Source organism: Microbacterium lacusdiani, from assembly GCF_054779895.1.
Map to the genome: position 1 here is coordinate 1 of NZ_BAAGXJ010000007.1, position 108,861 is coordinate 108,861.

Sequence of the window (108,861 nt, forward strand, 5' to 3'; positions counted from 1 at the left end):
CTGCGACGCGCCGTCCGCGAGCTGCCTGCCGCCCGACGCGAGCTCGCCCGCGCCCGTGCCGAGCTCGGCGGCGCCGCCCGCGAGCTCCTCCGCGCCGTCCTGCGCGGCCCCCGCGCCGTCGGCCAGCTGCGCGGCGCCGTCGGCCGCCTCGCCGAGCTGCTCGCCGAGCGTCGTGTAGCCGATGAAGACGTTCTCGAGCGTCGCCTCCGACAGCATCCGGCCCATCGATGCGGTCGCGACCGACGCGATCTGGCTCGTGATGGCCTCGTCGACGATGCGCGCGTCGGGCGCCGTCACGACGTCGATCGTCGCCTGCTCGGGGGCCTCATCGGACCCCGACAGGTTCCGCCCGGCCGAGGTCGCGGCCGCCGAGAACTCCTCGGGGATGGTCACGACCGCCTGGTACGTGCCGTCGGCCAGGCCCTCGGCGGCGTCGTCTTCGTTGGACAGCACCCAGGTCAGATTGCCGTCGACGTCATCCGATCCCTCGACCAGGCCGGCCGCCAGCTGGCGGCCCAGCGGCGTGTACTGGTCCTGGACGGTCACGGGCTCGTCGAGGTTGACGATCGCGGCGGTCATGTTGTCGAGGCGCTCGGCCGGATCGTACAGCGCGGCGACGAGCACGCCGCCCACGAGCGCCGGGAGCAGCAGCACGCCGAGCACCGTGAGCCACGAGACGGGCCGGGTGCTGCGGGCGCGCTCGACTCCGGCGAGGGTCAGGCTGCGGAGGCGGTTCATGCGGAGACCTCATTCGGGATGGTCGCGGGAGCGGGGGAGACGTCGACACGACGGACGCCGACCCAGCCGGCGTCGGACAGGAGCCGCTGCGCGGCGGACGGGTCGGATGCCGTCAGCACCACGGTGAGCGGATCCGGCGCGAGCGCGTGCCGCGCGTCGCGCAGCACGGCGGCGACCTGGTCGCGCGCCGCCGGCTCGAGGGCGTCGGCGCCGTCGATCACGACGATCGGGGCGCGCGCCGCGGCGCGCACCGCCCGGGCGGGCGCCTCGCCGGGCTCCGGGGCAGCGAGCAGGGCCAGGCCGACGTGGGCGCGCACCCAGGCGGCGCGGCCGGGGAGCAGGTGCCCGGCGACGCGGAGCAGGCCGCCGGTCGCCGGTGTGCGGCCGGCGATCGCGAGCCCCACGGCGCGGGCGCCGCGCGGATCCGCCGAGGTCAGCACCAGGGCGTCGCCCGGCTCGGCGCGCAGCGTCACGCCCGAGGCCAGGACGGGGCCGTCCTCCACCGCGACCTCGAGATCCTCCGCCGCGATCACGGCGGTCGATCCGGGCTCGGGCCAATCGGCCAGCGCGCGCTCGCGCTCGACCGCCTCGCCCTCGATGTCGAAGTGGGGCAGCATCCGGTCGAGCCGGCGCGGCATCCACCAGGCCTTGTCGCCCAGCAGCGCCATGACCGCGGGCACGAGCGTCATCCGCACCACGAATGCGTCCACCGCGATGCCCACCGCGAGCGCGAGCGCGATGGGCTTGAGGTTCGCGTCGCCCTCGGGCACGAACGCCGCGAACACCGCGAACATGATGATCGCCGCCGCCGTGACCACGCGCGCCGAGGCCGCGAACCCGCTGCGCACGGCCTCGACCGCGACCTCGCGCGAGCCGCCGAGCCGGCGCGCGGCGTGCACGAAGTCCTCGCGCATGCGCGAGACCAGGAACACCTCGTAGTCCATCGCGAGCCCGAACAGCACGCCCATCACCACGATCGGCATGAACGCGATGACGGGGCCCGTGCGCGTCACGTGCAGCAGGTCGGCGCCCCAGCCCCACGAGAACACCGCGGCGACCACGCCGAACGCGGCGAGGATGGACACCAGGTAGCCGAGTGCGGCCTTGAGCGGCACCCAGATCGAGCGGAACACGATCATCAGCAGCACGAAGGACAGGCCGACGACGAAGATGCCGAACGGCACGAGCGCGGCGCCGAGCCGGTCGGAGATGTCGATCGACACCGCCGTCGTGCCCGTGACCTTGAGGTCGATGCCGTACTCGTCGAGCCATTCGTCGTGGTGCGCGCGCAGCTCCCGCACGAGCTCGCTCGTGGCCGGGTCGTCGGGCGCGGTCTCGGGCACGATCTGCACGATCCCGGTGTCGGCCGTCTCGTTCGGGGTCGCGAGAGCGACCTCGCTCACGCCCTCGATCTGCTCGACCTCGGCGCGCAGGTCGTCCATCAGGCCGACCGGATCGGTGGACGTCACGATCGTGCCGGTCAGGATGAGCGGGCCGTTGAAGCCCGCGCCGAAGTGCTCCGACGTGAGGTCGTAGCCGATGCGCGCCTCGTTGTCCTCGGGCAGCACGCCGGCGTTCGGCAGCGCGAGGCCCAGGCTGCCGACCGGCAGGGCCATGAGCCCGAGACCCAGGACGACCGCGACCGTCGTGACCACGGGATGCCGCGTGACGCCGCGCACCCAGCGCGTGCTGAAGCCCTCCCGCGGCGCGCGGGACGGCTCGGCTTTCTGCGCGCGGCGCGGGCGGCCCACGACGCGGTGCTTCACGAAGCCGAGCAGGGCGGGCGTGAGCGTGACGGCGATCAGCACGGCCACCGCGACCGCGACGGCCGCCGCGATGCCCATCGTGGTGAGGAACGGGATGTTCGCGAAGCCGAGACCGATCAGCGCGATCAGCACGGTCACGCCCGCGAACACGACGGCGGATCCGGCCGTTCCGGTCGCGCGGCCCGCGGACTCCTCGAGCTCCATGCCGTCGCGCGCCTGGTCCTGGTGCCGCGCCGCGATGAACAGCGCGTAGTCGATGCCGACCGCCAGCCCCAGCATGAGCGCGAGCATCGGGGTCGTGGCAGACACCGTCGCGAACTGCGTGGCCGCGACGATCCCGAGCAGCGAGACGCCGACGCCGATCAGCGCGACGCCGAGCGGCAGGCCCGCCATCACGAAGGACCGGAACGTCACGATCAGCACCAGGAGCGCGATCACCACGCCGACCGCCTCGGTCAGCGTGACGGTCGGCAGCTCCGTGGCGAACAGCTCGCCGCCGAGCGCGAGCTGCGAGCCCTCCGGCAGGTCGGGGCGGAGCGCGTCGACGACCTCCTGGAGCGACTCCTTGTCGTCGTCCGTGACATCCGTCATGGTGCCCTCGAACTGGAGCCGAACGATGGCCGCGGACTCGTCGTCCGACACCATGCCGGTGACCAGCTCGTCGTACGGCGAGGTGGCGCTGCTGACGCCGTCGACGTCCTCCAGCTCGGCGACCGCGTCCTCGATCGGCGTCCGGTAGGTCTCCTCCGTGACGTCGTCGCCCGGGGCCGCGACCACGATGAACTGCGCGCTCGTGCCCGACACCTGCGGGAACGTCCGGCTCAGCTGCTGCAGCCCCTCCTGCGCCTCCGTGCCCGGGATCGAGAACGCGTTGTCGAAGCCCCGATTGAGGCCGAGGGCTCCGCCGCCGACCGCGAGCAGGATGAGCAGCCAGCCCAGGAGCACCCGCCACGGGTGGCGGAACGACCAGCGGCCGAGCGAGTAGAGCAGGGTGGACACAGGCGCCTCCGGATGAGGGGAATGGCAGGGGTCGATACAACGCTGTATCCGATACAAGTGTGTATCGTAATCGCCTGCCCGTGCAAGCGGCTGGGGGTGCGGTGGGAGAATCGCAGGATGGAGACCCGGATGACCGAGACGAGCGAGGAGCGCGTGCCGACCCGCAGCCGCGAGAACACGCGCGCGCGGCTGCTCGACGCCGCCGCTCAGGTGTTCGCGGAGGTCGGGCTCGGCGAGGCCTCGGTCGAGGCCGTGTGCGAGCGCGCGGGCTTCACGCGCGGAGCCTTCTACTCGAACTTCGACTCGAAGGACGAGCTGTTCGTCGAGCTCGCCGGCCGGTTCGTGAGCCAGCAGGTCGAGGCCGTGCGCGAGCGCGTCGCCGCGCTCATCGAATGCGGCCCCGCCGCCGACGGCGCGCCCGACGACATGGTCGGCCTGGTCGAGGCGCTCGACGTGCCCGGCGACGTCCGCCTCGGCGTGCTGCTGATGAGCGAGATCCGCAACCGCGCCATGCGAGACGCCAAGACCGCCGAGGCCTACCTCGCGCAGGATGCGCGGATGCTGCGCGAGGTGTCGCAGCTCCTCGAGGACATCGCCCAGGCCAAGGGGCTGCGCCTCACGCTCCCCGCGGAGGAGGCGGCCCGCATCGTTCTCACCGCGTGGGAGGGCGTCTCGGCCCGCGCGATCATCGCCGGCATCCCCGAGCCCGAGCTGCTCGAGGTCCGCGCCCGCGAGATGGCGCGGATCGGGCATCTGATCATCGACGACCAGCCCGGTCGCTGAGCGAAGCGGAGGCGCAGCGGCTTACGCGCCCCCGCGCTCCAGCACCGCGTGGCAGCGGCGGATGCGGTCGAGCCACCAGGCGCGGCGGTCGTCCGCCGCCGCGTGGCGGTCGAGCAGCGCCGCGTCGGGGGTGAGCCGCCCCACGGGGATCACGCCGCCGCGGGGGGCCAGCGGCTCGGTCACGACGTCCGCCGCGAGCAGCGACGCGGTGCCGAGGCCGCAGTCGAACTCGAGCGACGGCAGCGCCGCCGCCAGCGCCGCGCCCTGCGACAGGCCGATCGACGTGTCGAGCGCGCTCGACACGATGGCCGGAAGTCCCGCCTCGGCGACGATCTCCAGCGCGCGGCGCACGCCCCCGAGCGGCTGGGCCTTCACGACCAGCAGGTCGGCCGCTCCCGCGCGCGCCACGGCGAGCGGATCCGCGGCCTTGCGCACCGACTCGTCCGCCGCGATCGGGATGTCCCAGTCGTGCAGGCGCGCGCGGATCTCGGCGAGCTCCTCGACCGTCGCGCACGGCTGCTCGGCGTATTCCAGGTCGAACTCCGCCAGCTCGTGCAGCGCGTGCTCCGCCTCGTCGACGTTCCAGCCGCCGTTCGCGTCGACCCGGATGCGCCCCTCGGGCCCCATCGCCGCGCGCACCGCCCGCACCCGGGCGACGTCGTCCGCGCGGGTCTGACCGCGCTCGGCGACCTTGACCTTGGCGGTGCGGCAGCCGTCGAAGCGCGCCAGCACCTCGGCGACGCGATCGGCCGGCACCGCCGGGACCGTGGCGTTCACCGCGATCTCCGCGCGGTGGGGCTGCGGCTGCGGATGCCAGGCGAAGTCCAGGGCCGCCGCGAGCCATGTCGCGGCCTCGGCGTCGTCGTACTCGAGGAAAGGAGAGAACTCCGCCCATCCCTCCGGCCCCTCGATCAGAGCGGCCTCGCGGTGATCCACTCCGCGGAACCGCGTCGCGAGCGGCAGTGACACCACGCGTGCGGTGCCGAGGATGTCGTCGAGCGGGGGGAGTGGCGTCATGGACTCATCCTGCCTTTCCTGATGCCCGGACGCAGTGCTCGCCCATCCGGAATCCGCGCATCCGGAGTCCGCCCCGTCCGGGCGCCTCTAGTCTGGCGGCATGCCAGCCATCGACATCCCCGTGCGCCTCGGCGTGCAGCTCCAGCCCCAGCACCACGCGTCCTACGGTGCCGTCCGCGACGCGGTCACCCGGCTCGAGGACATGGGCGTGGACGTCCTGTTCAACTGGGATCACTTCTATCCGCTCAGCGGCGACCCGGACGGCACGCACTTCGAGTCGTGGACCATGCTCGCGGCCTGGGCCGAGCAGACCGAGCGCGTCGAGTTCGGGGCCCTGGTGAACTGCAACTCCTACCGCAACCCCGACCTGCAGGCGGACATGGCCCGCACGGTCGACCACATCTCGAAGAAGGGCGGCGACACGGGCCGGTTCATCTTCGGCACCGGATCCGGATGGTTCGAGCGCGACTACGTCGAGTACGGGTACGAGTTCGGCACGGCCGGATCTCGCCTCGACGACCTCGCCGAGGCGCTGCCCCGCATCGAGGCCCGGTGGGAGGCGCTCAACCCCGCGCCGACTCGGAAGATCCCGGTGCTGATCGGCGGCAAGGGCGAGCAGAAGACGCTGCGCCTGGTCGCCCGTCACGCCGACATCTGGCACAGCTTCGTCGACCCCGCGGAGATGCCGCACAAGCTCGACGTGCTCGCCCGCTGGGCCGACAAGGAGGGCCGAGACCTGTCGGGGCTCGTCCTGTCGAACGAGCTGGGCCACCGCGACGAGCGCGCCGACGCGCTGTTCGACGCCGGCGTGCGGCTGTTCACGCTCGGCATCTCGGGCGACCGGCTCGACTACGACCGCGTGCAGCACTGGCTCACGTGGCGCGACGAGCGCAACGGCTCGGCCGGCACGGTGGTCGACGCCTGATCCGACGCTGCCGGGGAAGGGCCGCCGGGCCGCCGGCCGACCGCGGGAATAGGCTGGACGGGTGAGCGACACCCCGAATCCGACGCCCGTGGTCTCCGAGCTGTTCGACGCGGCCGAGTGGGATCCCGCGCCCGGGTCCGAGGGATTCCGGGACATCACGGCGCACATCTCGAAGGACGGCCGGATCGCGCGCATCGCGTTCGACCGGCCGGAGGTGCGCAACGCGTTCCGCCCCGCCACGGTCGACGAGCTGTACCGTGCGCTCGACGCGGCGCGCCAGGACCCGCGGATCGGCGTCGTGCTGCTGACGGGCAACGGCCCGAGCCCGAAGGACGGCGGCTGGGCGTTCTGCTCGGGCGGCGACCAGCGCATCCGCGGCCGGGATGGCTACAAGTACAGCGAGGACGAGACCTCGGTCACCGACGCGGCGCGCGCGGGCCGCCTGCACATCCTCGAGGTGCAGCGCCTCATCCGGTTCATGCCCAAGGTCGTCATCGCGGTCGTGCCGGGATGGGCCGCGGGCGGCGGCCACTCGCTGCACGTGGTGTGCGACCTCACGATCGCCTCGGCCGAGCACGGCCGGTTCAAGCAGACCGACGCGGACGTGGGGTCGTTCGACGCCGGGTACGGCTCGGCCTACTTCGCGCGGCAGATCGGGCAGAAGCTCGCGCGCGAGGTGTTCTTCCTCGCCGAGGAGCATTCCGCGCAGCGCATGTACGAGATGGGCGCCGTGAACCGCGTCGTGCCGCACGCCGAGCTCGAGCGCGAGGCGCTGAGCATGGCCCGCACGATCCTGACCAAGTCGCCCACCGCGATCCGGATGCTGAAGTTCGCGTTCAATGCGGTGGACGACGGGCTCCCGGGCCTGCAGGTGTTCGCGGGCGAGACCACGCGCCTCGCGTACGGCACGGACGAGGCGGTCGAGGGGCGCGACGCGTTCCTCCAGAAGCGCGACCCCGACTGGTCGGCCTACCCCTGGCACTACTGAGCGCGGGGCCCGGCCGGACATGAGGCTCGAGCGGCTCGACTCGGACGACCCGCGTGACGTGCTGCGCGCGCTGCGCGCGGCGCTCGGCGCGGGGCCGGCCGTCGCGCTCGGCGCGGGGGAGCGCGAGCTGCCGGATGAGGTGCCGGCCGGCACGGCGGTCGTGGTGACGACGTCCGGCTCGAGCGGGGTGCCGAAGAGCGTGATGCTGTCGCGCTCGGCGCTGACCTCGAGCGCGCTGGCGACCGCCGCGCGGATCGGTGCGGGGCAGTGGCTGCTGCCGCTCGCGGGCGGGTACATCGCGGGCGTGCAGGTGCTGGTGCGCTCGCTCGTGCAGGGCACGGAGCCCGCCATCCTGTCGGGCCGCTTCTCGGCGGCCGCGTTCGCGCATGTCGTCTCGAGCATGCACTCGTCGCGCGGGGGAGAGCGCGTCCCCACGTACACCTCGCTGGTGCCGGCGCAGCTGCAGACGCTGGTCGACGCCGCGGACGAGGACCCGGGCGTGCGTCGCGTGCTCGCGTCGTTCGAGACGATCCTGGTGGGCGGCCAGGCGCTGCCGCAGCCGCTGCGCGAGCGCGCCGAGGCGCACGGCGCGCGCATCGTGCGCACGTACGGCTCGAGCGAGACCGCGGGCGGATGCGTGTACGACGGCGTGCCGCTGGACGGCGTGCGCGTGGTGGCCGTCGACGGTGAGCTGCGGGTCGCAGGGCCCACCCTCGCGGACGGCTACCTGGGCGATCCGGGCCTGACGGAGCGGGTGTTCGTGCGCGACGCCGACGGCGTCCGCTGGTACCGCACGGGCGACGCGGGCGTCGTGGAGGACGGTGTCGTGCGCGTGACCGGGCGGATCGACAACGTGATCGTCTCGGGAGGCGTGAACGTGTCGCTCGACCGGGTCGAGCGCGTCGTGCGCGAGCTGCCCCCCGTGCCGGGCGCGTTCACGCTCGCGGACGCCGTGGTGGTCGGCGCGTCGGACGAGCGCTGGGGCGAGACGCCCGTGCTCGTCGCGCGCCGGGCCGACGTGGGGTCTCCCGACGCCGCGCTCAGCGCGGCCAGGGCCGCGGTCGGCGCGCAGGTCGGCAAGCCCGCGCGGCCGTCGCGCATCCTGCTCGTGGATGCGCTGCCGCGCCTGGCCTCGGGCAAGCCCGACCGCGTCGCCCTCCGCCGCCTGGCGGCGGCCGGCTGACTCCGACACAACGCAGGACCTCCGCCGCCGAACGGCGTGTCGCAGCCGGCAGACCGTCCCGACACGCCCGGGATCGCGCAGAGGTCCTGCGTTGTGTCGGGGAAAGGGCGGGCGGTCACTCGCCCGACAGCAGACCCTGGCGCTGGGCGCCCGCGAGCATGGTGCGGAGCATGCGGCGCAGCTCGCGTCGGTCGCCCGCACTGAGGTCGCCCGCCAGCACGGTCTCGAGGCCGTCGACGCGCGGGCGCAGCTCCGTCACGCGGGCGCGGCCCTCGTCGGTGAGCTGCAGCACGTTGCGGCGGCGGTCGTCCGGGTCCTGCGCGCGCTCGATCAGGCCGCGGCGGGTCATCCGCGCGACCAGATCCGCGATGGTCGAGCGGTCCAGGTCGAGCTCGGCACCGAGCGACGCCTGGCTCGATCCGGGCAGCCGCTCGAGCACGGTCAGCACCGCGTACTGCACGCTCGTGATGTCGCGCGACACGTCGCGCTGCCACGCCGCGAGGTGCAGCTGCTGCGCGCGGCGCAGCAGGTGACCGAGATGGCGCAGCGGCTCCGGTTCGTCGTCGAGAGGGACGTCCACTCGATCATCCTGCCCCAGCCGGGGCCTCACGGCCGTCAGGACGCGGGCACCGGCTCGGCGGCGGGCAGCAGGATGCCCTCGAAGAACGCCGCCAGCTCGTCGTGCGCGTCGAGCGGCAGCACGTGCGCGACGAACTGGTCGGGGCGCACGACCACGAGCGCGCCGGCGGCCCGATCGACGCCGCGGTCGCGGTAGACGTCGATCCCGGCGGTCACGGCCGATCCGATCGGCGCGGCCGTGAACGCCTTCTCGTAGTCGACGAGACCGAGCCGGCCGTTGTGCGGGCGCAGGATGCCCGGGAGTCCGGCGAAGTCGATGTCGTGCAGGTGCGCCTGCAGGACGCCGCGCACGTCGAAGACCGCGTCGACGTCGTCGCCGTCGCGGCGGGTGCGCACGACCGGGGAGGCCGGATCCGTCTCGAGCCAGTCGCACAGCGCACGCAGGCGGGTCTCGTCGGCGTCGGCGAACGCGTACAGGCGCCAGCGGCCGTCGGCCTCGTGGGCGTGGCCGAGCTCCATCAGGCGCCCGTCGCCGACCCGGACGACCGGTGCCGAGTGGAACCGCGTGCCGATCTCGAAGCCCGTCGCGAGGTGCTGGTGCTCGCCCGTGCCCGTGAGCGTCGACGCGGTGTACCGGGCCGCGACCCCCGCGGTGTAGCGGCCCTGCCGCATCCAGTACTGCGCGAGCTCCTCGGGCGAGACGCCGCCCCGCTCGGGGTGCGCCGGATCCTTCGCGGGCTGCGCGAGCATGGCCGACCACTCCCGGTCGAAGTCGATCAGCTCCTGCGCGATCGGGCGGCGCTCGGCGTCGTACGTCTCGAGCAGCGTCGCGGGCGCGCGCCCCTCGAGCACGGCCGCGAGCTTCCAGCCGAGGTTGTAGGCGTCCTGCATCGACACGTTCATGCCCTGGCCGGCCTTGGCGCTGTGGGTGTGGCACGCGTCGCCCGCGATGAAGACGCGCGGGGCCCGGCCGCGCCCGGCGGCGTCGTCGAAGCCGTCCGCGATGCGCTGCGCGACCTCGTACACCGAGAACCACACGGTCTCGCGCACGTCGAGCGTGTACGGGTGCAGCACGCCGTTCGCGACCTCGACGAGCTCCTCGGCGGACATCGCGCGCACGCGCTCGCGGCTCTCCTCGGTGACCGTCCCGAGGTCGACGTACAGACGCGCGAGCCGCCCGCCCTCGCGCGGGATGATCAGGATCGAGCCCTTGCCGGCCGACTGGATCATGGTCTTGAACCGCAGGTCGGGGAAGTCCGTGTCGGCGAGGACGTCCATGACGCCCCACGCGTGGTTCGTGGCGTCGCCCGACAGCGAGCGGCCGATCGCCTTGCGCACGGCGCTGCGCGCCCCGTCGGCCCCGACGACGTACCTCGCCCGGATGGTCCGCGTGCGGCCGGTCGGGCCCTGGCCGTCCACGTGCGCGAGCGTGACCCGCACGGGGCGATCGCCGTCGTCGTCGACTTCGAGGGCCTCGAACGCCCAGCCGTAGTCCGGCTCCAGGCGCGACGGCTGCGCCTTCATCGCGTCGAGCAGGTAGTCGTGCACGCGCGCCTGGTTCATGATCACGTGCGGCATCTCGCTCAGGCCGTCCTCGACGTCCTGCACGCGGCTGGTCCGCACGATCCGGCTGCGGTCGTCCGGATCCGGCTGCCACATGATCGTCTCGTTGACCCAGTACGACTCCTCGAGCAGCCTGCGGGCCACGCCGAACGCCTGGAGCATCTCGACCGAGCGGCACGCGACGCCATCCGCCTGCCCCCGCAGGAGCCGGCCCGTGCGGCGCTCCACGATGCGCGTCGGGATGCCCGGGAAGCGCGCGAGCTGGGCCGCCAGGACGAGTCCCGCGGGGCCGGTGCCCACGATCAGGACGTCGACCTCGTCGGGCAGGCCGGGGGTCCAGTGCGCCGGCGCGGCCGGGGCGATCGTCGGGTCGCCCACGTGGTATCCGTCCTGGAAGAACTGCATCGGAGCTCCTTCGGTCCTGTCCGCGCGGCGTCGCGCGGTGGTCCGAGGATATAGTCCGTACCCCAACGATTGCAAGACCGGAGGGCGCGGCGTCCGCCGTAGGATCGTGCATCGTGGCGAACAAGAAGACCCGTGGAGTCAGCGGCAACCCGGCCAAGCGCGCGCGTGTGCACACGCCGACCCCGGCGCGGCGTCCCGTCACGGTCGCGGACTGGATCGGCGCCGCGCGCCTGCGCACGCTGCCGCTCGCGGTGTCGCCCGTCGTGATCGGCACGGGTGCCGCGATCCTGGTCGGCGACGTCTTCCACTGGGTGATCGCGCTCGCGTGCCTCGTCGTCGCGGTGTCGCTGCAGATCGGCGTCAACTTCGCGAACGACTACAGCGACGGCATCCGCGGCACCGACGCGCACCGCGTGGGCCCCGCGCGGCTCACCGCCTCCGGGCGCGTGAAGCCGCGCAGCGTGCTGATCGCGGCCTTCGTGTTCTTCGGCATCGCGGCGGTCGCGGGCCTGGCGATCACGATCCGCACGCAGCAGTGGTGGTTCCTCGCGGTGGGCGCGGCGTGCATCGTCGCCGCGTGGTTCTACACGGGCGGCAGGCGGCCGTACGGGTACAACGCGCTCGGCGAGGTGTTCGTGTTCGTCTTCTTCGGCCTGGTCGCCACGCTCGGCACCACGTGGGTGCAGGCGCAGGCGCTGCCGCAGGAGGCGTGGTTCGGCGCGATCGGCGCCGGCCTGCTCGCCTGCGCCGTGCTGCTCGCGAACAACCTGCGCGACATCGAGCAGGACGCGCGCGTCGGCAAGCGCACGCTCAGCGTGCTGATCGGCCGGCGCTGGACGCAGGTGCTGTACACCGCGTTCGTCCTGCTGGCCTTCGCGACGTCGTGGTACCTGGCGTTCTTCTATCCCGTCGCCTGGCTCGCCTCCCTCGCGCTGCTGGCGGCGGGCCCGGCCATCCTGATCGTCTGGACCTACCGCACGCCGCGCGAGCTGATCACGGCCCTCGCCCTGACCTCGCTCACGTCGCTCGGCTACGCCGGCTTCCTGTTCTGGGCGTTCGTGGGCTGACCTCGTCTGGCTCGAGTGCACACCAAATCTCGTGTGTGTTCGCGTGCCGAATCCACACGAAATTTGGTGTGCACTCGCCGCGGCGGGTCAGCGGTCGTCGCGGAGGGCGCGCTCGTTGGCGGCGTCCTCGAGCTCGTCCTCGAGTTCGCGCTCGGTCTTGGCTCGCGGCCGGTCCGCGGCGGCGCGGCGGGCGGCGAGAGACTCCGAGACGTCGGAGAGCGGGCGCCGGAGGAACAGCACCGAGATGCTGAGCCCGATGAGGGCCGCGAAGATCGCCGCGAGCCACCACAGGCCCTGGAACGCCGGCAGCAGCATCATGAGCCCGAACGGCACGAGGAACGCCGCGAGACGCAGCACCGAGTAGAGCAGGAGCGACAGGCCGGCGGACTTCTTCACCCCTCGAGTCTAGGAGCGGCGCCTGTGCGCCCGCCGGGCCGAGGGGACGCCCAGCCGGCGAGCCTAGGATGAGAAGGTGACACGCCTCTTGATCGTCCTCGGCATCGCGGCCGTGGTGTTCTGGGTCTTCAGCATCGTCGACTGCGCGGTGCAGCCGGCCGGCCGCCACCGCGGCGTCTCGAAGGGCGCCTGGATCGCGATCGTCGTGCTGATCCCGGTGCTCGGCGGCGTGCTCTGGTTCGCGCTGGGCCGCACCCGGCGGCAGGGGGCCGGTCGCGTCGTCGCGCCCGACGACGACCCGAACTTCCTCGGCACGCTGCACGGCGTCTCGGCGCAGGACGAGCGCATCCGCCTCCTGGAGGAGGAGCTCGCGCGCCTCGACGCCGAGACGGATCCGCGCGCGCCGAAGCCCGACGACGCGAAGGCGGGCGACGTGAAGCCCGGGGACGCGAAGCCCGACGGCGACGGCGACGCGGACGGCGAAGCGCCGACCGATCCGGACGAGCCCGGCCCGGACGACGCCCCGCGCCGGACCCGCTGACGTGACGCCGGACGACCCCCGCGTGCTGCGGTCGCCCGCCGGCGACGCCGCGGCCGCGCTGCTGGACGAGCTCGTCGCGCGGGGCGTGCGCCACGCGGTCGTGAGCCCCGGGTCACGGTCCCAGGCCCTCGCGCTCGCGGCGGCCGCGCTCGAGCGGGCGGGCCGGATCCGCCTGCACGTGCGGATCGACGAGCGCGTCGCGGGGTTCACGGCGCTCGGCATCGGCCGCGAGACCGGCGCGCCCGCGGCCGTGATCTGCACCTCCGGCACCGCGGTCGCGAACCTGCTGCCGGCCGCGCTCGAGGCGCACCACGCGGGCGTGCCGCTGCTGCTGCTCACGGCCGACCGGCCGCCCGAGCTGCGCGGCGTCGGCGCCAACCAGACCACGGTCCAGCCGGGCATCTTCGGCGGCGCGACGCGGTTCGCGGCGGACGCGGACGTGCCCCAGGGCGACCCGGGTGAGGACGAGGCCGTGCGCGCGCTCGCGCGCGACGCCTACGACGCCGCCGCGGGGCGGGTCCCGGGCCCCGTTCACCTGAATCTGCCGTACCGGGAGCCCCTCGCCGGTTCGCTGCCGGAGTGGTTCGCGGCCGGGGAGACCCGCGCGGCCTCCGGTGCGCCGCCGGCTCTTGCGCCCGAGCCCGTCGCGCTGGCCCGCGGCCCGCGCACCGTGGTCGTCGCCGGTGCCGACGCCGGTCCGCGCGCGGAGGAGATCGCGCACGCCGGCGGATGGCCGTTGATCGCCGAGATCGTGAGCGGATCCCGCTTCGGGCGCCAGATCGTGCACGGCTACCGCGCCCTGCTCCGCGACCCCGAGCTCGGCGGACGCATCGAGCGCGCGGTCGTGCTGGGCCACCCGACCCTCTCGCGCGAGGTGACCGCCCTGCTGTCGCGCCCCGACGTCGAGGTCGTCGCGGTGCGCGGCACGGGCGAGGCGCTGGACCTGAACCACCGCACGACGGCCGCCGACGCCGTCGCGGTCGCGCCGGGCGAGCCCGACCGGGAGTGGCTGGGCGCCTGGATGCGGGCGTCGGCCGCGGCCGTCGTCGACCTGGACGCGCCGGCCCCCGATCTCGCGGGCCTCACGTCCACGGACCCCCGCACGCGCTCGCACGCGGTCGAGGCCGAGCTCGCGGCCGTCCGGCGGCCGCTCGACCGCGAGCAGCTCGTCGCGGCGGTGTGGGCGGCGACCTGGCCGCACGACCGGCTGATGTTCGGCTCCTCGCGCCTCGTCCGGGTCGCCGACGCGGTGCTGCCGGGCAAGCGCGTGCCCGTGCACGCCAACCGCGGGCTCGCGGGCATCGACGGCACGATCGCCACGGGACTGGGCATCGCCCTCGCCAGCCAGGCCGACGGGCGCCCGGGCGTCACGCGCGTGCTGCTGGGCGACCTGACGCTGCTGCACGACGTGGGGGCGCTGCTGCTTCCGGAGAGCGAGACCGAGGGCGAGGGCGGGCCGCGCATCCAGCTCGTGGTCGGCAACGACGGCGGCGGCACGATCTTCGACGGCCTCGAGGTGGCCCGGGTCGCGAGCCCCGACGACATGGCGCGCGTGCAGTACACGCCCCAGGCGGCGAGCCTCGCCGACCTCGCGCGCGCCTACGGCTGGGAGCACACGCGGGTCGCGACGCGATCCGCGCTCGACCAGGCGCTCATCGCGCCGGGCGCGCGCCGCATCATCGAGGTGCCGCTCGACCGCTGACCCGGCGGCCTGACACACGCTCCCGCGCCGGGACACGCGGCCGATCCGTCCTCGTCAGCGGGCGCCGCCGGATGCTTGAATGTCCCGCATGACGGCGAAGAGTCAGGTGCAGTGGACCGAGGACGCGCTGACCGCGCTCCGCGTGGGCAAGGGCTTCCGGCTCGACGACGTCGACCCGGAGTCGACCCCCGGCTACGCGGGCGACAAGGCCGCGAGCAAGGCCGACCTCGCGGCGGGCCTCGCCGAGCTCGCGGAGTACCAGGAGCGGCTGTTCGCCGCGAGCCGCGGGGGCACGTCCAAGGACTCGGTGCTGCTCGTGCTGCAGGCCATGGACTCCGCCGGCAAGGGCGGGATCATCCGGCACGTCGTGGGCGGCGTCGATCCGCAGGGCATCGAGCTGGCGGCGTTCAAGGCGCCCACCGAGGAGGAGCTCGCGCACGACTTCCTGTGGCGCATCGAGAAGCGCGTGCCGCGGCCCGGCATGATCGGCGTGTTCGACCGCTCGCACTACGAGGACGTGCTCATCGGCCGCGTGCGGGGCCTCGCCGAGCCGCAGGAGATCGAGCGCCGCTACGGCGCGATCGTCGACTTCGAGCGGCGCCTGGCGGAGTCCGGCACCCGCATCATCAAGGTCATGCTGCACATCTCGCACGCCGAGCAGGGCGCGCGGCTGATGGAGCGCCTCGAGCGCCCCGACAAGCACTGGAAGTACAACCCCGGCGACGTGGACGAGCGCGCGCGGTGGCCCGAGTACATGGCGGCCTACCAGACCGCCCTGTCGCGCACGTCCACCGACGAGGCGCCGTGGTTCGTGGTGCCGGCGAACCGCAAGTGGTACGCGCGGCTCGCGGTGCAGGCGCTGCTGCTCGAGGTGCTCGAGTCCATCGACCCGCAGTGGCCCGTCGCCGACTTCGACGTCGCCCTCGAGAAGGAGCGCCTGCGGGCGACCCTCTGACGCCGCGCCGGTGGCGCCCCGGCGCTCGACGACGCGAGACCGCAACCCCGCGCCGAGACGGCAGTGGACCACTGCTGTCCGAGCGCGGGATCGCGGTCTCGTCGAAGCGGCGTCGTCAGACGCGCGCGGCGCGGCTCACCTCGCGCGCGGCGGCGAGCGCCTGGTCGAGGTCGGCCAGCAGGTCCTCGACGTTCTCGAGGCCGACCGACAGGCGCACCAGGCCGGGCGTGACGCCCGCGCTGAGCTGCTGCTCGGGCGTGAGCTGCGAGTGCGTGGTCGAGGCGGGGTGGATGACCAGCGAGCGCACGTCGCCGATGTTGGCGAGGTGGCTGAACAGCTTCAGCGAGTCCACGAACGTGCGGCCGGCGTCCACGCCGCCCTTGAGCTCGAACGACAGGACCGCGCCGACGCCCTTGGGGGCGTACGCGTTGGCGGCCGAGTACCAGGGCGAGGTCGGCAGACCCGAGTAGTTGACGGTCGCGACATCCGCGTGGTTCTCGAGCCACTCGGCCACGAGCTGCGCGTTGTGCACGTGGCGCTCGACGCGCAGCGACAGGGTCTCGATGCCCTGGATGAGCTGCCACGCGCTCTGCGGCGAGATCGAGGCGCCGAGGTCGCGCAGCAGCTGCACGCGCGCCTTGATGATGTACGCGAGCTCGTCGCCCACCGCCTCGGTGTAGACGGCGCCGTGGTACGAGGGGTCCGGCGTGGTCAGGCCGGGGAAGCGGTCCCCGTGCTGCGACCACGGGAACGTGCCGCCGTCGACGATCACGCCGCCGATCACGGTGCCGTGCCCGCCGAGGAACTTGGTCGCCGAGTGCACCACGATGTCGGCGCCGTGCTCGAACGGGCGGATCAGGTACGGCGTCGCGATCGTGTTGTCGACGATGAGCGGCACGCCGGCCTCGTGCGCGGTGTTCGCGACGGCGCGGATGTCGAGCACGTTGATCTGCGGGTTGCCGATCGTCTCGGCGAAGAACAGCTTGGTGTTCGGGCGGACGGCGGCGCGCCACGCGGCGGGGTCGTCCTGGTGCTCGACGAAGGTCACGTCGATCCCGAGCTTCGCGAGCGTGTACTTGAAGAGGTTGTACGTGCCGCCGTAGATCGAGCTGGACGAGACGATGTGGTCGCCGGACTGCGCGATGTTCAGCACCGCGAACGTCGCGGCCGCCTGGCCGCTCGCGAGCAGCAGCGCGCCCGTGCCGCCCTCGAGGGCCGCGAGCCGCTGCTCGACGACCTCCTGGGTCGGGTTCTGGATGCGCGTGTAGATGTTGCCGACCTCGGCGAGCGCGAACAGGTTCTTGGCGTGGTCCGAGTCGCGGAAGACGTACGACGTGGTCTGGTAGATCGGCGTCGCGCGCGCGCCCGTGACCGGATCCGGCGCCGCACCGGCGTGGATCTGCAGGGTCTCGAAGCGCAGCTGCGCCTGCGGGGCATCGGTCATGACGGACCTCCGGGGATCGGGACGAAGTCTGGCGGCCGAGAGAAGGGCCTGATGAGACGTTACGTCGGCCTCCCTGGACGGGCAATGGACGGGAAACGCGGCGTCACATTCTCCGGCCGGTACGGTTGATGTCATGGCGAACAGCGGGGCAGGCGCGGGTCGGCGGGCGGTCGTGACGGGCGCGAGCTCCGGGATCGGGCAGGCGACGGCGCGCGCCCTGCGCGCATCCGGATGGGACGTCGTCGGCGTCGCCCGCCGCGCGGACCGGCTCGAGGCCCTCGCAGCCGAGACGGGGGCCGGCGTGTTCGCGGCCGACCTCACCTCGCAGGCCGACGTCGACGCGCTCGCGGCGCACCTGCGCGCGACCGGCGGGGTCCACGCTCTCGTGCACGTGGCGGGCGGCGCGCGCGGCACCGATCGCGTGGAGGATGGCGACCCCGACGACTGGACGTGGATGTACGAGGTCAACGTGCTCTCGGCGCAGCGCCTCGTGAAGGCGCTGCTGCCGCAGCTGCGCGACGCGGTCCGCGCCGGATCGGGCCACGCCGACACGCTGTTCGTCACGTCGACCGCCGCCCAGACCGCGTACCCGGGCGGCGCGGGCTACAACGCGGCCAAGGCCGGCGAGGCCATGCTCGTGAACGCGCTCCGGCTCGAGCTGAACGGCGAGCCGATCCGCGTGATCGAGATCGCGCCCGGCATGGTGCACACCGAGGAGTTCAGCCTCAACCGGCTGGGCAGCCAGGACGCGGCGGCCGGCGTCTACGAGGGCGTCGAGGCGCCGCTCGTGGCCGACGACGTCGCCGACGTGATCGCGTACGCGCTGAACGCGCCGGGCCACGTCAACCTCGACCTGGTCACGATGCGCCCCGTCGCGCAGTCTGCGCAGCACCTGCTCGCCCGCGGCCCGCTGAAGCCGCGCGACTGATCCACCCCCCTTCCCGTGTCTCACTTCGGCGCGGAATCCGGGTCGGATTCCGCGCCGAAGTGAGACATCCGAAAAACACGAAAGGACCCCGCGTGGGAGACACCGACATCCGCGAGCGGCTCACCTGGGACGGCTTCGGCGAGGCGACGCGCGACCTGGCGCGGCGCATCCTCGACGACGGCTTCGAGCCCGAGGTGGTCGTCGCGATCGCGCGGGGCGGCCTGCTGCCCGCGGGCGCCATCGCCTACGGCCTGGGCGCCAAGAACTGCGGCGCGCTGAACGTCGAGTTCTACACGGGCATCGGCACGGTGCTGGACGCCCCCGAGGTGCTGCCGCCCGAGCTCGACATGGCCTACCTCGACGGGCGCCGCGTGCTGCTGGTCGACGACGTCGCCGACTCGGGCCGGACGCTCGCGCTCGCGGTCGACCTGCTGAAGTCGCAGGGCGCGGATGTCCGTTCCGTCACGATCTACACGAAGCCGTCCACGATCATCACGCCGGACTACGCCTGGAAGGCCACGGACCTGTGGATCGACTTCCCGTGGTCGGCGAAGGGCACCGTGCGCGAGGAGGACGCCGGGCTCGAGGCGTCGGCCTGAGCGTGCCGGAGGCCGTCATGCCGATGACGCTCCCCGAGCTGGCCGACGCCGGGCTCATGGACCGCGGCTGGGCCGAGGCGCTCGCGCCCGTCGCGGGCGACATCGCCGCGCTCGGCGAGCGCCTGCGCCACGAGGTGGCGGAGGGCCGCGGGTACCTGCCCGCGGGCGAGAGGGTGCTGCGCGCGTTCCAGCGCCCGCTCGCGGACGTCCGCGTGCTGATCGTCGGACAGGATCCGTACCCGACCCCCGGGCATCCGATCGGCCTGTCGTTCGCGGTCGAGAGGCACGTGCGCCCGCTGCCTCGCAGCCTGCAGAACATCTACCGTGAGCTGAACGACGACCTGGGCATCCCGCCCGCGCCGCACGGCGACCTGTCGGCCTGGAGCGACCAGGGCGTGATGCTGCTGAACCGCGTGCTCACGGTTCGCCCGGGCGAGGCCGCGTCGCACCGCGGCTGGGGGTGGGAGCGCGTGACCGAGCACGCCATCCACGTGCTCGTCGACCGCGGCGGTCCGCTCGTGGCCATCCTGTGGGGAAGGGACGCGGCGGGGCTCAAGCCGCTGCTCGCCTCGACGGGCGGCCGTCCCGGCGTGCCGTGGGTCGAGTCCGCGCATCCGTCGCCGCTGTCCGCGAGCCGGGGGTTCTTCGGATCGCGCCCGTTCTCGCGCGTGAACGCGCTGCTCGAGGCGCAGGGCGGCGGGCCCGTGGACTGGCGCATCCCGGCGTAGCGCCGACGCCGTGGTCGTAGGCTGGTGCGCATGCTGGAGGAGGAGTACCAGAAGCGCCGCGTGCTGCCGCGCCACCTGCGCCGCAAGCCCGAGCCGGAGCGGCCCTTCTCGTACAAGATCCGCCCGGCGACCCTCGCGGACATCCCGGACATCCGCGAGATCTACAACCACTACGTGCGCAACTCGGTCGTGACCTTCGACGAGAAGGCCTGGTCGGTCAAGAAGTGGCGCGAGAAGTTCGAGCACCTGCAGAAGCTCGGCCTGCCGTTCCTGGTCGCGGTCTCTCCGAGCGGGCAGGTGCTGGGCTACGCCCTGGTGTCGCCGTGGGCGGGTAAGTCCGCGTTCCGGTACACGGTCGAGAACTCGATCTACCTCGGTCAGGCGGCGACCGGCAAGGGCCTCGGCCGCGCGCTGCTGGAGGCCCTGATCGAGGCGTGCGAGGAGATCGGCCTGCGCCAGCTCGTCGCCGTGATCAGCGACAAGGGCGCCGAGGGCTCCATCGCGCTGCACGAGAAGCTCGGCTTCGTCGAGGTCGGCCGGATGGGCAAGGTCGGCTACAAGTTCGACCGCTGGCTCGGCACCGTCTACCTGCAGAAGCAGCTGCACCCCAAGAAGAAGCCGGGCGTGCTGAAGCGGATACTGGGCGCCGCTGCGCCGGCGAGCAGCGACAAGCGAAGCGGGGGAGACAAGGCGGAGGAGTCGACGCCTCAGGCGTAGAGCCCCGCCGCGAGCGACTCCACGACGTCGCCGGCCGGCCGGGCCGCGGTCAGCGCGCGCACTCCGAGCCCGGCGTCGATCGAGCGCGGCTCGCCCGCGAGCACTCGCTCGGGCACGTCCTCGGGCCACGCGTAGCCCGAGCGCCGGTCGAACTCCGACGTGAGGACCGTGTCGGCTCCGCGCAGCATCGCCGTCCGGTCGGCGTCGCCGAGCAGCGACTCCGGGCACGCGGCGAACGCCGTGCCGACCCACACGCCGGCCGCGCCCGTGTCCCTCACGCGCCGCACGTCGTCGGCCGTGGCGATCGCGCCGGCCGCGAGCACGGGCACTTCGACGGCCGCGAGCACGCGGGACAGCAGGTCGGCGAGCCCCGAGAGCGGTCGGCCGTGGCCGCCGCCCTCCAGCCCGCGCGCGACGATCAGGTCCACTCCGGCGGCGGCCGCGCGCTCGGCACCCGCCACATCCGGCACCTGGGTCACGGTGGCGACGCCGACGTCGTGTGCCCGCGCGACCCAGTCGAAGTCGTCGCCGAAGCTCACCGACAGCAGCACGGGCCGCGCCGCGAGCGCCGCGTCGAGCAGTTCGGGGCGGGAGCGCATGACCCAGTCCACGAGCCCGATCCCGACGCGCACCCCGTCGGGCACTAGGGCCAGCTCGCGCGCGAGGGCTTCGGGCGAGCCGGCGCTGCCCATCCCGATCATGCCGAGCGCTCCCGCCCGCGACACGGCCGTCGCGAGCCGTCCGCCGGCGACGCCGCCCATCGGGGCGCACACGAGCGGATGACGGATGCCGAGGCGGTCGGACCAGGCGGTGCTCACGCCTCGATCCTGCCACGCGGCCGCCGGCCCGATGGCGTGTCCGTGGCGTCGAGGTGGACGCGCCGTGAAGGTCCGGAGGCGCCGTGTCAGCCGATGACGGGGATGGATGCCAGCAGGCGCCGCGTGTACGCGTGCTGCGGGCGCAGCAGCACGTCGGCGGTCGCGCCGTGCTCGACGATCGCGCCGTCCTTCATGACGGCGACCGTGTCGCACAGGCTCTGCACCACGCCGATGTCGTGCGACACCAGCAGGAGCGTGAGCCCGTCGCGTCCCCGCAGCCGGGCGAGCAGCTCGAGGATCTGCGCGCGGACCGTGACGTCGAGCGCGGACAGCGGCTCGTCGCCCACGAGGACGGCCGGCCGGTGGGCGATCGCGCGCGCGAGCGCGATGCGCTGGCGCTGCCCGCCCGAGAACTCGTGCGGGTAGCGCGAGGCCATGTCGGGCTCGAGGCCCACATCCGCCAGCACCTCGCGGACGCGCCCGCGGTGGTCGCCGCCGATCCCGAGCGCCCACAGCGGCTCGGCGACGATCCGCTCGACGGTCATCCGGGGATCGAGCGACGCGTACGGGTCCTGGAACACGATGCCGGTCTGCCGCCGCAGCCAGTGCAGCGACCGTGCGGGCGCGCCGGCGTCGACCCGGCGGCCGTCGACCTCCACCGTGCCGGTCGTCGGGCGGTCCAGCCCCAGCAGCAGCCGGATGAGCGTCGACTTGCCCGATCCGGACTCGCCGATCACGCCCAGCGCGGTGCCGGGGGCGACGTCGAGATCCGTCGGTGCGAGCGCGACGGTCTCCCGCCGCGGGGAGAAGAGCGTCTCGCGCGGCAGCGTGTACCGACGGCTCAGGCCGCGCGCGCGGATGACCGGCTGCGTCACGATGCCTCCCCACGGAACAGTGTGGCCGTGGCGTCGCGCAGCAGTCCCTGCGTGACTGGATGCGCGGGGGACCGCAGCAGGCGTGAGACCTCGCCCTCCTCGACCACGCGGCCGTGCTCCAGCACCACCCCGTGGGTGGCGACCTGCGAGAGCACGGCGAGGTCGTGCGTGATGAACACCAGCGACATCCCGGCGTCCGCGACCAGGCCGAGCAGCAGCTGCAGGATCTCGGCCTGGATCGTCACGTCGAGCGCCGTGGTGGGCTCGTCGGCGATCAGCAGCCGCGGCCCGCACGCGAGCGCCATGGCGATCGCGACGCGCTGGCGCTGACCGCCCGAGAGCTGGTGCGGGTAGCGGCGGACGATGGCGTCGGGGGCGGGCAGCAGGACACGTCGCGCCTCGTCCACCGCGATGCGCCGGGCCTCGGCGCGCGTGACGTCGCGGTGGATGCGCACGGACTCGGCGATCTGACGGCCGACGGTGCGGATCGGGTTGAGCGCGGTCTGCGGCTCCTGGAACACCATGCCGATCTCGTCGCCGCGCAGCTTCGCCAGCTCGCGGTCGGGGAGCCCGATCAGCTCGCGTCCGTTCCAGCGGATGCTGCCGCGCGCGGTCGCGCCGTCGGGCAGCAGGCCGAGGATCGCGAGCGCCGTGAGGGACTTGCCCGAGCCGGACTCGCCGATCAGCCCGACGCGCGCCCCGTCGGGAACCGCGAACGAGACGCGGTCGACCACGGTGCGGCCGCCGATCTCGACCACCAGGTCGCTGACCTCGAGACTCAAGCGACCACCCCCGGGGTCGTGTGGGGGATGGCCTTCGGCCCCGGGACGTGCCGGCCGCGCAGCGTCGGGTCGGTCGCCTCGCGCAGCGCGTCGCCCAGCAGGTTCAGGGCGAGCACGGTCAGCGTGATCGCCAGACCCGGCCACACGACCGAGAGCGGGTGCACCTGCAGGTACTGCTGCAGGTCGGCCAGCAGCAGCCCCCACGAGGGCTCCGTGACCGAGGCGCCGAAGCCGAGATAGGACAGGCCCGCCTCCGCGAGCACGGCGACGGCCATCGACCACGACAACTGCACGATGAACACGGGGGCGACGTTGGGCAGCAGGTGCCGGCGCAGGTTCTGCAGCGCGGTGAGGCCCGACGCCCGCCCTGCGAGCACGTAGTCGCTGCGGCTGACGCGGCGCAGCTCGGGCCGCGTGACGCGCGCGATGCTCACGCCGAAGCCGATCCCCACCGACCAGACCACGACCCAGAGCGAGCCGCCCCAGACCGACGAGATCATCATCGCGATCAGCAGCACGGGGAACGCGATCAGGATGTCGATCAGCACAGCGACGGCCTCGCGCGTCCAGCGGGGCGTGAGCGCGCCGATCGAGGCGAGCAGCACGCCCACCGCGGTCGACACCAGGCCCGCGCCGATCGCGACCAGCACGGTGGTGCGGGCGCCCGCCATCACGAGGCTCAGGATGTCGCGCCCCGTGCCGTCGGTGCCGAGCACGTGCGGCCAGCCGGGCAGCCCCCAGCGGTGGGAGATGTCGACCGTGCGGGGGTCGAACGGCGTCCACACGAGCGACACCAGCGCGGTGAGGACGACGACGCCGGCGACGATCAGGCCGAAGCGGCCGGTCGAGAGCCGCCACAGGCGCGCGACGAGGCTCATCCGGCCTCCCGCTGACGCGGATCGATCGCGTGGTGGAGCAGATCCACCGCGAAGCCGATCAGCAGCACGAAGCCCGTCAGCACCAGCAGCTCGCCCTGCACCATCACCAGATCGCGCGAGCCCACGTCGGTCGCGAGCATCCGGCCGATGCCCGGCAGGTTGAACACCAGCTCGATCACGACGGCGCCGACCACGATGCCGGCCACCTGCAGACCGAGCACGGTCACGATCGACAGGCCGACCGACGGCAGCCCGTGACGGATGAGCGCCTGCGTGCGCGTGAGGCCCTTGGCGGCGCCGGTGCGCACGAAGTCCTGGCCGACCGCCTGAAGCGTGGCGCTGCGCACGAAGCGCAGCAGCATGGCCCCCTCGACGACGCCGATCGTGAGCGCGGGGAGCACGAGCGAGCGCAGCGCGAGGTCGGGCGTGGCCCAGCCGGACCGCGGGAAGCCCTGCGCGGGAAGCCAGCCGAGGAGCACGGCGAACAGCACCACGAGCATCATCCCCGCCCAGACCACGGGCACGGCGGCGAGGGCCTGCGACACGACGCTGATGGCCGTGCCGTCCGCGCGCCCGCGGCGCACGGCCGACAGCACGCCGAAAGGCACCGCGATCAGCAGGGCCACCAGGAGGGACAGCACGCCGAGCGGGAGCGTGACGCGCGCCTTCTCCCACAGCTCGCCGGCCACGGGCGATCCGGTGAGCATCGAGACGCCCAGGTCGCCGCGCAGCACGCCGCCGATCCAGTCGAGGTACTGCGCCCACAGCGGCCGGTCGAGGCCCAGCTGCCGCCGGATCTCGGCCACCTGCGCCTCGGATCCCTGCGTGCCGGCGATCAGCTGCGCCACGTCGCCCGGGAGCACGCGCAGCACCGTGAAGATGAGCGCGCTGGCGACGAGCAGGCCGACCGCCAGCAGGGTCAGTCTCGTCAGCAGGTATCGGATCACCGGTGCGCTCGCCTAGGGGATTGATGCCGCTCACGCTACGCGATCCGCGGGCGTCGCGGCCGGATCGTCACGCCGCGCGTCACGCGGCCGGTCACTCCGTCGCGAGCGTCACATCGGCCAGGTCGATGCGCGAGTTGATCGAGTGCACGGGGAAGCCCGCGACGCCCGGCCCGACCGCCGTGATGGTCTCGCCCGTGTACAGCCAGTCGGCCGCGTGGTCCTCCGACACGATGCGCGCCGCCTGGGCGAGCAGTTCGGCCGACTCGTCGGGGTCGACCGTGCTCGTCGCCTCGGCGTACAGCTCCTGCACCTCGGCGTTGTCGTAGCCGAAGTAGTAGTCCGGGTTCGCGAAGTTGCCGAAGTCGCGGGGCTCCACGTGCAGCACGAAGCTCAGCTGGTAGTCCTTGTTCGTGTACACGTCCTGCAGCCACGTCGGGAACTCGACCGGGTCGACCTTGAGCTCGACGCCGATGTCGTTGAACGCCGACACCAGGAACGTCGACACGGTCGTGCCGTAGAACGACGGGATCGTGAGCTCGAGCTCCAGGTCCTCCTGACCGGCCTCCGCGAGCAGCTCCTTGGCGCGCTCGGGGTCGAACGGGGCGACATCCGACAGGTCCTCGTAGCCGGGGTCGAGCGCCGGGATCGGGCCGTACTGCGTGGTCGCGGCGCCCACGGCCTCGACCAGCGCCTCGTGGTCGATCGCCAGGCGCAGCGCCTCGCGCACGCGCACGTCGTCGAGCGGTGCGGCCTGGTTGTTGAACGAGAGCGTCGCCTTGTCGGTGGTCGCGCCCCGCGTCAGGGTGAAGCCGTTCTGCCCGTCCAGCTGCGGCGCCAGGTCGGCCTGCACGGCCGTCAGGACGTCGAGGCTGCCGTCGAGGGCGGCGTTGACGCCGGCCGTGAAGTCGGGGATGTAGCTGACCTCGACCGCGGCGACGCCGGCGGCCTCGCCCCAGTACTCGTCGTTGCGCGTGAAGGTGATGCCGTCGCCCTGGCTCCAGTCGGCGAGGGTGAACGGCCCGGTGCCGTTCGCGGCGGTCTTCAGGTCGGTCTCGTCGCCCTCGTCGAACACCAGGCCCGCGCGGCCCGTCAGGGCGAACAGCAGGTTCTGGTCGGGCTGGTCGAGCGTCAGGACGACCGTGCGGTCGTCGGGCGCGTCCACGGCCACGACGTGCGCGAGCTGGTCGTGTCCGATCAGCGTCTCGTCGTTGCGGACCTGGTTGTAGGTCTCCACGACGTCCGACGCCGTGAGCTCACCCCCGCCGTGGAAGGTCACGCCCTCGTTGAGCGTGAACGTGTAGGTGAGGCCGTCCTCCGACACCTCGTACTCGCTCGCGAGCGACGGCACGATCTCGTTCTCCTCGGTGCGGGTCACGAGACCCTCGTACACGTTGTCGATCAGGATCTGCTCGAGCGCGGCGCCCGACGTGTGACGGATGTCGAGGTTGTCGGGCTCCAGCACCAGGCCCAGCCGCAGAGTCGCGTCGGGGTCGGGCTCGCCTGTCGGGCCCGGCTGAGGCGAGCCGGTGCACCCGGCCAGCGCGAGCGCGGCGATGCCGAGGCCCGCCACGGCGGAGCGGCGCAGAAGCGCGGGGCGCGAGGAGAAGCTGTGCATGGGTGTCCTTTCGGATCGGCGCGGCGGGCGCCGGCTGGGGCCGGCCCTCAGGGCCGCGTCCCGTTCGGGTGGATCCGGGAGGCGATGAGCTCGGCGAGCTCGACGGGTGCCGCCTCCTGGACGTTGTGCGGGGCCGCGAGCGCGACCACCTCGGCATCGTGCAGGCGTCGGGCGAAGTCGTCGGCCGCTGCGGTGTCGACGTAGCCGCGCTCGCCGCGGATCAGCAGGAGGGGAGCGCGGACGGCGGCGAGGTCGTCCCATCCGGACTCGTCGACCAGCGCCGGGGTCGCGGCGTCGGCCGGCGCGGCGAGCGCCTGCTGGGCGATGCGGGCGAAGTGGTGCTTCCACTCGACGCGACCGTCGTCGCGCACGCGCGTGTTGTGGAAGACGCCGCGGCGCGCGTCCTCGAGCGAGCCGCCGAGCCCGAAGCCCATGGCGTGCTCGACCGCGGCCTCGCGTGAGTCGAAGTCCGTGCGCTCGTAGAACCGGCGCAGCTCGGCCGATCCGCCGCCCCCGCTCGCGCCCGGCGTGATGTCGACGAGCACGAGCGAGGCCACCAGATCCGGGCGCTGCGCGGCGACCGCGGCGGCCGTGATGCCGCCGAGCGAGTGGCCGACGAGCACCACGGGGGCCGCGGCCCACTCCTCGATGCCCAGGATGACGTCGGGCGCGAGCGTGCGCGGCCGGTAGTCGGCGTCGTCGCGCCAGGTCGAGTCGCCGTGACCCGGCAGGTCGATCGCGAGCACGGGCGCGCCGAGGGCCAGTGCCGTGGTGTCCCACGTGTGCGCGTTCAGTCCCGCGCCGTGCAGCAGGACGACCTGGGGGAGGCCGGTGCCGAGGCGCAGGGCGCTGAGCGCGCGACCGTCGGGCAGGTCGAGGGCGAGGCGCTCGGCGGAGGGCGCCTCGCGGCCCAGGCGCTCGGCCTGGCCGGGCAGGTACGCGAACTCGTCGCGCGTGCGCGCGGCGGTCGGGTTCTCTGTCACGGATCCGGCTGCTTCCTGCGAGGATGGTGCCCGGTGGCGGGCGGGACGCGTCCATTCTGCCGCTCCCGCGAGGCCTCGGGAGGCTCGCGGAGCAAGGTGCACGGTCTTGGTCCCATTGTGGTGCGCTTAACGCGAAGTAATACGTTCATCCATTGTGCACTCTGATTGCGTGCCTTCCGGGCGGGCGCTCTGATCGCCTCGGTAAAGTGTCAGCATGGACCAGCCGCGGGTGCATCTGTCGAAGTCCGAGCCGACCGCCTACAAGGCGCTCGACGCGTTCTCGCGCGAGGTCGGCCGCATCGCGCGGGAGAACGGCATCGACGACCGCCTCAAGGAGCTCGTGCTGATGCACTGCTCGCAGCTCAACGGCTGCGCGTACTGCACGCGCATCCACTCCGACCGCGCGCTGGCCGCCGGGGTCACGTTCGACGACCTCGCCCAGCTTCCCGTCTGGCGCGAGTCGGGCGTCTTCTCCGACCGCGAGCGCGCGGCGCTCGAGCTCGCCGAGGCGTTCACGTTCATCCATCGCGGCGGCATCCCCGAGGACGTCTACGAGCGCGTGGGCGCCGTGCTCACCGAGAAGGAGTACCTCGGCGTCAGCTGGCTGTGCGTCTCGATCAACTCGTTCAACCGCGTGGTGATCGCCGGACGCTACCCGGTTCCCCGGCGCGACCCCGCCGGCGCCCCGGCCGGAGCGTGACCGCGGGAGAGAGCCTCGTCCCGGGCTCGGTCAACTTCCGCGACGTCGGAGGGCTGCCCGCCGGCGAGGGTCGGACGCGGTCGGGGGTGCTATATCGCTCGGGCAACCTGGCCGCGGTCGACGAGCTCGGCGGCGCGGCGTTCCGCGCGCTGGGCGTGCGCCGGATCGTCGACCTGCGCGACGACGACGAGGTCGAGCACGCGCCGAGCCGCGTCGGGGACGTCGAGACGCTGCGGGTGCCCCTGTTCCTCGGGTCGCTCGCGTCCTTCTTCCTCGAGGACATGACGCTCATCGAGATGTACCGTGCGCTCCTCGAGCGCGCGGGCGACCGGCTGGTCACGGCCGTGCGCGGCATCCTGGGTGCGCAGCCCGTGCTCGTGCACTGCACGGTCGGCAAGGACCGCACGGGCGTGACGGTCGCGCTCGCGCTCGCCGCGGTGGGTGTGGACGAGGACGCCGTGATCGCGGACTATGCCCGGACCGAGGGGATGCTCCCCGCGTGGCGCAACGAGCAGGCGCTGGCGCGGATGCGCGCCGTGTATCCGCACGCCCGGAACCTCGAGGAGCTCGCGAGCCGGTCGCCCGCGCACGTGATGCGGACCATCCTCGACGAGATCCGCGCGCAGCACGGCTCCGCGGCGGGGTTCCTGCACGCGCACGGCCTGCGCGACGACGAGCTCGCCGACCTGCGCCGCGTGCTGATCGAGGAGTGAGCCGCGCGCTCGCGCCGGTCAGTGGCGGGTGAGGTAAGGCAACCCTGAGTTGGGGCGTATGATGGAGGCATCATGACCGCCGTCGAGCACAACGCCTCCGCCTGCCGCGCCTCGCGCCACACGCGGGTGCAGCACCTCGTGACCGCGGACGAGCAGTCGTTCGCCGAGCTCGAGGCGCTGCTCGCGACCCTGCCGATCTGCGCCACGGGCCGCGTGTTCATCGAGGTGCCGGACGCCGGCTGGATCGCGCCCATCTCGGCGCCGCCGCGCATGGTCGTGACCTGGCTCGATCGCTCCGCCCGCACGGGCGCCCCGGGATCCGGCCGCTCGTGCACGCCGGGCGCCGCCCTGACGCGCGCCGTCACGGCGTGGGCCGACGAGATGATGTGCGACGAGCACGACGAGACGCGCGTCGACCTGCTCGGCGGCTACCTCGGCACCGCCGACATCGTCGACCACCTCACCGAACGTCTCGACGTCGCGCCCGAGCGCATCCACGCGCCCGAGCGCTTCCGCCTGTTCAGCCGCGGCTGACCCCGGGTCCGCGCCGCGTGCGCACGTAGCCGCCCGCGCGCAGGCCGGCCGCGATCTCGAAGCGGTTGCGCAGCGGATCGCGCCCCGCGAGCAGGTAGAGCAGCGGCATCAGGAACCCGTAGCGGCGCCACTGGTCGCGGTGCACAGCCTCGTGCCGCAGCAGCTCGGCCGTGACGGGCCCGTCGCCGGTCAGGAAGCAGCCGCCCACGCACACGCCCCCGCGCGGGAACGCCCACTTCGGCAGGCCCCGGAAGACCCACAGGCCCTCGCGGCGCTCGACCGGGCCCGTGCTCCACAGGGTGCCCCAGACCCATCCGATCGCCGTGCCCCATGCGTAGCCGACCAGGCTCACGGGGGAGTCCAGCAGGATGCGCGGCAGCAGCCCGTCCACGCGCTCGCCGCGGCGGAGCGCGCGCTCGGCGCCCGTCCGGATCGCGCGGGGCAGGGCGTCGAGCTCGGCGTGCGGCCAGCTCACGCCAGCGCCCCGATGATGCGCAGGATCGCGCCCATGTCCTCGACGGCGGCGGCGGGCGTCGCGGGCGTGAAGCCCGCGACCGTGGCTCCCGCGAGCTCGACGCGCGCCCGCAGGGCGCCGATCGCGGCGACCAGCGCGGCCGGGGCGACGCCGAAGGGCTCGGGGGAGGAGACGCCCGCGATGTGCGCGGGGTCGAGCACGTCGAGGTCCACGTGGACGTACACGCGGCGCGCGCCGGTGGCCGCGACCGCGTCGGCGAGCGCGTCCGCGCGCTCCAGCTCCGCGGGCGCGAGCGAGGCCATCCCGGACTCCGCGAGCAGCTCGTCCTCCTCGGGGTCGAGCATCCGGACGCCGGCCAGCACGACCCGCTCGGGCGGGACGAGACCGGGCGGCAGGACGAGCCCCGGCGCGCCCTCGCCGAGCACCGCCCGCAGCGCCATGCCCGCGAACGCGCCGCTGGGCGACGAATCCGGCGCATGCAGGTCGCCGTGGGCGTCGAACCACACGAGCGCGAGCGGCTCGTCGGTCTGGGCGGCGACGTGCCCGATCGCCGCGACCGAGACGCCGCAGTCGCCGCCGACCACGATCACGGGTGCCGGCAGGTCCTCGAGCGCGGCGCGCACGCCGTCGGCGGTGCGCAGCAGCGCGCTCGCGCGCAGCACGCCGGTCTCGAGCGTGTCTCCCGCCTCGAGCGGCACGTCGACGAACGTGCACGCGGCGCGCGGCAGGTCGCCCGCGATCGCCTCCGCGCCGTCGATGTGGGCCATCGCGCGCGACGAGGGTGAGCCCTGCCACTGAGGGACGACGAGGAACCGGGCCATGCAGTCATCCTGCCCCGGATCGCGCCCTCGCGCACGGATCCCCGTACCGACACAACGCAGGACCTCTGCCGTGTCGACGGCGTGTCGCGGGGCGCGAAGCGGGCGGCACGCCCGGGATCCGCGGGAAGTCCTGCGTTGTGTCGGCGTGGGCGGCCCACATGCGATCGAGCGACCGCGGAGCTGCACCCGATCGAGTGCAGCCCCGCGGTCGTGACCGAGCGTCAGGCGCCGAGCTGGCCCTGCGGCTGACCGCCCGACTTGAGCTGCGCGAGGCGCGCCTCGACCTCGGTCAGCTCGCCGAGGTCCTCTAGGCTCTCGAACTGCGCGTCGAGGCTCGACGCCGCGAGCTCCGCCTTGCCCTGGGCCTGCGCCTCGACGCGGCGCACCTTCTCCTCGAAGCGACCGAGCTCGCTCGTGGGATCGAGCACGTCGATCGACTTGACCGCGTCGACGACCTTGGTCTGCGCCTCGGCGGTCTTCTGACGCGCGAGCAGCTCGCTGCGCTTGCTGCGCAGCTGCTCGAGCTTGACCTTCATGCCGTTGAGGCCGGCCTTGAGCTTCTCGACGACCTCGCTCTGCGCCTCGAGCTGCGGCGCCGTGGCCTTGATGTCGTTCTCGGCCGAGATCTGGCGCTGCAGCGCGACCTTCGCCAGCGCGTCGAACTTGTCGGCGTCGACCGGGTCGCCCGCCGCGCGCAGCTCGTCGGCCTTGCGGCTGGCGGCGAGCGCCTTGTTGCCCCACTCGACCGCGGCCTGCTTGTCCTCGGCGTGGTCGCGCTCCAGCAGACGCAGGTTGCCGATGGTCTCGGCGATGGCCGCCTCGGCGTCCGCGATGTTGTTGGTGTAGTCGCGCACCAGCTGGTCGAGCATCTTCTCCGGGTCCTCGGCCTGGTCGAGGATCGCGTTGATGTTCGCCTTCACGAGCGTCGAGATGCGCCCGAAGATGGACTGCTTTGCCATGTTGTGCCTTTCGTGTGGCGGTTGAGGTGTGCGTGAGGTGCCTCGAGGGCGAGTCTAGAAGCGCCGCCCTCCCGAGCGGCCGGACGATCGGCTTCCGCCGAACGAGCGGGACGAGCGGGTGGACGAGCGACCGCCGGACGACGAGCGTCCGGACGAGCGGGACCAGGATGCGGACGAGGACGATCCGCCCCAGCCGGAGGACGATCCGCCGCCCTCGCCGTTGCCGAACCAGCCCGACAGCGCGCCGAGCACGACGCCGCCCAGCGTGAACAGCAGGACGATCCCCGCCGCGCCGTCCGACTCGTCCGCGACGCCGAGGCTCGAGAACAGCCCGACCGCGCCGCCGCTGACCGCGCCCCACAGGGCGCGCCCGCCGGCGCCGTCGTCCTCGTCGGCGGATCGTGTCGGAGACGCCTCGCCGCCGTTCGAGCCGAAGGCGCGCACCCGGCGCCGCCCGGGGCGCTCGTCGGACCGGATGCCGGCGGCCGTCAGCGCGGTCTCGGCGTGCCGCACGGCGTCGCGGGCGTGGCCGGTGGCCGCGGCGGCATCCGTCGCGAGTGCCGCGCGGGCCAGCGCCAGGGCGGCGTGCGCCTGCCGCAGCGCGCCGAGCGCGGCGGCGGACACGCGCCCCGCGCGCGCCGTGACGGTCGCCTCGGCGGTGCGGACCGCGGAGGCCGCGCGGTCGAGTTCCCGGTCGCCCGTCGGCTCCCCGGTGGTGACGGGAGAGGAAGGCAGGGCCGACGAGCCGTGGCCGAGGTCGCCGCCCACGACGGCCGAACCGACGGCGGGCGCGCTGCTCGCGGCCGTGACCCCGAGCGTCGCGGCGTGGGCCTCGACCGCGGTGTGCAGTGCGGTCGTCTCCGCGATCAGGCGCTCGATCTCGTGCACCGCGGCGGAGATCTGGGCGGCCCTGCCGCGCGAGACGGCGTCGCGCAGCCTGCCGAGCCACTCGTCGGCCGCCTCGAGCCGTCGTCGCATCTCCGACGCGTTGTCGGCCACGGGCGCCACCTGGGCGGGCGCGTAGGCGCCGGACATCGTGGCGATCCGCTCGGCGGCCGAGGCGACGAGCCGGTCCGCCTCGGCGCGGGAGCGCTCCAGGCGTTCGAGCGTCGCCTGCGCGTCCGTCGCGAGCGCCCGCAGGCGTGCGAGCGAGTCGCGGCGACGCTCGAGCTCGCGGTCCACTGCCGCGCACGCCGCCAGGATCTCGTCGGTCCACGAGCGGGTGTCGGCGGGGGAGTCCTCGGTCGCGTCCTCGAGGTGGCGCTGCAGCTCGAACGCGCGGTCGATGCGGGCTCGCCCGTCCGCGAGCGCCTGCGCGTACTCGCGCGTGGCGTCCTCGCCGAACTCGGCCGTGACGAAGTCGAGCTCCTGCTCGCTGGTGCGCAGGGCCTCATCTGCGCGCACGAGCGCGATCGAGGCGCGCCGGCGCTGCCCCGCGAGCGTGCGCAGCTCGAGGGCGCGGGCCGCGCGGCGCCGCCCCAGCAGCACGAACTGCACGATCACGAACACCAGGAGGGCGGCGGCGCCGATGCCGATGAGCCATACCCACCAGGGCGGGGGCACCTCGTCGAACTCGTCGGCGACGAACTCGACGCCCCCGACCCAGTCGTCGTTCGCCAGGTGCTCCGAGCCGAGCCGGTCCTCGATCTCGAGAACGCGGCTCTCGCGGAGCGGACCGCCCTCGTACTCGGCGGAGATCGCCAGCGCGCGGCCCTCGGTCGCGATCGCCAGCAGGTACTGGTCCGCGGCGAGGTTGTTCTGGAGCGACGCGCGGTCGGCCCACTGCAGCGCGTTGGACGGCGACGTGAAGTCGTCCACGAACACAACGTAGAGCTCGGGCCGATCGGGCGCCGCGGCGAGCGCCTCGAGGTGCTGCTCGAGACGGCGCTCCTCGGATGCCGACAGCACTCCGGCGCGGTCCGTGACGTAGCCCGGGTCGAGGTCGCCCGGCGGCTCCGCATGGGCGGCGAGCGGCGCGAGCGCGAGCGCACCCGCCAGGACCGCCGTGGCGACGGCCGCCGGGGTGCGTGGCGCGAGACGCATCAGAAGCGGCCGCCTCCGCGACGTCCGCGGCCCCCGCCGAATCCGCCGCCGCCGCGGCTGCTGCGGCCGCCGAGGCCGCCGCCCAGTCCTCCGCCCAGGCCGCCGAGCACGGAGCCCCCGCCCCAGCCGCTCGTGCCGCCTCGTGTGCCGCCCCCGCCGAGGCCGCCGCTGATCAGGCCGCCCAGCAGGCCGCCGACGAGCCCGTCCACCATGCCGCCGCCGCGTCCGCCGCCGCCCAGCATGCCGCCGCCCAGCATGCCTCCGCCGAGGCCGCCGCCCCAGTCGGCCGACTCGACGTCGGCCTGGGCGAGGCGCGCGGCCTCGGACGCGAGCTGCAGCGCGCGCTGCGCGCGCTGCAGCGCCTGCGCGGGGTCGCCGGACTGGAGGGCCTCGGCCCGCGCGAGCTCGGCGCCCGCCTCGGCCAGCCGTGTGCGCGCCTCCGCGCCCACCGCGCCGCGCCGCGCCGCGATGTACTCCTCGGCGCCCGTGACCTGGCTGCGGGCCTGCAGCAGCGTCTGCCCCAGCATCTGCTGCGCGCGCTGCGCGCTGCCGACGACCGCGTCGATCTGCGCGTTCGCGGCCTGCAGCGCCTCGAGGAGCGCCTGCGGGCTGCGGGCCGATCCGGACAGGTTGTGCCGAGCCTGCGCGACGGCCTGCTCGGTCGCGGCGACCGCCGCCGCCACCTCGCCCGTGGCGGGAAGCGTGCGCGCGCGGGCGAGGTCCTGCTCGAGGTCGGCCACGAGCGCCGCGGCCTGCTGCTCGGCCGTCGCGAGCGTCGCGCCGAGATCGGCGACCGCCTTCTCGAGCTGCGCGGCCTGCGCGACCGCCTGCTCGGCGGCGCGGATCGCGACGGCGGCCTCGCCGCCGTCGCCCGCGCCGACCAGCTGCTGCGCGCGGGCGAGCTGCTCGTCGGCGAACGCCAGCCGCGCCCGCGCCTGCGCGGGGTTGTCGGCGACGGTCGTGATCGCGTCGGCCGCGTAGCGGGACCGCAGCTCGGCGACCCCGGTCTCGATCCGCTCGGGTGCCCCGTCCGCCGCGGCGCGACGCTGCTGCACCTCCGCGAGCGCGGCGGGGGCGTCCTGCTCGATGCGGCGCAGCTCGCCGAACGCGGCCTGCTTGTCCTGGAGCGTGGTCGCGGCCGCCTCGCACAGCCGGATGATCTCGCCGTTCCACGCACGCACGTCCTGCTCGGCGTCGGGCTCGTGGTCGTCCAGGCGCTGCTTGAGCTCGAACGCCTTGGCGAGGTCGGCCTTGGCGGCCTGCAGCGCCTGCTCGAACTCGCCGGTCGCCTCGCGGCCGAACTGCGCGATCGCGAAGCCGAGCTCCTGCTCGCTCGCCCGCACGGCGTCGTCCGTCCCGACCAGGGCCGAGGCGGCGCGGCGCGCGAGCTCCTCGGTCGTGACCTCGGGCTCGGCGCCCGGGCCGGCCTGGCCGCCGGAGGTGCCCTTGCGGCGGCGGGAGGCGAGGTACCACGCCGTGCCGCCGACCGCCGCGACCCCGGCCCCGCCGATGACCCACGGCAGGACGGAGCCGCCGCCGGCCGCGCCGCCACCGGGTCCCGAGCCGTCCAGTCCGTCGGCGGCCGCGTCGGCGGCGCCGACCCAGTCCTCGGCCGACAGGAAGGGCTGTACCGCCGACTCGATCTCCGCGATCCGCTGCTCGCTCACGGGCCCCTCGGTCGCCGCCGAGAGATAGTAGTTGCGGTCCTCGACCGCGACCGCCAGCAGGTACTGGTCGATCCCGAGGCCGTTGGACTCGGCCGTCGTGTTGGCCCAGTCGTCGGCGGCGGACGGGTTCTCGAACGTGTCGACGTAGACGACCCACAGCTCATAGCCGGTGTCGGCGCTCAGCTGCGCGAGCCGCGTCTGCGCCTCCTGCTCCTCGGCCGGGCTCAGCACGTCGGATTCGTCGAGCACGAAGTCGTCGTCGAGCTCCACCGGGTCCTCTGCGTGCGCGGGCGTCGCGATCAGCGCGGCCCCCGTCGCCAGCCCGATCGCCAGCATCGCGCGCATCGACCGCGCCGTCCTCGTGCCCCACGCCGTCATCGCGCCCCCTCCGCGGCAGCGCCGCGACCGGGCGCTCCGTCCTCGATCCTATGCACCGTGCGGCATGCCGGAAAGGGCCGATCGGCGCGGCATCCGTTCGCTCCCCGCGGACGCGCGGACCCCTCCTCGGGGCGCGTCGCGAGGGCTTCCGTGGGCGGCTCGAACGTAGGCTGGTGCGTCGCGCGCGCCCGCCGCACGCCCCCTGCTCGCCGGACGGAGGACCATGGAAGATCGCTACGGGACCGACGTGCTCGCGACCGGATGGCGCCAGCGCGGCGCGAAGCAGGTGCAGACCGTGCCGGCCGAGATCGACCTGGTCGTCGAGGTCGCCGGCGACGGGTTCTGCGGCGCCGTGACCCGGCTCGAGGCGGGCAGCGTCGAGCTCGAGGACGGGAAGGGCCGCCGCCGCGTGTTCCCGCTCGGCAAGGGCTTCCTGATCGACGGCGAGCCCGTCGAGCTCGTGGTGCCGAAGGCCGCGCCGCAGGCGCGCCGGAGGACCGCATCCGGCTCCTTCGCCGTCGAGGAGCAGCGCGCCCGTGTCGCCCTGCCGCACCGCATCCTGGTCGAGGGTCGGCACGACGCCGAGCTGGTCGAGAAGGTGTGGGGCGCCGACCTGCGGGTCGAGGGCGTGGCGGTCGAGTACCTGGAGGGCGTCGACAGGCTGCCCGACCTGCTGCGGGACGAGCCGCCCGGTCCCGGCCGGCGGTACGGCGTGCTGGTGGATCACCTGGTGCCCGGTTCGAAGGAGCAGCGCATCGCCCGCGCGATCGAGCAGGGCCCGCACGGGCGCCACATGCGCATCGTCGGCCACCCGTTCATCGACGTCTGGCAGTGCGTCAAGCCGTCGTCCGTCGGCATCAGGGCGTGGCCCGAGGTGCCCAAGGGCGAGGAGTGGAAGAAGGGCGTGTGCCGCCGTCTCGGATGGCCGCACGCCGAGCAGGCCGACACCGCCCGCGCGTGGCAGCACATCCTGTCGAAGGTCACCACGTTCCGCGACATCGAGCCGGCGCTGCTCGGCCGCGTCGAGGAGCTCATCGACTTCGTGACGGCGCCCTAGGCTGCGCCGAATACGCTTGAGGGATGCCCGAGGAACCCGCTGACGACGCGCCGTCGTTCCGCAAGCAGCCCGTGTCGTTCGTCCGCCGCAGCGGGCGGATGTCGGATGCGCAGGAGCGCGCCTGGAGCGAGCTGGCTCCGCGGTACGCCTTCGACGTGCCGCGCGACGTCGCGTCGACGTCCGTGCACCCCGACGCGCGCCTGATCCCGGCCGAGGTCTACGGCCGCACGGCGCCGCTCGTGGTGGAGATCGGATCGGGCCAGGGCCACGCGATCGTCTCGGCGGCCGCGGCGCGTCCCGACGCCGACTTCCTCGCGGTCGAGGTGTTCCGCGCCGGCCTCGCCCGCACGATGCTCGACGCCGACCGCGCGGGCGTGCGGAACCTGCGGCTCGTGGAGGCCAACGCGCCCGAGGTGCTCGAGCGCCTGCTGCCCGAGGGCGCGGCCGACGAGGTCTGGGTCTTCTTCCCCGACCCGTGGCACAAGAGCCGGCACAACAAGCGCCGCCTGGTCAAGGAGGGCTTCGGCGCGACGGCCGGCCGCGCGCTGCGCGACGGCGGGCTGCTGCGCCTCGCGACCGACTGGGAGGACTACGCGCTGCAGATGCGCGAGGTGCTCGACGCCGAGCCCGAGTTCGAGCGCGCGTTCGACGGCGGCGAGGACGTCTGGGCGCCGCGGTTCGACGGCCGCGCCATGACCGCGTTCGAGCGCAAGGGCATCGCCAAGGGGCGCGAGATCCGCGACCTGACCTACCGCCGCGTCGCGCGGGGCTGAGGGCCGATCCGGATGGCGGCGAAGACCGGGCAGGTGCGGGCGCCGGACGCGCACGCGCTCGAGCCGCTCGTCCTGACCGCGGGTCTGCTCGTCTGCCTGGCCGCGCCCGCTTTCTTCGTCCTCGAGATCGAATGGCTGGGCATCGCGCTGCTGGCGGCCGGGCTGGCGCTCGCCGCCGTGCGCGACCGCCGCGATCCGGCGGGCATCCGGCGTCGCCCCGGCCTGCTGCGCGACCTGGGGCTCATCGCGATCGGCATGCTGATCGTCAGCGCGATCTCGCTCGAGGCGCAACTGGACAACCTGTCCATGCTGCGGTTCACGCTGGCCCTCGGCGGGGCCGTGGCGGTGCCGTACGTGCTGTCCCGCTTCGTGTTCCGGGACCACGCCGTGCGCTTCCCGTGGCGCGGCGGCGGGCGCTGGGGGCGGCTGCAGTGGGGGTGGCTCGTCGCCGTGCTCGCGCTCGGCTGGCTCATCCTGCCCTTCTATTTCGTGACGAGCGGCGTGTACCGCAACTGGCCCGTGGTGGACACGCCGGATCTGATCGCGCGGCTGTTCGTCGGGGTGGGCGCGGTCGGCATCTGGGACGAGCTGTTCTTCATCTGCACGGTGTTCGCGCTGCTGCGCCGCCACCTGCCCGATGTGGCGGCGAACCTGCTCCAGGCGATCGTGTTCGTGTCGTTCCTGTGGGAGCTCGGCTACCGCGAATGGGGGCCGGTGCTCACCATCCCGTTCGCCCTGCTGCAGGGGCTGATCTTCCTCCGGACGCGCTCGCTCGCGTACGTCGTGACGGTGCACCTGCTGTTCGACGCGGTCGTGTTCCTCGTGCTCGTGCACGGCCACAACCCGGGGATGCTGGACGGCCTGTTCCTGGTCTGACGCGTGGGCTGAGCGGGTGCGCGCGGCTGATTGACTGGAGCGCATGAGCTTCACCCCGCCGCCCGCGCACCTCACTCGGCCCGACCTGCGGGGCCGCTTCGGCATGGTCGCATCGACGCACTGGCTGGCCAGCGCGAGCGCGCAGGCCGTGCTGGAGCGGGGCGGCAACGCGTTCGACGCGACGGTCACGGCGGCGTTCGTGCTGCACGTGGTCGAGCCCCACCTGAACGGCCCGGGCGGCGACATGACCGCGGTGTTCGCGACCGCCGAGGCGCCGTCGACGCCCGTCGTGCTGATGGGTCAGGGGCCCGCGCCGGCCGGCGCGACCATCGCGCACTATCGCGCCCAGGGCCTCGACCTGGTGCCCGGCTCCGGCGCGCTCGCCGCGGCCGTCCCCGGCGCGGTGGACGCGTGGCTCCTGCTGCTGCGCGACCACGGCACCTGGCCGCTCGCCGACGTGCTCGACTTCGCGATCGGGTACGCGACCGACGGCCATCCGGCGCTGCGCAACGTGTGCACGACCATCGCGGGCGTCGCCGACCTGTTCCGCGACCACTGGCCGACCTCGGCCGACCGCTGGATGCCGGATGGGCGGGTGCCCGAGCCGGGCGACATCCTGTACGCGCGCACGTACGCAGCCCTGCTCCGCGAGCTGGGGGACGCGGCCTCGGCGGCGGCGACCCGCGAGGAGGGCGTGGACGCCGCGCGGGAGCTGTGGCGCGAGCGCGTGGGCCGCGCGGCCGAGGAGTTCGTGCGCGCGCCGCACCGCCATTCGGACGGCGGCGACCACGCGGGGGTTCTCACGGCGGCGGATGTCGCGGCCTTCGCCGCGTCGTACGAGGACGCCGTGTCGATCGAGTTCCGCGGCCACACGATCGCCAAGACCGGCCCCTGGGGTCAGGGGCCGGTGCTGCTGCAGGCCCTGCGCATCCTGGACGGGTTCGAAGACGAGCGGCTCGACCCCTCGAGCGAGCTGGGCGCCCACACGGTGCTCGAGGCGCTCAAGCTCGCGCTCGCGGACCGCGACGCCTGGTACGGCGAGGACGTCGCCCCGGACGTGCTCGCGCATCTGCTCTCGGAGGAGTACGCGGCCGCGCGCCGCGCGCTGATCGCCGACACCGCCTCGCGCGAGGTGCGCCCGGGTGCCGTGCCGGGGCATCCGATCCCGACCCTGCCGCCGCTGCGCGAGGCGCGGGCCGTAGGTGCCGGTGTGGGGGAGCCGACCGTGCGCGCGGCCGGCGCCGATCTCGACCCCGACGCGCAGGGCCGCACGCGCGGCGACACGTGCCACGTCGACGTGGTCGACCGCTGGGGCAACATCGTCTCGGCCACCCCGTCGGGCGGCTGGCTGCAGTCGTCTCCCGAGATCCCCGAGCTCGGGTTCTGCCTCGGCACGCGGCTGCAGATGTCGTGGCTCGACGAGTCCTCGCCCTCGCGGCTGCAGGCGGGGCGCCGGCCGCGCACGACGCTGACGCCCACCCTCGTGCTGCGCGACGGCCGGCCCGTGATGGCCCTCGGGTCGCCCGGCGGCGACCAGCAGGACCAGTGGCAGCTGCTGATGCTGCTGCGGGTGCTCGTGGGCGGGTACACGCCGCAGCAGGCGATCGACGCGCCGGCGCTGAACACGACATCGATGCACGGCTCGTTCTGGCCTCGCACCGGGACGCCCGCGGGCGCGGTCGTGGAGGACCGGTTGGGGGACGACGTGATCGCGGGGCTCGTCGCCCGCGGCCACGCGGTGACGCGCGCGGGGGAGTGGGCGCTCGGTCGGCTGTCGGCCGTGACGCGCGATCCGCGGAGCGGCCTGCTGGGAGCCGCGGCCAACCCGCGCGGAGCGCAGGGCTACGCCGTGGGACGTTAGCGCACGAAAGGTTAAGAGCCGACGGATTGCACAGGCCCTGCCGGGTTGTCAAGCCTTTCGAGACAATTCACCACGCCCCGCATCCTGGATACATGACAGATGCGAGCGTCCTCGAGGCGGATCCCCGGGCGCAGGCCCCGGCCGTCGACGTTCGCCCGGGTGACGTCCTGGACGGCCGGTACCGCCTGGAGGAGCTGGTCGGGCGCGGGGGCATGGGTGCCGTGTTCCGTGCGACCGACACGGTCCTCGAGCGCACGGTCGCGATCAAGCTGTTCGCCGCCGCTGCCGTCGACGAACGGGATCGCGAGCGCCGCGCATCGGAGACCCGCCTGCTCGCCTCGCTCAGCCACCCGTCGCTCGTGACGCTGTACGACTCGCGCACGGCCAAGGACGGCTCCGGCTACATGGTGCTCGAGTACGTGGACGGCGGCACGCTCTCGGACCGGATCGCGCGCGGCGCGCTGGCGCCCGCCGAGGTCGCCGAGATCGCCGCCGAGCTTGGCGACGCGCTCGACGCCGTGCACGGCGCGGGCGTCATCCACCGCGACGTGAAGCCGGCCAACGTGCTGATGCATGCGGCCCCGAGCCTCGTGCGCGTGTCGCTCGCCGACTTCGGGATCGCCTACCTGGTCGACGCCGCCCGCCTGACGACGCCGGGCATGGCCGTCGGCACGGCCGCCTACTTCTCGCCCGAGCAGGCCCGGGGCGCCGAGCCCTCGCCCGCGTCCGACATCTACGCGCTGGGCCTCGTGCTGATCGAGGCGCTCACCGGCCGCCGCGCGTTCCCGCAGACCACGCCGATCGAGGCCGCGGTCGCGAGGCTGCACACGGCGCCCGAGGTGCCGGGCGGGTTCGGCTACGGCTGGCGTTCGCTGCTGACCGCCATGACCGCCACCGACCCCGCCGAGCGGCCGACCGCCCGGCAGGTGGCCGAGCGGGCGCGCGCGCTGACCGGCGCGGACGCCGACCCCGGCGCGACCGCGGCGGCGTTGCCCGCGGCGGCCGATGTGACCGCGCCCGTGAAGCTCGACGACGGCCCCGCGACCCAGGCCGACGCGCCGGTCGTGGCGCCCGCGCCGCGCATCGCCGACGAGGCAGAGCTCACGCGCGTGCTTCCGGTCGCCTCGGCGTCCCGCCGCGGGCGCCGCCGAGCGTCGCGGCGCCGGCCGGGGGCGCTCGGCGTGACCGGCCTCGCGGCCGTCGGCGCGCTGGTGCTCGGCATCGGGGCGTGGGGTGCCACGGCGGCGCTTCCGGCCGAGTCGCCGACGGTCGGCGCGCGTCAGGTGGAGACGCGCGTGGACGAGGCACGTGTGGCGCCGAGCGAGGCGCCCGCGGAGCAGCCCGCGCAGGGCCCTGCCGCCGAGCCCGCCGTCGCCGAGACCGCGAGCCGGCCGGCCGCGCCGGCCGAGGCCGAGCCGGCGCCGCAGCAGAAGGCTTCGACCACTCCGAGCGGTGAGGGCCCGGCCGTGCCGGCGCACGCCGCGTCGGAGGGCAAGACCCGTGGGAATGGGAACGGGAACGGGGAGCCCGCCGTGGGGACGTCGGGCAAGGGGCGCGACGGCGACTGAGGCTGCAAGGGACGGCATGCCTCGTCGCCGTCGCCCCCACACCTTCCCGGATGCCCGCGGGGCGACGCGCGCGGCGCGTGCGGCATCCGTGCGCATCCGTTCTGGGATCCCAGACGCGATCATCGCGCGACGGCTCGCCGCGGGTGCCCGACCGGAGTCGAATGGCTCCATGACCTCGCATCCTGACCTTTCCACCGCCCCCGAGCCGACCGTCGCGCTCGGCGGAGCCGGCCTCGCGCCGGCCGACGTCGTGGCCGTGGCGCGCGAGGACGCGCGCGTCGAGCTGTCCGACGCGGCCCTGAGGGACATGGCCGCGAGCCGCGCGCTGATCGAGTCGCTCGCCCACGACACCCGGCCGCACTACGGCGTCTCGACCGGATTCGGGGCGCTCGCGACCGTGCAGATCCCGGTCGAGAAGCGCCGCCAGCTGCAGCGCGGGCTCATCCGCTCGCACGCCGCGGGCACGGGGCCCGAGGTGGAGCGCGAGGTCGTCCGCGCGCTCATGCTGCTGCGTCTCGACACGCTCGCGACGGGGCGCACGGGCGTCCGCCCCGAGGTGGCGCGCGCGTACGCGTCGCTGCTGAACGCGGGGATCACGCCGATCGTGCACGAGTACGGCTCGCTCGGCTGCTCGGGAGACCTGTCGCCGCTGGCGCACTGCGCGCTCGCGGTCATGGGGGAGGGGCGCGTCCGCGACGCGTCCGGTGCGCCGCTCGAGGCCGCCGACGCGCTCGCCGAGGCCGGGATCGAGCCCGTCGTGCTCGAGGAGAAGGAGGGCCTGGCGCTCATCAACGGCACCGACGGGATGCTCGGGATGCTGCTGCTCGCGCTGCACGACCTCGAGGCGCTGCTGCGCGTGGCGGACGTCGCGGCGGCCGCGAGCGTCGAGGCGCTGCTCGGCACCGACACGGTCTTCGCCGCCGACCTGCACGCGCTGCGCCCCCATCCGGGGCAGGCGGCGTCGGCCGCCAACATCGCCCGCATCCTGCGCGACTCGGATCTGATCTCGCGGCCCGGGGCCGGCGAGTTCACGCGCGTGCAGGACGCCTACTCGCTGCGGTGCGCGCCCCAGGTCCACGGCGCCGCGCGCGACACGGCCGCGCACGCGGCATCCGTGGCCCGCGTCGAGCTGGCCAGCGCGATCGACAACCCCGTGGTCACGCCGGATGGGCGCGTCGAGTCCAACGGCAACTTCCACGGAGCGCCGGTCGGCTACGTCCTCGACTTCCTCGCGATCGCCGCGGCCGACGTCGCCTCGATGTCGGAGCGTCGCACCGACCGCTTCCTGGATGTCGCGCGCAGCCACGGCCTGCCGCCGTTCCTCGCCGACGACCCCGGCCTCGACTCGGGCCTGATGATCGCGCAGTACACCGCCGCGGGCATCGTGTCGGAGCTCAAGCGGCTCGCCGTGCCGGCGTCGGTCGACTCCATCCCGTCGTCCGCGATGCAGGAGGACCACGTCTCGATGGGGTGGGCGGCCGGCCGCAAGCTGCGCCGCGCGATCGACGGCCTGTCGCGCGTGCTGGCGATCGAGCTGCTCGCGTCGACGCGCGCGCTCGACTTCCGCCTGGCGGCAGGTGCCGGGCGGCCCGGGCCCGCGACGGAGGCCGTGCACGCGCTGTTCCGCACCGACATCGCGGCCCCGGGGCCGGACGTCTTCACGTCTCCCGACATCGACCGCGCGGTCGCGCACGTGCAGTCGGGGCGCGTGCTCGCGGCCGTCGAGGAGGCGGTCGGCGCCCTGGCGTAATGTCGTGCCGGTGACGGAGTCGAGCCGCGTCCCGGCGTTCGAGAACGGGCTGCGCATCCTGAGCCTGCTCGCCCGGTCGAGCGGTCCGCTGCAGGCCGCGACGATCGCGCAGCGCCTGGACCTGCCGCGCTCGACGGTCTATCACCTGCTCAACGTCGCCGAGCGCGAGGGCTACGTCATGCGGCTGCCCGAGGAGAGCCGCTACGGCCTCGGGATCGCGGCGGTCGATCTGGGCTCGTCGTACGCCCGCACCGACCCGCTCGCGCGCGTGGGCCGCGTCCTGGTCGGCCGGCTGGTCGACCGGATCGGGCTGAGCGCGCACCTCGCCGTGCTGCACGGCCGGGAGGTGCTGTACGTCGTCGAGATGCGCGCGAAGCACGCGCCGGATCTCGTCAGCGGGGTGGATGTGCGCCTGCCCGCGCAGCTGACGGCGAGCGGGCGCGCGATCCTCGCGGCGCTGCCGAAGGCGCAGCTGCGCGCGCTGTATCCGGGCGCGCAGGCGTTCGTGCAGCGGCACGCCGAGCATCCCGCGGTCACGACGTACTCCGAGCTGCGCCGCGTGCTGGAGGCCGTGCGGCAGCGGGGCTGGGCCGAGGAGGTGGGCGACATCACGCCGGGGATGTCGTCGGTCGCCGTGCCCGTGCTCGACCACCGCGACTGGCCGGTCGCGGCGATCGCCGTGACGTATCCCGACGACTCCGTGCCGCCCGGGCGCATCCCGGGGCTGGTCGAGGCCGCGCGCGCGACCGCGGAGGAGATCTCGCGGCGCATCCACGGGGCGCGGCACGCCTGACACGAGAAAAGGCCCCGCCTCGCGGCGGGGCCTTCCCGGTTGGTGCGCCCGAAGGGATTCGAACCCCCGACACCTGGCACCGGAAGCCAGTGCTCTATCCACTGAGCTACGGGCGCATACCTGAACGAGGATATCAGCCGACGGCGGTGGTCCCGACCGACAGGCGTCAGACGAAGCGCGTCGTGAGGCGGGCGCCCGCGACGTCCACCCTCCGGTCGTTGAGCGGAGGGGCGCCGGCGCCGGCCCACCCCTCCGGTCGTTGAGCGGAGGCGCGCCAGCGCCGGCCCACCCTCCGGTCGTTGAGCGGAGGCGCGCCAGCGCCGGAGTCGAAACGTGTCCAAACATCCCTGCCGACCGGCCCACCGCTCGTCCACAGGGCACCGCCCGCGAGGACTTGTCCACAGATTCGGGTTGAATCGCTGATCTGCGCTTTCCAGCCCGGTGAATGTCGGTGGCCCGGAGGAGAATCGGGCCATGACGACACAGGCGACTTCGACCCGGTGGGCTCCCACCCCGGCCGAACGCGCCCGCACGTCAGAGCTCGTCGACGATTACCTGGAGCAGCAGGTCATCATCGCCCAGGCCCATGCCCGGCAGGCGCGGATCCTCGCCGAGGGCCGCGCGATCGCCGAGGCCCAGACCCGCCGGGGTGGGACGGGTTCGGAGTTCGAGCACCCGCTGAGGTCCATGGCCGCCGAGTTCGCGGTCGCCGGGCGGATGTCAGACCGCACGATCCGGGCCCGGATGGAGTGGGCAGTCGACCTCATCGACGGATTCCCGGCCACGTTCGCCCTGTTCGAGGAGGGCCGGATCAGCGAGCCGCACGTGCGAGCCATCCTCGACGCCGGCAGTCGTCTCGAGGATGACGACGCCCGGGCGGAGTTCGAGCGGATCATCCTCCCGCGAGCCGAGAAGCTCACCGCCGGGCAGCTCGGGTCCGTCGCGCGGAAGCTCGCGGACGACATCGAGCCCCTCCCGTTGGAGGAGCGTCACGAGGAGGCCATGGCCGAGCGCTCCGTGCGGGTGGCACCGCTGCCGGACGGCATGGGCGAGTTGACGTACATCGGTCCGGCGGTGACGGTGTACGCGATGCATGACCGGGTCACTCAGATGGCCCGCACGATCTACCGCACCAAGGGCGAGGGTGACGTCCGGACGTTGGATCAGATCCGGGCGGACGTGTTCGCTGAGATCGCCCTCGCCGGCCTGCCGACCGCGGAGCTGATCGACCAGCACGGCGGGGATGCCCTGACGAAGATCAAGGCGACCGTGGAGGTCACCGTCCCGTGGCAGTCTCTCACCGGCGTCGGTGACGAGTCGGCGTTCCTCGCGGGGTACGGCCCCATCCCCGCCGAAGCGGCGCGCAGGCTGGCCGGCGAGGCCGCCAGATGGACGCGCCTGTTCACCGACCCCGACACCGGGTGCCTCAAGACCGTCGACACCTACACGCCGAGCAAGGCGCAGCGGCGCTTCCTGATCGCCCGGGACGAGCACTGCCGCTTCCCCGGCTGCCGGCGACCGGCGGTCCGCTGCGAGGACGACCACACCATCCCGTACTCCCACGGCGGCCCCACAGCCGTCGGGAACCTCGCCAACCTCTGCCGGGCCCACCACGTGTTGAAACACAACTCCGCCTGGGACTTCCGCCACGGCCCAGGCGGCGTCATCGAGGTCATCAGCCCCACCGGCAGGGCCTACAAGCACAGACCCACACCGGTCGTGAGGTTCGAGGCATCAGCCGAGATCGCCCGCGCCGACTTCGGCGCCGACCCGCCCCCGTTCTGACGGTCCCGCTACGGGAGCGTCGCGGGCTCGGGCATCTCCTCGTCGGAGGCCTCGAGGCTCGTCACCGGATCGGTGATCTCGGCGAGCGCGTCGGCCAGCCGCTGCGCCAGGTAGGCGTGGCCGGCGACCGACGGGTGGTTGCGGCCGTAGTCGCTCGTGTCGATGACCGAGAGGTAGTTCTGCTCGGTGATCCACCCGTCCTGGATCGGCGAGATGTACCACCACTGCCGCTCGGTGGCGAGCTCGGCGAGGTCGCGGTCGATGCGCGCGGTGGCGGGCTCGACCGGAAGCACCTGCGGCGCCGGGCCGAGCACGACGACCGGCGTGCCGGGGTAGATCTCCACGAGGGCGTCCCACGCGGCGGTGACCGCGGCGCGGTACCCGGCCGCGGGCTCGCGACGGTCGTTGATCGAGCCCTGGATGATGATCAGGTCGTACTCGGCGGCCGGGTCGAGCGCCGCGATGCGGGTGCCGAAGTCCGGCCGGTCCAGCCCGGGCCGCAGATAACCGCTGCCGCGGCCGCCGTCGACGGTCGTGGTGCCGTCCAGCAGCTCGGCGAGCACGTATGCGTAGCCGCGGTCGATCGGCGTCGCGGCCGAGCCGTACGTCCAGGAGTCTCCGAACACCAGCACATCCGGGTGCGGCGGGAGGCGGATGGGCGGCGGCGTGAGCACGGCCTGGTCGGACGACGCCTGCTCCACCTCGGCGACGGGGGCGGCCCACGGGCGCAGCGCCCCGGCCGCGAGCGCCGCGAGTACGGCGAGCACCGTCGTCACGGTGAGCGCGACGACGGCAGGGCGGGAGCGGGTCGCGGGCGCCATCACCGATCAGGGTAGGCGATCCATCTGAACAGAAGGAAACGCTCCCGCACGGCGGCGCAACGCGGCCGGGCGCGGGGTCGCCTGGCCGTGTCGCCCGTCGCCTGAGGATCCCCCGGCGGTCGCCTCGCCCGCCGACCAATAGACTTGTCGGGCTATGAACCCGGATGCCCTCGCCGCCGCCCTGCTCGCCGTCATCACGCCGATCGCCGAGCGACGACGCCCGGAGGAGGACCTGGGGCTCGCGGCCGCGGACATCACGCTCGAGCGTCCGAAGAACCGCGACCACGGCGACTGGGCCACCAGTATCGCGCTCAAGCTCGCCAAGCGCCTCGGGACGAACCCGCGCGAGCTCGCCCAGGAGATCGCGGACGGGCTCGCCGCGGTCGACGGCATCGCGAGCGTCGAGGTCGCCGGCCCCGGCTTCATCAACGTGCGCCTCGACGCCGCGGCGGCGGGCGCGCTCGCGAAGACGATCGTCGACGCGGGCGCGGACTACGGCCGCAACGACTCGCAGGCCGGCAACTCGATCAACCTCGAGTTCGTGAGCGCGAACCCGACGGGTCCGCTCCACATCGGCCACACGCGCTGGGCCGCGCTGGGCGACAGCATCGGCCGCCTGCTGCAGTTCTCGGGCGCCACCCTGGCCCGCGAGTTCTACATCAACGACGCCGGCGCGCAGATCACGCGCTTCGGAGCCTCGGTGCTGGCCGCCATCAAGGGCGAGCCGAAGCCCGAGGACGGCTACGCGGGGGCGTACATCGACGACCTCGCGCGCCGCGTGCTCGAGGGGCGCCCCGACATCCTCGACCTCGACCCCGAGGCCCAGCTCGAGGCGGCGCGCGACGACGCCTACGCGCTGCAGCTCGCCGAGATCAAGGAGTCGCTCGCGCAGTTCAACGTGCACTTCGACGTCTGGTTCTCGGAGCGCATCCTGCACGCCAAGGGCGAGGATGGCGGCCCCAGCCTCGTGGACCAGGCCGTCGAGCGTCTGCGCGCGCAGGGCCACGTGTTCGACGCGGACGACGCCGTGTGGGTGCGCACGACCGACTTCGGCGACGACAAGGACCGCGTCATCCGCCGCTCCAACGGCGAGTACACGTACTTCGCCGCGGACGCCGCCTACTACCTGAACAAGGGCGACCGCGGCTTCGCGCACAAGATCTACCTGCTGGGCGCCGACCACCACGGCTATGTGCACCGCCTGAGGGCCCTCGCGGGCGCGGCAGGCGAGGACCCGGACAAGGACATCGAGATCCTGATCGGCCAGCTGGTGTCGATCAACGGCGCCAAGCTCTCGAAGCGCGCCGGCAACATCATCGAGCTCGACGACCTGCGCGAGTGGCTCGGAACCGACGCGCTGCGCTACTCGCTCGCGCGCTACCCGGCCGACTCGCCCCTGTCGCTCGACCCCGACCTGCTGCGCAAGCGCACGAACGACAACCCCGTGTTCTACGTGCAGTACGCGCATGCGCGCACGCACAACGTCGGACGCAACGCCGCCGACGTGGGCGTGGACCGCTCGGAGTTCGCCCCCGAGCTGCTCACGCACGAGACCGAGGCGGCGCTGCTCGGCGCGCTCCAGGAGTTCCCGCGCATCGTGGCGTTCGCGGCCGAGGTGCGCGAGCCGCACCGCGTCGCGCGCTACCTCGAGGAGCTCGCGGGCCTGTACCACCGCTGGTACGACAACTGCCGCGTGACCCCGCTCGGCGACGCCGAGATCGAGCCCGTGCACCGCACCCGCCTGTGGCTGAACGACGCCACCGGCCAGGTGCTGCGCAACGGCCTCGACCTGCTCGGCGTGAGCGCGCCGGAGCGGATGTAGCCACCGGATGACGGCGAGCGCCCACGCGTCCCCCGCACCCGCGCCCCGCAGGCGCCGGCGTCGCTGGCCGTGGGTGCTGGCGGCGACCCTCGTCCTCCTGGCGGTCGCGGCGGTCGTCGTCGCGGAGGGCGTCGCGCGCTCGATCGTGCCGGAGCGCGTGCGCGAGACCGTCGTGGCTCAGCTCGGGCTGCCCGAGGACCAGCCGCTCGACGTGACCGTCGGCGGCGTGCTGGTGCTGCCGCAGCTGATCGCCGGCCGCCTCGACGAACTGCGGGTCGCGGGCGCCGACGTGCCGCTGCCGGGCGAGGCCGCCGCCGGTCTCACGGTCGACGCCGACGTGCGCCTCACCGGCGTCCCGCTGCGCGAGGGCGTTCAGGGTGGGCCCGGCACGGCCGAGCTGCGCCTGGGGGCCGACGACCTGCAGCTGCTGCTCGCGGACGCCCGGCTGCCCGACACGCTCGCGGATTCCACGGTGACGCTCGCCGAGCCCGACGCCGTGCTGACGAGCGAGGTCTCGATCCTCGGCGCGTCCATCCCGATCGAGCTGTCGCTCGCCCCCGGCGCCGCCGACGGCGACCTCACGCTGGAGCCGACGGGCGCGCGCATCGGGGGAGCGCAGCTCTCCCTCGAGCAGCTGGCGGCGATGGCCGGCATCGAGCTCGGCCCCGTGCCGGTGTGCCTCGCCGACCGCCTGCCGTCGGGCCTCGCGCTCACGGCCGTCGCGGTCGAGGGCGACGCGCTCGTCGCCGACCTCGACGTCGCGGCCGGCATGATGACGGATCCCGCCCTCCTGGAGCCCGGCACCTGCGACTGAGCCGCTGGCTAGCATCGGTCGCGTGCCGATCAGCGATCAGACGACCTGGACCGACGACGACGTGCTCGACGCGGCCGCCCAGTGGAGCTGGGTGCCGGAGGGATCCCGCGTCGCGGAGGGCGAGCTCACGATCATCCAGCGCCCGGCATGGGTGGGCGGCCACGTCGCCGTGGAGCGCACCCCGCGCGGGCGCGCGGCGGCCCAGCTGGTGGACGAGGCCGTGGCGGTCGCCCGCGAGTGGGGCGACGTCGCACTCGAGTGGGCGCTCGCCGACCGCGACGACCCGACCGTGGCCGCCGAGCTCGAGGCCCGGGGTGCGACCGTGATCGAGCGGCTGGACGTGCTGGCGCGCCCGCTGCCCGCGGACCCCGCGCCTTCCGCGCCGGGGGTCTCGACGCGCCGCGTCGCATCCCGCGAGGACGTGATCGCGATCGGCGCGATCAACGCCGCCGTGTGGGGCAACGCCCTCCCGAGCGAGGAGCGGATCGCGCAGGTGCTCGAGGAGGAGCGGCGCGGCGCCGCCGACGGCACGGGGTTCCGCGTGCTCGCGACCCTCGACGGCGACGTCGTGTCGACCGGCGGCGTGACGCTCGCCCCGGGACCGCGCGGCACGGTCGCGCGCCTGTGGGGCGCCGCCACGCTGGAGGGCGCCCGCGGCCGGGGCGCGTACCTGGCCGTGCTGGCCGAGCGCCTGCGACTGTCCGCCGAGCACGGCGCGACGCTCGCGCTCGTCAAGGGCAGGATCGCGACGTCCGCGCCCATCCTGGCCCGCGCCGGGTTCCGCCGCGTGGGCGGCGAGCGGCGCTTCCGCCTGCCGCTCTGATCGATCGCTCGCCGCGCATTTCGCCCAGTCGTGGCGAAGGGATCTGCACATCCGAAGCCGTGCGGATGCCGGATCGCCTTCCGATCTGCTGATCCCCTCGGATGCACCGGCCGGGTCGGCCGCGCGCGGCGCCCATCCCCGTCGGGAGGCGCGGTGCAGGTGTCATAGACTCAGTGGTCACCGACGGCGCGTGAGCGTACCGTGCCGCGGCATCCACCGAACGCCCCACCCGATTGAGAAAGTCGTGCCCGACGACGCAGCCGCAGCTGTTGTGAGCGGAGCCCTCGCGCCCGAGTGGCTCGCCCTGCCCGACGACCCCAACGACCTCGCGCCGGGCGTGTGGCCCGCGTCCGCGCACCGCGACGCCGACGGCGCGCTCGTGATCGCCGGCATCCCGGCTCCCGAACTCGCGCGCACATTCGGCACCCCCGTGCTGGTGCTGGACGAGGACGAGGCGCGCGACCGCGCCCGTCGCACGCTGCGCGCCTTCGGCGACGCCGCGGCCCGCCACGGCGGACGGGCCCGCGTGTACTACGCGGGCAAGGCGTTCCTGTCGACCGAGGTCGCGCGCTGGATGATCGACGCCGGCCTGAACGTCGACGTGTGCTCGGCCGGCGAGCTGGCCGTCGCGCTCGCGGCAGGCGTACCGGCCTCGCGCATCGGCTTCCACGGCAACAACAAGCGCGTGTTCGAGCTCGAGCGCGCGGTCGAGGTCGGGGTCGGCACGATCATCGTCGACTCGGACATCGAGATCGAGCGTCTCGCGGCCATCACCGAGCGCCTCGACCGCCGCCAGACCGTGCTGGTGCGCGTCAACAGCGGCGTGCACGCCGAGACGCACCACTTCCTCGCGACCGCGCACGAGGACCAGAAGTTCGGGTTCACGCTCGAGGCCGCCGAGCGCGCGGTCGAGCGCATCCACGAGCTCGAGCTGGTCGACTTCGCGGGCCTGCACTGCCACATCGGCTCTCAGATCTTCGGCACCGCGGGCTTCCGCGAGTCGGCGTCCCGCGTGCTCGAGCTGCACGCGCGACTGCTCGAGCAGGAGCGCTTCACGGCCACGGGCGCCGACGGCTCGGTCGAGCCCGTCCTGAACCTCGGCGGCGGCTTCGGCATCGCCTACACGCGCGCCGACACCCCCACGCCCATCGCGGAGCTCGCCGACGGCATCGTCGACGCGGTCGCCGACGAGTGCGCCGTGCGGGGCATCCCGCTGCCCGTGCTCGCGTTCGAGCCCGGCCGCTCGATCATCGGCACCCCCGGCGTCACGCTGTACGAGGTCGGCACGACCAAGTCCGTCCAGGTGGACACCGGATCCGCGGTGGCCGAGCGCCGCTACGTGAGCGTGGACGGCGGCATGAGCGACAACGCGCGCCCCGCGCTGTACGGCGCCCAGTACTCGGCGCGGCTCGCGTCGCGCGAGGGCGTCGAGGGCCCCGTGCTCAGCCGCGTCGTGGGCCTGCACTGCGAGTCGGGCGACGTCGTCGTCGACCATGAGTACCTGCCGGGCGACGTCACGCCCGGCGACCTGCTGGCCGTGCCCGCGACCGGCGCATACTGCGCCCCGCTCGCCAGCAACTACAACCACGTGCCCCGCCCGCCCGTCGTGGCGGTCACCGGCGGCACGGCGCGGATCATCGTGCGCGGGGAGCGGATCGAGGATCTGCTCGCCCGCGATGCGGGAATCGACACGGGATCCGCCGTCGCAGAGGGAGAAGAATGATCGATCACCGCCGCCTCCGTGTGGCCCTGCTCGGGGCCGGTTCCGTCGGATCCCAGGTCGCGCACCTGCTGCTCACCCATGCCGCCGAGCTCGCCGAGCGCTCCGGCGCCGAGCTCGAGCTCGCCGGCATCGCCGTGCGCGACGTCGACGCGCCGCGCGACGTGGATCTGCCGCGCGAGCTGCTGACCACCGACGCGGAGAGCCTCATCGTGGGCTCGGACATCGTGATCGAGCTGATGGGCGGCATCGAGCCGGCCCGCACCCACATCCTCGCCGCGCTGAACTCCGGCGCCGACGTCGTGACGGGCAACAAGGCGCTGCTCGCCACGCACGGCGCCGAGATCTTCGACGCCGCCGACCAGGTCGGCGCCTCGGTGTCGTACGAGGCGGCCGTCGCGGGCGCGATCCCGATCATCCGCCCGCTCAAGGACTCGCTCGCCGGCGACCGCATCAAGCGCATCTTCGGCATCGTCAACGGCAGCACCAACTTCATCCTCGACAAGATGGACCGCGAGGGGCTGAGCGCCGACGAGGCCCAGCGCATCGCGACCGAGCTCGGATACCTCGAGGCCGACCCGACCCTGGACCTCGAGGGCTATGACGCCGCGCAGAAGGCCGCGATCCTCGCGAGCCTGGCGTTCCACACGCACGTCTCGATCGACGACGTGCACCGCGAGGGCATCGAGAGCATCACGGCGGACATGATCGAGGGCGCGCGCCGCGCGGGCTTCGTGATCAAGCTGCTCGCGGTGTGCGAGCGGCTCGCGGCCGACGGCGGCGCCGAGGGCGCCGACACGGCCGACGCGGACGGCGAGTCCATCTCGGTGCGCGTGTACCCGGCGCTCATCAGCCGCGACCACCCGCTGGCCAGCGTGCACGGCGGCAACAACGCCGTGTTCGTCGAGGCCGCCGCGGCGGGCGACCTGATGTTCTACGGCGCGGGCGCCGGCGGCCTGCAGACGGCCTCGGCCGTCATGGGCGACGTCGTGTCGGCCGCGCGCCGCCACATCGCGGGCGGCGTCGGCGTCGGCGAGTCGCCGCGCCAGAACCTGCCCACCGCGCCCATCGGCCGCATCATGACGCGCTACCAGGTCACGCTCGAGGTGGACGACGAGCCCGGCGTGCTGGCCCGAATCGCCGGCATCCTGAGCGAGGGCGGCGTCTCGGTCGCGACCGTCGAGCAGACCCCGTCGACCGATGCCGAGGGCCGCGCCCACATCGTGATCGGCACCCACCGGGCCCGCGAGCAGGCGCTGAGCGACACGGTCGCCCGCCTGCAGGCGAGCGATGTCGTCGAACGCGTGGTGTCGGTGCTGCGCGTCGAAGGGGAGTGACGGTGCCGCCCGCGGGCGCGCGCACGGTGCACGTGCGCGTCCCCGCGACCAGCGCCAACCTCGGCCCCGGCTTCGACACGCTCGGCCTGGCGCTCAGCGTGTACGACGAGCTCGAGGTCACGGCGCTGGCGCCGGGCGAGCTCGAGATCGAGGTCACCGGCCCGGGCTCGGACGAGATCCCGCGGGACGAGTCGCACCTGATCGTCCGCACGATCCGCTACTGCTACGAGTCCGTCGGCCGGTCCGCGCCGGGCCTGCGCCTCGTCGCGCGCAACGGCATCCCGCACGGCAAGGGCATGGGATCGTCGGGAGCGGCCGTCACCGCGGGCGTGCTCGCGGCCAAGGGCCTGCTCGAGGGCGAGGCGGTGCTCACCGAGAACGACCTGCTGCGCCTGGCGACCGAGCTCGAGGGGCACCCGGACAACGTGGCGCCCGCCCTGTTCGGCGGCCTCACGATCGCGTGGACCGAGAACGGCGTGCCGCAGCACAAGAAGCTGCTGGTGCACCGCGGCGTCGCGCCGGTCGTCTTCGTGCCGGACCACACCATGTCGACCTCGAAGGCGCGCAGCGTGCTGGCGACCGAGGTGTCGCGCGAGGACGCGGTGTTCAACGTGTCGCGCTCCGCGCTGCTGATCGCCGCCCTGACGCAGAGCCCGGATCTGCTCCTGTCGGCCACCGAGGACAAGCTCCACCAGGAGAAGCGCGCGCAGGCGATGCCCGAGACGTTCGCGCTCGTCGGCGCCCTGCGCGAGCGCGGCTTCGCGGCCGTCGTGTCGGGCGCCGGGCCGAGCGTCCTGGTGCTCGCGGACGGGCCTGGGCGCCGCCTCGAGGCCGCCGCGGTGGTCGAGGAGGTCGCCGGCGGATCGTGGCAGGCGCTCATGCTCGCCGTCGACTTCAAGGGCGGCACCGTGTCGCCCGCGGCGGAGTGACGCCGTCGCCGGATGTGAGGATGGAGACCCACCCGTGACTTCCCCCGAGCCGAGGAGTGCCGTGCAGTACATCTCCACCCGCGGCGGCGGCGAGCCGCTGTCCTTCGGCGAGGTGCTCCTCGAGGGCCTCGCGCGCGACGGCGGGCTCGCGGTCCCCGCGCAGATGCCGCGCGTCGACGGCGAGACCCTGGACCGCTGGCGCGCGCTCACCTACCCGCAGCTCGCGACCGAGGTGCTGGCGCTGTTCGCGACCGACATCCCGCGCGAGGACCTCGCGCGGATGACCGCCGCGGCGTACGCGCCGTTCCCGGCGGAGGTCGTGCCGCTGCGCCCGATCGGCGACGGGCTGACGCTCGTCGGCCTCTCAGAAGGCCCCACGCTCGCGTTCAAGGACATGGCCATGCAGTTCCTGGGCCAGGTCCTCGAGTACGCGCTCGAGCGCAACGGCTCGGTGCTCAACGTGCTGGGCGCCACGTCGGGCGACACGGGCTCGGCCGCCGAGCACGCGCTGCGCGGCAAGGAGCGCATCGCGGTCTTCATGCTGTCGCCGCAGGGCCGGATGAGCGCGTTCCAGCGGGCGCAGATGTTCTCGCTGGACGACGCGAACATCCACAACATCGCGATCGACGGCGTGTTCGACGACTGCCAGAACCTGGTCAAGCAGCTCGCGGGCGACATCGAGTTCAAGCGCGCGCAGAACCTCGGCGCCGTCAACTCGATCAACCTCGCGCGCATCACGGCGCAGGTCGTCTACTACTTCTGGGCGTGGCTGCGCGCGACGGACGCCGGCGGCCCCGCCGAGGTGTCGTTCACGGTGCCGTCCGGCAACTTCGGCAACATCCTGTCGGGCCTGTACGCGAAGCTGATGGGGCTGCCGATCCGCCGCCTCGTGCTCGCGACCAACGAGAACAACGTGCTCGACGAGTTCTTCCGCACGGGCGTGTACCGCCCGCGCAGCGCCGCCGAGACCCTGGCGACGTCGAGCCCGTCGATGGACATCTCGAAGGCCTCGAATCTCGAGCGCTTCATCTTCGAGCTGTTCGGCCGCGACGCCGAGCTCGTGGTGCAGGCCTGGAACGAGCTCGACGAGCAGGGCTTCTTCGACGCCTCGGCCGACCAGCCGCGCTTCGCGGAGGAGTTCGGCCTCGTCAGCGGCACCTCGACGCATGCGGACCGGATCGACACGATCCGCTCGGTGCACGCGAGCGCGGGCGAGATCATCGACCCGCACACGGCCGACGGCGTGAAGGTCGCGCGCGAGCACGTCGAGCCCGGCGTGCCGATGCTCGTGCTCGAGACCGCGAAGCCGCAGAAGTTCGCCGAGACCATCCGCGAGGCGCTCGGCGTCGAGCTCGAGTACACGGACGAGCTGCGGGCCATGCTGGACGCACCCCAGCACGTGACCGAGATGGCGGACGACGCGCAGGCCCTGCGCGCGTTCATCGAGGCCGCCGCCCTGAAGGGGTGATACAGTGAACGACATCACGGCGGGTGCCGCTCGGCACACTTCTTGACCGTCGTTTCGCAATCTGCGAAGCCCCGCACAGGTCCCCGACCAGCTCCCTGAGTCCGCTCACCGAGCGCCTGGGCGACCGGCGCGTGTCGTGGCGCGTGCCGCGATTCATCCCGTACGTGCGATCGGGCATCATCACCACGTTCCATACAGAGGAGTACTCGTGGAGTCCATCTCCGAGACCCAGACGGATGCCGCCGCCGTGAGCGACGAGCAGGCAGCCGAGACCACCTCGCCCGCGGGCGAGACCACGCAGGACGCGTCGCAGGACGCCATCCAGGACGCGGCCGTCGAGGCGCCGGCCGAGGACGCCGCGGAGGAGGAGCCGACGGAGGCTCCCGCCGAGGACGCCCCCGCCGAGGAGCCCGCGGCCGAGGAGCCGGCCGCCGAGGAGCCGATCGTGCCCGTGAAGGCCGCGCCGCGCAAGCGCGCGCCCCGCCGCGCCAAGTCGACCGACGTCGCGCCCGCCGAGGCCGAGACGGCCGAGGCGCCCGCCGCCGACGCGACCGAGGCCCCGGCCGAGGACGCGCCCGCCGAGAAGCCCAAGCGCGCGCCGCGCAAGCGCACCCCCAAGGCCGCGCCGGCCGAGCCCGCCGCCGAGAGCGCGCCGGCCGAGCCGGCCGAGGCGTCCGCCCCGCAGGCCGAGACCGCGGCTCCCGCCGAGGGCGCCGAGCAGGCGCCCGAGGGCGGCGACCAGGCCGCCGCGCAGGACGCGGGTCAGCACGCCGGCGGCCAGGAGAACGCGGGCCAGGAGAACGCGGGCCAGGAGAACGCGGGCCAGGAGAACGCGGGCCAGGAGGGCACGGGCCAGGAGGGCACCGGACGTCGCAGCCGCAGCCGCAGCCGCAGCCGCAACCGCAACAAGGGCGACCGCGCCGAGGGCGCCCAGGACGGCCAGAACGGCCAGGCCGGCCAGAGCCAGCGCGGCCAGCAGCCGCAGGCGCAGCAGGCCCAGGACGCCGACGACGACGCCCAGGGCGGTCGCGGCGGACGCAGCGCGCGCAGCAAGCGCCGCGGCGGCGGCCAGCCGGCTGACGAGTTCGAGACCGAGATCACCGAGGACGACGTCCTGATCCCGATCGCGGGCATCCTGGACGTGCTCGACAACTACGCGTTCGTGCGCACCACGGGCTACCTCCCCGGCCAGCAGGACGTCTACGTCTCGCTGGGCCAGGTCAAGAAGTACAACCTGCGCAAGGGCGACGCGGTCGTCGGCGCCATCAAGCAGCCCCGCGAGGGCGAGCAGCAGGGCCGCCAGAAGTACAACGCGCTCGTCAAGGTCGACTCGGTCAACGGCCTGTCGGTCGAGGACGCCGCGAACCGCGTCGAGTTCTCGAAGCTCACGCCGCTGTACCCCCAGGAGCGCCTGCGCCTGGAGACCGCGCACGAGAAGCTGACGCAGCGGATCATCGACCTGGTCGCCCCGATCGGCAAGGGCCAGCGCGGCCTGATCGTCGCGCCCCCGAAGGCCGGCAAGACCATCGTGCTGCAGCAGATCGCCAACGCGATCGCGCAGAACAACCCGGAGGCCCACCTCATGGTCGTGCTCGTGGACGAGCGCCCCGAGGAGGTCACGGACATGCAGCGCACGGTCAAGGGCGAGGTCATCGCCTCGACCTTCGACCGCCCGGCCGAGGACCACACCACGGTCGCCGAGCTCGCGATCGAGCGCGCCAAGCGCCTGGTCGAGCTCGGCCGCGACGTGGTCGTGCTGCTCGACTCGATCACGCGCCTGGGCCGCGCCTACAACGTGTCGGCCCCGACCTCGGGCCGCGTGCTCTCGGGCGGCGTGGACGCGTCGGCGCTGTACCCGCCCAAGCGCTTCTTCGGCGCCGCGCGCAACATCGAGAACGGCGGCTCGCTGACCATCCTGGCGACCGCGCTGGTCGAGACCGGATCCAAGATGGACGAGGTCATCTTCGAGGAGTTCAAGGGCACCGGCAACATGGAGCTGCGCCTGTCGCGCCAGCTCGCCGACAAGCGCATCTTCCCGGCGGTCGACATCAACGCGTCGTCCACGCGCCGCGAGGAGATGCTGCTGAGCCCCGACGAGGTCAAGATCACCTGGAAGCTGCGCCGCGCCCTCGCGGGTCTGTCGCCGGAGCAGGCGCTCGCGACCATCCTCGACAAGCTCAAGGAGACGCAGTCGAACGTGGAGTTCCTCGTGCAGATGCAGAAGAACATCCCGGCGGCCGGCGGACGCTCCTCGGGCCACGAGAACGACATCCGCTGACCGGATGTTCGAGTCCGTCGATGCGCTGATCGACGAGCACCGGCGGGTGCAGGAGGAGCTCTCCGACCCCGCCGTGCACGCCGACGCCGCGCGCGCCAAGCGGGTCAACCGGCGCTACGCCGAGCTGAGCCGCATCGTCGCCGCGCACGAGGCGTGGACCGCCGCGGGGGACGACCTCGCGGCGGCCCGCGAGCTCGCGCGCGAGGACGAGGCGTTCGCCGCCGAGGTCCCCGCGCTCGAGGAGAAGCTGGCCCAGGCGCAGGAGCGCCTGCGTCGCCTGCTGATCCCGCGCGACCCGGACGACGCCCGCGACGTGATCATGGAGATCAAGGCGGGTGAGGGCGGCGCGGAGTCGGCGCTCTTCGCCGCCGACCTCCTGCGCATGTACATGCAGTACGCCGCGTCGAAGGGCTGGAAGACCGAGCTGCTCGAGCGCATCGAGTCGGACCTGGGCGGCTACAAGGACGTCCAGATCGCGATCAAGGGCTCGTCGTCCGACCCCGCGCAGGGGGTCTGGGCGCACCTGAAGTACGAGGGCGGCGTGCACCGCGTGCAGCGCGTGCCCGCGACCGAGTCGCAGGGGCGCATCCACACGTCGACGACCGGCGTGCTGGTGTTCCCCGAGGTGGACGAGCCCGAGGAGATCCACATCGACCCCAACGACCTGAAGATCGACGTCTTCCGGTCGTCGGGCCCGGGCGGGCAGTCGGTCAACACGACCGACTCGGCCGTGCGGATCACGCACGTGCCCACGGGCATCGTGGTGTCGATGCAGAACGAGAAGTCGCAGCTGCAGAATCGCGAGGCCGCGCTGCGCGTGCTCCGCGCGCGCCTGCTGGCGCGGCAGCAGGAGGAGCTGGACGCCGCCGCGGCGGATGCGCGCAAGTCGCAGATCCGCGGCATGGACCGCTCGGAGCGCATCCGCACCTACAACTTCCCCGAGAACCGCATCGCGGACCACCGGACCGGCTACAAGGCGTACAACCTCGACCAGGTGATGGACGGCGCGCTCGAGCCCGTCGTCCAGTCGTGCATCGAGGCGGACGAGGCCGAGCGCCTCGCCGCGCTCGGCGACGGGGCGTAGGGCCGGATCACCACCCCGGCGGGCGGGGGAGCGGACCGCGCGCCCGCTCCAGCTGGCTCGCCAGCCGCAGGATGGTCGCCTCGCCGCCCGGCCGGCCGACGAGCTGCACGCTCACCGGATGCCCGTCGGGCGTCGTCTCGACGGGCACCGTCACGGCGGGCAGGCCCGCGACGTTGACGAAGCTGCTGTACGGCGCGTACTCGCACTGGCGCGCGAAGCTGAGCTCCGGGTCGTCCTGCGCGAACCAGCCGATGGGGCGCGGGGGCAGCCCGAGCGCCGGGGTCAGCACGGCGTCGAAGCCCGCGAACGCCTCGATCGTGCGACGTTCGAACGCGGCCGCCGCCGCGAGCGCGCCCAGCAGGCGCTCGGCGGACAGCGCACGGCCCTCGCGGGCGAGCCATGCCGTGATCGGCTCGAGCTCATCGAGGCGCTCGTCCGGCACCGGGATGCGCGCGGCGGACGCGCGCCACAGCGTCATGAACATGTCTGCGTAGCCCTCGGGCCGCCACGCGGCGTCCTCGAGCTCGTGGCCCGCGCCGGACAGCACGCGGGCCGCGTGCGCGAAGGCCTCGCGGGCGCCCGCGTCGAGCCGGATGTCCAGCGACTCGTCCCAGGGCGAGACCGTGGTCATCCCGATCCGCAGCCGCCCCGCGGGCGCGCGGAGGGCGTCCGCGAAGGGCCCCTCGCCAGGCGCGCGCGTCGCGTAGGGGAGCGGCCCGGCGGTCAGGGCGTCGAGCAGCAGGGCGGCGTCGTCCACCGTGCGGGCGATCGGGCCGGCCACCGCGAGGCCGCCGGGGGAGTCGAGGCCCGATCCCGCCGGCACGCGCCCGCGCGACGGCTTGAGTCCCACGACGCCCACCGTCGCGGACGGGATCCGGATGGAGCCGCCGCCGTCCGACGCGGGCGCGGCGGGCAGCAGCCCGGCGGCGACCGCCACGGCCGCGCCGCCGCTGGAGCCGCCCGCGCCGTTCGCCGGATCCCACGGATCGCGCGCCGGCGGGCCGATGCGGGTCTCGGTGAAGCCCGTCAGCCCGAACTCCGGCGTCGCGGTCTTGCCGAGGCTCACGGCGCCGGCGTCGTCGAGCGCCAGCGCGAGCGGATCCGAGCGGGCGGGCACGTCGTGCGCGGACCACCGCGAGCCGTAGCGCGTGGGCACGCCCGCGCGTGCGGTGAGGTCCTTGTCGGCGAGCGGCACGCCCCACAGCGGCGGCGCGTCGGCCGGCGGACGCCCGAGCGACGCGGCGCGGCGCAGGGCCGCGTCCGCCGCCACCTCGGCGAACGCGCCCAGGTCGCGGCGCGCCTCGATCCGCGCCAGGAAGTGCCCGGCGGCCTCGGCGGGCGTCACGTCGCCGCGTCGCAGCGCGGCGGCGAGCCCCCGCAGGCCGAGCTCGTGCAACGCGGTCATGGCACCGGGCCGATCAGATGACGTACTCGGGGGCCATCATGACGCGGCGCGTGTCCTCGCCCGCGCCGCGCGGGCGCGCCTTCGCGGGGATGCCGACCACGATGCTGTCGGCGGGGGCGTCCTTCGTGACGACGGCGTTGGCGCCCACGGCGCTGCGCGCGCCGATCGTGACGGGGCCGAGCACCTTGGCCCCCGCGCCGACCGCCACGCCGTCCTCCAGCGTGGGGTGGCGCTTGCCCTGGGTCAGCGACGTGCCGCCGAGCGTGACGCCGTGGTAGAGCATGACGTCGTCGCCGATCTCGGCCGTCTCGCCGATCACGACGCCCATGCCGTGGTCGATGAAGAAGCGCCGCCCGATGCGGGCGCCCGGGTGGATCTCGACGCCCGTGAGCCAGCGCGTGAGCTGCGACCCGGCGCGGGCGACGAACCGCCATCCGCGCGTCCACAGCCAGTGGTTGACGCGATGGGCCCACACCGCGTGGAGACCCGGATACAGCGCCACGATCTCGAGGAAGCCGCGCGCCGCCGGATCACGGCGACGCGCGGCTGCGACATCCTCGCGGATGTTCAATCCCATGGGCTCGAGCCTATCGGCGGCGGAGCGGCGCTCAGTCCTCGCGCAGGTCCTCGAACAGCGCGGTCGAGATGTAGCGCTCGCCCGTGTCCGGCACGATCACGACGACCTTCTTGCCGGCGTTCTCGGGGCGCTTGGCGATCTCGGTCGCCGCCCAGACCGCGGCGCCCGCCGAGATGCCGGCCAGGATGCCCTCGCCGGCGGCCAGCGCGCGGGACGTCGCGATGGCGTCCTCGAACTCGACGCCCACGACCTCGTCGTAGATCTCGGTGTCGAGGATCGGCGGCACGAAGTTCGGGCCGATGCCCTGGATCTTCGCGGGGCCGGGGGTGCCCGTCGACAGCAGCGGCGAGGCGGTCGGCTCGACCGCGACGACCTGGACGTCCGGCTTCTTGGCCTTGAGCGCCTGGCCGACGCCCGTGATCGTGCCGCCGGTGCCGACGCCCGCGACGAAGATGTCGACTTCGCCGTCGGTGTCGTTCCAGATCTCCTCGGCCGTGGTGCGGCGGTGGATCTCGGGGTTCGCGGCGTTCGCGAACTGCTTGGCCAGGACCGCGCCCGGCGTCTCGGCGACGATGCGCTCCGCCTCGGCGAGCGCGGCCTTCATGCCGCCCGCGGGGTCGGTCAGCACCAGCTCGGCGCCGAACGCCTTGAGCAGGACGCGGCGCTCCTTCGACATCGATGCGGGCATCGTGAGGATGACCTTGTAGCCGCGGGCCGCGCCGATCAGCGCGAGGGCGATGCCCGTGTTGCCGCTCGTCGACTCGACGATCGTGCCGCCCGGCTTCAGCTCGCCCGACTCCTCGGCGGCGTTCACGATCGCGATGCCGAGGCGGTCCTTGACCGACGATCCGGGGTTGAAGTACTCGAGCTTCGCGAGCACTTCGGCACCCGCGCCCTCGGCGACGCGGTTCAGGCGCACGAGCGGCGTGTTCCCGAAGGCGGTGGTGATGTCGGCGTGGATGCCAGGCATGGCGGTTCTCCTCGGTGTGCGGGATGCGGTCTGCGGTGCTGCCGGGCGGACGGGGCGCCGCCAGGCATCAGCGTAGGGTCCCTGCCCGCTCCGGGGCGCGCGCGTGTGACGCATTGTGAAGCCGGATGCGCATTCCGCCGCCGGCATGCCCGCACCCCGGGCCCCATCGCGGCCCGGGAATCCCGCGGCGATTAGGCTGGAACCCCATGACCGCCCTCTCCGCCGCGCCGGGCCTGCGCGATGCGCTCCGCGCGGCTGCGACCCGCCTCGCGGACGCCGGCGTGCCCGACCCCGAGGTCGACGCCGAGCTGCTGCTCGCGCACCTGCGGGGCCAGAGCCGCGGCGAGGTGCAGGCAGCGACGATCCGCGGCGACGAGCTGACGACGGCCGAGAGCCACGCGTACGAGGAGCTGATCGCCCGCCGCGCGGCCCGCGAGCCGCTGCAGCACATCACGGGCGTCGCGTACTTCCGGCACCTGGAGCTGGCGGTCGGCCCCGGCGTCTTCGTGCCGCGGCCCGAGACCGAGTCGGTCGCGCAGTTCGCGATCGACGCCCTCCGCGCCGTGCCGGTCACGGCGGACGGCGAGGGGCCGATCGGCGTGGATCTCGGCACCGGCAGCGGCGCGATCGCGATCGCGATGGCCACCGAGGTCCCGCACGCGCGCATCCACGCCGCCGAGAACTCGCCCTATGCGTTCGTCTGGACGAGGGAGAACGTCGCCCGCTCGGGCGCGACGAACCTCCGGCTCGCGTTCGCCGACCTGGCGGTCGCGTTCCCGGAGCTCGACGGCACGGTCGACGTCGTGGTCTCCAACCCGCCGTACGTGCCCGACGACGCGATCCCGCGCGACCCCGAGGTGCGCCTGCACGACCCCGAGGCGGCGCTCTACGGCGGCCCCGACGGCCTCGACGTCGTGCGCGAGCTGAGCCGCGTCGGCATGCGCCTGCTGCGCCCCGGCGGCACGCTGATCATCGAGCACGGCGAGCTGCAGGGCCGCGCGATCCGCGACCTCCTCACGGCCGACGGCTGGCGCGCCGCCGCCACCCACCCCGACCTCACCCACCGCGACCGCACCACCACCGCCCTCCGCCCCTGACGCCCCTCGGTCGTTGAGCGACGAGCGCCAGCGAGGAGTCGAAACGTGGCCGCGCCCTCCCCAGCCGGCCGGGACGTCCGGTCTCGTTTCGACTCCGGCGCTGGCGCGCCTCCGCTCAACGACCAGGGGGTGGCGTCACGGCTTCGACTCGCTCCGCTCGCTCAGCCCGTTTCGACTCCGCTTCGCTCCGCTCAACGACCGACACTGAGCCCGGACATCTACGGTCGTGCGAGCGAAGCGAGCGTGCCGCGAAGCGGCCGAACCGCAGCGCGAAGCGCTGCCGAACGGAGCGCAGCGACGTTCCTCGCTCGCAAGGGTGCCGCTTGCGGCCCCGCGGCGTGCGATCGCTTCTGAAGAGAACGGCGAAGCGACAGAGCATCGATCGCGAGTCCCGGCGCGAAGCGTCGGGCGAACGATCGATCAGGACTCTCTACTATGTAAACGATGTCCTCCCCTCTCTTCGACTGCCGGGACGAGGCGCAGCTGCTGACCGGCATGCGTCAGGCGCGCCAGGCGATCGCCCGCGGCCATGTCGTCGTCATGCCCACCGACACCGTGTACGGCGTCGCGGCCGACGCGTTCAGCCCCGCGGCCGTGCAGCGCCTGCTGGATGCGAAGGGCCGCGGCCGTCAGCAGCCGCCGCCGGTGCTGGTGTCGGGGATCGACGCGATGCGTGCGCTGGTGGAGCAGGTGCCCGAGCCCGTCGAACGGCTCGTGGAGCGGTTCTGGCCGGGCGGCCTGACGGTCGTGCTGCCCGCGCAGCCGTCGCTGTCGTGGGACCTGGGGGAGACCAAGGGCACCGTCGCGGTGCGGATGCCGGACCACCGGATCGCGCTGGAGCTGCTGAGCGAGACGGGCCCCCTGGCCGTGTCGAGCGCGAACCTCACGGGACAGCCCGCGGCCGTCACGGGCGACGACGCCCGCGCCATGCTCGGCGACAGCGTCGCGGTGTACCTGGACGACGGCCCGTCGCGCACGGGCGTGGCGTCCACGATCGTCGACGCGACGTCGCTGGTCGGCGCGCACGAGGGCGACGCCGAGCCGCGCGTGCGCATCCTGCGCGACGGCGCGGTCTCGCGCGAGGAGCTCGCCGAGGTCCTGGGCGACCTGCTCGAGCTGCCCGAGCACGAGCCGCATGCGGGGCCCGACGACCGGCCGGGCGCGTGAGGCAGTACCTCTTCACGATCCTGCTGACGGCGGCGCTCACGACGGCGCTCGCCTGGGCGGTGTGGCGCCTGAGCATGCGCTTCAAGCTCTATCCGGGCATCCGCGACCGCGACGTGCACAAGACGCCGACGCCGCGGCTCGGGGGAGTGGCGATGTTCCTCGGGATCGTCGCCGCGATCGCGGTGTCGTCCGCGAACCCGTTCTTCCAGCTGTTCTGGGCCGAGCCGGAGAAGGTGCTGTCCATCCTGGGCGCCATCCTCCTGATCGCGCTCGTGGGCGTGGCCGACGATCTGTGGGACCTCGACTGGGCGATCAAGCTCGGGGCCCAGTTCCTGGCCGCCGGCATCATCGCGGTCGGGGGAGGGCTGCAGATCTACGCCCTGCCGATCGGCGGGATGACGCTGTGGTCCGGGTGGGTGAGCATCGCGCTGACGATGTTCTCGATCGTGGTCGTCATGAACGCGGTGAACTTCATCGACGGGCTGGACGGCCTGGTCGCGGGCGTCTGCCTCATCGCCAACGGCGTGTTCTTCGCGTACTCGTACATCCTGACGCGCGACATCTCGACGTCGAACTCGAGCCTCGCGACGTTCATCGCGGCCGTGCTGATCGGGGCGTGCCTCGGGTTCCTGCCGCTGAACTGGAAGCCCGCCAAGCTGTTCATGGGCGACTCGGGCGCGCTCGTGCTCGGCCTGCTGATGGCCACCAGCGCGATCGCGGTGACCGAGCTGCCGCCGTCCCTGCTGGACCCGGACGACGGCATCGCGCGCTCGCAGCTGCTGGGTGCGTTCCTGCCCATCCTGCTGCCGATCGTGGTCGTGCTGCTGCCGCTGGCCGACTTCGGCCTCGCGGTGATCCGGCGCATGCGCGCCGGCCGGTCGCCGTTCGCGCCCGACCGCAAGCACCTGCACCACCGCATGCTGGACCTCGGCCACACCGACCGCGACGCGGTCCTGATCTTCTACGCGTGGACCGCGATCATCTCGCTCGCGTTCCTGCTGATGTACCTCGCGACGCGCGAGGACTGGTTCGGCTCGTACTGGCTCGGCGTCGTGTTCGGCGTGATCGGCGTCGCGGCCTGCCTCGTGCTCACCTTCCTTCCCACGCGGCGCTCGGCGCCCGCCCCCCAGGAGGCCTGAATGACCACCCCGGATCGCCCGCAGCCGCCCATCTCGAGCACGCCCGTGCTGCGCACCGCGCTCGTGTGGGGCGGCGTCGCGACGCTCGTGATCGCCGCGGTCGGCGGCGCCATCGGCTTCGCGGTCGCGGGCGTCGACGGCATGCTGAGCGCCTTCGCCGGCGCCGCGATCGCCGCGCTGTTCATGCTGCTCACGGCCGTCAGCATCCTGGTCGCCAACCGGTGGTTCGGCGACGCGCTGTACGTGCCGATCTTCTTCGGCATCGTGCTGGGCGGCTGGCTGTTGAAGCTGGTGCTGTTCATCGTCGCCCTGATGCTCCTGCGCGGCCAGCCGTGGATCGAGCCGGTCGTGTTCTTCGTGGCCCTCGTGGTGAGCGTGATCGCGTCGCTGGCCGTCGACGGCATCGCGATGCTGCGCTCGCGCGAGCCGTACGTGGACGTGTCCCTGCCCGGGGCCCCGAAGGACGAGGATCCGAAGTTCGACGCGTCGTAGAAGCCGTCGATTCTTTGATAGGCTGACTGACGTTCCTGCCGAGTTCCCGCGGATGCCGATGGTGACATGGGGCCCGTGCAGATGACGACTTCCTGCCCTCCCCGGTCCTCGCACCGGAGCTATGAAGCCGGAGCCACACGTTGACTCAAGCCGCGATGCTGATCGTCTCTGCCGAAGAGACCGAAGGCGCGTTCCACCCGCCGTCGATCCTCGACTTCTTCCCTCCGGCGATCTTCCAGATCGGCTCGTTCGAGTTCACGCGCATCAACGCGGCCCAGCTGCTCGCCACCGCGGTCCTGGTGATCCTGCTCCTCGTCGGCACGCGCAACATGAAGGTCGTGCCGGGCCGCCTGCAGAGCGTCGTCGAGATGGGCCTGGACTTCGTCCGCGTCAACATCGCGCACGACATCCTCGGTCGCAAGGACGGCAACCGCTTCCTGCCGCTGCTGACGACGATGTTCTTCATGATCCTGTTCATGAACCTGACGGGCATCGTCCCCGGCATCAACATCGCCGGCACGAGCGTGATCGCGGTCCCGCTGCTGCTCGCCGTGATCTCGTACGTCACGTTCATCTACGCGGGCATCAAGAAGAGCCCCGGCGGCTTCTTCAAGAACGCGCTGTTCCCGTCGGGCGTCCCGGCCGCGCTGTACATCATCGTGACGCCGCTCGAGTTCCTGTCGACCTTCATCATCCGCCCCGTCACGCTGACGCTGCGACTCCTGATGAACATGATCGTCGGCCACCTCATGCTCGTCCTGTTCTTCTCGGCGACGCACTTCTTCTTCTTCACCGCGGGTGGATGGTGGACGCCTCTCGGCGTCGGCACCCTCGCCTTCGGTCTCGCCTTCACCCTGTTCGAGGTCCTGGTGGCTTTCCTCCAGGCCTACGTCTTCACGATCCTCACCGCGGTCTACATCCAGCTCGCGGTTGCGGAAGAGCACTGACGGTCCGCCACACGGCGCACCGCCTAACCGAAAGGAAAACCCCGTGGACGCTACTACGGTTCTCGCCAACGTGTACGGCTCGATCGCGACGGTCGGCTATGGTCTCGCCGCCATCGGCCCGGCCATCGGCGTGGGCATCGTCGTCGGCAAGACCATCGAGTCGGTTGCGCGTCAGCCCGAGCTCGCCGGTCGTCTGCAGGTTCTGATGTGGATCGGCATCGCCTTCACCGAGGCCCTCGCGTTCATCGGCATCGCGACCGGCTTCATCTTCGGCTACGCCGCCCAGTAACACTCGCTGCTGACACGTAAGGAGACAGGATGCTGAACGCTCTTGTCACGGTCGCCGCGGAGGAGACGCCGAACCCGCTCCTGCCGGCGTGGTACGACATCATCTGGTCGGCGCTCTGCTTCCTCGTCATCCTCTTCGTGGTGTGGAAGGTGGCCCTGCCGCGCCTGACGGCCATGCTCGACCAGCGTTCGGCGGCCATCGAGGGCAACATCGCGAAGGCCGACGAGGCCCAGCGTCAGGCCGAGGCCGCCCTCGAGGAGTACACGAAGCAGCTCGCCGAGGCCCGCAAGGAGGCCGGCGACATCCGCGAGGCCGCCCGCGAGGACGGCAAGCGGATCGTCGCCGAGGCCAAGGCCAACGCGGCCGCGGAGGCCGAGCGCATCATCGCCACCGCGCACACGCAGATCGAGGCCGAGCGCCAGACGGCTCTCGTCACGCTGCGCAGCGAGGTGGGCGCGCTCGCGATCGACCTCGCCGGCAACGTCATCGGCGAGACGCTGACGGACGACCAGAAGGCCGCCGCCGTGGTGGACCGCTTCCTGGCCGACCTCGAGGCGTCCGAGAAGGCGGCCAAGTAATGGGCAGCGCGACCACTCAGGCGCTCGCGGCGCAGGCCCAGGCACTGGGCACCGCGACGGTCGACCTCGACACGGCTCGCGAGCTGTTCGCGGCCGCCCGTGCCGTCGCCGGCTCGCGCGCCCTGAGCGGCGCGCTCGCCGACCCGACCGCGGCTCCCGAGGCCCGCAGCGCGCTCGTCGCGCGCGTGTTCGGCTCGCTGTCGCCGACCGCGCAGTCGCTCCTCGCGACGACCGCCGCCCAGCGGTGGTCGTCGCAGGACGAGCTGCTCGACGGTCTCGAGGAGCTCGCCATACGGGCGGCCGCCAAGGCCGACCACGGCGACCTCGAGGGCGAGCTGTTCCGCGTCTCCCGCATCGTCGCGGAGAACCCCGAGCTCGAGCTCGCGCTGGGCAGCCGCCTGGGCGACGGCGCGGCGAAGGGCGACCTGATGAAGACGCTCCTCGGCGGCCGCGCCGGCGAGGGCACCACGCTGGTCGTCTCGTCGCTCGTGCAGCAGCCGCGCAACCGCCGCGTCCGCGCGATCCTGTCGCGCGCGATCCGCATCGTGGCCGCGCAGCGCGGCCGCACGGTCGCGACGGTCACCACGGCGACCCCGCTCACCGAGGCGCAGACCCAGCGTCTGGCCACCGCGCTCTCGCGCACGTACGGCGGCGAGGTGACGATCAGCGCGATCGTCGACCCCTCGGTCGTCGGCGGCGTGCGCGTGCAGATCGCGGACGACGTCATCGACGGCAGCATCGCGTCGCGTCTCGCGGACGTGCGCCAGAAGCTCGCCGGCTGACCCTCCACACTTGCCGCCCCGGCGGAATCGCTTTTGGGGATCGCGGATCCCACAACCTGAAGGAAGACAATGGCAGACATCACGATCAGCCCCGACGTCATCCGTGACGCGCTGAAGGACTTCGTCGCCGCCTACGAGCCCACCGGCGACGCGGCGACCGAGGTCGGCACCGTCACCGACGCGGCCGACGGCATCGCCCACGTCGAGGGCCTGCCGGGCGTCATGGCCAACGAGCTCGTGCGCTTCGGCGACGGCACGCTCGGCCTCGCCCAGAACCTGGACGAGCACGAGATCGGCGTCGTCGTCCTCGGCGAGTTCGCCGGCATCGAGGAGGGCCAGCAGGTCACCCGCACGGGCGAGGTCCTCTCGGTCCCCGTGGGCGAGGGCTACCTCGGCCGCGTGGTCGACCCGCTCGGCAACCCGATCGACGGCCTCGGCGAGATCACCGGCATCGAGGGCCGCCGCGCCCTCGAGCTGCAGGCGCCCGGCGTCATGCAGCGCAAGTCGGTGCACGAGCCGATGCAGACGGGCATCAAGGCGATCGACGCCATGATCCCGGTCGGCCGCGGCCAGCGCCAGCTGATCATCGGCGACCGCCAGACCGGCAAGACCGCGATCGCGATCGACACGATCATCAACCAGAAGGCGAACTGGGAGTCGGGCGACCCGACCAAGCAGGTCCGCTGCATCTACGTCGCGATCGGCCAGAAGGGCTCGACCATCGCCTCGGTGAAGGGCGCCCTCGAGGAGGCCGGCGCGATGGAGTACACCACCATCGTCGCGGCCCCCGCGTCGGACCCGGCGGGCTTCAAGTACCTGGCCCCGTACACCGGCTCGGCCATCGGCCAGCACTGGATGTACGACGGCAAGCACGTCCTGATCGTGTTCGACGACCTGTCGAAGCAGGCCGAGGCCTACCGTGCCGTGTCGCTGCTCCTCCGCCGCCCGCCGGGCCGCGAGGCGTACCCCGGTGACGTCTTCTACCTGCACTCGCGCCTGCTCGAGCGCTGCGCGAAGCTGTCGGACGACATGGGCGCCGGCTCGATGACGGGTCTGCCGATCATCGAGACCAAGGCCAACGACGTGTCGGCCTACATCCCGACCAACGTGATCTCGATCACCGACGGCCAGATCTTCCTGCAGTCCGACCTGTTCAACGCGAACCAGCGTCCCGCGGTCGACGTGGGCATCTCGGTCTCGCGAGTCGGCGGCGACGCGCAGCTGAAGCACATCAAGAAGGTCTCGGGCACGCTCAAGCTCGAGCTCGCCCAGTACCGCTCGCTGGAGGCGTTCGCGATGTTCGCGTCCGACCTCGACGCGGCCTCGCGCCGTCAGCTCGCCCGCGGTGCGCGCCTGACCGAGCTGCTCAAGCAGCCGCAGTACTCGCCGTACCCCGCCGAGGAGCAGGTCGTCTCGATCTGGGCCGGCACGAACGGCAAGCTCGACACGATCGAGGTCGAGGACGTGCTGCGCTTCGAGCGCGAGCTGCTCGACCACCTGCGCCGCAACACGACCATCCTCGACACGCTCCGCGACAGCGGCCAGCTGTCGGACGACACGGTCGCGGAGATGGACAAGGCGATCGACGCGTTCCTGCTCGAGTTCCAGGGCGGCAAGGGCGTTCCCCTCACGGCCCCGGGCCACGAGGAGCACCAGGCGGCCGACGCCGCCGACGTCGACCAGGAGAAGATCGTCAAGGGCCGCCGGGCGTAAGCCCCGCGGAGAAGACGCATCATGGGAGCAAAGCTCAGGGAGTACAAGCAGAAGATCTCTTCTGCTCAGACGACCAAGAAGATCACGAAGGCGATGGAGCTCATCGCGGCTTCGCGCATCCAGAAGGCGCTGGCGCGTGTGAACGCGTCCAGCCCCTTCTCCCGCGCGGTGACGCGTGCGGTCTCCGCGGTCGCCACGCACACCGACATCGACCACCCGCTCACGCGGGAGCCGGAGTCGGTCAAGCGCTCGGCGATCGTCATCCTCAGCTCGGACCGCGGCCTGGCCGGCGCGTTCAACTCGCAGGTCATCCGCGAGGGGCTGGAGCTGGCGGAGCTGCTGCGCTCGCAGGGCAAGGACGTCGCGTTCTACCTGTTCGGCCGCAAGGCCGTCGGCTACTTCCAGTTCCGCCACATCGCGGCGGAGGCCGAGTGGGTGGGCGACGCCGACGTGCCGCGCTTCGAGACCGCCGAGCAGATGGCCGACGTGCTGCTGGAGGCGTACGAGAAGGACGCGTCCGAGGGCGGCGTGGACGAGATCCACATCGTCTACAACCGCTTCGTCAGCATGATGACCCAGGAGGCGGACCAGGTGCGCCTGCTCCCGCTCGCGGTCGTCGAGGGCGACGCGACGGCCGAGGCGAGCAGCGAGGTCTACCCGCTGTACGAGTTCGAGCCCGACGCGACCGCCGTGCTCGACAAGCTCCTGCCTGTCTACATCCAGAGCCGCATCTTCAACGCCCTCCTGCAGTCGGCCGCCGCCAAGCAGGCCGCGACGCAGAAGGCGATGAAGTCGGCCAGCGACAACGCCGACAAGCTCATCACCGACTACACCCGCCTGCGCAACAACGCGCGTCAGGCCGAGATCACGCAGCAGATCGCCGAGATCGTCGGCGGTGCCGACGCCCTGGCGTCCTGAGCTGGAACCCAGAAGAGGAAAGACGAAAAATGACTGCCACTGAGACCGCGGTCGTCGGACGGGTCGCCCGCGTCACGGGTCCCGTCGTCGACATCGAGTTCCCGCACGACGCGATCCCCGAGGTCTACAACGCGCTCAAGACGACGATCGTCATCGGCGAGCAGGCCACCGAGATCACGCTCGAGGTCGCCCAGCACCTCGGCGACGACATGGTGCGCGCCATCTCGCTGAAGCCGACCGACGGCATGGTCCGCGGCCAGGAGGTGCGCGACACCGGCGCCCCCATCTCGGTGCCCGTGGGCGACGTCACCAAGGGCAAGGTCTTCAACGTCACGGGCGATGTGCTGAACCTGCCCGACGGCGAGACCATCGAGGTGACCGAGCGCTGGCCCATCCACCGCAAGGCCCCGAACTTCGACCAGCTCGAGTCGAAGACCCAGATGTTCGAGACGGGCATCAAGGTCATCGACCTGCTCACCCCGTACGTGCAGGGTGGCAAGATCGGCCTCTTCGGCGGCGCGGGCGTCGGCAAGACCGTCCTCATCCAGGAGATGATCCAGCGCGTCGCGCAGGACCACGGCGGTGTGTCGGTGTTCGCCGGCGTCGGCGAGCGCACGCGTGAGGGCAACGACCTCATCCACGAGATGGAGGACGCGGGCGTCTTCGACAAGACCGCCCTCGTGTTCGGTCAGATGGACGAGCCGCCGGGGACGCGTCTGCGCGTCGCCCTGTCGGCCCTGACGATGGCGGAGTACTTCCGCGACGTGCAGAAGCAGGACGTGCTGCTCTTCATCGACAACATCTTCCGCTTCACGCAGGCGGGCTCCGAGGTGTCGACCCTGCTGGGCCGCATGCCCTCGGCCGTGGGCTACCAGCCCAACCTCGCGGACGAGATGGGTGTGCTCCAGGAGCGCATCACCTCGACGCGCGGCCACTCGATCACCTCGCTGCAGGCGATCTACGTGCCGGCCGACGACTACACCGACCCGGCCCCCGCGACCACGTTCGCGCACCTCGACGCCACGACCGAGCTCTCGCGTGAGATCGCGTCGAAGGGTCTGTACCCGGCCGTCGACCCGCTGACGTCGACCAGCCGCATCCTGGACCCGCGCTACATCGGCGAGGACCACTACCGCGTGGCCACCGCCGTGAAGCAGATCCTGCAGAAGAACAAGGAGCTGCAGGAGATCATCGCGATCCTCGGTGTCGACGAGCTCTCGGAAGAGGACAAGATCGTCGTCGCCCGCGCGCGCCGCATCCAGCAGTTCCTCTCGCAGAACACCTACATGGCGAAGAAGTTCACGGGTGTCGAGGGCTCGACCGTGCCGATCAAGGAGACCATCGAGTCGTTCGACGCGATCGTCAAGGGCGAGTTCGACCACGTCGCCGAGCAGGCGTTCTTCAACGTCGGCGGCATCAGCGACGTCGAGGCCAAGTGGGCGCAGATCCAGAAGGAGAACGGCTGAGCATGGGCCTTCAGGTCACCCTGGTCTCCGCCGAGGCGGAGGTCTGGACGGGCGAGGCGAACCTCGTGGTCGCCAAGACCACGGAGGGTGAGATCGGCTTCATGCAGGGTCACGAGCCGGTGCTCGCGATCCTGGGCGACGGCCAGGTGCGCATCACCCAGGAGGACGGCACCAAGGTGATCGCGGACGCTCGCGACGGCTTCGTGTCGATGGAGAACAACCGCCTCACGATCGTCGCGGGTCACGCGACGCTGAGCTCCTGACCACGATCCTCCTGCCCCCTTCGGAGACGAAGCGGGCAGGCGGATCGGACGCGCCACTCGCTTACGACGGCCTCGCGCTGCCGGTGCTCGCACCGCGGCGCGAGGCCGTCGTCGCGTCCGTCGTGGCGCTGTCCGCCGATCCGGACCTCGCCGCGCGCGTGCTGAAGCTCTCGCCCCGCCAGCTCGGGGAGATCCAGGTGAACGCCGCGCTGCGCACCGCGCCGACCATGTCCGCCGTGGACCGCTACACCGGCGTGCTGTTCGACGCGCTGGACGCCGCGACCCTGGGCGCGGAGGCGCGCGCCTGGCTGGGCGAGCGCGCGCTGATCCAGACCGCGCTGCTCGGCCCGGTGGGCGCGCTCGACGCCATCCCGTCGTACCGGCTCGCGGCCGGCGCCTCGCTGCCCGGGGTGCCGCCGCTGCGACGGCACTGGGCCCCGGCCGTGGCCGAGGCGTTCGTCGGCCTGCGCGGTCTCGTGATCGATCTGCGCTCCGAGGCCTACGCGGCGCTCGGGCCGGTGCCCGCCGGCGTCGCGAGCACCTACGTGCGGGTCGTGGCGGAGGGGGCGGACGGCACCGTGCGCGCCCTGAACCACTTCAACAAGAAGGCCAAGGGGCTGCTGACCCGGCGGCTCGCGCAGACCCGCCCGGCGCTGTCGGACGTGGGCGATCTCGTGGCGTGGGCCGCGACGGAGGGACTCGTGATCCGGCCCGGCGCGCGGGCGGGCGAGGTCGAGCTGGTCGGCGAGGGCTGATCGCCCGATCGCGCGCGCCTCTGTTCAGCAAGCACTCAGGATCGCTAACCTGGAGCCGCGGCGGAACGCCGCACGCAGACCTCCAGGAGGACGCATGAATTCCTACGACGACGGCGCCTTCGCCGCCGCGCTGCTGGCCATGACGGGCCTGATGATCCTCTTCGCCATCGTCATCTACGTCCTGACCTCGTTCTTCATGATGAAGATCTTCCAGAAGGCCGGGGTGCAGGGCGCGTGGCGCGCCTGGGTGCCGGTCTACAACATGATGGTCTTCTTCAAGCTCGGCGACCTCAGCCCGTGGCTGGTGCTCTACGGCTTCGGCGGCGCGATCCTGCTCAGCTGGATCGGCATCGGCTACCTGTTCAGCCTGGCCCTCGCGGTGTTCTCGGCCATCGCCGCCTACCGCATCGGCCTGAAGCTGCAGAAGGAGGCGTGGTGGGTCGTCCTCTACGTGCTCCTCTCGATCGTCTGGCTCGGCATCCTCGCGTTCGACAGGTCGCGCTGGAACCAGGCGGTGCCGCCGGCTCCGTGGGCGGGCAACGCCTTCCTCGGCGACAACACCCAGTGGGACGGCGTGCCGACGCAGACCGCCGCGGTCGCGCCCGGCTACGGCCAGGCGGGTTACGGTCAGCCCGGCTACGGTCAGCCGCCGGCGCCGCAGGGACACCCGCAGCCCGGATATCCCGCGCAGCCCGGCCAGGCGCCCACTCCGCCCGTGCAGGGCGGCGCGGTCCCGCCGGTGCCGCCGCCCGCGCCCGGCACCACGCCGCCGCGCGGCGACGAGCCGCCGGCCGGAACCACGCCTCCGGCCCCGCCGCAGCCCTGACGCGCATCGCGAACGGCCCCGCCCCGATCCCTCGGAGCGGGGCCGTTCCGCGTCGGTTAGCGTGGGGGCATGAGCGTGGCGATGCGTCGGGTCGGTCGATCGGGTCTGCTGGTGTCGGAGGTCGGCCTCGGCTGCAACAACTTCGGCCGGAAGGGGACCGCCACCGAGTCGCTGGAGGGCACGCGCCGGGTGCTGGACGCCGCGATCGAGCACGGCGTGGTGTTCCTCGACACCGCGGACATCTACGGCGGCGAGGGCGTGAGCGAGTCGCTCATGGGCGAGGCGCTGCGCGGCCGGCGCGACCGGGTCGTGCTCGCGACGAAGTTCGGCCACTACGCGCGGGACATGGGCTTCGGGCCCGCCGCCGGCGCCAAGGGCTCGCGCGCGTACGTCAGGCGCGCGGTCGAGGCGTCGCTGTCGCGGCTGCAGACCGACTGGATCGATCTGTACCAGCTGCACACGCCGGATCCGGAGACCCCGATCGAGGAGACGCTCGACGCGCTGGACGACCTCGTGCGCGAGGGGAAGATCCGCTACTACGGCCACTCCAACCTCGTCGGCTGGCAGATCGCGGAGGCCGAGCTGACGGCACGCGCGCGCGTCCGCTCGGGGTTCATCTCCTCGCAGAACCAGTTCTCGCTTCTCGAGCGCGACGCCGAGCGCGAGGTGCTGCCGGCCGTGCGCCGCTACGGGCTCGGGTTCTTCCCGTACTTCCCGCTCTACAACGGGCTGCTGACGGGCAAGTTCACGCGCGAGGGCGGACCGGCGGGGAGCCGCATCATGTCGCAGCGGCCGCACCTCTGGCGCGACGCGCCGTGGGACGTGCTGGAGGCGTATCAGGCGTTCTGCGACGCGCGCGACATCACCATGCTCGAGGCGACCTACGGCTGGCTCCTCGCGCAGGAGGGCGTCGCGAGCGTGATCGCGGGTGCAACGTCGCCCGAGCAGGTCGCGGCCAACGCCGCCGCGGGCGGCGCCTGGCGCCCGACCCCCGAGGAGCTCGTGGTGCTCGACGGGCTGTTCCCGGGGCCTCCCGTCCCCGTGATCTGACCCGCATCCGCGCCGCTCACCGGGCCGTCGCGGCGCGGCGCGTCGGCGGGCTGCCGATAGGATGTGAGAGCCCGTGACGGACCGGCCCTGCACCCTGGGGTCGGCGCCGCCGCCCGATATCGGAGGTCCATGCCCGTGTCCGACGCCCCGACGACGGCGCAGTCGCAGACGGTCACGCTGCCCACCGGCGACGACGCCGTCCTGACGTGGGCCGGGGTCACGCACCGCGGCCGCAAGCGCGACATCAACCAGGACGCCCTGCTCACGGCGTTCCCGCTGTTCGTCGTCGCCGACGGCATGGGCGGCCACATCGGGGGCGAGATCGCCAGCGCGAGTACGGTCGACCGCCTCCAGCGCATGGTGGGCAAGGGCCCGGTCTCGCCCGAGCGCATCGAGAAGGCGCTGATCAAGGCCGTCCGCGACATCGGCGACCACCCCGAGACGACCGACGAGGGCACCGGCACGACCGTGACGGGCGTGTATCTCGACATCACCGACGACCAGGCGACCTGGGTCGCGCTGAACATCGGCGACTCCCGCGTCTACCTGCTGCGCGACGACGCGCTCGCGCAGGTCACGACCGACCACTCGCTCGTCCAGGAGCTCGTCGCGGCGGGGCGCCTCAGCCCCGAGGAGGCCGAGAACCACCCGTACGGCAACGTGATCACGCGCGCGGTGGGGCCGAGCGAGGGCGCCGTGCCCGACTACGTGCGCCTCGACGTGCGCGACGGGGACCGGTTCGTCATCTGCTCGGACGGGCTCACCAAGGAGCTCACGGACTACGGCATCCTCCACTTCCTGCGCCGCCACCCGGAGCCCGAGGCCGCGGCCGACGCCATGCTGGAGGCCGCGCTCGAGAACGGCGGGCGCGACAACATCACGATCGTGGTGCTGAACGTGTCCGTTCCGGGTCAGGTCCGCACGGAGGACGCCGACGAGGTCGACACCCTCGAGCTGCCGGAGACCGACCCGCACCACACGTTCGACCCGCCCGCCGAGGCGGCGGACGACTCGTCCACAGGCGGCGACTCGGGCCGGTAGTCCCCGGTCGGGGTTCCCCGGCGGGCTCCGGGGCGCGGGAGACGCTGGACTGGGCGCATGCCCGCAGCGCTCGACGAGCCCATCGCCCTTCCCACGCCGGAGCCGCCGCCGCGGCGCGGCCCGCTGCCGATCGTCGCGTCGGTCGTGCCGGTGGTCGCGTCCGTCGCGATCTGGGCCGTCACGGGGTCGCTGCTCGCACTGTGCTTCGCGGCGCTCGGTCCGCTGATGGCGGCGGCGTCGCTCGTCGACGGCGCGCGCAGCTCGCGGCGCCGGCGGCGTGAGGCGCAACGGGAACGGGACGCGGCGCTGCGCCGGGCGCGAGAGCAGGTCGCGCGGCGGCACGACGCCGAGCGGGCCACGCGGTGGCGGGAGAGGCCCGACGTCGCGGCGCTCCTGAAGGACGCGCGGCGGCAGTGGCGCAGCGGGGGCGATGAGCTCGTGGTCGGCCGCGGACGGGTGCCGAGCGTCGTGCGGGTCGCGGTCGGCGAGGACGACGCGGAAGGGCGGGAGCTGCGGCGGCGTGCCGCGCAGCTGTCGGACGCTCCCGTCACGGTGCCGCTGCGCGCCGGCGTCGCGGTGCAGGGCGATCCGGTGACCACGCGCGCGATCGCCCGCGCGCTCGTGCTGCAGCTGTGCCTGGCGCACCCGTCGGGCGCGGCCGCGCTCGTGGCGGCGCCCGAGCGCGAGGCTGCGTGGGCCCGGGGGCTGCCGCACTGGCGGCCGGATGCGCGCGACGGGCTGCGGATCGCGCTCGCGGACGAGGACGCGCTCGCCCCTCCCGCGGACGTGGTGATCGCGGTCGTCGCGCCCGGCGGCGAGGTGCCGCCCGCGTGCGGCGCGCTGCTCGAGGCCGAGGAGGTGCCGCGGGCCCGGCTGAACTGGGCGGGGCAGGCCGTTCCCGTGGGCGCGGAGGCCGTGTCTCTGGCTCAGGCCGAGGCGATCGCGCGGCAGCTGGCGGCGCGGGCACCCGCCATCGAGCGCCCCGGCGCGACTGCCGGCACTGTGCCGCTCGGGGAGCTGCTCGCGGGCGCGGACGAGCGCTCGGGGGCGCTGGGCGCCGTGATCGGCCTGGAGGGCGCGGAGCCCGCGCACGTCGACCTGGTGGCGGACGGCCCGCACGCCGTCGTGGTCGGCATGACCGGGAGCGGGAAGAGCGAGCTGCTCGTGACGTGGGTGGTGTCCCTCGCGGCGGGCCTGCCGCCGGAGCGCGTGCAGTTCCTGCTGGCGGACTTCAAGGGCGGCACGGCGTTCGCGCCGCTCGCGGCGCTGCCTCACGTGACGGGGGTGATCACCGACCTCGACGGCGGCGGGGCGCGGCGCGCGGTCGAGAGCCTCCGGGCCGAGTTGCGCGCGCGCGAGGCCGCGCTCGCGGCGGCGGGCGCACGCGACGTGTCCGACCCGCGCGTGGAGCTGCCTCGGCTCGTGATCGTCGTGGACGAGTTCGCCGCCATGCTGCAGGAGCATCCCGATCTGCACGCCGTGTTCGCCGACATCGCCGCGCGGGGGCGGGCGCTCGGGCTGCATCTGGTGCTCGGCACCCAGCGCGCCGGCGGGGTGCTGCGGGACGCGCTGGTCGCCAACAGCCCGCTGCGGATCGCCCTGCGCGTCGCGGAGGCCTCCGAGAGCCGCGCGCTGCTCGGCACCGACGACGCCTCGGCGCTGCCGGGCGGTGCGGAGGGGCGAGGGCTCGCGTGGATCCGCCGGGCGGGAGACGCGGGCCCGCGGCTCACCCGCATCGCGCTGACCGCGCCGGGCGACGTCGCCGACGCGGCCGCCCGCTTCGCCGGCCGGCCGCGGCGCCCGGGGCCGTGGCTGCCGCCGCTGCCGACCCGTCTCACGGTCGCCGAGGCCGTCGCGCTCGTGGGCGAGCCGCCCGCGGGGGCCATCCTGCTGGGCGTCGCCGACGAGCCCGCGCGCCAGCGCCACGCGGCCGTGCTGCTGCGCCCCGGGGTCGACCGGGGGCTCGTGGTGGTCGGCGCGGGCGGATCCGGGCGGTCCGGCGTGGCCGGTCTGGTCGTGGCGGCGCGCCCCGACGCCGTGGTCGTGCCGCGTGACGCCGAGGCGGCGTGGGACGCGCTGGAGCGCGCGGAACGGCAAGGCCCCGAGCTGATCGTGGTCGACGACGTCGACGCGCTGCTCGCGCGGTTCCCCGCCGACTACGCCCACGCGGTCGCCGAGCGGCTCGAGGCGCTGGTGCGCGACGCGGGGGACAGCGGTACCACGGTCCTGCTCACGGCCGCGCGGCTCACCGGCGCGGTGCAGCGGTTCGCCGACCTGCTGCCGCGGCGCGCGCTGCTCGCGCTGCCGAGCCGGGCCGAGCACGCGGCCGCAGGCGGGACGGCCGACACCTTCGACCCCGCCCGCCCTCCCGGGCGGGCCGTGCTCGATGGGCTCGAGGTGCAGTTCGCGCTCGCGGAACTGCGCGTCGCGCCGCCCGCGGACGAGTCGCCGCGCTGGACGCCCGAGGGTCCCGTCACGGGCATGGTGCTGCGCGCGGCCCGGCGCCGCGGCGAGCAGCTCGCGGCCGCGTGGCCGGCCGGAGTGCGGGTGCTGCCGCTCGACGACCTGCCCCCGGGCGCGCGGCTGGCCGGGCTGCACGGGACGGGGGAGCGGCTGGTCCTCGTGGGCGACGGCGATGCATGGCAGCGCCAGTGGTCGCTTCTGCAGGACGTGCGGGGCGCGGCGCCGTTCGTGGTGGGTGCGGACTGCGCGCCCGAGCTGCGCAGCGTGACGGGCGAGCGCGAGCTGCCTCCCTACGCCCGCACGCGGGCATCCCGCGCCTGGCTCGTGCACGACGGCCACCCGCCCGAGCGCATCGTCCTGCCGTGACGGGTGCCGGGTGCCGCGAGACAAGGACGACTCCGCGAGGCGAGGACATCCGCGGCCGGATCCTCCTCGTCTCGCGGAATCGTCCTCGTGCCGGCGCGCGCCGTCGGCTATCGTGCGGATGTGCTCCCCTCGCTCGTCGCCCTGTGGTCGTTCGCGCTCGTGGTCGCGCTCCTCACCATCACGCCCGGACTGGACACCGCCCTCGTGCTCCGGACGGCCGCCGTCTCCGGACGCGGGCGCGCATGGGGCGTGCTGACGGGCATCCAGTTCGGGGTGCTCGCCTGGGGTGTGCTCGCCGCGGCGGGCATCAGCGCCGTCCTGCTCGCCTCCGAGGTGGCCTACACCGTGCTGCGGATCGCGGGCGCCGCGTATGTGATCTGGCTGGGCCTGCGGTTGCTCTGGAGTGCGATCCGCGGGGCGCACGGGCCGGACGAGGCCGTGGCGTCGCGCGACGACTCGTTCCTCGCGGGGCTGCGCCAGGGACTGGTCACCAACATGCTCAACCCGAAGGTCGGGGCCTTCTACATCGCGCTGCTGCCGCAGTTCATCCCGGCCGACGCTCCGCAGCTCGCCTGGGGCGCGTCGCTCGCCGGCGTGCACGTGCTGCTCGGCACCGTGTGGCTGGGGGCGCTGCTGCTGCTCGCGCGCCGTGTGGGACCCTGGCTGCGACGCCCACGTGTCACCCGCATCGTCGACGCGGTCGCGGGCACGGCGATCGTCGCCTTCGGCGTGCGCCTCGCCGCCGAGGGCACCCACCGCTGACCCGCCCGCGTGAGCGCGCATGCACACCCCGCATCGCCTTCGCGAGGAGATCCCGAGTTCTCCGGTCCGATCTGCGCGCAAGGGACCCTGAGAACGCGGGATACCCGTCCGACGCGCGACGCGAGAAGTCGGCGCGCCGGCGGTCAGACGGTGGCGCGGATGCGGCCGACCTCGCGGCCGCCGCCCTCGACCCGGTACATCGGGTGCGCGGCCGCGTCGACCACGTCGCCCGACGTCAGCGCGCCGACCTGAGCGAGCAGCGTGAGCGCGACGAGCGACGCCGCCCGCAGGGAGCCGTCGAGCATCTTCAGCGCGACCGTGGTGCCGTCGGGGGCGACCATGACCTGCACGCCCTCGGCGCCCAGCTTCGAGAACACGCCGAACTTCTCGATCGCGAACGTGTCCGACCGGCCGGGCCCGTCGATCGCCCACGGGTTCTCGCGCACGGTGCGCACCAGCGCGCCCGCGACGCGGTGGAGCGCGAACGGCGACCGCTCCGAGGACGTCCCGACGCGGTGGATGCCGCGCGCGAGGGCGGTCAGCGGCAGCGCGTGGACGGGGGCGCCGCACCCGTCGATCACGGTGGCGGGGATCTTCTCGCCCGTCAGCCGCTCGACCACCTCGCGGATGTGCAGCTGCAGCGGGTGCACCGGGTCGAGGTAGCCGTTCACGTCCCATCCGGTCGCGACGCACGCTGCGAGCATCGCGGCGTGCTTGCCGGAGCAGTTGTGCCGCACGCGGGCCTTGTCGGCGTGATCGCGGACCATGGCGTCGCGCGTGGCGACGTCCGAGGGCCAGCTCGCCGGGCACGCCAGGTGGTCCTCCGTGAGGCCCGACGCCGCGAGCATCTCGCGCACCACCGCGACGTGGCGGTCGGTGCCCGCGTGGCTCGCGGTCGAGAGGGCCATCCGCTCGCCCGCGAGCTCGGCGCCCGCCGTGAGGCACGCCACGGCCTGCAGCGGCTTGAGCGAGGACCGGGGCAGGATCAGCGCATCCGGGTTCCCCAGGCTCGCGACGATCTCACCGCTCGGCGCGAGCACGATCGCCGAGCCCGCATGCCGGGACTCCACGAATCCATTGCGCTCCACGACCGCGAGCTCGACGGAATCCTGCACGCTGAAAGTCTCGGACATCTACTTAGAATCTCACGCCCGTCGATCGGCTCGGGCACCGCAAGCGGTGCCGCTCGCCGCTCGACCACTGTCGCTGACGCTCCAGTGAGGCGTGAGGGCGCGCTTCGCGCGCGGGCCGCATCCGCGGCATGCTCGCTTCGCTCGCACGACGGTGGGGCGCCGTGCTCCGGTACGCGGCGGGGGTCAGCCGACCGTGACCGTGGCCTCGTGGCGGACCGGGAAGTTGACCGAGCGCGCGATGAAGCACCAGCCGTGAGCGGTCTCGTGCGCCGCCTCCGCCGCCTCGATCATGGAGGCGTCGGCGACCGTCACGCGCGGGCGCAGCACGACCTCCGCGAACTGGCCGCCGCTGGCGCCGTCCTCGACCATGAGCCCGGTCGCCTCGTCGACGTACGAGGTGACGACCACCCCGGCGACCACGCACGCGTGCAGGTAGGACAGGAGGTGGCACTCCGACAGGGCCGCGATCAGCATGTCCTCGGGGTTCCACCGCTCCGGATCGCCGCGGAACGGCTTGTCCGAGGAGGCGAGGAGCGCGGGCTTGCCGTCGACCTCGATCGTCACGTCGCGCGAGTACTCGCGGTACCCGGAGGTCCCCGAACCGAGGTTGCCGGTCCAGGTGGCGGTGAGCGCGTAGCGGTGTTCGCGATGCATGCCGCCAGTCTCGCACCGCGACGGGAACTACCGTCGTTCGTGCGGGAGCGCGCGCTTGATCTTCTCGATCGGCGTCTGCGCGGGCGACTCGTTGTACGCGTCCGCGAGCTCCTGGCCCGACAGGGCGTGGATGGCCGTCATGATCTCGTCCGTCGCCGTGCGGCGCGCGCGGCCCGAGGTCGCGGGCCCGTGGTGGGAGAGGTCGAGCGGCTCGCCGAAGCGGATCGTGACGCGCTCGCGCATCGACGGGAACTTCGAGCCGACCGGCATGACCTTGTCGGTCCCGATCAGGCCCACCGGCACGACCGGCGCGCCGGTCTGCAGGGCGAGGAACGCGACGCCCGTACGGCCCTTGTAGAGCCGGCCGTCCAGCGAGCGCGTCCCCTCGGGGTACAGCGCGACCGCGGCCCCCGTCTCGAGGATCTGCCGCTGCTGCTCGAGCGCGTCGAGAGCCGCCTGCCCCGCGCCGCGGCGCACGGGGATGGCGCCGACCGCGGTGAACAGCACCTTCGAGAGCCAGCCCTTGAAGCCGGTGCCCTCGAAGTAGCTCGACTTCGCCAGGAAGTGCACGGGCCGCGGCGCCGCGGCGACGGGGATGGCGATCGAGTCGATGAACGAGAGATGGTTGCTGGCGAAGATCACGGCGCCTTCGCGCGGGATGTTCGAGCGTCCCTCGACGTGCGGGCGGTAGAGGGCGCGCGCCAGGGGAGCGAGCGCCATGCGGCCGAACGTGTAGAACCAGCCGGGCTGGTGCGGGGCCTCGGTCTCGTCGGTTCCGGGTGCCGGCGACTCCTGAGAGGTCATCCGAAGAGCGTAACGCGGGATCCATGCCCGCCGCGGAATGATCCCCGGGCAGCTCTCGCACGATCTGCTCAGGCGGTTCGTAACCGGAATGGGACAAGATGGGATGAATCCCCAACGAACGAGGTATCTCCGTGCGTCTTCGCTCCACCGCCCTCCTGTCCACCCTCGCGGTCACCGCGATCGCGCTCGTCGGCTGCTCCGGCGAGCCGGCCCCCGAGTCCTCGCCGAGCGCCTCCGCCGCCGGCGACCTGTGCGGCGCCGCGGTCGGATCGGGAGCCGCGTCGGAGGCCGTGACGGTCGAGGGCGAGCCCGGCGAGGCGTCGACCGCGACGTTCGAGAAGCCGCTCGAGATCACCGAGCTGCAGAGCACGGTCGTGGCCGAGGGCGAGGGCGAGCCCATCGAGGCCGGCCAGCTCATCGAATACGCGATGTCGGCGTACGACGCCACGACAGGCGAGGAGCTCGGCGTGATCGGCTACGAGGAGGGCCAGCTGCTGCCGCAGCAGATCACGCCCGAGAGCGTGTTCGCCCAGATCCTCGGTTGCGCCACGGTCGGCACGCGCGTCGTGAGCACCTTCCCGGCGTCGCAGGGGCAGGACGGCAGCGAGGTCCCCGGCCAGGTCTACGTGTTCGACCTCACGGGCGTCACGCCGTCGGCCGCGTGGGGCGACCCGCAGGAGCCCGTCGAGGGCGAGCCCACGGTCGAGCTCGCCGACGACGGCGAGCCCACCATCACGCTCCCCGACGCGGAGGCACCCAGCGAGACCCAGGTCAGCGAGCTCAAGGTCGGCGACGGCGACACGGTCGAGTCGGGCGATCAGGTGCTCGTCCAGTACACGGGCGTGAAGTGGTCCGACGGCAGCGTGTTCGACTCGAGCTGGGTGAACGGCGCCCCGACGGCGTTCGTCACGAACCAGGTCGTGCCGGGCTTCACCAAGGCGCTCGAGGGCCAGACGGTCGGCTCGCAGGTGCTCGTCACGATGCCGCCGGCCGACGGCTACGGGTCGTCCGAGGGCCACGAGCTGCAGGACGAGACGCTGACGTTCGTGGTCGACATCCTCGCGACCCAGCACCCCGCCCCGGCGCAGTGAGGCGCGCGCAGGCATGACCGCGTCCCCGGCCGCAGCGCGCCGCGTCGTCATCCTCGGATCCACGGGGTCCATCGGCACGCAGGCCCTCGACGTGATCCGCGCCAACCCGGAGCGGTTCGTCGTCGTGGGCCTGTCGGCCGGCTCGAACGCCGAGGCCATGGCCGCCCAGGCGCGCGAGTTCGGCGTCGAGCACACGGCGCTGGGCGCCGCCGAGGCCGAGCAGCTCGTGCGCTCGGTCGACGCGGACGTGGTCGTCAACGGGATCACCGGCTCGGTCGGCCTCGGCCCGACGCTCGCGGCGCTCGAGACCGGGCGCACGCTCGCGCTGGCGAACAAGGAGTCGCTCATCGTGGGCGGCGACCTGGTCAAGCGCGTCGCTCGGCCGGGGCAGATCGTGCCCGTCGACTCCGAGCACTCGGCGCTGGCGCAGGCGCTGCGCTCGGGCACGGCGGACGAGGTGCGCCGGCTGGTGCTCACGGCGTCGGGCGGCCCCTTCCGAGGCCGCGATCGGGCGTCGCTCGCGGGTGTGACGCCCGCGGAGGCGCTCGCGCACCCGACGTGGGACATGGGCCGCATGGTCACCACGAACTCGGCCACGCTCGTCAACAAGGGCCTCGAGGTGATCGAGGCGCACCTGCTGTTCGACGTGCCCTTCGACCGGATCGACGTGGTCGTGCACCCGCAGTCGATCGTCCACTCGATGGTCGAGTTCGTCGACGGCTCGACGATCGCGCAGGCGTCGCCGCCCGACATGCGGCTGCCGATCTCGCTCGGGCTGGACTGGCCGCACCGCGTGCCCGGCGTCGGTGCGCCGCTCGACTGGACCGCCGCCTCGGCGTGGACGTTCGAGCCGCTCGACGACGAGGCCTTCCCCGCCGTCGCCCTCGCCAAGCAGGTCGGCGAGGCGGGCCGCACGTATCCCGGCGTCTACAACGCGGCGAACGAGCAGGCCGTCGACGCCTTCCACGAGGGGCGCCTGCCGTTCCTCGGCATCGTCGACACCGTGCGCCGCGTGGTCGACGCGCACGACGCCCCCGCCGAGCTCACGCGCGAGTCGCTCGCGGAGGCCGAGGCCTGGGCCCGCGCCGAGGCCGACCGGATGATCTCGGGCTAGAGTTCCGCGCAACCGGCCTGCGACGCGCGCCAGCGCGGGGCGTGCGGGCGCTCATGCGCCCGCCACTCACGCCATCGATGGAGCGCCAGCGACAGCGCTGCAGACGCGAATGGCGCCCCGGAGGGGTGCCCGAGCGGATGCGGGGGCGTGAGAGTCAAGAACTGTAGGGGACCGGCCAGGCGGGCTCCGGCACCGGCCAGCCCGCGTCGCGCAGGGCGCGGCGGGCGAGCTCGCGGGCCGAGTACGGAGTGCGGACGCCGCGGATGTCGCGGTAGTCCTGGTGGCCGGGGCCCGCCCACAGGATGGCGTCGCCGGGACCGACGAGCGAGACGGCCTTCACGATCGCGGCCTCGGGCGGCGAGACCTCGTGGATCTCGTGATCCGGATCCGTCGCGCGGGCGCCCTCGAGCAGCATCGCCCGGATCGCGTCGGGGTCCTCGAACCGGGGGTGGTGGTCGGTGATGACCACGATGTCGCTGCCCTCGACCGCCGTGCGGCCCATGTCGAAGCGCTTGGTCTTGTCGCGGTCGCCGTCGGCGCCGAACAGCATCACCACCTTGCCCGGCGTGACGCGGCGCACGGCCGCGAGCGTCTTCTCGAACGCGTCGGGAGTGTGGCCGAAGTCGACGTACACGGCGGGGCCCTCGTCGCCCGAGACGCGCTGCGTCCGGCCGGGGAGGTACGCCCGGATGCCGCCGTCCCGCTCGAGGGCCTCGGCGATGCGCTCCCACGCATAGCCGGCCTCGAGCAGCATCACGATCGCGAGGCCGCCGTTCGAGGCCATGTGCGGCCCGATCACGGGCACCGACGTCGTGAGGGAGCGGCCGTCGCCGTGCGACAGGGTGAAGCGGGTGCCGCTCTGCGTCTCCTCGTCGATCGTCACGATCCACTCGGCCCGGGCGGCCCGGTCGGGGTCCGCCGCGATCGACGGCGTGGCGATCGTCACGACCGGGATCTCCGCCTTCGCGGCGATGTCGAACCCGGGCGTGGAGTCCAGCGACACGACCCCGCGGCGGGCGCGATCCGGCCGGAAGAACTGCAGCTTGGCCTCGAAGTACTCGGCCATGTCGGCGTAGTCGTCGAGGTGGTCGTGCGTGAGGTTCGTGAAGGACGCGACGTCGAACACGAGGCCGTCCACGCGGTGGCGGGTCAGCGCCTGCGCGCTCACCTCGACCGCGACGGCCTCCACGCTGCGCTCCCGCATCAGGGCCAGCAGCGCGTGGAACTCGGACGCCTCGGGCGTGGTCAGGCGGGAGACGATGACCTCGCCCGCGATGTGCCGCTCGGCCGTCGAGGAGAGGCCGGAGACGACGCCCATCTGCTGCAGGATGCCGTCCAGGATGTGCGTCACGGAGGTCTTGCCGTTCGTGCCGGTCGTGCCGAGCAGCAGCGGGAGGTCCGCATCCGTCGCGTAGACCCACGACGACAGCGCGCCGAGCGCGCCGCGGGGGTCGTCCACCACGACGATCGGAAGGCCGGACGCGGCGGCCATGTCGGCGCCCTCGGCGTCGGTCACGATCGCCGCGGCGCCCTTCTCGGCGGCCACCGGGGCGAACTCAGCGCCGTGGCGGTTCACGCCGCGGATCGCCACGAACGCCTCGCCCTCCCGCAGATCCGCGGTCGCGAGCGTGATGCCGCGGATCTCGATCCCGTCGAGCGATCCGCGCGTCTCGCGTCCGAAGCGATCGGCCAGCTCGGCGAGCGACCGGCGGGGCGGGTTCTCGGGACGCAGGACCGGAGGCAGGTTCGCAGGAGGGTTCGTCATGGCGTCTCCCAGTCTCGCACGCGCGCGCCGTCCACCCCGCTGTGACGCGGGCCGCGCGGCCCCGCGCCCGGCCGCCGCGCGGGGCCGGCCGGGCGCGGGGGAACGGGTCAGCCGCGGGCCGACCGGCGCCAGGCGAGGACCGACACGACCAGCGCCGCGATGCCCGCGGCCAGCCCGCCGGCTCCCAGCGCGACCGGGAGGGGATCCGATGCCGATGCGGCGGCGGCAGGCGCCTCCGCCCCGGCGGTGTGCGCGTGGTCGCCGCCCGCCGCCGCCGCGTCCAGCGTGACCGTCGGCGCGGGGCTGTCGAGCTCGTGCGGATCCTGGCCGTCCTCCGGGATCTCGGACCAGGACACGGCTCCCTCGCTGCACACCTGCTCGACCGGGAACGCGAGCGTGACAGGGGCGTCGTCGGCGTACTTCACGCCGAGCTCGACCGTGGCCCGCAGGTCGCTCGGGACGGGCTCGTCCGCCGTGTAGACCACGCGCGAGACGAGGCCGTCGGCCGCGTCGCGCTCGACGTCGATCGTCCAGCCGGGCTGCAGGGTCGGCGACACGGAGTCGAGCCCGTCGGGCACGTCGATCCGCAGGGCGGTGGTGGGGGATCCGTCGCAGCCGTGGCTGAACGCGAACGTCAGCACGTCGTAGCCGCCGGCGACCGCGGCGTCCGGCGTCACGGTGACGTGCGCGCTCGCGGCCAGCGGCGCGGCGAGCACGAGACCGGCGGCAAGCGCGCCGCCGGACGCGGCGATCAGCGATCGACGGAGCGGACGGCGGGTGGGGATGGACAGGGACATGGGTTCTCCTCGGAGGTTCCGCGCCGTGCGGGCGCACGGGCGCGCGACCGCGTCGCGGATCGGCCGCGGCGGTCGGATGGGTCGGTGACGGCGTGCGCCTGGAGCCCGGGAGGGCTCAGGCGCGCAGCGCCGCCGGGGGCCCGCGCCGGGAGACCGAGGAGAGGAGAGCGGGGAGGACGGCCGCGACGGCGGGCGCGGGCAGCGCACGCGGCAGCCGGGGCGCGGTGGGCGGCAGCGGGGCGGCGGCGCGCCGGAGCAGGGCCACGGCGCCGCGCGCGATCGCGCGCACCAGCCGCTCCCCGCGCCACAGCAGCGCCACGGTCACGAGCGCCGCGACCGCGTGCGCGACGTGCATGCCCGCCCCCTCCGGCGCGGGGGCGGACGCCGCGATCAGCGTGATGTGGTGCCCGTGTCGTTCGATGTGCGCGGACGCGCCCGTGCCCGAGGGTGAGCCGAGCAGCTGGAACACGCCGTGGAACGCGGCCTGGCTCACCAGCGCCGCGGCCGCGAGCCGCGACAGGCTCATGCGCGGGCCGGCCAGCGCGCCGGCCACCGGCGTGAGCAGCGCGATCATGGCCGCGACCAGCAGGAACGCGGGAGCCGGCCCGCCCACGACCGTGTGCGACGCGGCGGCCAGCAGGGTGGCGACCGACGACGCGGCGACGCCGCGGAGCGCGCGCTGCTGCCGGGCCGTCATGCCCTCGAATCTACCCGCGCACGGCATCCCCGCCCGCGGCGGTCGCGCCCCGGGGTTTCCGAGGATGCGGGGGCTAGCGTTGTGCGCGTGACTGTCGTGGCGTTCGTGATCGGCGTGCTCGTCGTCGTGGTGGGGCTGGCCGTGTCCATCGCGCTGCACGAGATCGGCCACCTCGTGCCGGCCAAGCGGTTCGGCGTGCGCGCCGGGCAGTACATGGTCGGCCTGGGCCCCGTGATCTGGTCGCGCCGCTTCGGCGAGACCGAGTACGGCGTCAAGCTCCTGCCGATCGGCGGCTACGTCTCGATGGCGGGGATGTACGCCCCGACGAGGCAGGGCGTGCGCGCCAGGGGGATGTTCGCGACGCTCGTGCAGGATGCGCGCGACGCCAACGCCGAGACGCTCCAGGGCGTCGACGACTCGCGCGCCTTCTACCGCCTGCCGGTGTGGAAGCGCATCGTCGTCATGCTGGGCGGGCCGGTCATGAACCTGATCCTCGCGGTCGTCCTGTTCTCGGTGCTCTACAGCGGCATCGGCCTGCAGCAGACCACGACCACGATCGACGCGGTGTCCGAGTGCGTGCAGCCCGCGGGCTCCGCGTCGGAGACGTGCGACGAGGACGATCCCGCCTCGCCCGCGCTCGCCGCGGGGCTGCGGCCCGGCGACCGGTTCGTGTCGCTGGACGGCACCGAGGTGTCGACGTTCGCGGAGGCGTCCGCGATCATCCAGGCCGCGCCCGATCGGCCCCTCCCCGTGGTCGTCGATCGCGCCGGCGAGCGCGTGGCGCTCACCCTGACCCCCGTGCTCGCGGAGCGTCAGATCGCGGGCGAGGACGGCGAGGTCACGACGCAGCGCGCCGGCTTCGCGGGGATCACCGCGGCCGTCGAGCGCGTGCGGCAGCCCATCTGGTCCGGGCCGCAGGCGACGTTCGAGACGGTCGGATCCGTGACCGGCATCATCCTGCAGCTGCCGCAGCGCCTGTGGGACACGGCCGTGGATCTGTTCACGGGCCAGGAGCGCGACCCGAACGGGCCGCTCAGCGTGGTCGGTGTCGGCCGCCTGGCCGGCGAGGTCGCCGCGACCGAGGCGCCCATCCTGGACCGCGTCTCGGCCATGGTGGGGCTGCTCGCCTCGGTCAACATCGCGCTGTTCGTGTTCAACCTGATCCCGCTGCTGCCGCTCGACGGCGGGCACGTCGCGATCGCGCTGTGGGACGGGCTCAAGCGCGCATGGGCGCGGCTGCGCGGCCGCCCCGAGCCGGCGCCGGTCGACGCGACGCGCCTCGTGCCCGTCACGCTGCTGGTGGTCGTGCTGATGGTCGGCATGGGCGCCCTGCTGTTCGCGGCCGACATCTTCAACCCCGTCCGCCTGATCGGCTGAGCGGGGCCGGACCCGTCGCCCCGCGGGTAGCGTGGAGGGGATGTCCGCTCCCGCCGCCTCCGCACCGGTCGTGACGACGCGGGGGCGTGCGCTGGGGTACCTGGCGCTGGTCGGCGCCACGCTCTCGTGGGCGGGCAACTACCTGCTGGGCGTGATCGCGGTCGCCGAGACCGACCCCGTGAGCCTCACGTGGCTGCGCTGGGTGCTCGCGGTCGTCCCGCTGTTCCTGATCGCGCAGCTCGTCGAGCGGCCCGACTGGCGCGCGCTGTTCCGCGCCTGGCCCCGGCTCGCGCTGCTCGGGGCGATCGGCGTCGCGGGCTACAACCTGCTGCTGTACGCCGCGCTCGGCACCGAGACGCCGTTCCAGCTCTCCCTGATCAACGCGTTCAATCCGGCTCTGATCGCCATCGCCGCCGTGGTCTTCCTCGGCGCGCGGCTGGGCTGGCGGGGGATCGGGGGCATCCTGCTCGCCTTCGCGGGCGTGCTCTGGATCATCTCGAGCGGGCGTCCGCTGGCGATCCTCGAGCACCCGCCGAAGGTCGGCAGCCTCATCATGGTCGGCGCGATCGTCGCGTGGACCGCGTACACGATCATCGGGCGCACGGGGCCGCGCCTCCCGCCCATCTCGGCCGTGGCGGTGCAGGGCCTGTGCGTCGCGATCGGCCTGACGCCGGTCGTCCTGATCCAGGGGCTCAGCCTGCCCGAGACCGCGGCGGGCGCGTGGTCGCTGGCGTACATCGCGGTGTTCCCGTCGATCGCGTCGTACGTGCTGTGGAACTACGCGCTGCAGCACGTGCCGCCCGCGCAGGCGGGCGTCTCGCTCAACTTGATCACGGTGTTCACCGCGATCGCGACGGTGCTGCTGGGCATGGCCGTGACCGCGCCGCAGATCGTCGGCGGCGTGCTCGTGCTGGCGGGCGTGGTGCTCGCGCAGGAGGCGCCGACACAACGCAGGACCTCCTGAGCGTCCCGGGCGTGTCGCGGACGGTCGACCGCGGAACTCCGCGGCCGACACGCCCGCCCGGCCTCCGAGGTCCTGCGTTGTGTCGGAGGAGCCGCGGCGTCAGCTGAGCGCGTGCGCCACGAGGCGCTCGAGCGTGCGCATGCCGTCGCGCGACAGGATCGACTCCAGGTGGCCCTGCACCGACGCGAAGCCGCGGCCGCGCAGCGCGTACACGTCGCCGGTCGCGGGCTCGGCCGCGACCTCCACGTCGCCGACCGCGCCGCAGCGGGTCTCGCTCGGCGTGAGCCGCGTGACGCCCGGCAGCACGCGCGCCGTGAACGTGTTGTAGAAGCCGATCGAGGCGGGCTCGCCGAACACGTCGACGGTCTTCTGCAGACCCTGGTGCGGGCTCGCGAGCGGTGCCAGCGGGATCCCGATCCGGTCGCTCAGGATCTGGTGGCTCAGGCACACCGCCAGCAGCGGCCTCCCGGCGTCCAGGCGGCGCGTCACGAGCTCCCGCATGCGGGCGATGCGCGGGTTCCCGGCGTCGCGGGGGTCGCCGGGGCCGGGGCCCGACACGACCAGCTCGGCCGCGTCCACGTCGGCGTCGGTGGCCTCGGACCAGTGCGCGATCCGCACGTCGAGGCCGAGGTGGCGCAGCTGGTGCGCCAGCATCGTGGTGAAGCGGTCCTCGGCGTCGATCACGAGCGCCGAGCGGCCCGCGAACGGACCGGGCGCCGAGCCCTGCGGCTCGAGCCAGAACGGCGCCAGGCGCGCGTTGCGCGACGCGAGCAGCTCGGCGATCCGCGGGTCCTCGGCCAGCGGACGGCGCGGCGCCGGCTCATCCGGGTCGTCGGCGTGGGCGCGCGGGACGGCGCCGATCGCGCCGAGCACGCCCGCGGCCTTGCCATGGGTCTCGTTCACCTCGCCGTACGGGTCGGAGTGGCGCACGAGCGTGGCGCCCGCGGGAACCCGCAGGCGCCCGTCGACCAGGTAGGCCGTGCGGATCAGGATGGGCGCGTCGAGGTCGTGCCCGCCGTCCGCGCGCGGCGTGAACAGCGCCGCGACGCCCGAGTAGTACCCGCGCGGCGTGCGCTCGTGCCGGCGGATGACCGCGCACGCGTTCTGCATGGGCGAGCCCGTGACCGTCGGGGCGAACATGGTCTCGCGCAGGATGTCCCGCGGGTCGAGCCGGCTGATGCCGCGCAGCATGTACTCGGTGTGCGTGAGCCGCGACATCTCCTTGAGGTGCGGTCCCGTGATCCGGCCGCCGTCGCTGCACACGGCGCTCATCATCTTGAGCTCCTCGTCGACCACCATGAAGAGCTCCTCGGTCTCCTTGGTGTCCGTGAGGAACGCCGCGAGCGTCTCGACGGTCGCGCCGCCCGCCGGATGCCGGAACGTCCCGGAGATCGGGTTCATCGTGACCGTGCTCGGCTCGCCCACGGCTCCCGCCACGGCCGTGATGTGCGCCTCGGGGCTCGCGCCCACCGCCACGTGGCCGGGCGTGACGATCGCGAACGTCCAGTACGCCCCGCGCTCGTGCTCGAGCAGCGCGCGGAACCAGGTCAGGGCGGCGACGCGCGGGTCGGCGTTCACGCCGGCCACGTAGTCGCGCCGGATGACGAAGTTGGCGCCCTCGCCGCGTCCGATCTCGTCGGAGATCACGCGACGCACGATGTCGGCGTACTCTTCGTCGGGGATGTCGAATCCGGCGTCCGTGAGCGGCACGGTCTCGGTCGGGAGGGCGCCCATCGCGTCGGCGAGCGGGATCCGCTCGTGCGTCTCGATGAGCAGGCAGCGCAGGGGAGCGCCGTCGTCGTGCGCCTCGAAGCCGCGCTCGCGCACCTGGCGGTACGGCACCATCGCGAGGACCTCGCGCGGCGTGCCGTCGGCGGCGTTCAGCGGGATGTCGGCGAGCAGATCCACGTCGGCGACGGGGCCGGTGAGCACCTCGACGGCGTCGACCGCGCCGGTGTCGCCGGCGCGCGCGATGAGCGCGAAGGACGCGTCGGGATCGTCGGCGAGGCGGCGGATCAGGTCGGCGGTGGCGGGCCCGGTCATGCGGGTTCTCCTCAGCGGTACGGCGGCCTGACATGCAGAAAGACCGCCTGGAGCGGCGGTCTGTTCTCGTGGTTCGCGAAAGCACCGCCTAGGAGGCGGGCCACCAGGTGGTGAGGTTCGCGGACATGCCGGAAACGTACCACAGCCCGCGCGGGGCGGTGCGCCGTCAGCGGTCCCGGGCGGGCGGGCGCTGCCGGATCCGGACCGCCGCCGCGGCGCACAGGATCACCACGATGCCGCCGAGCACGGTGGGCCACGTGAGCGCCTCGCCGAGGATGAGGGCGGCCCACGCGAGAGTGAGGACCGGCTGGGCGAGCTGCAGCTGGCTGACGCGGGTCATGGGCCCGATCGCCAGCCCCCGGTACCACGCGAAGAATCCGAGGAACATGCTGACCACCGCCAGGTACCCGAACGACGCCCACTGCGCCGGGCCGGCGACGGGCGGTGCGGCCGCGGCCGAGACCAGCGTGAGCGCGAGCATCACCGGCGCGGCGACCACGAGGGCCCACGAGATCGTCTGCCACGAGCCGAGCTCGCGCGACAGCAGCCCGCCCTCGGCGTACCCGATCGCGCACAGCGCGACGGCCGCGATGAGCAGCAGGTCGGCCGCGTGCAGCCGGCCCAGGCCGCCGTTGCCGAGCATCGCGAAGACGACCGCCGCGCAGGCGCCCGCGGCCGCGACCACCCAGAACGCGGGGGTGGTGCGCTCGCGCGTGCGCAGCACGGCCGCGATCGCCGTCGCGGCGGGCAGCACCGCGATGACGGCCGCGCTGTGGCCCGCCGGGGCGGTGGTGAGTGCGAAGGACGTCAGCAGCGGGAAGCCCGCCACGACGCCGGCCGCCACGACCGCCAGACGGAGCCACTGGCGCCCGCGCGGGCGGCGCTGTCGAGTCATGGTGAGCGTGATCGCCGCGAGCGCCGCCGCGACGACCGCCCGGCCGGCGCCGACGAACAGCGGCTCGAGGTCCTGCACCGCCACGCGGGTGAAGATCACCGTGAACGAGAACGCCACCACTCCGGCCAGCCCCCACGCCAGGCCCGCGCGCGGCGCGGACCGGACCGCCCGCGCGTCGGCGGCGGTGCGGGGAGGCGTCGCGGTCGTCATCCCGACAGCCTCACGCCTCGGTGGCCTCCTCCGCGCGGTCCAATCACGTCCCGCTGGCACGGGCCTGGCATCGCCTGAGCAGTCGCCGAGCGGAAGCCGACATCCAGCCGGGGTTCACCCGCGCCGCGTACCCTGGTGGGGTGCCTGCCGTGAACCTCGGGATGCCCCGCGTCCCCGAAACCCTCGCCCCGCGCCGCAAGTCCCGCCAGATCCGGGTGGGCAAGGTGCTCGTGGGCGGCGACGCGCCCGTCAGCGTCCAGTCGATGACGACGACGCCCACCACCGACATCAATGCCACGCTCCAGCAGATCGCCGAGCTCACGGCGAGCGGCTGCGAGATCGTGCGCGTGGCGGTGCCCAGCCAGGACGACGCGGATGTGCTGCACATCATCGCGAAGAAGAGCCAGATCCCGGTCATCGCCGACATCCACTTCCAGTCGAAGTACGTGTTCCAGGCGATCGACGCCGGCTGCGCCGCGGTCCGCGTGAACCCCGGCAACATCCGCAAGTTCGACGACCAGGTCGGCGCCATCGCCAAGGCCGCACAGGCCGCCGGCGTCTCGCTCCGCATCGGCGTGAACGCCGGATCGCTCGACCGCCGCCTGCTCGAGAAGTACGGCAAGGCCACGGCCGAGGCCCTCGTCGAGTCGGCCGTGTGGGAGGCGAGCCTGTTCGAGGAGCACGACTTCCACGACTTCAAGATCTCGGTCAAGCACAACGACCCGATCGTGATGGTGAAGGCCTACCGGCAGCTCGCCGAGCGCGGCGACTGGCCGCTCCACCTCGGCGTGACCGAGGCGGGTCCGGCGTTCCAGGGCACGATCAAGAGCGCCACGGCGTTCGGCATCCTGCTGGGCGAGGGCATCGGCGACACGATCCGCGTCTCGCTCTCGGCCCCGCCGGCCGAGGAGGTCAAGGTCGGGCACCAGATCCTGCAGTCGCTCAACCTGCGAGAGCGCAAGCTCGAGATCGTGTCGTGCCCCTCGTGCGGGCGCGCCCAGGTCGACGTGTACTCGCTCGCCGAGAACGTGACCGAGGGTCTCAAGGACGTCACCGTGCCGCTGCGCGTGGCCGTCATGGGCTGCGTCGTGAACGGCCCGGGCGAGGCGCGCGAGGCGGACCTCGGCGTCGCGAGCGGCAACGGCAAGGGCCAGATCTTCGTCAAGGGCGAGGTCATCAAGACCGTGCCCGAGTCGGAGATCGTGGAGACCCTGATCCAGGAGGCCCGCCGCATCGCGGACGAGATGGGCCCCGACGCGCAGATCGGCACCGCGCAGGTCGTCACCGCCTGACCCGCGCGGCCGGGCCCCGGGGGAGTAGCCTCCGGGCATGATCACCATCACGGTCGAGGGCGCCCACCGGGTCGCGCGCGCCGCCGAGCGGGGCGTGCTCACGCTCGAGGCGGGAGCGCACGGCGATGACAGGGACGCGGTGGTCGCGCGCCACGCGCGGCTGCACGAGCGGCTCGCGGGCATCGCGCACGAGCGACGCGCCGCCGGAACCGCCGCGGTGATCGACGTCGGGAGCCCCTGGGCGTGGACGGACGCGCCCGCGCCCGTCGCCGGATCCGACCGGCCGGCGCCGGTCCACCACGTGACCTCCACGATCGCGATCACGTACGTCGACCTGGACGCGCTCGCCGCGGACGTCACGGCGTTCGCCGCCGACGCCGACGTCTCGGTGCACCCCGTGCGCTGGGAGCTGTCGGCCGAGAGCCGCGAGCACCTGCTCGACACCGCCCGCGGTCACGCGGTCCGCGACGCCGTGCGGCGCGCGCGGTCCTACGCGGCGGCCATCCGACCGGGCGAGGCGACCGAGCCGAAGCTCGTGTCGGTCGTCGAGCGCCAGGTGAACGGCGGCGGACCCGGGATGCCGATGTTCGCGCGCGCCGAGGCGGACGCCCTGTCGTTCACGACGCCCGAGATCGAGGTCGAGGCCGCGATCGTCGCGACGTTCGAGATCTGATCCGCCGCGCGCCGGAACTCAGTCCGCGTGCGCCGCGACCTCCGCGAGGAAGCGGTCGGCCACGTCGTTCAGCTTCGCGACGTCGCGGATGGTCGTGAGCGGCAGGATGAACTCGTCCACGCCGGCCTCGGCATACGCGGCCATGGCGTCGACCAGCTGCTGCGCCGACCCGCCGATCGCCGGCCGGCCCTTCGCGTTCACGGCGGCGGCCTTCTCGGGGTCGTCGAAGAACACCAGCGCCTGCGTCGTGCGCCACAGCGTGCCCTGGTCGCGACCGCGCGCGTCGAGCGCGGCGCTGAAGATCCGGTTCTTCTCGGCGAACAGCTCGGGCGTCGACCACATGTTCCACTCGTCCGCGTAGCGGGCGACGAGCTTCGGCATGACCTTCTCGCCCTTGCCGCCGATCAGGATCGGCAGGGTCGCGTGCGGCCGCGGGTGCAGCGAGGCGCGCTCGAGCCGGTAGCGCTCGCCCGCGAAGTCGACGAACTCGCCCTCGCCAGCGTCCCGGAGCCCGGTCCACACCTGCAGCGCCTCCCGGAACCACCGGATGCGCGCGGGCACGTCGCCGAACTCGAGGCCGAACGCGCGGTGCTCGTTCTCCTGCCAGCCTGCGCCGACGCCGAGCACGAAGCGCCCGTCGGCGATGTCGCTGAGCGCGGCGGTCTGCTTCGCCACGACGGCGGGATGCCGGTAGGTGTTGCCGAGCACGAGCGAGCCGATGCGCACATCCGGCACCGTCGCCGCGAGAGCGGTCAGCTGTGTGAGGCACTCGCCCCGCGCGCCGTCGTTCGGCTCGGGGGTGTTGTCCATGAAGTGGTCCTCGAGCCACAGCCCCCGCCAGCGTGCGGACCCGCCGGCCGTCGAGGTCGCGGCGTGGGAGGCGGCGGCGTGCAGGTCGCGCCACGGCAGGTTCGCGGGGAGCCAGAGACTGAACTTCATGCCTCGAGCGTAACGACGGCCCCGGGCGGCCGGCCGTCTCAGGCGACGACGAGCTGCACGGCGCCGGTGGCGATGTCCGCGCCCGTCACGCGCACGCGGATGCGGGATCCCGGGTCGCGCGTCTCGCGGATCGTCGCCGTCACGAAGGGGTCGGCGATCTGCACGCGCGAACCGCCGCGCGTCTCCGACACCACGACGGCGTCCAGCTCGGAGCCGAGATGCGCCTGCAGCTCGGCCGCCTCGATGCGGTCGAGCGCGCCGCCCTCGAGGCGGTTGGCCAGGCTCCCGGTCTGCCGCATGATCTCGGCGAGCTCGGGCAGGGCGTCGCGCGCCCACGCGGGCGCATCCGTGCACATCGCGAGCACGAACCGGTCCACGAGGCGCCGCAGGGGAGCGGTGGTGTGCGCGTAGGGCGCGCCGATCGCCGCCTGCACGGGATCGGCGGGCGGCGCGCCGTCGAACGGGACGTAGTCCGCGCCGCGGAAGAGCTTGCTCGCGGCCTGCATGATCGCGGGCGCGGCGGGATCGGCCCGGTCCACGCGGCGGAGGTACTCGCCGTAGGGCATGTCCTCGGGCCACGGATGCCCGATGGCCTCCACGCGGCGCCGGAACTCCGCGATCGCCTCGGGCTCGGCCGCCGGCAGGGTGCGCAGGATGCCTGCGCCCCGCTCGAGCATGATCGCGGCGGCGGCCATGCCGGTCATGAGCGAGATCTGGGCGTTCCAGTCCTCGATCGGCAGCGTGACCCGGGCGCGGAGGTCGTAGCCCTCCGGCGTCGCCACGATCTCCTCCTCCGGCGACTTCAGGCTGGCGCCGCCGCGCGCGGCCTCCTGCGTGATCAGCAGAGGCCCGACCGCCGCCAGGAGCGCGAGCGCGTCGGGGGCGTCGCCGGTGTCGATCGCCGCCTGCGCGTCGACGTAGCTCCACTGCCGCCGCGAGCGGACCCACGCGCGCACGGGCGGCGCGGACGGATCGTGCTGCGCGCCGTGCTCGTCGAGGACGAACCGCCACACGTAGGCGCGTCGGTCCTGCTCGGGCAGAAGCGACGCCGCTCCGTGCGACAGGACCTCGGGGTGCAGGGGCACGGATCCGTCCGGCGCGTAGATCGTCTGACCGCGGCGTCGCGTCTCGGCGTCGATCGCGCCGCCCGGCCGCACGAACGCCGCCAGGTCGGCGATCGCGTAGTGCACGACGAAGCCGGATCCCTCGCGGGAGATGCTGAGCGCCTGGTCGAGGTCGCGCGACCCCTCCGGGTCGATCGTGTGGAACTCGATCTCGCGCAGGTCGGCGCGGCCGGCGTCCGAGCCGTCCACGGCCTCGCCGGATGCGACGACGGCCTCGGCCTCGGCGACCACGTCCGCCGGGAACTCCTCGGGCAGCTCGAGCGACCTCCGCAGCTCGGCCAGCGCATCGGCCAGCTGCGTGCGGACGGCGGACGGGGACAGGCGGGTGAAGCGTGCCGGCATGGGGTCAGCCTATGCGCGCACCCCCGCCGGCCGCCTCAGTCGGTCGCGAGCTCGCGGCGGCGCATCGCGACGAGGCCGGCGCCCGCCGCCACGACCCCGGCGATCGCGAGCCAGAGGCCGCCCGACCACCCCGCCTCGTCGCCCACCGGCACCGGCGTGTGGGCGAACGGCGACAGGTCGACCACGGTCTCCGGAAGGCCGAGCGCCGGGCCGAAGAACCCGAGCACGCCCGACAGCCCCACGAGGGTCCAGGCGACCGTGGCGGCGATCCGCGGCGCCGCGGCGACCAGGAGCATCGTGACTCCCAGGAACGTCAGGCAGGCGGGCGCCTGGGCGGCCGCGGCCTCGAGCACGACCGGCACCAGCGTCTCCGCGTGGTCGCCCCGGGCGGCGCCGATCGCGCCGGCCGCGGCCGCGGCCGCGAGCATGACCGCGGTCACCGCGACGCCGACCAGCCCGTACTCGGCCAGCCAGCGCACCCGGGGCACGGGCGTCGCCAGGATCGCCTCGGCGGTGCCCCGCGACTCCTCCTGACGCGCGCGCAGCCCTGCCTGCACGGCGCAGCAGGCCGCGAGGATCCCCACCATGCCGAAGAACAGGGCCACGAACGCCACCTCGATCGAGCCGATGGCGCCCATCCGCGCCTGCAGCAGCTCGACCACCTGGGGCAGATCGCCGGAGAGCTCGTCGATCGCGGCGGTGAGCGTCGTCGCGAGCAGGCCCGCGACGACGGCGCCGGCGCTCCAGGCGGCGAGGACGGGCAGGCTGAGACGCCACGCCAGCCCGAGCGAGGACGACAGCAGGCGGCTGCCGCGCGCCCGGCCGCCGCGGTCGGGAAGCAGGCTCGCCCCCTGGTCGCGCGCGGACTGCAGCGCGAACACGAGCGCGATCAGCACGACCCCGCACGCGAGCGGCGCCGTCAGCGGCGCGAGGTCGTTCTCGACGTACGCGCCCGTGAGCTGCCCGTACCCGATCGGCGAGAGCCAGGAGGGCCACGCGGGCGTCACGCGCACCAGGTCGTCCGATGGCGTTCCGGCCGCGTCGCCGATGCCGCGCACGAGGTAGGCGGCCAGCACGACGGCGATCGACGCCCCGGACGCGGCGCGCGCGGTTCCGAACACCTGCGCAGCCAGGAGCCCGATCCCGAGGAACGCGACGCCGGACGCGCCGAGCGCCGCACCGAACACGAGCGAGCCGTGCGGCTCCAGACCCGCCGCCACCAGCCCGGCCGCGGTCAGCACAGCGAGCCCGAGCTGGGCGAGCACGCCGTGGAGGACGGTCGCCGCCAGCGGCAGGACGCGCCCCGCCGGCGTCGCACCGATCAGCTCCGCCCGGCCGGTCTCCTCGTCGCCGCGCGTGTGGCGCACCGCGAGCAGCACCGCCATGAGGCCGCCCAGCATCGCGATCCACGCGTACAGCAGGAAGAACGCGAACGCGCCGTCGCTCACGCCGTTCGGCGTGCCGCGGAAGATCAGGATGGTCCGCGTCGCGATCGCGACGGCGAGGATCTCGCGCCGGTCGTCCTCGTCGGCGAACGCATCGAACACCGCGGCCGCGGTGGCGGCGGCCGTCAGCCCCGCGAGGCCCGCCAGCCACAGCGCGAGCTGCAGCGCGTCCCGCCGGGCGCGCTGTCGCAGCAGAGCCGCCAGGAGCCTCACGGCCGGCCGCCCGGCCCCGCGTCCGGCTCCGGCTCGGATTCCGACTCCGGCTCCGACTCCGACTCCGACGATGCGTAGTGCCGCAGGAACAGCTCCTCGAGCGAGGCGGGCTGGACGATCACGCCGGTGACCCGGATCCGCGCCAGCTCGGCGAGCACGCCGGACATCGCGGTGTCGTCGGCCGAGAGCGTGACGCGGCCTCCCTCGCGGCGGACGTCGTGGACGCCGGGAAGCGCGCCCACGACGCGCACGTCCGCATCCGCGACGCCGGCGTCCGAGAACGCGACCGACGTGCGGGTGAGGTGGCGCAGGTCGGCCAGCGTGCCGGACTCGACCACGGCGCCCTGGCGGATGATCGAGACGTGCGAGCAGAGCTGCTCCACCTCGCTCAGGATGTGGCTCGACAGCAGCACCGTTGCGCCCTCGGCTGCCACGCGCCGCACCTCGCGGTTGAACACCTGCTCCATGAGCGGATCGAGGCCGCTGGTCGGCTCGTCCATGATGTACAGCTTCGCGGGGGTCGCGAACGCCGCGATCAGCGCGGCCTTCTGCCGGTTCCCCTTCGAGTACGCGCGGCCCTTCTTGCGGGGGTCGAATTCGAAGGCGTCGACGAGCCGCTCGCGTTCGGCCGCCGCGGCCGCGCGATCCCGCGACCCCGAGCGCAGCCGGCCGATCAGGTCGATCGCCTCGCCGCCGGTCAGGTTCGGCCACAGGCTGACGTCGCCCGGCACGTACGCGATGCGGCGGTGCAGCCGCGGCGCCTCCCGCCACGGATCCGCGCCGAACACCGAGACCTCGCCCGTGGTCGCGCGCGCGAGGCCCAGCAGGATGCGGATGGTCGTGGACTTGCCCGCGCCGTTCGGACCGAGGAAGCCGTGCACCTCGCCCGGACGCACCGAGAGGTCCAGGCCCGCGAGCGCAGCGGTGCGTCCGTAGCGCTTGACGAGGCCGCGCGTGCGGATCACCTCTGCCATGGCGCCGAGCGTAGACCCGGCGGGCGACGTCCGGGAGAGCGGCCCGGCGCCGCGTCAATAGACTGGACGCCTATGGTCACGCGGCTCTCATCCTTCTTCTTCCGCTCCCTCCGGGAGGACCCCGCCGACGCGGAGGTCGTCAGCCACCGTCTGCTGGTGCGCGCGTCGTACATCCGGCGCCAGGCCCCGGGCATCTTCGCGTGGCTCCCGCTCGGCCTGCGGGTGAAGGCGAAGCTCGAGCAGATCATCCGCGAGGAGATGGCTGCGGCGGGCGCGCAGGAGGTCCACTTCCCGGCGCTGATGCCCCGCGAGCCCTACGAGGCCACCAACCGCTGGACCGAGTACGGCGACGGCATCTTCCGCCTGCATGACCGTCACGGCGCCGACTACCTGCTCGCGCCGACGCACGAGGAGGCCTTCACGCTGCTGGTGAAGGACCTGTACTCGTCGTACAAGGACCTGCCCCTGACGATCTACCAGATCCAGGACAAGTACCGCGACGAGGCGCGCCCGCGCGCGGGCCTGCTGCGCGGCCGCGAGTTCACGATGAAGGACGCGTACTCGTTCGACTCCTCGGATGAGGGGCTGGATGCGTCCTACCAGGCGCAGCGCGACGCGTACGAGCGCATCTTCCAGCGGCTCGGCATGGAGTACGTCATCGTCAAGGCCGACGCCGGCGCGATGGGCGGCTCGAAGTCCGAGGAGTTCCTGCACCCCACGCCGATCGGCGAGGACACGTTCGTGCGCTCCGAGGGCGGGTACACCGCGAACGTCGAGGCCTTCGAGACGCTCGCGCCCGAGCCCCTCCCGCTCGACGGGCAGCCCGCGCCGGTCGTGTTCGACTCGCCGCAGACCCCGACCATCCAGACCCTGGTCGACCACCTCAACGCGCACATCGAGGCGCCGGCGTCGGGGGAGTGGACGGCCGCGCACACGCTCAAGAACGTCGTGCTCGCGCTCAAGCAGCCCGACGGCACGCGCGAGCTGGTCGTCGTGGCCGTGCCCGGCGACCGGGATGTGGACGACAAGCGCGTCGAGGCCGCGTTCGCGCCCGCCGAGGTGGAGGCCGCGACCGAGGCCGACTTCGCCGCGAACCCTGCGCTCGTGAAGGGCTACATCGGCCCCTGGTCGGCGCAGGGCGCCGTGCTGGGGGAGGAGTCGGCCAGCGGCATCCGGTTCCTGGTCGACCCGCGCGTGGTCGACGGCACCGCGTGGGTGACCGGCGCGAACGAGCACGAGAAGCACGTGCACTCGCTGGTCGCGGGCCGCGACTTCACGGCGGACGGCGTCGTCGACGTCGCGACCGTGCGCGAGGGCGACATCGCCCCGGACGGCACGCCGATCACGCTCGAGCGGGGCATGGAGATCGGCCACGTGTTCCAGCTCGGGCGCAAGTACGCCGAGGCGCTGGGCCTGAAGGTGCTCGACCAGAACGGCAAGCTCGTCACGGTCACGATGGGGTCGTACGGCATCGGCGTGACGCGCATCCTGGCCGCGATCGCCGAGCTCAACAACGACGACAAGGGGCTCATCTGGCCCGCCTCGGTGTCGCCGTTCGACATCCACGTGGTCGCCACGGGCAAGGGCGACGACGCGCTCAACCTCGGCGAGAAGGTCGTCGCCGAACTCGAGGCCGCCGGTCTGGACGTGCTGTTCGACGACCGGCCCAAGGTCTCGCCCGGCGTCAAGTTCGGCGACGCCGAGCTGATCGGCGTGCCGCAGCTGCTGGTGGTCGGCCGAGGCGCGGCCGACGGCGAGGTCGAGCTGTGGGACCGCCGCACGGGCGAGCGCGAGGTCGTGCCCGCCCCGGAGGCCGTCGCGCGCCTCACCGCCCGCTGAGGCCTGCACCCGCCGCATCGCATCCGACCGCCCAGGTCACCCGCATCCGCGTGTGACCTGGGCGGTTCCGCGTCATGCCCTGGGCATGTTTCCCGACACGTAACCTGTCCGCAACGGCCGGTCCAGGGGTGTCGTGGACAGTGGTGTCCGTGCCCGGCGATAGTGTGCCCGGGTCAGTGCCCCTCACCTCCCCGCCAGACTCGGAGTCCCCGCATGTCCTCATCCCGTCCCGCCCGCGCGCGCCGCCTCGCAGGCCTCGCGAGCGTCGCCCTCGCGGCCGCCGGCCTCGCCGCCCTCCCCACCGCCGCGCACGCCGCCCCCGACGGCGGCGAGCTCGTGATCAACGAGGTGTACGGCGGCGGCGGCAACAGCGGCGCCGCGTTCACTCACGACTTCGTCGAGCTCTACAACCCGACGGCCGAGCCCATCGACCTGGCGGGCATGGGCCTGAACTACTGGTCCGCGACGGGCGGATCCGGCGGCGTCGCGGCGCTCAGCGGGACGGTCGCTCCCGGCGACACCTTCCTCGTCCAGCTCGCGGCGGGCAACGGCAACGGGCAGCCGCTGCCCCAGGCCGACCTCGCCCTCAGCGCGCCGAACCTGTCCGGCACGACCGGCCGCCTGTTCCTGCTGCCGAGCACGTCGGTCTACGCGGGCGCGACGGGCGACGCCGCGGGCCGCGAGGACGTCATCGACATGATCGGATGGGGCACCTCCGCCGCGACGTACGAGACGGCCCCCGCGCCCGGCACGACGAACGGCACGAGCGTCGCGCGTGCGGCCATCGGCGCCGACAGCGACTCGAACGCCGCGGACTTCGCGACCGGCGCGCCCACGCCGCAGGCGGCGCGCGACGGCGGCCCGGTCGACCCGGAGCCCACGCCGACGCCGACGCCGACGCCGACGCCGACGCCCACCGAGCCGCCCGCGGTCATCCGCATCGCGGACGTGCAGGGCGCGGGCGAGGCCTCGCCGCTCGCCGGCCAGACCGTCACGGTCGAGGGCGTGGTCACGGCCGACTACCGGACCGGCGGCTTCAACGGGTTCTACGTCCAGGACCCCGCGGGCGACCCCGCCGACGGCCGCAGCGACGCGATCTTCGCGTACGGCTCGAACGCGCGCGCCGAGATCGGCCAGAGCGTGCGGGTCACCGGGGTCGTGAGCGAGTACCAGGGCCTCACAGAGATCACGCCCGCGGCGGGCGGCGTCACCGTCCTCGCCGAGGCGCTCGGTGCCGTCGCGCCCGTGACCGACTGGACCGCGATCGACGCGCCCGCCGAGAAGGAGGCGCACGAGGGCGAGCTCATCCGGCCCGCCGACGCCTTCACTGTCACCGACAACTACGACGCCAACTTCTACGGCTCGTTCGTGCTCGCGCACGGCGAGGGCGCGCTCAAGACCCCGACCGAGCACGCCGACGCGGACGACACGGCCGGCCTCGACGCGATCCGCGCCGAGAACGACGCGCGCCGCATCGGTCTCGACGACGGCGCGAGCACCAACTTCAACAGCACCGCCAACAAGGGCGTCCCGCTGCCGTACCTCACGCCGGCCACCCCCGTGCGCGTCGGCTCGGCCGCGACGTTCCTGCAGCCCGTGGTGCTCGAGTACCGCTACGGCGCGTGGGCCTTCCAGCCCACCACCCCCGTCACGGACGACGGCTCGGCTGTCGTGTCGTTCAGCGACACCCGCACGCCGAACCTCGAGCCGCAGGACGTCGGCGGCGACGCCCGCCTGGCCACGTTCAACGTCCTGAACTACTTCCCGACCACGGTCGAGGAGTACGTCGCGGCGGGCGGCACCTGCACCACCTACGACGACCGCGCCGGCGACCCGGTCACGGCCCGCGACTGCGGTCCGACCGGCCCGCGCGGCGCGGCCGAGGCCGAGGACTTCGAACGCCAGGAGATCAAGATCGTGAAGGCGATCACGGGCCTCGGCGCCTCGATCGTCTCGCTCGAGGAGATCGAGAACTCCGCCCACTTCCTCGATGCGGAAGGAAGGCAGAAGGACCGCGACTTCGCGGTCGCGACGCTCGTCTCCGCGCTCAACGAGCACGCCGGCGCCGACGTGTGGGAGTACGTCCCGTCGCCCGCGACCGTCCCGCCGCTCGCGTCGGAGGACGTCATCCGCACCGCGTTCATCTACAAGCCCGCCGAGGTCGTTCCGGTGGGGGAGTCGCGCATCCTGATCGACGAGGAGAACTTCGACAACGCGCGCGAGCCGCTGTTCCAGGCCTTCAAGGCCGCGGGCGGGTCGGACGAGGACGCGTTCCTCGTCTCGGTCAACCACTTCAAGTCCAAGGGCTCCGGGGTCGACGACGGCACGGGCCAGGGCCTGGCCAACCCGGATCGCGTCGGGCAGGCGCACGCGCTGGTGGACTTCGCGGCCCAGCTCATCGCCGAGACCGGCATCGAGGACGTCTTCCTCGCGGGCGACTTCAACGCGTACGGCGCGGAGGACCCGGTGCAGGTCATCGAGGAGGCCGGCTACACCGACGTCAACGTCGCGCTCAACGGCGGCGAGGCCACCTACAGCTTCGACGGCATGGACGGCTCGCTCGACCATGTCTTCGCCAACACGGGTGCGCTCGAGCTGGTGACCGGCGTCGACGTCTGGCAGATCAACGCGCAGGAGCAGGTGGGCTTCGAATACAGCCGCCACAACTACAACGCGACGATCCTGTACGACGAGTCGGTGTTCCGCGCGAGCGACCACAACCCCGAGATCGTGGGTCTCGACCTCCCGCCCCTCGTCGTGCAGGCGGGGGAGCCGGTGATCACCTCGAGCAAGGGCGCGCCCAAGGTGGGTGCGGTCCTCACGGTCGACCCGGGCGTGTGGACCGAGGGCGCCGAGCTGACGTACCGGTGGCTCGTCGACGGTGAGCCCCTCGCCTGGGCGAGCGGCCCGGAGCTGCGCGTCCCCGGCCATCTGAAGGGCCACGACGTGTCGGTGCAGGTCACCGGCACGCTGGACGGATACCGCCCGGCGACGGCCGAGTCGGAGCCCGTGCGGATCGGCTGACGCGCGGACGACGAGAGCGGCCGGGCGGATGATCCGCCCGGCCGCTCTCGCGTGTCACGACCCGCTCTCGGCGGGTCAGCCGTGGTGCAGGTGGTCGGCGTGCTTGGCCGACTGCTTCTTTCGCGTGTAGGTGTCGAGCGGCCCGGTGACCGTGAACTCGTCCTCCCAGCACTCGATGCCCGTCACGTCGGGCAGCAGCGCGCGGGTGAAGACGGGGTCGCGCCCCTCCCGCCGCTGGCGCGTGTAGTCGCGTAGCAGGCGGAACCCGATGCCCGACAGCAGGCCCAGGGCGACCAGGTTGATGAGCGCCATGAGGCCCATCAGCGCGTCCGCCAGGTTCCAGACCACGGCGGCCGATGCGACGGCGCCCGCGAGCATCGCGACCACGACCAGCGCGCGGAACACCTGCAGCCAGACGCGGCTGGTGGTGATGAACTCCAGGTTCGACTCGCCGTAGTAGTAGTTGCCGATGATCGAGCTGAAGGCCAGCAGGAACACGATCACCGCCAGCGCGGTCAGCGACCAGTCGCCGAGGGTCGACGCCAGCGCCGTCTGCGTGAGCGCGATGCCGGTCTCGGCGCCGGACAGGTCGGGGACGGCCACGAGCACCGTGAACGCCGTGATCGAGCACACCAGGAACGTGTCGAAGTACACGCCGAGCGACTGGACGAGGCCCTGCTTGACCGGGTGCGTGACGGCCGCCGCGGCGCCCGCGTTCGGTGCCGAGCCGAGACCGGCCTCGTTCGAGAACATGCCGCGCTTGACGCCCTGCATCACGATCACGCCGAACGCGGCGCCGACGACCTCGTTGAAGCCGAACGCCTGCGTGTAGATCGACGCGAGCGCGGCAGGGAGGCGGTCGATCTCGACCGTGACGACGGCCAGGCCCAGCAGCAGGTACAGCAGCGCCATGACGGGCACGAGCGCCGACGACACGTTGGCGATGCGGCGCACGCCGCCGAAGATCACCAGCCCGGTCAGCACGGCGATCACGACGCCCGCGACGAGCGGCATCCAGCCCGACACGTCGGCGCCGACGATCGAGCCGACCGCCGCCGTGCTCGACGCCGCGATGGTGTTGGCCTGCAGCGCGGAGAAGGCGAACGGGAAGCAGAAGATCAGGATGATCGCGAACGCGATGCCCATCCAGCGCGCCTTGAGGCCGCGCTCCATGTAGTACGCCGGGCCGCCGCGGAAGGCGCCGCGGTCGCGCACCTTGAACACCTGCGCGAGCGTCGACTCGAAGAAGGCCGACGCGGCGCCGATGAACGCCATGGTCCACATCCAGAACACCGCGCCCGGGCCGCCGATCGCGATCGCGGTGCCGACGCCCGCGATGTTGCCGACGCCGACGCGCGACGCGGCCGAGATCGAGAACGCCTGAAACGACGACACCGACTGCGGTGCGCCGTCGGCGTCGCGCGGCGTGCGGTCGGTGAGGGTCCGGAACATCTCGGGGATCAGGCGGAACTGCACCACGCCGGAGCGGAGGGTGAGGTACAGACCGAGCGCCACCACGACGGGGAGCACGATCCAGGTCCACAGGGCGTCGCCCGTCGAGGCGAGCCAGTCAGCGAATTCGTCCATCCGGACAGTCTGCGCGCTGGCGGCGCGCGCCGCGACTCGCCCCCGGGCACCCTCCGGGTGGCGTCCTCACAGCGAGCGGCCGCGGCGGTCCGGTAATGTCAGGGGGATATCGGCGGGACGTATGCCGGTGAGAGCTGAATAGGGAGGTCGCTGTGGACATCGATCTGGGGCTGCTGCGCACGGTCGAGCGCGAGAAGGAGATTCCGTTCGACGAGCTCGTGCGGATCATCGAGCAGGCGATCCTGACCGCCTACGGCAAGCACGTGTCGCAGAGCGGCGAGGTGCCGCAGGGCGCCCGCGCTCAGCTGGACCGCAAGACGGGCCACGTGGGCATCTACATCCCCGTGACCGACGACGAGGGCGCGGTCATCGGCGAGGAGGAGACGACCCCCGAGGACTTCGGACGCATCGCCGCCTACGCCGCCAAGCAGGTCATCAGCCAGCGGCTGCGCGACATCGCGGACGACGCGGTGCTCGGCGAGTTCCGCGGCAAGGAGGGCGACATCGTCGCCGGCGTCGTGCAGCAGGGGTCGAACCCGCGCATGATCCACGTCGACCTCGGCTCGGTCGAGGCCATCCTGCCCCCCGAGGAGCAGGTGCCCGGCGAGGAGTACACGCACGGATCGCGTCTGCGCGTCTACGTCACGAGCGTCTCGAAGGGCACGAAGGGCCCGGCGATCACGGTCTCCCGCACGCACCCCGGCCTCGTCCGCAAGCTGTTCGCGCTGGAGGTCCCCGAGATCGCCAACGGCCTGGTCGAGATCACGTCGCTGGCCCGAGAGGCAGGGCACCGCACCAAGATCGCGGTCGTCGCGAAGGACCCCTCGATCAACGCCAAGGGGGCCTGCATCGGCGAGCTCGGCCGCCGCGTGCGCGCCGTGACCGAGGAGCTCAGCGGGGAGAAGATCGACATCGTCGACTACGACCCGGAGCTCGCGAAGTTCGTCGCGAACGCGCTGTCGCCCGCCAAGGTGACCTCGAGCTTCGTGCTCGACGCCAACACCAAGGCCGTGCGCGCGCTGGTTCCCGACTACCAGCTGTCGCTCGCGATCGGCAAGGAGGGCCAGAACGCCCGCCTCGCCGCCAAGCTCACGGGCGCCAAGATCGACATCCAGCCCGACAGCATCCTCGAGAGCGACTCGTAACCTCGTTTCGTCTCCGCTCCGCTCAACGACCGGCAGGTCGTCCCGATGATCTACCGTCGTGCGAGCGAAGCGAGCGTGGAGCGAAGCGACCCCGCAGCGCGAAGCGCTGCCTCCCGCGGAGCGAAGCGACGCGGTGTCCCTCGCCGAGCGGCATCCGCGAAGCGGGTGCCCGAGCGCGTGGGACGCGCGAGCGCAGCGAGCAATAGTGGAGGTGTAGGATGGAAGCCGTACGAACGTGCGTCGGCTGTCGCACGCGTGCCCCCCGATCCGCTCTCATGCGAGTCGTCGCGTGCGATCTCGAGCTCGTCATCGACGAGCGGAAGAGCTCGCCCGGCCGGGGCGCGTGGCTGCATCCCACTCGCGAGTGCGCGGAGAACGCCCTGCGGCGCCGCGCCTTCGGACGAGCATTGCGTGTGTCAGGCCCTCTTGACACGCAGACCCTCGAGAAATGGCTGAACGGCTATGGAAACAAAGTGAACGGCTCGAAATGAGACCCGTCCGCCTTTAGAGGTCTGCCCTGTCCGGGGCAGGCCGCCCAGACAGGAGAATTGTGGCAAAACCACGCGTACATGAGATCGCTGCGGAGATCGGCGTCGACAGCAAGGTCGCCCTGGCGAAGCTCAAGGAGCTCGGCGAGTTCGTGAAGAGCCCGTCGTCGACGATCGAGCCGCCGGTCGCGCGCAAGCTGCGCGCAGCGTTCGAGGCCGAGGGCGCCGCCAAGCCGGCGGACAAGCCCGCCGCGCCCGCGAAGCCGGCCGGCCGTCCCGGCCCGGCCCGCGCGACGACCGCCAAGCCCGGCGCCCCGGCGAAGCCCGCGGCGCCGAAGGCCGAGGCCGCCCCGGCTCCGGCCGCGCCCGCGACCCCGTCGGCACCGGCTCCGGCCG

Annotated in this window: 97 protein-coding genes and 1 tRNA gene; 61 read left to right on the forward strand and 37 right to left on the reverse strand. The window is 73.5% G+C overall.

All coding sequences use genetic code 11. The annotated features are described in order from the left end of the window. Both ACYVGN_RS07055 and ACYVGN_RS07060 read right to left on the reverse strand, forming a co-directional pair. Positions 1-738 (reverse strand): YhgE/Pip domain-containing protein (locus tag ACYVGN_RS07055; protein WP_460789743.1); only part of this gene is annotated, 738 nt, incomplete at its 3' end. Further along, positions 735-3,503 (reverse strand): MMPL family transporter, encoded by a 2,769-nt coding sequence (locus tag ACYVGN_RS07060; RefSeq protein ID WP_460789745.1) that lies wholly within the window; start codon positions 3,501-3,503, stop codon positions 735-737. The genes ACYVGN_RS07055 and ACYVGN_RS07060, both read right to left, overlap by 4 nt. A gap of 117 nt (positions 3,504-3,620) precedes the next feature. Between ACYVGN_RS07060 and ACYVGN_RS07065 the strand changes: the two genes are divergently transcribed. Beyond that, on the forward strand, positions 3,621-4,286 hold the full coding sequence (locus ACYVGN_RS07065; RefSeq protein ID WP_156377195.1) for a TetR/AcrR family transcriptional regulator: 666 nt from the start codon (positions 3,621-3,623) through the stop codon (positions 4,284-4,286). A gap of 21 nt (positions 4,287-4,307) precedes the next feature. Here ACYVGN_RS07065 and ACYVGN_RS07070 read toward each other — a convergent pair whose 3' ends face one another. Next, entirely contained in the window at positions 4,308-5,303 is a 996-nt protein-coding gene (locus ACYVGN_RS07070) for an o-succinylbenzoate synthase (protein ID WP_055992993.1), read from the reverse strand. A 100-nt stretch (positions 5,304-5,403) separates the two neighbouring features. Between ACYVGN_RS07070 and ACYVGN_RS07075 the strand changes: the two genes are divergently transcribed. From ACYVGN_RS07075 to ACYVGN_RS07085, 3 genes are all read left to right on the forward strand, one after another. Then, positions 5,404-6,228 carry an LLM class F420-dependent oxidoreductase gene (locus ACYVGN_RS07075; RefSeq protein WP_460789747.1) on the forward strand — a complete coding sequence of 275 codons (825 nt, stop codon included), beginning with the start codon at positions 5,404-5,406 and terminating at the stop codon, positions 6,226-6,228. 88 nt (positions 6,229-6,316) lie between these two features. Continuing rightward, positions 6,317-7,216, forward strand: coding sequence for a 1,4-dihydroxy-2-naphthoyl-CoA synthase (locus ACYVGN_RS07080; protein ID WP_460789866.1), 900 nt, complete (start codon positions 6,317-6,319; stop codon positions 7,214-7,216). A 19-nt stretch (positions 7,217-7,235) separates the two neighbouring features. Beyond that, entirely contained in the window at positions 7,236-8,399 is a 1,164-nt protein-coding gene (locus ACYVGN_RS07085; protein ID WP_460789748.1) for an AMP-binding protein, read from the forward strand. A 115-nt stretch (positions 8,400-8,514) separates the two neighbouring features. On the opposite strand, the gene ACYVGN_RS07090 is transcribed toward ACYVGN_RS07085, so the two are convergent. After that, positions 8,515-8,979 carry a MarR family winged helix-turn-helix transcriptional regulator gene (locus ACYVGN_RS07090; RefSeq protein WP_460789749.1) on the reverse strand — a complete coding sequence of 155 codons (465 nt, stop codon included), beginning with the start codon at positions 8,977-8,979 and terminating at the stop codon, positions 8,515-8,517. Positions 8,980-9,014: 35 nt separating this feature from the next. Continuing rightward, a complete protein-coding gene (locus ACYVGN_RS07095) occupies positions 9,015-10,946 on the reverse strand; it encodes an FAD-dependent monooxygenase (protein WP_460789751.1) in 1,932 nt (643 codons plus the stop codon). Positions 10,947-11,059: 113 nt separating this feature from the next. On the opposite strand from ACYVGN_RS07095, the gene ACYVGN_RS07100 reads away from it, so the two are divergent. Further along, a complete protein-coding gene (locus ACYVGN_RS07100) occupies positions 11,060-12,013 on the forward strand; it encodes a 1,4-dihydroxy-2-naphthoate polyprenyltransferase (RefSeq protein ID WP_460789753.1) in 954 nt (317 codons plus the stop codon). An 87-nt stretch (positions 12,014-12,100) separates the two neighbouring features. Here ACYVGN_RS07100 and ACYVGN_RS07105 read toward each other — a convergent pair whose 3' ends face one another. Beyond that, positions 12,101-12,409, reverse strand: a complete 309-nt coding sequence (locus ACYVGN_RS07105; protein ID WP_460789755.1) for a DUF4229 domain-containing protein — start codon at positions 12,407-12,409, stop codon at positions 12,101-12,103. Between the two features lie 76 nt (positions 12,410-12,485). On the opposite strand from ACYVGN_RS07105, the gene ACYVGN_RS07110 reads away from it, so the two are divergent. The 3 genes from ACYVGN_RS07110 to ACYVGN_RS07120 all read left to right on the forward strand — a co-directional run bounded on the left by ACYVGN_RS07110 (position 12,486) and on the right by ACYVGN_RS07120 (position 15,607). Then, positions 12,486-12,950: a PLD nuclease N-terminal domain-containing protein gene (locus tag ACYVGN_RS07110; RefSeq protein ID WP_460789757.1), complete on the forward strand. Its 465-nt coding sequence runs from the start codon at positions 12,486-12,488 to the stop codon at positions 12,948-12,950. Positions 12,951-12,972: 22 nt separating this feature from the next. After that, positions 12,973-14,652 carry a 2-succinyl-5-enolpyruvyl-6-hydroxy-3-cyclohexene-1-carboxylic-acid synthase gene (gene menD / locus ACYVGN_RS07115; RefSeq protein WP_460789759.1) on the forward strand — a complete coding sequence of 560 codons (1,680 nt, stop codon included), beginning with the start codon at positions 12,973-12,975 and terminating at the stop codon, positions 14,650-14,652. Positions 14,653-14,740: 88 nt separating this feature from the next. Beyond that, entirely contained in the window at positions 14,741-15,607 is an 867-nt protein-coding gene (locus ACYVGN_RS07120; RefSeq protein ID WP_055993007.1) for a polyphosphate kinase 2 family protein, read from the forward strand. Positions 15,608-15,722: 115 nt separating this feature from the next. On the opposite strand, the gene ACYVGN_RS07125 is transcribed toward ACYVGN_RS07120, so the two are convergent. Then, positions 15,723-17,051, reverse strand: a complete 1,329-nt coding sequence (locus ACYVGN_RS07125; protein ID WP_460789761.1) for a bifunctional o-acetylhomoserine/o-acetylserine sulfhydrylase — start codon at positions 17,049-17,051, stop codon at positions 15,723-15,725. Between the two features lie 133 nt (positions 17,052-17,184). Between ACYVGN_RS07125 and ACYVGN_RS07130 the strand changes: the two genes are divergently transcribed. The 4 genes from ACYVGN_RS07130 to ACYVGN_RS07145 all read left to right on the forward strand — a co-directional run bounded on the left by ACYVGN_RS07130 (position 17,185) and on the right by ACYVGN_RS07145 (position 20,023). After that, positions 17,185-17,979, forward strand: a complete 795-nt coding sequence (locus ACYVGN_RS07130) for an SDR family oxidoreductase (RefSeq protein ID WP_460789763.1) — start codon at positions 17,185-17,187, stop codon at positions 17,977-17,979. Positions 17,980-18,071: 92 nt separating this feature from the next. After that, positions 18,072-18,578 (forward strand): phosphoribosyltransferase, encoded by a 507-nt coding sequence (locus tag ACYVGN_RS07135; RefSeq protein WP_134745922.1) that lies wholly within the window; start codon positions 18,072-18,074, stop codon positions 18,576-18,578. 17 nt (positions 18,579-18,595) lie between these two features. Further along, positions 18,596-19,306 (forward strand): uracil-DNA glycosylase, encoded by a 711-nt coding sequence (locus tag ACYVGN_RS07140; protein WP_460789765.1) that lies wholly within the window; start codon positions 18,596-18,598, stop codon positions 19,304-19,306. 30 nt (positions 19,307-19,336) lie between these two features. Then, a complete protein-coding gene (locus tag ACYVGN_RS07145) occupies positions 19,337-20,023 on the forward strand; it encodes a GNAT family N-acetyltransferase (RefSeq protein ID WP_460789767.1) in 687 nt (228 codons plus the stop codon). On the opposite strand, the gene ACYVGN_RS07150 is transcribed toward ACYVGN_RS07145, so the two are convergent. The 7 genes from ACYVGN_RS07150 to ACYVGN_RS07180 form a co-directional block, all read right to left on the reverse strand. Beyond that, positions 20,014-20,841, reverse strand: a complete 828-nt coding sequence (locus ACYVGN_RS07150) for an NAD(P)H-dependent flavin oxidoreductase (protein ID WP_460789769.1) — start codon at positions 20,839-20,841, stop codon at positions 20,014-20,016. The two genes, ACYVGN_RS07145 and ACYVGN_RS07150, sit on opposite strands and share 10 nt — an antisense overlap. Positions 20,842-20,927: 86 nt before the next feature. Continuing rightward, on the reverse strand, positions 20,928-21,719 hold the full coding sequence (locus ACYVGN_RS07155) for an ABC transporter ATP-binding protein (protein ID WP_460789868.1): 792 nt from the start codon (positions 21,717-21,719) through the stop codon (positions 20,928-20,930). Then, the gene (locus ACYVGN_RS07160) at positions 21,713-22,498 is read right to left on the reverse strand and encodes an ABC transporter ATP-binding protein (protein ID WP_460789771.1); all 786 of its coding nucleotides are present in this window, start codon (positions 22,496-22,498) and stop codon (positions 21,713-21,715) included. Before ACYVGN_RS07160 ends, ACYVGN_RS07155 begins: the two co-directional genes overlap by 7 nt. Further along, positions 22,495-23,376 (reverse strand): ABC transporter permease, encoded by an 882-nt coding sequence (locus tag ACYVGN_RS07165; protein ID WP_460789773.1) that lies wholly within the window; start codon positions 23,374-23,376, stop codon positions 22,495-22,497. The genes ACYVGN_RS07160 and ACYVGN_RS07165 overlap by 4 nt, the downstream gene beginning before the upstream one ends. After that, positions 23,373-24,323 carry an ABC transporter permease gene (locus ACYVGN_RS07170; protein WP_460789775.1) on the reverse strand — a complete coding sequence of 317 codons (951 nt, stop codon included), beginning with the start codon at positions 24,321-24,323 and terminating at the stop codon, positions 23,373-23,375. The genes ACYVGN_RS07165 and ACYVGN_RS07170 overlap by 4 nt, the downstream gene beginning before the upstream one ends. Before the next feature lie 91 nt (positions 24,324-24,414). Beyond that, positions 24,415-25,938 (reverse strand): ABC transporter substrate-binding protein, encoded by a 1,524-nt coding sequence (locus ACYVGN_RS07175; RefSeq protein WP_460789777.1) that lies wholly within the window; start codon positions 25,936-25,938, stop codon positions 24,415-24,417. Between the two features lie 47 nt (positions 25,939-25,985). Beyond that, positions 25,986-26,921 carry an alpha/beta fold hydrolase gene (locus tag ACYVGN_RS07180; protein ID WP_460789778.1) on the reverse strand — a complete coding sequence of 312 codons (936 nt, stop codon included), beginning with the start codon at positions 26,919-26,921 and terminating at the stop codon, positions 25,986-25,988. 214 nt (positions 26,922-27,135) lie between these two features. Between ACYVGN_RS07180 and ACYVGN_RS07185 the strand changes: the two genes are divergently transcribed. The 3 genes from ACYVGN_RS07185 to ACYVGN_RS07195 all read left to right on the forward strand — a co-directional run bounded on the left by ACYVGN_RS07185 (position 27,136) and on the right by ACYVGN_RS07195 (position 28,868). Continuing rightward, the gene (locus tag ACYVGN_RS07185) at positions 27,136-27,621 is read left to right on the forward strand and encodes a carboxymuconolactone decarboxylase family protein (protein WP_134745930.1); all 486 of its coding nucleotides are present in this window, start codon (positions 27,136-27,138) and stop codon (positions 27,619-27,621) included. Then, positions 27,618-28,334, forward strand: coding sequence for a tyrosine-protein phosphatase (locus ACYVGN_RS07190; protein WP_134745931.1), 717 nt, complete (start codon positions 27,618-27,620; stop codon positions 28,332-28,334). Before ACYVGN_RS07185 ends, ACYVGN_RS07190 begins: the two co-directional genes overlap by 4 nt. Before the next feature lie 72 nt (positions 28,335-28,406). Next, positions 28,407-28,868, forward strand: coding sequence for an SIP domain-containing protein (locus tag ACYVGN_RS07195; RefSeq protein WP_460789780.1), 462 nt, complete (start codon positions 28,407-28,409; stop codon positions 28,866-28,868). Here the strand turns inward: ACYVGN_RS07195 and ACYVGN_RS07200 are convergent. The 5 genes from ACYVGN_RS07200 to ACYVGN_RS07220 form a co-directional block, all read right to left on the reverse strand. Beyond that, positions 28,855-29,343: a Fe-S oxidoreductase gene (locus ACYVGN_RS07200; protein WP_235563046.1), complete on the reverse strand. Its 489-nt coding sequence runs from the start codon at positions 29,341-29,343 to the stop codon at positions 28,855-28,857. The two genes, ACYVGN_RS07195 and ACYVGN_RS07200, sit on opposite strands and share 14 nt — an antisense overlap. Continuing rightward, the gene (locus tag ACYVGN_RS07205; RefSeq protein ID WP_460789782.1) at positions 29,340-30,164 is read right to left on the reverse strand and encodes an arginase family protein; all 825 of its coding nucleotides are present in this window, start codon (positions 30,162-30,164) and stop codon (positions 29,340-29,342) included. Before ACYVGN_RS07205 ends, ACYVGN_RS07200 begins: the two co-directional genes overlap by 4 nt. 221 nt (positions 30,165-30,385) lie before the next feature. Beyond that, positions 30,386-31,123, reverse strand: coding sequence for a PspA/IM30 family protein (locus tag ACYVGN_RS07210; protein WP_460789784.1), 738 nt, complete (start codon positions 31,121-31,123; stop codon positions 30,386-30,388). A gap of 54 nt (positions 31,124-31,177) precedes the next feature. Further along, positions 31,178-33,166, reverse strand: coding sequence for a TPM domain-containing protein (locus ACYVGN_RS07215; protein ID WP_460789786.1), 1,989 nt, complete (start codon positions 33,164-33,166; stop codon positions 31,178-31,180). After that, complete coding sequence (locus tag ACYVGN_RS07220; protein ID WP_460789788.1) at positions 33,166-35,178, reverse strand: TPM domain-containing protein; 2,013 nt, start codon at positions 35,176-35,178, stop codon at positions 33,166-33,168. The genes ACYVGN_RS07215 and ACYVGN_RS07220 overlap by 1 nt, the downstream gene beginning before the upstream one ends. A 256-nt stretch (positions 35,179-35,434) precedes the next feature. Here ACYVGN_RS07220 and ACYVGN_RS07225 point away from each other — a divergent pair, with 256 nt between their 5' ends. The 7 genes from ACYVGN_RS07225 (at position 35,435) to ACYVGN_RS07255 (ending at position 43,889) form a co-directional block, all read left to right on the forward strand. Continuing rightward, positions 35,435-36,268, forward strand: coding sequence for a DUF3097 domain-containing protein (locus ACYVGN_RS07225; RefSeq protein ID WP_460789790.1), 834 nt, complete (start codon positions 35,435-35,437; stop codon positions 36,266-36,268). A 23-nt stretch (positions 36,269-36,291) separates the two neighbouring features. Beyond that, on the forward strand, positions 36,292-37,041 hold the full coding sequence (trmB, locus tag ACYVGN_RS07230) for a tRNA (guanosine(46)-N7)-methyltransferase TrmB (protein WP_460789792.1): 750 nt from the start codon (positions 36,292-36,294) through the stop codon (positions 37,039-37,041). 12 nt (positions 37,042-37,053) lie between these two features. After that, positions 37,054-37,917: a CPBP family intramembrane glutamic endopeptidase gene (locus ACYVGN_RS07235; protein WP_460789794.1), complete on the forward strand. Its 864-nt coding sequence runs from the start codon at positions 37,054-37,056 to the stop codon at positions 37,915-37,917. A 43-nt stretch (positions 37,918-37,960) separates the two neighbouring features. Next, positions 37,961-39,778, forward strand: a complete 1,818-nt coding sequence (locus ACYVGN_RS07240) for a gamma-glutamyltransferase family protein (protein WP_055993047.1) — start codon at positions 37,961-37,963, stop codon at positions 39,776-39,778. A 92-nt stretch (positions 39,779-39,870) separates the two neighbouring features. Next, positions 39,871-41,346, forward strand: coding sequence for a serine/threonine-protein kinase (locus ACYVGN_RS07245; RefSeq protein WP_460789797.1), 1,476 nt, complete (start codon positions 39,871-39,873; stop codon positions 41,344-41,346). A gap of 169 nt (positions 41,347-41,515) precedes the next feature. Further along, positions 41,516-43,096, forward strand: coding sequence for a histidine ammonia-lyase (gene hutH, locus ACYVGN_RS07250; RefSeq protein ID WP_460789798.1), 1,581 nt, complete (start codon positions 41,516-41,518; stop codon positions 43,094-43,096). A 10-nt stretch (positions 43,097-43,106) separates the two neighbouring features. Beyond that, positions 43,107-43,889 carry an IclR family transcriptional regulator gene (locus ACYVGN_RS07255; protein ID WP_460789799.1) on the forward strand — a complete coding sequence of 261 codons (783 nt, stop codon included), beginning with the start codon at positions 43,107-43,109 and terminating at the stop codon, positions 43,887-43,889. A 40-nt stretch (positions 43,890-43,929) separates the two neighbouring features. Here the strand turns inward: ACYVGN_RS07255 and ACYVGN_RS07260 are convergent. Further along, positions 43,930-44,005: transfer RNA gene (locus ACYVGN_RS07260), tRNA-Arg, on the reverse strand. 358 nt (positions 44,006-44,363) lie between these two features. Between ACYVGN_RS07260 and ACYVGN_RS07265 the strand changes: the two genes are divergently transcribed. After that, complete coding sequence (locus ACYVGN_RS07265) at positions 44,364-45,674, forward strand: HNH endonuclease signature motif containing protein (RefSeq protein ID WP_460789801.1); 1,311 nt, start codon at positions 44,364-44,366, stop codon at positions 45,672-45,674. 8 nt (positions 45,675-45,682) lie between these two features. Here ACYVGN_RS07265 and ACYVGN_RS07270 read toward each other — a convergent pair whose 3' ends face one another. Next, entirely contained in the window at positions 45,683-46,495 is an 813-nt protein-coding gene (locus tag ACYVGN_RS07270) for an SGNH/GDSL hydrolase family protein (RefSeq protein ID WP_055993055.1), read from the reverse strand. A gap of 154 nt (positions 46,496-46,649) precedes the next feature. Here ACYVGN_RS07270 and ACYVGN_RS07275 point away from each other — a divergent pair, with 154 nt between their 5' ends. The 9 genes from ACYVGN_RS07275 (at position 46,650) to prfA (ending at position 58,770) form a co-directional block, all read left to right on the forward strand. Then, positions 46,650-48,317, forward strand: a complete 1,668-nt coding sequence (locus ACYVGN_RS07275) for an arginine--tRNA ligase (protein ID WP_460789803.1) — start codon at positions 46,650-46,652, stop codon at positions 48,315-48,317. 7 nt (positions 48,318-48,324) lie between these two features. After that, entirely contained in the window at positions 48,325-49,131 is an 807-nt protein-coding gene (locus ACYVGN_RS07280; RefSeq protein ID WP_460789805.1) for an LmeA family phospholipid-binding protein, read from the forward strand. Positions 49,132-49,153: 22 nt separating this feature from the next. Further along, a complete protein-coding gene (locus ACYVGN_RS07285) occupies positions 49,154-49,954 on the forward strand; it encodes a hypothetical protein (RefSeq protein WP_460789807.1) in 801 nt (266 codons plus the stop codon). A 244-nt stretch (positions 49,955-50,198) separates the two neighbouring features. Further along, positions 50,199-51,677: a diaminopimelate decarboxylase gene (gene lysA, locus ACYVGN_RS07290; protein WP_460789809.1), complete on the forward strand. Its 1,479-nt coding sequence runs from the start codon at positions 50,199-50,201 to the stop codon at positions 51,675-51,677. Continuing rightward, on the forward strand, positions 51,674-53,011 hold the full coding sequence (locus ACYVGN_RS07295) for a homoserine dehydrogenase (RefSeq protein WP_460789811.1): 1,338 nt from the start codon (positions 51,674-51,676) through the stop codon (positions 53,009-53,011). Before lysA ends, ACYVGN_RS07295 begins: the two co-directional genes overlap by 4 nt. Continuing rightward, the gene (gene thrB, locus ACYVGN_RS07300; protein ID WP_460789813.1) at positions 53,008-53,940 is read left to right on the forward strand and encodes a homoserine kinase; all 933 of its coding nucleotides are present in this window, start codon (positions 53,008-53,010) and stop codon (positions 53,938-53,940) included. The genes ACYVGN_RS07295 and thrB overlap by 4 nt, the downstream gene beginning before the upstream one ends. A 61-nt stretch (positions 53,941-54,001) precedes the next feature. Next, complete coding sequence (gene thrC / locus ACYVGN_RS07305) at positions 54,002-55,408, forward strand: threonine synthase (protein WP_460789815.1); 1,407 nt, start codon at positions 54,002-54,004, stop codon at positions 55,406-55,408. A 208-nt stretch (positions 55,409-55,616) separates the two neighbouring features. Continuing rightward, positions 55,617-57,686: a transcription termination factor Rho gene (gene rho / locus ACYVGN_RS07310; RefSeq protein ID WP_460789817.1), complete on the forward strand. Its 2,070-nt coding sequence runs from the start codon at positions 55,617-55,619 to the stop codon at positions 57,684-57,686. 4 nt (positions 57,687-57,690) lie between these two features. Further along, complete coding sequence (gene prfA / locus ACYVGN_RS07315) at positions 57,691-58,770, forward strand: peptide chain release factor 1 (RefSeq protein ID WP_460789818.1); 1,080 nt, start codon at positions 57,691-57,693, stop codon at positions 58,768-58,770. Between the two features lie 7 nt (positions 58,771-58,777). Here the strand turns inward: prfA and ACYVGN_RS07320 are convergent, their stop codons facing one another. Genes ACYVGN_RS07320 through cysK form a run of 3 tightly spaced genes read right to left on the reverse strand, consistent with a single transcriptional unit; the run spans position 58,778 to position 61,722 of the window. After that, the gene (locus tag ACYVGN_RS07320) at positions 58,778-60,175 is read right to left on the reverse strand and encodes an amidase (RefSeq protein WP_460789820.1); all 1,398 of its coding nucleotides are present in this window, start codon (positions 60,173-60,175) and stop codon (positions 58,778-58,780) included. 13 nt (positions 60,176-60,188) lie between these two features. Further along, complete coding sequence (epsC, locus tag ACYVGN_RS07325; RefSeq protein WP_055993110.1) at positions 60,189-60,752, reverse strand: serine O-acetyltransferase EpsC; 564 nt, start codon at positions 60,750-60,752, stop codon at positions 60,189-60,191. A 31-nt stretch (positions 60,753-60,783) separates the two neighbouring features. Continuing rightward, a complete protein-coding gene (gene cysK, locus ACYVGN_RS07330) occupies positions 60,784-61,722 on the reverse strand; it encodes a cysteine synthase A (RefSeq protein WP_055993112.1) in 939 nt (312 codons plus the stop codon). A 206-nt stretch (positions 61,723-61,928) separates the two neighbouring features. On the opposite strand from cysK, the gene prmC reads away from it, so the two are divergent. The 18 genes from prmC to ACYVGN_RS07420 all read left to right on the forward strand — a co-directional run bounded on the left by prmC (position 61,929) and on the right by ACYVGN_RS07420 (position 79,836). Next, complete coding sequence (gene prmC / locus ACYVGN_RS07335) at positions 61,929-62,819, forward strand: peptide chain release factor N(5)-glutamine methyltransferase (RefSeq protein ID WP_134745695.1); 891 nt, start codon at positions 61,929-61,931, stop codon at positions 62,817-62,819. Positions 62,820-63,263: 444 nt separating this feature from the next. Continuing rightward, positions 63,264-63,986, forward strand: a complete 723-nt coding sequence (locus ACYVGN_RS07340) for an L-threonylcarbamoyladenylate synthase (protein ID WP_055993116.1) — start codon at positions 63,264-63,266, stop codon at positions 63,984-63,986. Beyond that, the gene (locus tag ACYVGN_RS07345; RefSeq protein ID WP_055993118.1) at positions 63,983-65,125 is read left to right on the forward strand and encodes an MraY family glycosyltransferase; all 1,143 of its coding nucleotides are present in this window, start codon (positions 63,983-63,985) and stop codon (positions 65,123-65,125) included. Before ACYVGN_RS07340 ends, ACYVGN_RS07345 begins: the two co-directional genes overlap by 4 nt. Continuing rightward, complete coding sequence (locus ACYVGN_RS07350) at positions 65,126-65,617, forward strand: hypothetical protein (RefSeq protein WP_055993120.1); 492 nt, start codon at positions 65,126-65,128, stop codon at positions 65,615-65,617. Between the two features lie 155 nt (positions 65,618-65,772). Next, complete coding sequence (gene atpB / locus ACYVGN_RS07355; RefSeq protein ID WP_082543176.1) at positions 65,773-66,564, forward strand: F0F1 ATP synthase subunit A; 792 nt, start codon at positions 65,773-65,775, stop codon at positions 66,562-66,564. 43 nt (positions 66,565-66,607) lie between these two features. Further along, positions 66,608-66,853: an ATP synthase F0 subunit C gene (gene atpE, locus ACYVGN_RS07360; RefSeq protein WP_055993122.1), complete on the forward strand. Its 246-nt coding sequence runs from the start codon at positions 66,608-66,610 to the stop codon at positions 66,851-66,853. Positions 66,854-66,882: 29 nt separating this feature from the next. Beyond that, on the forward strand, positions 66,883-67,431 hold the full coding sequence (locus ACYVGN_RS07365) for a F0F1 ATP synthase subunit B (RefSeq protein ID WP_460789824.1): 549 nt from the start codon (positions 66,883-66,885) through the stop codon (positions 67,429-67,431). After that, entirely contained in the window at positions 67,431-68,213 is a 783-nt protein-coding gene (locus tag ACYVGN_RS07370) for a F0F1 ATP synthase subunit delta (RefSeq protein WP_055993126.1), read from the forward strand. Before ACYVGN_RS07365 ends, ACYVGN_RS07370 begins: the two co-directional genes overlap by 1 nt. 69 nt (positions 68,214-68,282) lie before the next feature. Beyond that, on the forward strand, positions 68,283-69,926 hold the full coding sequence (gene atpA / locus ACYVGN_RS07375) for a F0F1 ATP synthase subunit alpha (RefSeq protein WP_055993128.1): 1,644 nt from the start codon (positions 68,283-68,285) through the stop codon (positions 69,924-69,926). 21 nt (positions 69,927-69,947) lie between these two features. Then, positions 69,948-70,844 carry a F0F1 ATP synthase subunit gamma gene (locus tag ACYVGN_RS07380; protein ID WP_055993130.1) on the forward strand — a complete coding sequence of 299 codons (897 nt, stop codon included), beginning with the start codon at positions 69,948-69,950 and terminating at the stop codon, positions 70,842-70,844. A 29-nt stretch (positions 70,845-70,873) separates the two neighbouring features. Further along, a complete protein-coding gene (atpD, locus tag ACYVGN_RS07385; RefSeq protein ID WP_055993131.1) occupies positions 70,874-72,310 on the forward strand; it encodes a F0F1 ATP synthase subunit beta in 1,437 nt (478 codons plus the stop codon). A 2-nt stretch (positions 72,311-72,312) separates the two neighbouring features. Then, positions 72,313-72,573 carry a F0F1 ATP synthase subunit epsilon gene (locus tag ACYVGN_RS07390; protein WP_055993133.1) on the forward strand — a complete coding sequence of 87 codons (261 nt, stop codon included), beginning with the start codon at positions 72,313-72,315 and terminating at the stop codon, positions 72,571-72,573. After that, positions 72,570-73,328, forward strand: coding sequence for a YaaA family protein (locus ACYVGN_RS07395; RefSeq protein ID WP_460789869.1), 759 nt, complete (start codon positions 72,570-72,572; stop codon positions 73,326-73,328). Before ACYVGN_RS07390 ends, ACYVGN_RS07395 begins: the two co-directional genes overlap by 4 nt. A 94-nt stretch (positions 73,329-73,422) precedes the next feature. After that, on the forward strand, positions 73,423-74,154 hold the full coding sequence (locus ACYVGN_RS07400) for a large exoprotein (protein WP_460789827.1): 732 nt from the start codon (positions 73,423-73,425) through the stop codon (positions 74,152-74,154). 69 nt (positions 74,155-74,223) lie between these two features. After that, positions 74,224-75,204, forward strand: a complete 981-nt coding sequence (locus ACYVGN_RS07405; RefSeq protein WP_055993139.1) for an aldo/keto reductase — start codon at positions 74,224-74,226, stop codon at positions 75,202-75,204. Positions 75,205-75,333: 129 nt separating this feature from the next. Beyond that, the gene (locus tag ACYVGN_RS07410) at positions 75,334-76,245 is read left to right on the forward strand and encodes a PP2C family protein-serine/threonine phosphatase (RefSeq protein ID WP_460789829.1); all 912 of its coding nucleotides are present in this window, start codon (positions 75,334-75,336) and stop codon (positions 76,243-76,245) included. A gap of 57 nt (positions 76,246-76,302) precedes the next feature. Next, on the forward strand, positions 76,303-79,074 hold the full coding sequence (locus ACYVGN_RS07415; protein WP_460789831.1) for an FtsK/SpoIIIE domain-containing protein: 2,772 nt from the start codon (positions 76,303-76,305) through the stop codon (positions 79,072-79,074). Positions 79,075-79,194: 120 nt separating this feature from the next. After that, entirely contained in the window at positions 79,195-79,836 is a 642-nt protein-coding gene (locus ACYVGN_RS07420; protein ID WP_460789833.1) for a LysE family translocator, read from the forward strand. 143 nt (positions 79,837-79,979) lie between these two features. Here ACYVGN_RS07420 and ACYVGN_RS07425 read toward each other — a convergent pair whose 3' ends face one another. From ACYVGN_RS07425 to ACYVGN_RS07435, 3 genes are all read right to left on the reverse strand, one after another. Further along, positions 79,980-80,969 carry an asparaginase gene (locus tag ACYVGN_RS07425; RefSeq protein ID WP_460789835.1) on the reverse strand — a complete coding sequence of 330 codons (990 nt, stop codon included), beginning with the start codon at positions 80,967-80,969 and terminating at the stop codon, positions 79,980-79,982. A 183-nt stretch (positions 80,970-81,152) separates the two neighbouring features. After that, positions 81,153-81,623, reverse strand: a complete 471-nt coding sequence (locus tag ACYVGN_RS07430; RefSeq protein WP_055993144.1) for an OsmC family protein — start codon at positions 81,621-81,623, stop codon at positions 81,153-81,155. Positions 81,624-81,650: 27 nt separating this feature from the next. Further along, positions 81,651-82,427: a lysophospholipid acyltransferase family protein gene (locus ACYVGN_RS07435; RefSeq protein ID WP_460789837.1), complete on the reverse strand. Its 777-nt coding sequence runs from the start codon at positions 82,425-82,427 to the stop codon at positions 81,651-81,653. Between the two features lie 131 nt (positions 82,428-82,558). On the opposite strand from ACYVGN_RS07435, the gene ACYVGN_RS07440 reads away from it, so the two are divergent. Further along, complete coding sequence (locus tag ACYVGN_RS07440) at positions 82,559-83,518, forward strand: FKBP-type peptidyl-prolyl cis-trans isomerase (protein WP_460789839.1); 960 nt, start codon at positions 82,559-82,561, stop codon at positions 83,516-83,518. 13 nt (positions 83,519-83,531) lie between these two features. Further along, a complete protein-coding gene (gene dxr / locus ACYVGN_RS07445) occupies positions 83,532-84,632 on the forward strand; it encodes a 1-deoxy-D-xylulose-5-phosphate reductoisomerase (RefSeq protein WP_134745686.1) in 1,101 nt (366 codons plus the stop codon). A 154-nt stretch (positions 84,633-84,786) separates the two neighbouring features. On the opposite strand, the gene ACYVGN_RS07450 is transcribed toward dxr, so the two are convergent. The 3 genes from ACYVGN_RS07450 to ACYVGN_RS07460 all read right to left on the reverse strand — a co-directional run bounded on the left by ACYVGN_RS07450 (position 84,787) and on the right by ACYVGN_RS07460 (position 87,891). Beyond that, on the reverse strand, positions 84,787-86,397 hold the full coding sequence (locus tag ACYVGN_RS07450) for a Mur ligase family protein (protein WP_460789841.1): 1,611 nt from the start codon (positions 86,395-86,397) through the stop codon (positions 84,787-84,789). A 107-nt stretch (positions 86,398-86,504) separates the two neighbouring features. Continuing rightward, positions 86,505-87,194, reverse strand: a complete 690-nt coding sequence (locus ACYVGN_RS07455) for a YcnI family protein (RefSeq protein WP_460789843.1) — start codon at positions 87,192-87,194, stop codon at positions 86,505-86,507. A 115-nt stretch (positions 87,195-87,309) separates the two neighbouring features. Then, positions 87,310-87,891, reverse strand: coding sequence for a hypothetical protein (locus ACYVGN_RS07460; RefSeq protein WP_460789844.1), 582 nt, complete (start codon positions 87,889-87,891; stop codon positions 87,310-87,312). Positions 87,892-87,978: 87 nt separating this feature from the next. Here ACYVGN_RS07460 and ACYVGN_RS07465 point away from each other — a divergent pair, with 87 nt between their 5' ends. Together ACYVGN_RS07465 and ACYVGN_RS07470 are read left to right on the forward strand one after the other, a co-directional pair. Beyond that, on the forward strand, positions 87,979-89,268 hold the full coding sequence (locus tag ACYVGN_RS07465; protein WP_460789846.1) for a M50 family metallopeptidase: 1,290 nt from the start codon (positions 87,979-87,981) through the stop codon (positions 89,266-89,268). A gap of 40 nt (positions 89,269-89,308) precedes the next feature. Further along, on the forward strand, positions 89,309-90,232 hold the full coding sequence (locus ACYVGN_RS07470) for a DMT family transporter (protein ID WP_460789848.1): 924 nt from the start codon (positions 89,309-89,311) through the stop codon (positions 90,230-90,232). Positions 90,233-90,331: 99 nt separating this feature from the next. On the opposite strand, the gene ACYVGN_RS07475 is transcribed toward ACYVGN_RS07470, so the two are convergent. Next, on the reverse strand, positions 90,332-92,275 hold the full coding sequence (locus ACYVGN_RS07475) for an anthranilate synthase family protein (RefSeq protein ID WP_460789849.1): 1,944 nt from the start codon (positions 92,273-92,275) through the stop codon (positions 90,332-90,334). Positions 92,276-92,441: 166 nt separating this feature from the next. Beyond that, positions 92,442-93,380, reverse strand: a complete 939-nt coding sequence (locus ACYVGN_RS07480; protein ID WP_460789851.1) for a DMT family transporter — start codon at positions 93,378-93,380, stop codon at positions 92,442-92,444. 161 nt (positions 93,381-93,541) lie between these two features. Between ACYVGN_RS07480 and ispG the strand changes: the two genes are divergently transcribed. Both ispG and ACYVGN_RS07490 read left to right on the forward strand, forming a co-directional pair. Next, positions 93,542-94,672, forward strand: a complete 1,131-nt coding sequence (ispG, locus tag ACYVGN_RS07485) for a flavodoxin-dependent (E)-4-hydroxy-3-methylbut-2-enyl-diphosphate synthase (protein ID WP_460789871.1) — start codon at positions 93,542-93,544, stop codon at positions 94,670-94,672. A gap of 37 nt (positions 94,673-94,709) precedes the next feature. After that, positions 94,710-95,345, forward strand: coding sequence for an SIMPL domain-containing protein (locus tag ACYVGN_RS07490; RefSeq protein ID WP_055993167.1), 636 nt, complete (start codon positions 94,710-94,712; stop codon positions 95,343-95,345). 18 nt (positions 95,346-95,363) lie between these two features. Here ACYVGN_RS07490 and ACYVGN_RS07495 read toward each other — a convergent pair whose 3' ends face one another. The 4 genes from ACYVGN_RS07495 to ACYVGN_RS07510 are packed head-to-tail and all read right to left on the reverse strand — an operon-like array spanning position 95,364 to position 100,382. After that, positions 95,364-96,284 (reverse strand): LLM class flavin-dependent oxidoreductase, encoded by a 921-nt coding sequence (locus ACYVGN_RS07495; protein ID WP_460789852.1) that lies wholly within the window; start codon positions 96,282-96,284, stop codon positions 95,364-95,366. 38 nt (positions 96,285-96,322) lie between these two features. Further along, on the reverse strand, positions 96,323-97,750 hold the full coding sequence (locus ACYVGN_RS07500; RefSeq protein ID WP_460789853.1) for an RNB domain-containing ribonuclease: 1,428 nt from the start codon (positions 97,748-97,750) through the stop codon (positions 96,323-96,325). A 35-nt stretch (positions 97,751-97,785) separates the two neighbouring features. Then, complete coding sequence (locus tag ACYVGN_RS07505; RefSeq protein ID WP_460789855.1) at positions 97,786-99,408, reverse strand: ABC transporter permease; 1,623 nt, start codon at positions 99,406-99,408, stop codon at positions 97,786-97,788. After that, the gene (locus tag ACYVGN_RS07510; protein WP_460789856.1) at positions 99,405-100,382 is read right to left on the reverse strand and encodes an ABC transporter ATP-binding protein; all 978 of its coding nucleotides are present in this window, start codon (positions 100,380-100,382) and stop codon (positions 99,405-99,407) included. Before ACYVGN_RS07510 ends, ACYVGN_RS07505 begins: the two co-directional genes overlap by 4 nt. Before the next feature lie 72 nt (positions 100,383-100,454). On the opposite strand from ACYVGN_RS07510, the gene ACYVGN_RS07515 reads away from it, so the two are divergent. Together ACYVGN_RS07515 and ACYVGN_RS07520 are read left to right on the forward strand one after the other, a co-directional pair. Continuing rightward, complete coding sequence (locus ACYVGN_RS07515) at positions 100,455-102,221, forward strand: proline--tRNA ligase (RefSeq protein WP_460789857.1); 1,767 nt, start codon at positions 100,455-100,457, stop codon at positions 102,219-102,221. A 213-nt stretch (positions 102,222-102,434) separates the two neighbouring features. After that, positions 102,435-105,245 carry an ExeM/NucH family extracellular endonuclease gene (locus ACYVGN_RS07520; RefSeq protein ID WP_460789858.1) on the forward strand — a complete coding sequence of 937 codons (2,811 nt, stop codon included), beginning with the start codon at positions 102,435-102,437 and terminating at the stop codon, positions 105,243-105,245. A 75-nt stretch (positions 105,246-105,320) separates the two neighbouring features. Here ACYVGN_RS07520 and ACYVGN_RS07525 read toward each other — a convergent pair whose 3' ends face one another. Further along, entirely contained in the window at positions 105,321-106,832 is a 1,512-nt protein-coding gene (locus ACYVGN_RS07525; RefSeq protein ID WP_460789860.1) for an alanine/glycine:cation symporter family protein, read from the reverse strand. A 152-nt stretch (positions 106,833-106,984) separates the two neighbouring features. Between ACYVGN_RS07525 and nusA the strand changes: the two genes are divergently transcribed. From nusA to ACYVGN_RS07540, 3 genes are all read left to right on the forward strand, one after another. Beyond that, positions 106,985-107,977: a transcription termination factor NusA gene (gene nusA / locus ACYVGN_RS07530; protein WP_460789862.1), complete on the forward strand. Its 993-nt coding sequence runs from the start codon at positions 106,985-106,987 to the stop codon at positions 107,975-107,977. 218 nt (positions 107,978-108,195) lie between these two features. Continuing rightward, positions 108,196-108,468 carry a YlxR family protein gene (locus ACYVGN_RS07535; RefSeq protein WP_082543178.1) on the forward strand — a complete coding sequence of 91 codons (273 nt, stop codon included), beginning with the start codon at positions 108,196-108,198 and terminating at the stop codon, positions 108,466-108,468. 59 nt (positions 108,469-108,527) lie between these two features. Next, a partial coding sequence (locus tag ACYVGN_RS07540; RefSeq protein ID WP_460789864.1) for a translation initiation factor IF-2 N-terminal domain-containing protein occupies positions 108,528-108,861 on the forward strand: 334 nt, incomplete at its 3' end.

Coding starts and splice junctions, on each gene's coding strand:
- ACYVGN_RS07065 (WP_156377195.1), top strand. CDS start 3,621: ATGGAGACCCGGATGACCGAGACGAGCGAGGAGCGCGTGCCGACCCGC.
- ACYVGN_RS07070 (WP_055992993.1), bottom strand. CDS start 5,303: ATGACGCCACTCCCCCCGCTCGACGACATCCTCGGCACCGCACGCGTG.
- ACYVGN_RS07075 (WP_460789747.1), top strand. CDS start 5,404: ATGCCAGCCATCGACATCCCCGTGCGCCTCGGCGTGCAGCTCCAGCCC.
- ACYVGN_RS07085 (WP_460789748.1), top strand. CDS start 7,236: ATGAGGCTCGAGCGGCTCGACTCGGACGACCCGCGTGACGTGCTGCGC.
- ACYVGN_RS07095 (WP_460789751.1), bottom strand. CDS start 10,946: ATGCAGTTCTTCCAGGACGGATACCACGTGGGCGACCCGACGATCGCC.
- ACYVGN_RS07120 (WP_055993007.1), top strand. CDS start 14,741: ATGACGGCGAAGAGTCAGGTGCAGTGGACCGAGGACGCGCTGACCGCG.
- ACYVGN_RS07125 (WP_460789761.1), bottom strand. CDS start 17,051: ATGACCGATGCCCCGCAGGCGCAGCTGCGCTTCGAGACCCTGCAGATC.
- ACYVGN_RS07130 (WP_460789763.1), top strand. CDS start 17,185: ATGGCGAACAGCGGGGCAGGCGCGGGTCGGCGGGCGGTCGTGACGGGC.
- ACYVGN_RS07140 (WP_460789765.1), top strand. CDS start 18,596: ATGCCGATGACGCTCCCCGAGCTGGCCGACGCCGGGCTCATGGACCGC.
- ACYVGN_RS07145 (WP_460789767.1), top strand. CDS start 19,337: ATGCTGGAGGAGGAGTACCAGAAGCGCCGCGTGCTGCCGCGCCACCTG.
- ACYVGN_RS07165 (WP_460789773.1), bottom strand. CDS start 23,376: ATGAGCCTCGTCGCGCGCCTGTGGCGGCTCTCGACCGGCCGCTTCGGC.
- ACYVGN_RS07175 (WP_460789777.1), bottom strand. CDS start 25,938: ATGCACAGCTTCTCCTCGCGCCCCGCGCTTCTGCGCCGCTCCGCCGTG.
- ACYVGN_RS07185 (WP_134745930.1), top strand. CDS start 27,136: ATGGACCAGCCGCGGGTGCATCTGTCGAAGTCCGAGCCGACCGCCTAC.
- ACYVGN_RS07195 (WP_460789780.1), top strand. CDS start 28,407: ATGACCGCCGTCGAGCACAACGCCTCCGCCTGCCGCGCCTCGCGCCAC.
- ACYVGN_RS07205 (WP_460789782.1), bottom strand. CDS start 30,164: ATGGCCCGGTTCCTCGTCGTCCCTCAGTGGCAGGGCTCACCCTCGTCG.
- ACYVGN_RS07210 (WP_460789784.1), bottom strand. CDS start 31,123: ATGGCAAAGCAGTCCATCTTCGGGCGCATCTCGACGCTCGTGAAGGCG.
- ACYVGN_RS07215 (WP_460789786.1), bottom strand. CDS start 33,166: ATGCGTCTCGCGCCACGCACCCCGGCGGCCGTCGCCACGGCGGTCCTG.
- ACYVGN_RS07220 (WP_460789788.1), bottom strand. CDS start 35,178: ATGCGCGCGATGCTGGCGATCGGGCTGGCGACGGGGGCCGCGCTGATC.
- ACYVGN_RS07225 (WP_460789790.1), top strand. CDS start 35,435: ATGGAAGATCGCTACGGGACCGACGTGCTCGCGACCGGATGGCGCCAG.
- trmB (WP_460789792.1), top strand. CDS start 36,292: ATGCCCGAGGAACCCGCTGACGACGCGCCGTCGTTCCGCAAGCAGCCC.
- ACYVGN_RS07235 (WP_460789794.1), top strand. CDS start 37,054: ATGGCGGCGAAGACCGGGCAGGTGCGGGCGCCGGACGCGCACGCGCTC.
- ACYVGN_RS07240 (WP_055993047.1), top strand. CDS start 37,961: ATGAGCTTCACCCCGCCGCCCGCGCACCTCACTCGGCCCGACCTGCGG.
- ACYVGN_RS07245 (WP_460789797.1), top strand. CDS start 39,871: ATGACAGATGCGAGCGTCCTCGAGGCGGATCCCCGGGCGCAGGCCCCG.
- hutH (WP_460789798.1), top strand. CDS start 41,516: ATGACCTCGCATCCTGACCTTTCCACCGCCCCCGAGCCGACCGTCGCG.
- ACYVGN_RS07265 (WP_460789801.1), top strand. CDS start 44,364: ATGACGACACAGGCGACTTCGACCCGGTGGGCTCCCACCCCGGCCGAA.
- ACYVGN_RS07270 (WP_055993055.1), bottom strand. CDS start 46,495: ATGGCGCCCGCGACCCGCTCCCGCCCTGCCGTCGTCGCGCTCACCGTG.
- ACYVGN_RS07275 (WP_460789803.1), top strand. CDS start 46,650: ATGAACCCGGATGCCCTCGCCGCCGCCCTGCTCGCCGTCATCACGCCG.
- ACYVGN_RS07280 (WP_460789805.1), top strand. CDS start 48,325: ATGACGGCGAGCGCCCACGCGTCCCCCGCACCCGCGCCCCGCAGGCGC.
- ACYVGN_RS07295 (WP_460789811.1), top strand. CDS start 51,674: ATGATCGATCACCGCCGCCTCCGTGTGGCCCTGCTCGGGGCCGGTTCC.
- prfA (WP_460789818.1), top strand. CDS start 57,691: ATGTTCGAGTCCGTCGATGCGCTGATCGACGAGCACCGGCGGGTGCAG.
- ACYVGN_RS07320 (WP_460789820.1), bottom strand. CDS start 60,175: ATGACCGCGTTGCACGAGCTCGGCCTGCGGGGGCTCGCCGCCGCGCTG.
- epsC (WP_055993110.1), bottom strand. CDS start 60,752: ATGGGATTGAACATCCGCGAGGATGTCGCAGCCGCGCGTCGCCGTGAT.
- cysK (WP_055993112.1), bottom strand. CDS start 61,722: ATGCCTGGCATCCACGCCGACATCACCACCGCCTTCGGGAACACGCCG.
- prmC (WP_134745695.1), top strand. CDS start 61,929: ATGACCGCCCTCTCCGCCGCGCCGGGCCTGCGCGATGCGCTCCGCGCG.
- ACYVGN_RS07340 (WP_055993116.1), top strand. CDS start 63,264: ATGTCCTCCCCTCTCTTCGACTGCCGGGACGAGGCGCAGCTGCTGACC.
- ACYVGN_RS07350 (WP_055993120.1), top strand. CDS start 65,126: ATGACCACCCCGGATCGCCCGCAGCCGCCCATCTCGAGCACGCCCGTG.
- atpB (WP_082543176.1), top strand. CDS start 65,773: ATGCTGATCGTCTCTGCCGAAGAGACCGAAGGCGCGTTCCACCCGCCG.
- ACYVGN_RS07365 (WP_460789824.1), top strand. CDS start 66,883: ATGCTGAACGCTCTTGTCACGGTCGCCGCGGAGGAGACGCCGAACCCG.
- ACYVGN_RS07370 (WP_055993126.1), top strand. CDS start 67,431: ATGGGCAGCGCGACCACTCAGGCGCTCGCGGCGCAGGCCCAGGCACTG.
- atpA (WP_055993128.1), top strand. CDS start 68,283: ATGGCAGACATCACGATCAGCCCCGACGTCATCCGTGACGCGCTGAAG.
- ACYVGN_RS07380 (WP_055993130.1), top strand. CDS start 69,948: ATGGGAGCAAAGCTCAGGGAGTACAAGCAGAAGATCTCTTCTGCTCAG.
- atpD (WP_055993131.1), top strand. CDS start 70,874: ATGACTGCCACTGAGACCGCGGTCGTCGGACGGGTCGCCCGCGTCACG.
- ACYVGN_RS07390 (WP_055993133.1), top strand. CDS start 72,313: ATGGGCCTTCAGGTCACCCTGGTCTCCGCCGAGGCGGAGGTCTGGACG.
- ACYVGN_RS07400 (WP_460789827.1), top strand. CDS start 73,423: ATGAATTCCTACGACGACGGCGCCTTCGCCGCCGCGCTGCTGGCCATG.
- ACYVGN_RS07405 (WP_055993139.1), top strand. CDS start 74,224: ATGAGCGTGGCGATGCGTCGGGTCGGTCGATCGGGTCTGCTGGTGTCG.
- ACYVGN_RS07410 (WP_460789829.1), top strand. CDS start 75,334: ATGCCCGTGTCCGACGCCCCGACGACGGCGCAGTCGCAGACGGTCACG.
- ACYVGN_RS07415 (WP_460789831.1), top strand. CDS start 76,303: ATGCCCGCAGCGCTCGACGAGCCCATCGCCCTTCCCACGCCGGAGCCG.
- ACYVGN_RS07425 (WP_460789835.1), bottom strand. CDS start 80,969: ATGTCCGAGACTTTCAGCGTGCAGGATTCCGTCGAGCTCGCGGTCGTG.
- ACYVGN_RS07430 (WP_055993144.1), bottom strand. CDS start 81,623: ATGCATCGCGAACACCGCTACGCGCTCACCGCCACCTGGACCGGCAAC.
- ACYVGN_RS07435 (WP_460789837.1), bottom strand. CDS start 82,427: ATGACCTCTCAGGAGTCGCCGGCACCCGGAACCGACGAGACCGAGGCC.
- dxr (WP_134745686.1), top strand. CDS start 83,532: ATGACCGCGTCCCCGGCCGCAGCGCGCCGCGTCGTCATCCTCGGATCC.
- ACYVGN_RS07450 (WP_460789841.1), bottom strand. CDS start 86,397: ATGACGAACCCTCCTGCGAACCTGCCTCCGGTCCTGCGTCCCGAGAAC.
- ACYVGN_RS07455 (WP_460789843.1), bottom strand. CDS start 87,194: ATGTCCCTGTCCATCCCCACCCGCCGTCCGCTCCGTCGATCGCTGATC.
- ACYVGN_RS07460 (WP_460789844.1), bottom strand. CDS start 87,891: ATGACGGCCCGGCAGCAGCGCGCGCTCCGCGGCGTCGCCGCGTCGTCG.
- ACYVGN_RS07470 (WP_460789848.1), top strand. CDS start 89,309: ATGTCCGCTCCCGCCGCCTCCGCACCGGTCGTGACGACGCGGGGGCGT.
- ACYVGN_RS07475 (WP_460789849.1), bottom strand. CDS start 92,275: ATGACCGGGCCCGCCACCGCCGACCTGATCCGCCGCCTCGCCGACGAT.
- ACYVGN_RS07480 (WP_460789851.1), bottom strand. CDS start 93,380: ATGACGACCGCGACGCCTCCCCGCACCGCCGCCGACGCGCGGGCGGTC.
- ispG (WP_460789871.1), top strand. CDS start 93,542: ATGCCCCGCGTCCCCGAAACCCTCGCCCCGCGCCGCAAGTCCCGCCAG.
- ACYVGN_RS07490 (WP_055993167.1), top strand. CDS start 94,710: ATGATCACCATCACGGTCGAGGGCGCCCACCGGGTCGCGCGCGCCGCC.
- ACYVGN_RS07495 (WP_460789852.1), bottom strand. CDS start 96,284: ATGAAGTTCAGTCTCTGGCTCCCCGCGAACCTGCCGTGGCGCGACCTG.
- ACYVGN_RS07500 (WP_460789853.1), bottom strand. CDS start 97,750: ATGCCGGCACGCTTCACCCGCCTGTCCCCGTCCGCCGTCCGCACGCAG.
- ACYVGN_RS07510 (WP_460789856.1), bottom strand. CDS start 100,382: ATGGCAGAGGTGATCCGCACGCGCGGCCTCGTCAAGCGCTACGGACGC.
- ACYVGN_RS07515 (WP_460789857.1), top strand. CDS start 100,455: ATGGTCACGCGGCTCTCATCCTTCTTCTTCCGCTCCCTCCGGGAGGAC.
- ACYVGN_RS07520 (WP_460789858.1), top strand. CDS start 102,435: ATGTCCTCATCCCGTCCCGCCCGCGCGCGCCGCCTCGCAGGCCTCGCG.
- ACYVGN_RS07525 (WP_460789860.1), bottom strand. CDS start 106,832: ATGGACGAATTCGCTGACTGGCTCGCCTCGACGGGCGACGCCCTGTGG.
- ACYVGN_RS07535 (WP_082543178.1), top strand. CDS start 108,196: ATGGAAGCCGTACGAACGTGCGTCGGCTGTCGCACGCGTGCCCCCCGA.